This is a genomic window from Pluralibacter gergoviae ATCC 33028 = NBRC 105706, from assembly GCF_001598855.1.
Taxonomy (GTDB): Bacteria; Pseudomonadota; Gammaproteobacteria; order Enterobacterales; family Enterobacteriaceae; genus Pluralibacter; species Pluralibacter gergoviae.
The window spans coordinates 57,071-169,993 of record NZ_BCZS01000009.1 but is presented as its reverse complement, the minus strand read 5'-3'; the positions used below and the strand labels follow the sequence as shown (position 1 = coordinate 169,993).

Sequence of the window (112,923 nt, the reverse complement as noted above, 5' to 3'; positions counted from 1 at the left end):
GACGTCGTTCAGCTCATCGCTGTCGGCGTGCAGGCTAGCAATAGCGCCTTCACCGGTCACGGCCTCAATACGGCGAACGCCTGCGGCGGTGCCGGATTCGGAAGTGATGCGGAACAGGCCGATATCGCCGGTACGCGAGGCGTGAGTACCGCCGCACAGCTCGGTGGAGAAATCGCCCATGCTCAGCACGCGAACGCGGTCTTCGTACTTCTCGCCGAACAGCGCCATGGCGCCCTTCGCCTTCGCGGCCTCGAGATCCATGATATTGGTCTCAATAGGCAGGTTGCGGCGGATCTGAGCGTTAACCATATCTTCGACCGCGCGGATCTCAGCAGGTTTCATCGCTTCAAAATGGGAGAAGTCAAAGCGCAGCGCCTTGTCATTCACCAGCGAGCCTTTCTGCGCAACGTGGGTGCCCAGCACCTGGCGCAGGGCCTCGTGCATCAGGTGCGTTGCGGAGTGGTTCAGGCGAATGCGGGCGCGGCGTGCCTCATCCACATCGGCCTGCACGGCATCGCCCACTTTCAGCGCGCCGGTGGCAAGCTTGCCGAGATGACCAATCGCCTGGCCATATTTCTGGGTATCGCTGACGCTGAAGCTGAAGGCCGCGCCTTTCAGCTCGCCGCGATCGCCCACCTGGCCGCCGGATTCGGCGTAGAACGGGGTCTGATCGAGAACGACGACCGCGTCCTGACCGGCAGAAATAGCGTCAACCGCCTTGCCGTCAACGAACAGCGCGGTCACTTTAGCGTTCAGCTCAAGGTGGTCGTAACCTTTAAATTCGGAGGCGCCGTCAACGCGGATCATCGCATTATAGTCGGCGCCAAAGCCGCTGGCGTCGCGCGCGCGGCGGCGCTGCTCTTCCATGGCCGCTTCAAAACCGGCTTCATCAACTTTGATATTACGTTCGCGGCAGACGTCAGCGGTCAGATCCACCGGGAAGCCGTAGGTGTCGTACAGGCGGAAAGCGGTTTCGCCATCGAGCGTATCGCCCTTAAGCTTCGCCAGCTCTTCGTCCAGCAGCGCCAGGCCGCGCTCAAGCGTGCGGGCAAACTGCTCTTCTTCGGTTTTCAGCACCTGCTCGACCTGCGCCTGCTGGCGCTTGAGGTCTTCACCGGCGGCGCCCATCACCTCGATCAGCGGCGCAACCAGCTTCCAGAAGAAGGTGTCTTTCGCGCCCAGCATGTTGCCGTGGCGAACCGCGCGGCGGATGATGCGGCGCAGCACGTAGCCGCGGTTTTCGTTGGACGGCATAACGCCGTCGGCCACCAGGAACGCGCAGGAGCGGATGTGGTCGGCAATCACGCGCAGCGATTTGTTGCCGAGATCGGTAGCACCCGTCTCTTTCGCCACGGCTTTAATAAGCTTCTGGAACAGGTCAATCTCATAGTTGGAGTTGACGTGCTGCAGCACGGCGGCGATACGCTCCAGGCCCATGCCGGTATCCACGGACGGCTTCGGCAGCGGCTCCATGGTGCCGTCGGCCTGGCGGTTGAACTGCATGAAGACGATGTTCCAGATCTCAATGTAGCGATCGCCGTCCTCTTCCGGGCTTCCCGGAGGGCCGCCCCAGATATGGTCGCCGTGGTCGAAGAAGATCTCGGTACACGGACCGCAGGGGCCGGTATCGCCCATCTGCCAGAAGTTGTCTGAGGCATACGGCGCGCCTTTGTTGTCGCCGATGCGGATAATGCGCTCGCGCGGGACGCCCACTTCGTTCGCCCAGATGTCAAACGCCTCGTCATCGGTCTCGTAGACGGTGACCCACAGCTTCTCTTTCGGCAGGTTGAACCAGTTTTCCCCGGTCAGCAGCTCCCACGCGTAGTTAATGGCGTCATGTTTGAAGTAGTCGCCGAAGCTGAAGTTGCCCAGCATTTCGAAGAAGGTGTGGTGACGGGCGGTGTAGCCGACGTTTTCCAGATCGTTGTGCTTACCCCCGGCGCGCACGCAGCGCTGGGCGGTAGTGGCGCGGGAATAATTACGCTTATCAAGGCCAAGGAACACGTCCTTGAACTGGTTCATCCCGGCGTTGGTAAACAGCAGAGTCGGATCGTTGTTCGGCACCAGGGAGCTGCTGGCAACAACCTGATGTCCTTTACTGTGGAAAAAGTCGAGAAACGCCTGACGGATCTCAGCGGTGCTCTTGCTCATAATTATCCTGAAATCAAGCTAACGAATGGTCGCCGCCAGCCGCTGTACAGTTTCTGCACATTTTGACTGACTGACGGAAAAAGTGGGAATAAGATAAGTTTTCTTTAGAGGGAAGTAAAATCCAGTATGGGGTCATTCATCAATATTTCGCCAGATATTCTGAATATCCTCCATCAGATAGCCGCGATTAAGCAAAAATCGCTGAACTTTGACCTTTTCTGCAAACGTCACCGGCAGCGGCTCGCCGAACTTGCGCTGCGCCTGCTCCCGGGCGTTCTGCGCCCAGTCGGTTTCGCACGCATAAAGGGCGCTATCAATCTCCGACCGCCCGATGCCCTTCTGGTTCAGCTCCTGGCGAATGCGCGCCGGGCCGTAGCCCTTGCGCCCGCGGCTGGCGATAAACTGGCGGGTAAAGCGGGCGTCGTCGAGATAATGGCTCTCCTGACACCACGCCACCACCTTATCAACCTCCTCCGGCGGAGCATCGATCGGCTCCGGCCCGCTTTTGGTCATTACCGGCTGCGTCAGCTTGCGCCGCAGCTCGCTTTCGCTGTGATCGCGCATGGCCAGAATGCGGATGGCCCGGTCCAGCAGGCGTGAGTAAGCGGTGCGCGAGGGTAAATCAGTGCGCCGGGATTGATTTTCAGACATTTACGCATATCTCCGTCGAGTCGAAATGCAAAAGGGCCGCATCACAGGCGGCCCTTTGTCACAACGGTAATGATCAGAACTCTTCGTGCGTCTCTTCCGCATCGTTGCCGTCAACGGCGAACGCCGGCTTATCGTCCTGGTTGTTCAGCAGCAGTTCGCGCACCTTTTTCTCGATCTCTTTGGCCGCCGCCGGGTTCTCTTTCAGCCAGGAGATAGCGTTCGCCTTACCCTGACCAATTTTGTCGCCGTTGTAGCTGTACCAGGCGCCCGCTTTCTCAATCAGCTTCTCTTTCACGCCGAGATCGACCAGTTCGCCGAGGAAGTTGATGCCTTCGCCGTAGAGGATCTGGAACTCCGCCTGCTTGAACGGCGCGGCAATCTTGTTCTTCACGACCTTGACGCGGGTTTCGCTGCCGACGACGTTATCGCCCTCTTTCACCGCGCCGATGCGGCGAATGTCCAGACGCACGGAGGCGTAGAACTTCAGCGCATTACCGCCGGTGGTGGTTTCCGGGTTACCAAACATCACGCCAATTTTCATACGGATCTGGTTGATGAAGATAAGCAGGGTGTTGGACTGCTTGAGGTTACCGGCAAGCTTACGCATCGCCTGGCTCATCATACGCGCCGCGAGACCCATGTGAGAGTCGCCGATTTCGCCTTCGATTTCCGCTTTCGGCGTCAGGGCCGCGACGGAGTCAACCACCAGCACGTCCACCGCGCCTGAGCGCGCCAGGGCGTCACAGATTTCCAGCGCCTGCTCGCCGGTGTCCGGCTGGGAGCAGAGCAGGTTGTCGATATCGACGCCCAGCTTGCGGGCATAGACCGGATCCAGCGCGTGCTCGGCATCAATAAAGGCACAGGTTTTGCCTTCACGCTGCGCGGCGGCGATCACCTGCAGGGTCAGGGTGGTTTTACCGGAGGACTCAGGCCCGTAGATCTCTACGATACGTCCCATCGGCAGACCGCCCGCACCCAGCGCGATATCCAGAGAAAGCGAACCGGTGGAGATGGTTTCCACGTCCATGGTACGGTCTTCACCCAGGCGCATGATGGAGCCTTTACCGAACTGTTTTTCGATCTGGCCCAGTGCTGCCGCCAACGCTTTCTGTTTGTTTTCGTCGATAGCCATTCTTACTCCTGTCATGCCGGGTGTTCCCTTCATAGTTCGCGCCGCGGGTGCCTGATGCGAGGCGGATTATGTCGGGTATGTAATACAGAGAAATTCTGTTTCGTTGCCGCAATTATACTGTACAGTCATACAGTATCAAGTATTTTGTAGAAATTGTTGCCACAGCAGCTGCAGCGCGCACGCCGCCGCCTGACGGCGCACCGCTTCGCGGTCGCCGCTGAAGCACTCGCGGCGGGTAACCCCCTGCCCCGTGGCGCAGGCAAGGCCAAACCAGACGGTGCCGACGGGCTTATCGTCGCTGCCGCCGTCGGGGCCGGCGATGCCGCTTACCGACAGCGCATAGGTGGCGCGGGCCGCGCGCAGAGCGCCTATCGCCATCTCAACCACCACCGGTTCACTGACCGCGCCGTGGGCCTGCAGCGTCTCTTCGCGCACGCCGATCATCTGCGACTTGGCCTCGTTGCTATAGGTCACGAAGCCGCGCTCAAACCACGCCGAGCTGCCGGCAATGTCCGTGATCGCCTTGGCTATCCAGCCGCCAGTGCAGGACTCGGCGGTGGTCACCGTCGCGCCCTGCGCTTTTAGCGCCAGTCCGACCCGCTCGCTGAGCTGCATAAGTTCTGAATCTGTCATTGTCTTGCCGCCTGACCAATGAATGAGGCCATCAAAGATAGCACTTTCCGGGCAGATATGGGGATGCGGTGGCGAAATTGCGAGGGGCTTTCCGGAAAGGATCCGCTCAGGCATCGCCCGAGCGGAAAAGGTGCGGATTACTTCATGCTGTCGGCAAGAACGTTGACGTTGTGGCGCATCATTTTCACATAGCTGTCCGCCACGCCGCCGGGGGCAGAGAGCGCTTCCGGATAGAGCTCGCCGCCCGGCTGAGAACCGGTCGCCGCGGCAATCTGCTTCACCAGCCTCGGATCGAGCTGGTTTTCCATAAACCAGGTGTGAACGTGCTCGGCCTTGATCTGTTTGATCAGCGCCGCCACGTGGGCCGCGCTGGCCTCGCTTTCTGAGGAGAGGCCCTGCGGGGCGAGGAAGGTGACGCCGTAGGCGCGGCTGAAGTAGCCGAACGCGTCGTGGCTGGTCAGCACCTTGCGCTTAGCCTGCGGGATCGCGCTGAAGCGGGCCTTCGCCCAGCCGTCTATCTTGTTCAGCTCGGCGATGTAGGCCTCGCCGCTGGCGGTCAGGGCCGCTTTATCCTCAGGATCGGCCTTCACCAGTCCGTTGAGGATATTCTTCGCGTACAGCGCGCCATTGGCGGCGCTGTTCCAGGCGTGCGGGTCGGTGACCTCTTTGCCGTCCTCATCCAGCGTATGGGTCTTCACGCCCGCAGAGGCGACCACCAGCTCGCCTTTAAAGCCGGAAGCCTTGATCAGCCGATCCAGCCAGCCCTCCAGACCGAGGCCGTTGACCACCACCACGTCCGCTTTGCTGAGCAGCGCGCTGTCCTTCGGCGACGGCTCAAAGGTGTGCGGGTCGCCGTCCGGGGCCACCAGCGAATCGACGTGGACGTGCTCGCCGCCCACCTGCCTGGTGATATCCCCGAGCACGGAAAAGCTGCTCACCACATTCAGCGTTTTCGCCATCAGCCCCTGGGACACCAGGCCAAGCGCCAGCGCCAGCAGGACTCCGGTACGTTTCATCATATTCTCCTTACCCCATCAATTTTCGCCAGCCGACGGTAAGCCGGCTGTGCGTGCCAAAAAATACGGAAATGCAGAAGATGCCGCTGGCGGTCAGCACAATGGCGGGCCCGGCGGGCAGATTCACCGCCCACGACAGGCTCAGCCCCATCCAGGCGCAGAAGGTGCCGCTCAGCGCCGCCAGCAGCAGGATGGCCGGCAGAGTCCGCGCCCAGCAGCGCGCCGAGACGGCGGGCAGCATCATCACGCCCACCGCCATCAGGGTGCCCAGCACCTGAAAGCCCGCCACCAGGTTGAGCACCAGCAGCGCCAGGAACAGGCCGTGCAGCAGCGCGGGCAGCCGCCGGGCGTTGACCTGCAGCCAGGCGCTGTCGAAGGCCTCGGTCACCAGCCCGCGGTAGAACAGCGCGATGCAGGCCAGCGTCAGGCTGGCGACGCCCGCCACGAACAGCGCCGAGTCGCTATCCACCGCGAGGATCGAGCCAAACAGCAGGTGCAGCAGATCGACGTTAGAGCCGCGCAGGGAGACCAGGGTGACCCCCAGCGCCAGCGAGCCGAGATAGAAACCGGCAAAGCTGGCGTCCTCTTTGAGCGGCGTGCGGCGGCTGACCCAGCCCGCCACCAGCGCCACGACAATACCGGCGATAAAGCCGCCGACGGTCATCGCCAGCAGCGACATGCCGCTGAGCAGGTAGCCCACCGCCACGCCGGGCAGAATTGCGTGGGAGAGCGCGTCGCCCATCAGGCTCATCCGCCGCAGCAGCAGGAAGACGCCGAGGGCGGTGGTGCTGAGCGACAGCGCGATGCACACCACCAGCGCCCGGCGCATAAAGCCAAACTCAATAAACGGCTGAAAGAAGGTGTGCCAGATCATGCCTGCCCCGCGGTATCAAAGGCCGGCAGCACGTCGCGCGTCGCTCCCCAGCTAAGATTGTCTGGCCCCAGAAACAGGGTCTGCGGAAAGTAGCGCATCACCCGCTGGTTATCGTGCAGTACCGCCAGCACGGTCTGCCCGCGCTGGTGCATCTCCAGCATCAGCGCCATCAGCGCCAGGCTGGTGGCCTCATCAACGCCGGTAAAAGGTTCGTCAAGCATCACCAGCGGCGCCTGCTGGACCATCACCCGGGCAAACAGCATCCGCTGAAACTGCCCGCCGGAGAGCGCCTCTATCGGGCTATTCGCCAGTGCGGAAAGTCCGACCCGATCCAGCGTCGCGTCGATTCGCCTGCGTTCACCGCGCAGGCCGCGCAGCAGCGATACCCGGGGCCACGCCCCCTGGCTCACCACGTCGCGCACGGTGAGCGGAAACTGCGACTCCAGCATATGCCGCTGCGCCAGCCAGCCGATGGTAGGCCGTCCGCCGGGCCAGCGCAGCGCGCCGCTCACCGGCGGCAGAAAGCCGGCCAGCGTTTTCAGCAGCGTGGATTTACCGCAGCCGTTAAGGCCGACAATAGCCGTCATGCTGCCGGCCTCCAGAGTGCCGCAGAGCGCAGGCGTAATGGCCTGCCCGTCGTAGCCCGCCACCAGATTGTCCAGTTCGATCATGGCAGCGACACCGCCCAGCAGACCGCCAGCCACAGCAGGGCCAGCAGCACCAGCGCAGCGCCCAGGCGGGCCGACCCCGATGCCGGGAAAAGGGAGAAAGAACGCATTATACACCTCAATGTTATATCATAACGATATCGGGATAATGCGCAGAAGTAAATTAAACCTGCGTCCGGAGGGTGTATCGAAGTGTTACGGCGGCACCGCGGGGCGCCGCCGGAGGAAAGGAGACTACTGCGCGCGGGCCACGGCCACCGCCTGACCGAGCTGCCAGACCGCCATCGCGTAGTGGGTGCTGTGGTTATAGCGGGTGATGGTGTAGAAGTTGGGCAGACCGTACCAGTACTCATACCCGGTGCCGACGTCAAGGCGCAGCAGGCTGGCCTGAGTGTGGTTACCCAGCGACTGAGTCGGCGACAGCCCCGCCGCCGTCAGCGTCGAAATGCTGTATTTGGTCTTAAAGCCGTTCTCCAGCCCCGGCGCCTGGCCCATCGCCGGTACGGCCACCGTATCGCCCGCCTTCCAGCCGTGCTGCTTGAAGTAGTTGGCGACGCTGCCGATAGCGTCTTCCGGGTCCCACAGGTTGATGTGCCCGTCGCCGTTGAAGTCCACCGCAAACTCCTTGTAGGACGACGGCATAAACTGCCCGTAGCCCATGGCCCCCGCAAAGGAACCCTTCAGATCCAGCGGATCGTCCTGCTCGTCGCGGGCCATCAGCAGGAAGGTCTCCAGCTCGCCGGAGAAGTAGGCGGCGCGGCGCGGGTAGTTAAAGGAGAGCGTCGCCAGCGCGTCGAGGATGCGGGTTTTGCCCATTACCCTGCCCCAGCGGGTCTCCACGCCGATGATGCCGACGATAATCTCCGGCGGCACGCCGTAAACGCGCCGGGCGCGCTCAAGCGCCTCCTGATGCTGATTCCAGAACGCGACGCCGTTTTGCACGTTATCCGGCGTAATGAATTTCTTGCGGTAGCGCAGCCACGCGCCGTTGGGACCGCTCGGCATCTGAGCGGTCGGCGCCTGCCTGTCCATCAGGCGCAGCACGTAGTCCAGCCGCTTCGCCTGGGAGAGGATCTCGTGCAGCTGCTGGCGGTTGAAGCCGTGCTTGCTGACCATCATGTCGATGAACCGCTCGGCGTTGGGGTTGTTGGCGAAGTCGCCGCCCATCATGGTGACGTTGTGCTGCGGCTCCAGTAAAAAGCCGCCGGAAGGGGCATTAACGGTCGTGGGCGCTTCGGCATTTTTAGGCTTGCTGCTGCACGCGGCAACCAGCACGCAGAGCGGGAGTATGGTCAGATAGCGACGCTTCAACATGAGACATCCATTTAACAGTTCAGCCAGAGGCGGTTATGGTAATCATCCCGCCCGCGTTAAGGAAGAGCAGGCAATGCGGGTAACACACTTTTACTCTTAGCTTAGTCCTTAAGTCCGAGCCGTCGCGCCAAACGATGTAAATTTGCCACATCCATCGCCAGGGCGCGGGCCGCCGCCGCCCAGTTATTGCCGCTGCGCTGCAGCGCCCGGGAGATAGTCTGGCGCTGAAACGCCTCCGTGGCCTCGCGCAGACCAACGTTGTCCTCCGCCTCCGCCTGCGGCAGCTCCGCAGGTGCGCAGGCAGCTGCCGCCGGAAAGTGCTGCGCCTCAAGCACAACATCTTCGCCGCCGCCTGCCGCCGCCGCCATCACCACCGCCCGGTGAATCGCGTGCTCCAGCTCGCGCACGTTGCCCGGCCAGGCGTGGGCCAGCAGATAGCCGCGCGCGCCGGGGCCAATCGACACGCCGGCAAGCCCGGTCCGCTGGCGCACGCGCTCGCAGAAGTAGCCCGCCAGCAGCAGCACGTCGTCGCCGCGCTCGCGCAGCGCCGGGGCCCGCAGCGGGAAGACGCTCAGGCGGTGGAACAGGTCGGCGCGAAAGCGTCCGGCCAGCACCTCCTCGCGCAGATCGCGGTTGGTGGCCGCCAGCACCCGCACGTCCACCCGCAGGCTGCGATCGTCGCCTACCCGCTGAATATCGCCGTACTGCAGTACCCGCAGCAGCTTGGCCTGCAGCGCCAGCGACAGCTCGCCGATCTCATCGAGGAACAGGGTGCCGTTATCCGCCATTTCAAACTTGCCGCTGCGGTTGCTGATGGCGCCGGTAAAGGCGCCCTTCACGTGGCCAAACAGTTCGCTTTCAGCGACGCTCTCCGGCAGCGCGGCGCAGTTGAGGTAAACCAGCGGGCTGCTGGCGCGGAGCGACTGCCGGTGGATAGCCTGGGCAATAAGCTCTTTGCCGGTGCCGGTCTCGCCGCTAATCAGCACGTTCAGATCGGTCGGCGCCACGATGGCTATCTCTTTTTTCAGCTGCGCCACCGGCTCTGAAAGGCCAATCATCTCCTGGGCGGCGGAGGGCGCTTCGCTGACGCCCCTGCCCACCAGCACGTTCTGGCTCTCCAGGCGAGCAATCAGCAGAGCATTATTCAGCGCCCCGGAGACCAGGGCGGCAATCAGCCGCAGGGTCTCGTCGCTGAAGCCGTCGAACCGGTGGGCGTCCATACCGTCGAGGGTCAGGGCGCCTATCAGGCTCTGCCCGGCGAACAGCGGCAGCCCGAGGCAGGCGTGGACCTTCAGCGCTTCGTGACCCGGAATCAGCCCGTCATAGGGATCGGGAAGTTCGCTGTCCGCCGGAAAGCGCACCACGTCTCCGGCGCGGGCAATGGCCTCCAGCCGGGGGTGGCTCGCAAGATGAAACCGCCTGCCGAGCACGTCCTTCGACAGGCCGTCGATGGCCAGAGGAATAAATTGATGCGCCTCGTAGCGCAGCAGCGCGGAGGCATCGCAGCCCAGCAGCTGGCGCAGGGTGGCTATCAGGCGCGAGAAGCGGTCCGGCTGGCCGATATCGCTCTGCAGTTCAATGGCGATTTTCGCCAGCGCTTCAGTGGAAAACCCCATCAGAGACTCCAGGTCATTTTGACTACACACATAGTCATTTTAACAATCATCATCATAGTCATAATGACTGTCACCTGCCAGGCATTAAAAATAAAAGCATTAAATTTCAATAAAATAAAATTTGGCACGCCGCTTGATATCAGCAGATGTACTTACCGAAATACATGACCGAGGACATTATGGCTATCAACGTTAAAAACAACATCCACTGGGTTGGGCAGCGCGACTGGGAAGTGCGGGACTTTCACGGCACCGAGTATAAAACCCTGCGCGGCAGCAGCTACAACAGCTACCTGATCCGCGAAGAGAAAAACGTGCTAATCGATACCGTTGACCATAAGTTCAGCCGCGACTTCGTGCAGAACCTGCGGGCGGAGATCGATCTTGCCGATATCGATCTGATCGTTATCAACCACGCCGAAGAGGATCACGCCGGGGCGCTGACCGAGCTGATGTCGAGTATTCCGGAGGTGCCCATCTACTGCACCGCCAACGCCATCGACTCAATCAACGGCCACCACCACCATCCGGAATGGCACTTCAACGTGGTCAAAACCGGCGACAGCATTGATATCGGCAACGGCAAACAGCTGATTTTCGTCGAAACCCCGATGCTGCACTGGCCGGACAGCATGATGACCTACCTCACCGGCGACGCGGTGCTGTTCAGCAACGACGCCTTCGGCCAGCACTACTGCGACGAGCACCTGTTCAACGACGAAGTGGATCAGGCCGAGCTGTTCGAACAGTGCCAGCGCTACTACGCCAACATCCTGACGCCCTTCAGCCGACTGGTGACGCCGAAAGTGAACGAAATCCTCGGCTTCAACCTTCCGGTAGATATGATTGCCACCTCCCACGGCGTGGTGTGGCGCGACAATCCGACGCAAATCATTGAGCTGTATCTGAAGTGGGCCGCCGACTATCAGGAAGATCGCATCACGATTTTCTACGACACCATGTCCAATAACACCCGCATGATGGCCGACGCCATCGCTCAGGGTATCAACGAAGTTGATCCGCGCGCGGCGGTGAAGATTTTCAACGTCTCCCGCAGCGATAAAAACGAGGTGCTGACCAGCGTCTTCCGCTCGAAGGGCGTGCTGGCGGGCACCTCGACCATGAATAACGTGATGATGCCGAAAATTGCCGGGCTGGTGGAGGAGATGACCGGCCTGCGCTTTCGCAACAAGCGCGCCAGCGCCTTCGGCTCCCACGGCTGGAGCGGCGGCGCGGTAGACCGTCTCTCCACCCGCCTGCAGGACGCCGGGTTTGAGATGTCCCTGAGCCTGAAGGCCAAGTGGCGCCCGGACCTGGATGCGCTGGAACTGTGCCGCGAGCACGGTCGCGAAATCGCCCGCCAGTGGGCGCTGTCGCCGCTGCCGGATGCGACATCGGCCCCGAAAACCGCTGAGAGCGACTGCGCCTGCGCAGCCGCGCAAACCGCCGACCTCGGCGCGTCGATGCAGTGCAGCGTCTGCCAGTGGATCTACGACCCGGCTCAGGGTGAACCGAACCAGGATGTCGCCCCGGGTACGCCGTGGAGCGAGGTCCCGGACGGCTTCCTCTGCCCGGAATGCTCGCTGGGCAAAGAGGTGTTCGACGTGCTGGCGACGGAGGCAAAATGAACCACGGCATCGTGATTATCGGCTCGGGCTTCGCGGCCCGGCAGCTGGTAAAGCATATTCGTAAACTCGACGGACAGGTGCCGCTTACCCTGATTGCCGCCGACGGCATGGATGAGTATAACAAGCCGGATCTCAGCCACGTCATCAGCCGCGGCCTGAGCGCCGATGCGCTAACGCTGCAAACCGCCGGCGAGTTCGCTGAACAGTATCAGCTTCAGCTGTTCCCGCAGACCTGGATAACGGACATCGACAGCGCGGCCCGTGCCGTTCGCAGCGCGGACCGCAGCTGGCAGTACGACAGGCTGGTGCTGGCCACCGGGGCACGAACGGCGGTGCCGCCGGTGCCGGGCCACGAGCTGATGCTGACGCTCAACAGCCAGCAGGAGTACCGCGCCGCCCGGCAGCTGCTGTGCGACGCCCGGCGGGTGCTGATCGTCGGCGGCGGCCTGATTGGCTGCGAGCTGGCGATGGACTTCCGGCTGGCGGGCAAAACCGTCAGCGTCGTGGACAATAATGCCAGCCTGATGGCTTCCCTGATGCCGCCGGAGGTGAGCAGCCGCCTACAGCAGAAGCTGGTACAGAGCGGCGTGCAGCTGGCGCTGTGCAGCCAGCTGGCGCGGCTGGAGCCCTGCGGCGGCGGCGTGCGGGCAACGCTTGCCGACGGGCGCGAGATTATCGCCGATGCCGCCCTGGCGGCCACCGGCCTGCGTCCGGAAACGGCGCTGGCCCGCCGGGCGGGGCTGACGGTTAATCGCGGCATTCAGGTTAACAGCCGCCTGCAGACCAGCGACCCGCATATTTTTGCCCTCGGCGACTGCGCGGAAATCAATGGCGCGCTGCTGCCCTTCCTGCAGCCGATTTTGCTCAGCGCCATGTGCCTGGCGAAAAACCTGCTCAACCAGACCGCCGCGCTGGCCCTGCCGCCGATGCTGGTGAAGGTGAAAACGCCGGAGCTGCCCCTGCAGCTGGCGGGCGACGCCGGACGACCAGACCTCAGCTGGCATATCGTCAGTAACGCCGGGGGAATGGTGGCAAAAGGCGTGGACGATGCCGGTAAGCTGTGCGCCTTTGCGGTAAGTGAAGGAAGGATGAAAGAAGCCTTCGCGCTGTTGAAAAGTCTGAGCTAGCGCTTAACGGCGGTGGAAAGCGCCGGGTGGCGGCTGCGCCTTACCCGGCCTACGTAAGCTACAGCATGGAGGTCGGGTAAGCGTAGCGCCACCCGACACAGGGCAGCGCAGAGGTTGAATTCGGCCTGCAACGTTAAGCAAAAAACCTCACGCGCACGGCAGCGCGTCATATCCCCGCCAGCGGTAGACCGCCATCGAGATAATCCAGCAGGCGACGAACAGGCCGATCACCACGAAGCCGGCGTTGCCGAGGTTGTCGTTCAGCGCGCCTACCGCATCCCATATGCCGCCGCTGAGGGCGAACTTGTCCATCGCCAGCCCCAGCGCCTCGAGGCCGCCGATAAACAGCGCCACCACCACGGAGGTGCCGGTGATGGTCATGTTGTAGTAGAGCTTGCGCTGCGGCTTGCTGAAGGCCCAGCCGTAGGCGCCGACCATCAGCACATTGTCGAGAGTGTCCACCAGCGCCATGCCGCTGGCAAACAGCGCCGGGAAGATCATGATGCTCCAGATGGACATACCGCTGGAGGCGCTGGCGGCGGAAATGCCCAGCACGCCCACTTCGGTGGCGGTATCAAATCCCAGTCCGAACAGAAAGCCCACCAGATACATTTGCCAGCTGCGGTTCACGAGGCGGAACGTTTTACCAAACAGCCAGCTCATGATCCCGCCCGCCTGCGCAACGTCGGTGCTAAAGGGCCGCCCTTCGCGGAAGGCGCGGAAGCTGCGCCAGACGCTGCGCAAAATCACCAGGTTCACGAAGGCCATCGCCAGCAGGAACAGCGATGAGACCGCGGTCCCAATCAGGCCGCCGGCGTCGTGGAACCAGCCCATCTTCTGCTGAAACGCGGTGGCCGTAGCGGCGATAGCCGCCGAGGCCAGCACCACAATGGTCGAGTGCCCCAGTGAAAACCAGGCCCCGACGCCGAACGGGCGCTTGCCCTGCTGCATCATTTTGCGGGTGACGTTGTCGATGGCGGCAATATGGTCGGCGTCGACCGCGTGGCGCAGTCCGTAGCCCCACGCCAGCAGGCTGGCGGCCATCAGCGTACCGCTGTGGCCAAAGGTTTTCCACGCCGCGCACCAGGCCAGCAGATTTGCCAGCGCCAGTCCCGTCACCAGCACGGCCGCGCGCGGCTGCTGGCGTAATGCCTTCATCAACATGTTTCGTTCCTTTGTTGCAGATAGCGGGCGGCGGCGACCGCCGCCTGCCCGAAAGAGATCCCGCCGTCGCCCGCCGGCAGGCGGTGCGGAAATAACAGCTGAAAGTCGCCGAGATGCGCCGCCAGCCTTTTGCGCAGCAGGCGGTTGTGCAGCACCCCGCCGCCGAACGCCAGCGTGGTAATGGCCCGCACCCGTGCGTGCTGGCGCATCATGTCGGCCAGCCCGCAGGCCAGCGCATCGTGAAAGGCCCAGGCTTTCTCCGCCGCCGGGGCGTCCCAGCGCAGCCACGTCCGCCAGAAGGCGGCGAGGTCGAGCGTGTTGTCCAGCGGCGGCATCGTCAGCGGATGGGCTATTTCACCGCAGCCCCGGGCCAGGGCTTCTAGCCGACAGGCGGCCTCGCCTTCATAGCTCAGGCTCTGCGGGGCACAGCCCAGCGCGCAGGCCACCGCATCAAACAATCGCCCGCAGGAGGAGGCCAGCGGTGCGTTAATGCCCCGCCCGACCGCTCTTGCCAGCGCCTGAATATTCGGCTGTTCGCGCAGCGGCGCCAGCGCCTGCCAGTCGGGAATAAACGCCAGGCCCTGCGCCAGCAGGTTGCGCCACGGCTGGCGGGCGGCCAGGTCGCCGCCGGGCAGCGCCACCGCCGGCAGGCCGCCCAGATGCTCACACTCAGCATAGTTTACCCGCAGGCATTCGCCGCCCCACAGCGCCCCGTCGGCGCCCATGCCGATGCCGTCGAGGATCAGGGCAATGACGTCGCCGCCGTCCAGCGGCCAGCCGTGCTCGGCCATGCAGGCCGCGGCGTGGGCGTGGTGGTGCAGCACGCGCTCCTGCGGCAGCGCCATGTCGCTGGCCCAGGCGGTCGCGCGGTAGCCCGGATGGGCGTCCACGGCCAGCCGCGCGGGCTGAAAATCATAGATGTTCTGCATCAGCGTCAGGGCCTGCCGCCACTGCGCCTCAACCCCCGGCTGCTGTAAATCCCCGAGATGCTGGCTGAGCACCGCCTGGCGCCCGCGCGCCAGGCAGAACGTGTTCTTCATGTCGGCACCGAGGCACAGTATTGGCGGCACGTCGTCAAAGCCCGGCGGCAGCTCCAGCGCGTCCGGCACGAAGCCCCGCGCCCGGCGCAGCATCGCCCCGTCCTGCTGCAGCACCGAATCATCCATGCGCTGGACGATATCGCGGTTGTGCAGCAGAAAGCCGTCGGCAATGTCAGACAGCTCCGCCAGCGCCTGCGCATTGGTCATCGCGGGCGGGCAGCCGTTGAGATTGCCGGAAGTCATCACCAGCGGACGGCACAGGCTCTGCAGCAATAAGTGCTGGACGGGATTGGACGGCAGCAATACTCCCACTTCCCCCAGGCCCGGCGCTACTTCATCGCACGTCCCGTTGAGCCGCGGTTTATCTACCAGCACAATCGGCGCCGCCGGAGTGGCAAGCAATTTACGTGCCGCTTCCGGCAATCCGTCCGCGTCCGACAGCATCACCGCCAGCGGCTTCGCCGGACGGCGTTTACGGCGGCGCAGCCGCGCCACCGCCTGCGCATTGCCGGCGTCGCAGGCAAGGTGAAAGCCGCCCAGCCCCTTGACCGCCACGATTTCGCCCCGCGCCAGACTGGCGCAGGCGGCGGCGAGCGCTTCATCGCGGTGCAGCGTTTGCCCGCCCCGCAGCCAGCTGAGCTGCGGCCCGCAGTCGGCGCAGGCCACCGGCTGGGCGTGAAAGCGACGGTCGCGCGGGCTGCGGTACTCCTGCTCGCAGGCGGGGCACAGCGGAAAGGCCGCCATCACGGTAAAGGGACGGTCGTAGGGCATGGCATTGATGATGGTAAAGCGCGGCCCGCAGTGGGTGCAGTTGATAAACGGATAGCGGAAGCGGCGGTTGCCGGGATCGTTCATCTCCGCGAGGCAGGCCGGGCAGGTGGCGGCATCCGGCACGATTTGCGTGCTCATGCTGCCCGCCCCGCTCGGCAGAATGCTGAAGCCCTCCGGCAGGGTCTGCCACTGCCAGGGGTCAGCCACGACATCGTCGATGCGCGCCAGGGGGGGACAGCGTTCGCGCAGGCGGGCGATAAAGCCCGCCTCGTCGCCGACGAGGTGCACCAGCACCCCTTCGGCATCGTTGCTGACGTCACCGGTGCGGCCAAGTTCCCCGGCCAGCTGCCAGACGAAGGGGCGAAAGCCGACGCCCTGCACTCTGCCGCGAATACGGATGGCCGTACCGTTATGTTTCATCAGGCGCTGGCGGCCTCCTTCAGGCGGGTTTTCATCTGCTGGTAACTACTCTGCGCCCAGGCTTCGGCCCAGGGCTGGTCGTCAATAGCGCTGACCCGCACCGCGCAGTATTTGGTTTCCGGCGTTTTGGACACCGGATCGAGGTTGTCCTGCGTCAGCTCGTTGCAGGCGCCGATCCACCACTGGTAGGTCATATAGACCGAACCGGCGTTGGTGCGTCCGCTGACGCTGGCGCGGCTGATCACCTTCCCGCGCCGGGATTCAACCCACACCAGCTCACCGTCATTGACGCCGAGCCGCCGCGCGTCGTCCGGGTGCATCTGCACCCTTCCCGGCTCGTCGGCCAGGGCCTGCAGCGCGGCGCAGTTGCCGGTCATCGAGCGGCAGGAGTAGTGGCCCACTTCGCGCACGGTGCAGAGTACCAGCGGATAAGCGTCGTCCGGCGTCTCGGCGGGCGCCCGCCACGGGGCGGCAAACAGGTGCCCCTTGCCGTCGGCGGTATCGAACTTACTGTCCTCGTACAGATACGGCGTTCCCGGATGGTCGAGGGTCGGACACGGCCACTGGACGTGGCCCATCAGGCCCATTTTCTCGTAGGTGACACCGAAGAACAGCGGGCAGAGGGCGCGCATTTCGTCCCAGATCTGCTGATTGTTCTCATAATGCATCGGATAGCCCATTGCGCTGGCGATAAGGGAGATGATCTCCCAGTCGCGCTTGACGTTGCCCGCCGGTTCAATTGCTTTTTCAAAGCGCTGGAAGCCGCGGTCCGCGCAGGTAAAGACGCCGCCGTGCTCGCCCCAGGAAGTGGCGGGCAGCAGCACATCCGCCTGCTCGGCGGTTTTGGTCATAAAAATGTCCTGCACTACCACGAAATCGAGGGCACCGAAACCTTTGCGCACCAGCCCCAGGTCGGCCTCGGTCTGCAGCGGATCCTCTCCCATAATGTAGTAGGCCTTCACCTTGCCCTCCAGCGCCAGGTGCGGTACTTCGGTGATGCGCACCCCGACCTTGTCATCCATCAGGGCGCTGTCGATGCCCCAGGCGTCGGCAAACTTCTGGCGTACCTGCGGATCGGTGACGTTCTGATAACCGGGAAACTGGTTGGGCAGCACGCCCATATCGCAGGCGCCCTGGACGTTGTTCTGCCCACGCACCGGGCCGACACCGACGTTGTTACGCCCCAGATTGCCGGTGAGCAGCGCCAGGCTGGAGAGCCCCTTCACCACGTCCACCGCCTGGCCGAACTGAGTGACGCCCATGCCCCACATAATGGTGGCCGACGGCGCGGCGGCGAACATGCGCATTGCCTCGCGCACCTCGCGGGCGGGAATGCCGGTCAGGTGCTCGACCTTTTCCGGAGCATAGTCTTTGACCACCTCCCGGTAGGCTTCAAGCCCGGTGGCGTGCTGCGCCACCCAGGTTTTGTCGTACAGATCCTCTTCCAGCAGTACGTAGCCGAAGGCGTTGACCAGCGCCATGTTGCAACCGTTCTTCAGCTGCAGGTGGCGGTCGGCAATGCGGGCGGTTTCGATGCGCCTGGGATCGCAAACGATAATTTTCGCACCCTTCTCCTTCGCCTTCAGCACCCGGCGGGCGACGATAGGATGCGAATCGGCGCAGTTGTAGCCGAACACCAGCAGGCAGGCGGAGTTTTCAATTTCGCCGATGGAGTTGCTCATGGCGCCGTTGCCGAGCGTCTCCTGCAGTCCGGCCACCGACGGGCCGTGGCAGACTCGGGCGCAGCAGTCGACGTTGTTAGTATGCAGCACGCCGCGGGCAAACTTCTGCATCACGTAGTTGGTTTCATTCCCGGTGCCCCGCGAAGAGCCGGTGGTCATGATGGCCCGCGGGCCAAAGGTCGCTTTAATGTCACCGAGCTTTTGCGCCGTATAGCGGATAGCCTCTTCCCAGCTGACCGGCGTGAACCTGCCGCCCTTTTCATAGCGGATCATCGGCTGGGTCAGCCGCGGCGTCAGCAGCTGGGTATCGTTGAGGAAATCCCAGCCGTAGTAACCCTTCAGACAGAGTTCATTCTGGTTAGTGAACCCGTCTGCGGCTTCCGCGCGCAGAATTTTGTTGTGCTCAACCACCAGGTTCAGCTTGCAACCGGCGCCGCAGTACGGACATACGCTCGTAATTTTTTTCATCAGTAACAGACCTGTTAAAAGTGAAGTAAGTAAAGTGACTTAAAACGACAGGGATACCGCGCCATCAAGGGCGGCACGGCGGCGTTTTTCAACGCTCATGCGCTCCAGCGCTTCGCGATCGACGCAGACCAGCGCCCGGGTCGGACAGGCGCTCACGCAGGCAGGGCCAGCGTCGCGGTGGTAGCAGAGATCGCACTTATTGGCCTCCGCCTTTTCCATTTTGACCGGCATTGACGCGGTGCCGCGCACGACCGGACGCACTACCACCTCCATCGCGCCATACGGGCAGGCGACGACGCAGGTTTTGCAGCCGATGCAGCGCTCCTGCATCACCCGCATGAAGCCGTTTTCGCGGGCAATGGCGCCGTTCGGGCAGACGTTGGCGCAGGGCGCATCTTCGCACTGGCGGCAGGCGGTGGCGGTGGAGATATTCACGCCCTTAATCACGTGAATGCGGGGCAGGAAGGTTTGCGGCGTCAGCGCCGCGCAATCCTGATTTTCCTGATGCGAAACGACGCAGGCCACTTCGCAGGTGCGGCAGCCGATGCATTTGCTGGCATCGGAAATAATAAAACGGTTCATTTACGCCTCCGGCGATGATCATAATCGCCGGGGATTTGCATTATCCATGCCAACTAAAAAATAGTTATTTATCAAAACAATAAAATGTCAACCTGCATTTTCCCGGCTGTCATCGTCATTTTTGCCACTGTCGGCAGCGCCGCCGACAGGCCGCCGCTGAGGGTATTTGCCGCATGAAAAAGAACGCATTGGCCGATACCGGAGCTTTGCGTAATTGTTGCTCGTTAAAGCCGTGCGTTGAGGGTAGAGTTTCGGCGGGTGCCTGAAGCCGTCTGCTTCGGGTAACTGCGGCAGACAGCAAAAAGCCCCAAGCGATTTTTCAATCAACTTGAGGCTCTCTGTTATGCATGAACAACATGATAGTAGCCTCCTGACTTCAGAGGTGCAAGAAAATGTCACGAAAGCTGTTGTATAGCCTGGTAGTGGTCTGTCTGACGCTACTGGTGTTCACCTGGATGGTAAGAGACTCACTCTGTGAGGTGCGTATCAACCAGGGCAGTACGGAGTTTGCGGCGTTTCTGAACTACGAAGGCAGGCGCTAACCCAAGGCGGGGTTCGCCCCGCCTTTCGGCGGTTGTTTCTGCTGGCTACGGGCACCCTTTCAGCAAACCTCAATGGGCAGGCGCGACGCGTCTCGCCGGGTATTTACCGCGATCGCTATGCATTCCAGTACAGGCGCGGGGAAAACCGTCTCAAGGCAGATCTCGGACATTTGCGCAATTTTCAATCGTTAAAACAGCGCGTTGAGCGTAGAGTTTCGGCGGGTGCCTGAAGCCGTCTGCTTCGGGTGACTGCGGCAGACAGCAAAAAGCCCCAAGCGATTTTTCAATCAACTTGAGGCCTCCTGTTATGCATAAGCAACATAATAGTAGCCTCCTGACTTCGGAGGTGCAAGAGAATGTCACGAAAGCTGTTGTATAGCCTGGTAGTGGTCTGTCTGACGCTCCTGGTGTTTACCTGGATGGTAAGAGACTCACTCTGTGAGGTTCGTATCAACCAGGGCAATACGGAGTTTGCGGCGTTTCTGAACTACGAAGGCAGGCGCTAACCCAAGGCGGGGTTCGCCCCGCCTTTCGGCTGTTGTCTTTGCTGGCTACGGGCACCCTTTTGCTTCCCACACTCCGTGTCAAGCGGGGGATCCAGCTACGAAGATCCCGGCCTGCCTGAAGTTAATCCCTGGTATTTTTCGCGTTGATCGCCCCCGCCCGCCGCCGCTACTCTGCTTGTCACACCTGCGGGCTAAACTGCGAGACAAACGATGGGCACAACGCTAACGGAACAGCTGAAAAATCGCCATGCCGCGACCTGGGCATCGGTGATAGAGCACAGGTTCGTACGCGAACTGATGGCCGGCAGCATCGATGATAAAGTGATGGCGAGCTACCTGATTCAGGACTATCGCTTTTTTGAAGTTTTCCTGAGCCTTATCGGCGCGGCCATTGCACAGGCTGATAGCCTTGCTGCAAAACTCACCTTCGGCCGCTTTGCCGGGTCGATAAGCTCGGACGAAAACACTTACTTTACCCGCGCCCTGGCGGCGCTGGGCATCGACGAGCGGCAGTTCAATCAGCCGCCCGATACCCCGGCGACCGCGGGCTTTAAGGCGATCATGCAGGAAGCCGCGGGATCCGGAAGCTACGCCGCGATCCTGTCCGTGCTCAACGTGGCGGAAGGATCGTACCTCGAATGGGCATCCTCTATTCCTGCTCCGCTATCGGAGAGTTTTATTCACGCGGAGTGGATAACGCTGCATAACAACCCTGAATTTGCCGACTTCGTCCACTTCCTGCGCCGCGAGCTGGATCGCGTCGGGCCGACGCACGAGGCGCTTTGCGAAGACTTTTTCCGCCGTGCGATTGCGCTGGAGAAAGATTTTTTTGATTCGGTGTATTAAGGGGGCGCAGAAAGATAGCGTCGGAGCGCAACTGCAGGCATGAAGCGCCGTACACAGGGCGATGGACAGCACCTGCTAGACAGATTGACTCAAACTGACCGCTTCTACAGACATAAAACGCTCAACTCTGAAAGTCCGCTATGAGCGAACAGCGGAAGCTGGCATTTGATTTAAATGCCAACTTAAAGGATGCCTACCGAAACTGCGGCGATTCAACATAGTGATTGAGTTAAGCCTCAAAAACAGAGTTTTCGAAAAGCTTCTCTGCGCTTAAATGCTTGTATCTGAATTTCCGTGCCGCCCTATCCAGTAGCTCATACGGTTGTAGAGGGTCGCATCGTAGTATTTTGCTTCTATCTGAACTGTATACACCTCATCTCCCCCTTTGGCGGTATCTGAGTCGGCAAAGGATTTAGAGCAATTTACAATATGCAGATTATGATTGTTGCTGGTTACTATCTTGTCGTCACCTTTGCTGTGCTCAATATTGTTTATTTGCACAACATAAGATCTACTCCAGTCACCACCGTTCCGTTTTTTTGATAAATCGCTATCCTGAGCAATGATGACTGTAATATCTGATAAATAATAATCTTTGTTTTTCGCGATAATGGCTGGAATGTTATAGGATCCATTAGCAGAACGCGCATGAGAAACCCTATACTTCAAAATACCATATTCTCGGTCATTCCTACGAAATTCGAGAAGTATCATTGCTGTTGTAGGTTTTAGCTCATCTTTTGATACGAGTGACACTTTAATATTGCCTGATGTATTCTCAATTTTTTGCAACTCGTCATACTCAAGATTAGTTATTTCAGTCCCATAATCCTTTGGGGCGGTAATCAAAGAGATTGGATTTATAAACGCTACCCCCCCTCCATACGGACCGACCACACATCCAGTTAGTAGTATAAAAACAAGACAGAGCAGGGGTTTTAAATTCATTGGCATTCCTTTTAAGTAAATTCCATCGTACTTATGCTACCACATGTAGTGAAGTGGCTTGTTGAATTTGGTCATCTGACCTGCGGTATATCATGTCCGCTCCTGGCACAAAGCAGACCGTCAAACAAGTCTGCCTCTGTGCCATCGCCACGCCCGGTCAAATCCGGGCTAATACGCCCAATCAAAGCGCCTCAAACCCGCCGTTTCCCTCCCAGCCAGCCAGCCGCTGATACACCACCTCAACCGCCGCTTTAATCTTCTCCGTCATCGGAAAATAAAACCCAACAATATCCGGCTGGATCCCAAGAAAAATCACCTCGCCCACGTCGTCGCGCAGCTGATCCACCAGGTAGTTCAGCGGCATATTGTGGGTGGTCATCATAAACATCTCGGCGATGTCGTCGGGATCGACGATGCGGATCTCGCCGGGGTCCAGGCCCATGTCGGTGGCATCGACGATCAGCAGCCGGGAAGGCTTCATGGCGCGAATGGCGACCACTTCGTTTTCCGGGGCGCTGCCGCCGTCGAGCACCGTCCAGCTGCCGGGTGCCCCGGCGGCGCACATTTCCGCCAGCAGCGGGCCGGCGCCGTCGTCGCCCATCATGCTGTTGCCTACGCAAAGCAGTACGTCAGTCACGGAGTCTCCTTACCATCAGGTAGATGGCGTTTTCCTGATGGATATCGTGCAGCATGCCGAGCAGCTGATTGCTCCAGGCCTTCTGCGCGTCGGTCTGGGTGGCCCGCGCGGCGTCAAACGCCTGCGCCAGCATCACCACGTGGTTAATATCGATGACGATCTCGCCGTACTTCGGTACGCCCTCCATTTTGCGGCGGGCGTCGCTGCCCGCCTCCAGGGTGCCGATCCACGCCAGGTAGTCCTCCCACGGGCAGCTCAGGGCCGCCTCCAGGCAGTCGATGACGCCGAGGTGGTGGCCAATCGCCAGGCTGTAGTAGACCACCTGCTGCGCCGCGTCCGGCGTGGCGTCGTTTTCGTCAATAAACTTGCGGCTCAGCTGGCTGAACACCACCGTTTCACTCATCGGATGCGCGCCTCCTCAACCACCTGATTGAGATGGGTGACGATCTCGGTGAGGCGCGGATCGCTCTCAGCATCGAGCCAGCGCTGCACCTGCCCGTCGCCCTGCTCCAGCTGGCGCAGGTAGTCGTCGGCGATCTGGCGGCCATAGCGGTAGCCCGCCAGTTTGCGCGCGGCGCGGTCCACCTGCACCCGCAGGGGCTGCACCATTTGCGGATGCAGGATCTGCGCCGGCTGATTGTCCCGCTCGCCCGGTTCGCGGGCGTGGATTTTCTGCTCCAGCAGGCCCAGCGCCATGGCGAAGCCGTACAGGGTGGCGGCGGGCGTCGGCGGGCAGCCGGGGATGTAGACGTCAACCGGGACGATTTTGTCGGTGCCGCCCCAGACGCAGTACAGGTCGTGGAAGATGCCGCCGCTGTTGCCGCAGGCACCGTAGGAGATGCAGATTTTCGGATCCGGTGCCGATTCCCAGGCGCGCAGCGCCGGCGATCGCATGGCGCGGGTCACCGCCCCGGTGAACAGCAGAATATCGGCGTGGCGCGGCGAGGGCACTACCTTGATGCCGAAGCGCTCGGCGTCGAACAGCGGCGAAAGTGTGGCGAAGATCTCAATCTCGCAGCCGTTGCAGCCGCCGCAGTCGACGCGGTAAACGTAGGCGGAGCGCTTGATTTTTTTCAGCAGCGACGCCTTCATGCTGGCGATGGACTCGTCCACGCTCATCGGGACGGGCAGGCCGTTTTCGTCGCGCGGCCCCAGTAAGTTACTCATTAGCTGGCCTCTCTCATGTGGCGAGTCAGTTCAATGCGGTCAGACGGCACCAGGCACTTCTGGCGCTTGCAGGCCGGGCAGGTCTCAAAGCTTTCGCGGTGCGACTCGGCGCGGCTGTCGCCATTGTGCGCCAGCAGGGCGATGGCGTAATCGATCTCTTTCTGCACGGCGAAGGGGCGCTGGCAGACGCGGCAGGCGCAGATGTCGAAGCGCGACCGGGTGAGGAAGGCCTCTTTTTTCCACACCGCCAGCTCGTAGGCCTGGGAGAGCTTAATCGCCGCCGTCGGGCAGACCTCTTCGCAGCGGCCGCAGAAGATGCAGCGCCCGAGGTTAAACTGCCAGGCGAGTTGCCCCTCCGCCAGATCGGTTTCTACCGTCAGGGCGTTAGACGGGCAGGCGTTGACGCAGGCGGCGCAGCCGATGCACTGCTGCGGGTTGTGCTCCGGCTTGCCGCGAAAGTTTTTGTCTACCGGGATCGGCTCCAGCGGATAACTGCTGGTGGCGGTGCCGGTTTTGATCGCTTTTTTAATGAAATTAAACATGGCTGTGTCCTATTTCAGCGGCGAGTTCTTGCGCTCAATGCTGTAGCGCTCAAGCTCTTTGTACGGCACCGTTTTGCTCTTCTTCTTGCGCACGTCCACCACCGTCATGCGGTCAGTGCAGGAGTAGCACGGATCGAGGCTGCCGATGATCAGCGGCGCGTCGGACACCGTGTTGCCGCGCAGCATGTAGCGCAGGGTCGGCCAGTTGGCGTAGGTCGCCGCCCGGCAGCGCCAGCGGTACAGCTTCTGGTTGTCGCCGGTCATGCTCCAGTGGATATCGTCCCCGCGCGGCGCCTCCGAGAAGCCGAGCGCGAAGCGGTTCGGGATATAGGTGAAACCCTCCACCATCAGCGGGCCGCCCGGCAGGTTGTCGAGGCCGTAGTCAATCATGTTCAGCGCGGTGTAGACCTCGTTGATGCGCACCTTAAGGCGCGAAATCACGTCGCAGCCCTGCTCGCTGTGGACTTCCATCGGCAGCAGGCCGTAGCCGACGAACGGGTGATCGGCGCGGGTGTCGCGGGCGTGGCCGCTGGCGCGCACCATCGGGCCGACGTTGCTGAAGTCGCGGGCAATCTCCGGGTCAAGGCGGCCGACGCCGACGGTGCGCTGGTCGATATTCGGGGTGCTGAGCAGCATCTCTACCAGATCCTGTACCTCTCGGCGCATCTGCTGCGCCAGCTGGCGGGTCTGGATCATGTCATCCTTGAGCAGATCGCGGCGGATGCCGCCGATCAGGTTCAGGCCGTAGGTTTTACGCGCGCCGGTCAGAATTTCCGCCATCTTCATCGAGGTTTCGCGCCCCCGGAAGAACTGCATAAAGCCGGAGTCGAAGCCGGTGAAGTGGCAGGCCAGCCCGAGGTTGAGCAGGTGCGAGTGCAGACGCTCCACCTCCAGCAGAATGGCGCGGATCGTTTGCGCCCGCTCCGGCACCGCGATGCCCATCGCGTTCTCTACCGAGGTGGTGTAGGCGGTGCTGTGGGCGAAGCCGCAGATGCCGCACACGCGGTCCGACAGGAAGGTGACTTCGTTGTAGCCCATGCGGGTTTCCGCCAGCTTCTCCATGCCGCGGTGGACGTAGAACAGGCGGTAGTCGGCGTCGATGATGTTTTCGCCGTCGACGAACAGGCGGAAGTGGCCCGGCTCGTCGGAGGTGACGTGCAGCGGACCGATCGGCACGACGTTATTTTTCTTCGTGCCCAGTTCGTTGATGAACTCGTAGGTTTCGCTGTCGGTGGTCGGCGCCGGGCGCTGGCGGTAGTCCATGCTGTCCTTGCGCAACGGATAGAGTTCATCCGGCCAGTCGTCCGGCAGCACCAGGCGGCGCTCGTCCGGCAGGCCCACCGGTACCAGGCCGTACATGTCGCGCACTTCGCGCTCGCCCCATACGGCGGCGGGCACGCGCGGCGTGACGGACGGATATTCCGGCTTGTTGGCGTCCACCTCCACGCGCACGGTGATCCAGCACTTCGTGCCCTGCTCCATCGACAGCACGTAGTAGACGGCGTAGTGGCCGTTGAGCTTGCGCTCGTCGTTGCCGAACAGCACCGACAGCCAGCCGCCCTGCTTGTAGTAGAGAAACTCCACCACTTCCGGCAGGTAGTTCAGCTTGACGGTGAGGGTCAGCTGGTCTTTGGTTTGCCAGGCTTCATCCAGCACCACGCCGGGAAAAGCCTCGTGCAGCGCCGCCAGGTAGTGTTGACCGATTTTTTGTTCAGACATGCTAAAACTCTCTTAAATCACGCCACCAGCAAGGAGACGAAGGCTAAAAAGGCGAAACCAAACCCGGCCCAGGTGACCCGGGAGGTGGCGTTGAAGCGCAGGCGCGCCATGCCGTTTTCGAACAGGGCGATGATCAGTACGCCCGCCAGCAGCTTAACGACAGCGATAACCACCGCCAGCAGCAGGCCGCCGACGGAGAAGCTCTCCATCTGGCCCCAGGGCAGAAACACGCCGAGGAACATCTGCAGCACCACCAGCTGCTTGAGGCTGATGCCCCACTTGAGCACCGCGAAGCCGCTGCCGCTGTATTCGGTCAGCGGCCCTTCCTGCAGCTCCTGCTCGGCTTCCGCGAGGTCGAACGGCAGCTTGCCCATCTCAATAAAGGTGGCGAAGGCGCAGGCGCACAGCGCAAGCGCCAGCGGCAGGCTGCGTGCCGCGGGCCAGTGCAGCACGGTGGCGGCAATGTTGCCCACGTAGGTCGAGTTCGCCACCAGCGCCGCCACCCACAGGCCGAGCAGCAGGATCGGCTCCACCAGCACGCCGAGCACCGCCTCGCGGCTGGCGCCGATGGCGGTGAACGGGCTGCCGGTATCCAGCCCGGCGATGGAGAAGAAAAAGCGCGCCAGGGCGAACAGGTAGATCAGGGTGATCAGATCCCCCAGCGGCGGCAGCGGCGCGTCAACGGTCACCACCGGCAGCGCGGTGGCGATGGTCAGCATGATGCCGACCATCACGAACGGCGTCAGGCGGAACACCCAGCCGGACGCCGCCGGGGCGACGCTCTGGCGGCCCAGCAGCTTGACCAGGTCGCGATACTCCTGCAGCACCCCCGGCCCGCGCCGGTTGTGCAGCCGGGCGCGCAGCACGCGGGTGACGCCGCTCAGCAGCGGCGCGAAGGCAAACAGCACCAGCGCCTGAATAACGGCAAATAGCAGACTCATAATCCGGCTCCTCGGGAAACGACAATCACAACCAGCACCGCCAGCTCAATCAGCGCGATGCCGCGCAGCAGGCCGGGAGCGGCGGCGCTCTGCCAGCCCGGCACCCAGCGCACCGGGTTCAGGTGCCTGCGCAGGGCCATTACCGGGGCAAAGGCCTCTTTGACAGGCATGGCAAAGCCGTGGGCGGTGATCACCATCGACTGCTCGTGATCGTAGCCGCAGACCCACGCCTTGCCGCGCGTGCGGTTAGGCAGGCGGTCGCCCTTCATCAGGGCGGCAATCAGGAACGGCAGCAGCGTTGCGGCAATCAGCAGCAGGGTAATCATCGGCTGGGAAACCACGGTGCTGGCGGTGCGCAGCGGCAGCGGGACGGCGTTGCCGAGCAGCGGCAGCAGCCACGGCGCGGCCACGCCGCCGATAACGCAGCAAACGGCCAGCGCGACGGTACTAATAGCCATCAGCAGCGGCGCGCAGCAGGCACTCTCCGCCTCTTTGGTACGCGGGGCGCCGAGGAAGGTAACGCCGTAGACTTTCGCCATGCACATCACCGCCAGCGCGCCGGTAATCGCCAGCCCCACCGCCAGCAGCGGCCCGATAAGGTGGCCGACGAAGCCGCCGCTGCTGCTCAGGCGGAAGAAGGCCTGATAGATAACCCACTCCCCGGCAAAACCATTAAGCGGCGGCAGGGCCGCCATCGCCATCAGGCCCACCAGCATCGACAGCGCAATCACCGGCATCCGCTTACCGATGCCGCCCAGCTTCTCGATATCGCGGTGGCCGGTGCGGAACCAGATGCTACCCGCGCCGAGAAACAGCGTGGTTTTAAACAGCGTGTGGTTAATCAGATGATAGAGACCGCCGACCATGCCCAGCGCAATCAGCGCCGGCTGGTGCAGCGCCACGCCGGTAACGCCCGCGCCGAGGCCGAGCAGGATAATGCCGATGTTCTCCAGGGTGTGGTAGGCCAGCAGACGCTGGATGTTGTGCTCCATCAGGGCGTACAGGCCGCCGACGAAGGCGGTGATGGCACCCAGCACCAGCAGGGCGATGCCCCACCACAGCGGCGGGCGGCCGCCGAGCAGGGAGAAGGTGAGCACACCGAGCAGGCCAACCTTCATCACCACGCCGGAAAAAATTGCCGCCGCCGGGGCGCTGGCGCTGGCGTGGGCCTGCGGCACCCAGCCGTGCAGCGGGATGATCCCCGCCAGCAGGCCGAAGCCGATGACGCCCGGTAGCCAGATGTCGGACCCGAGCGGCAGGATGCGCATCTGCAGATTCAGCTCGGCCAGTTCGAGGGTGCCGTAGCGCTGCCAGGTCAGCCAGCAGGCGATGACCAGCAGCAGCGTGCCGAGACGCCCCAGCGCAAACCACAGCTTGCCGGACTGCGCGCAGCCGGTGAGGAACGCCGCGCAGAGGGCCATGATCTCGGCCATCACCACCAGCCCGCCGAGACTACCGGCAACCACCGCGCAGGTGGCGGCGGCCAGCAGCAGATTGAGCAGGCCGCCGTTGCACTTCACCTGCGGGTGACGATGCCAGTCGATGTTATACAGACTGACGAACAGGCCGCACAGGCCGAGGGTTAGCAGCCATACTGCGTTGAGCGGGGTCAGTTGGATAAGGTGGTGGACGATCGGCATTTCGCCGGTCACCGCCGCCGCGTTCAGCAGCGCGGTCAGCCCGGCAGACGCCGCGCACAGGCTGGCGGCCATGCCGCCCAGGCCCGCGGCCAGGCCGCTGAGGGTTTTGCTAAAGCTCAGCAGCCAGGCCAGCAGCGCCGCAGCGGTAAAAATGCCCGCGGCGCTATTAATCAGAGTCAGAACGGTCATTATGCCTCCCCGCCCGGCGACTGCAGCAGCGACAGATCGCCGTAGTCGGTCATGATGTTCATTTCACGCTTGCGCCTGCTCGCCTGGTCGATATCGCGGATATCCACCAGCAGCAGGGCCTTAGTCGGACAGGTGCGCACACAGGCGGGCCCCTGGTCGTCGAACTGGCACAGGTCGCACTTCACCGCTACGGCGCGCACGCCGGGCACCCAGTCGAGAAAGCCGCTGACGCGGGCGGGCGCCGGCGGCGCGGGCAGCGCCTTCGGCGTATTGGCGTTGGCGGGAATATCCAGCGGGCGGCTGCCGCTGAACTCGATAGCCCCGAACGGGCAGGCGATGCCGCACAGCTTGCAGCTGACGCACAGGCTCTCGTTGAGCTGCACCGCGCCGTCGACGCGGGTAATGGCGTTAACCGGGCAAACCCCGGCACAGGGCGCGTCTTCGCAGTGGTGGCACAACTGCGGCGCGGATTCTCGATCGTTTCTCACCACCCGCAGGCGCGGCATCGACTGCAGGCCGTGCTGGCGATGGTTCTCTGAGCAGGCGGCTTCGCAGGTGCGGCAGCCGATGCAGACGGAGGAGTCAGCAATTACAAAACGGTTCACCGGGCAATCCTCTGGTGACGGTCATTTTTGACGAAACAGGCGGCGAAATCGTCATTTTTGACGCTTATCGCCACCTCGCGGCGGTATTCAGGCATGTTCCACCCGCTCTGACATCAGCTGCGCCAGGCGTACCGGACGATCGTTCTCAAGCGCGTCATACAGGCGCTGATAAACCGGTTCAATTTTGTCGAGATAGTGGGCCAGCACCTGCTCGCGGTCGTGGCAGTTGACGCCGTCGTCAACGGTGCCGTCGCTGCCGAGATGCGCCTGGCCAATCGGCTGACGCTCGTCACCGTCGCGGGTTGCAAGGCTGTAGTGGATGGTGTGGCTGTTGAAGCCGGCATCGAGCGTCACGTGAATAATGAAGTGCTCGAACAGCACGAAGCTCACCCCTTCTGACGGGGCGCCGCTCACGGCGTGATGCAGGCGGGCTTTAGAGAGGGTTATGCCCTGAACCAGCGAATTGCAGTAGCTGTGCCACAGCTTCTGCTGGCGGCGATGGCGGTCGGCGATGTAGTCCGCCTTTTCACTCATTTCCCAAATGGTCATTTCAGCGTATCCGGTTTTAAACGTTATGCCGGATAAGCACTTTCTATGCCAATTTTTAATTTATTGATTTAAAACAAAAATAAACCTCACACCGGCTGTTTACGACATGTCATTTTCGTCATTGTGACGTCGACATCGACAGTTTTGAATATCCGGCCTCTTTATACCTGGCATTATTATTGCATTTACGCCGGTACATCCCTCCGGAGGCAACATGCACGAAATCACCCTCTGCCAGCGCGCGCTGGAAATTATTGAGCAGCAGGCGGCGCAGAACGGCGCCCGCCGGGTTACCGGCGTCTGGCTGAAGGTCGGCGCCTTCTCCTGCGTGGAACCCGCCGCCCTCACCTTCTGCTTCGAGCTGGTCTGCCGGGGCACGGTGGCCGAAGGCGCCGCGCTGCATATTGAAGAGGAGCGGGCCGAGTGCTGGTGCCCCGCCTGCCGGGAGTACGTCCATCTGCTGTCGCAGCACGTCCGGCGCTGCCCGCAGTGCGGCAGCGGCGAATTACGGATCGTGGCCGACGACGGTATGCAGATCCGGCGAATTGAGATTTCTGAGGAGTAAATTATGTGTACTACCTGCGGCTGCGCCGACGGCAACCGTTATATTGAAGGCGACGAGCACAACCCGCACTCCGCCTTTCGCAGCGCGCCGTTTGCGCCAGCCTCGCGTCCGGCGATCCGCATTATCGGCATTAAACATCCCGACTTCAGCCCCGAGCGCTCCGCCGAGGGCGATCTGCACTACGGCCGCGGCGACGCGGGCACCCACGCGCCGGGCATCAGCCAGCGCAAGATGCTGGAAGTGGAAATTGACGTTCTCGATAAGAACAACCGGATCGCGGAGCGCAACCGCGCCCGCTTCCTCGCCTCGCGCCAGCTGGTGCTCAATCTGGTCTCCAGCCCCGGCTCCGGCAAAACCACCCTGCTGAGCGAAACCCTGCTGCGCCTGAAGGGCAACACCGCCTGCGCGGTGATTGAGGGCGACCAGCAGACGGTCAACGACGCTGCGCGCATCCGCGCCACCGGCACCCCGGCGATTCAGGTCAACACCGGCAAGGGCTGCCATCTCGACGCGCAGATGATCGCCGACGCCGCGCCGCGCCTGCCGCTGGACGACGGCGGCATTCTGTTTATTGAAAACGTCGGCAACCTGGTGTGCCCGGCGAGCTTTGACCTCGGCGAGCGCCACAAGGTGGCGGTACTCTCGGTCACCGAGGGCGAAGATAAGCCGCTCAAGTACCCGCACATGTTCGCCGCCGCGTCGCTGATGCTGCTCAACAAGGTCGATCTGCTGCCCTATCTCGATTTCGACGTCGAGGCCTGCATCGCCAACGCCCGGGCGGTCAACCCGGAGATTGAGATCCTGCCGGTCAGCGCCACCAAAGGCGACGGCATGGAGCAGTGGCTGAACTGGCTGGAGGCGCAGCAATGTGCATAGGCATTCCGGGGCAGATCGCCCGTATCGACGGCAATCTGGCGAAGGTGGACGTCTGCGGCATCCAGCGCGACGTTGACCTGACGCTGGTCGGCGCCTGCGATGAGCAAGGCGAGCCGCGCCTCGGCCAGTGGGTGCTGGTCCACGTCGGCTTCGCCATGAGCGTGATTAATGAAGCCGAGGCGCGGGATACGCTGGCGGCGCTGCAAAACATGTTTGAGGTCGAACCGGACGTCGGCGCTCTGCTCTACGGCGAGGAGTAGCCATGCGCTTCGTTGACGAGTACCGCGCCCCGGAGCAGGTAATGAAACTTATCGCCCGTCTGAAGCAGCGCGCGGCCCTGCTGGACTATACCGCCGCGCGACCGCTGCGCATTATGGAGGTGTGCGGCGGCCATACCCACGCCATCTTTAAGTTTGGCCTCGACCAGCTGCTGCCGGAGAACATCGAATTTATCCACGGCCCCGGCTGCCCGGTGTGCGTCCTGCCGATGGGCCGGATCGATACCTGTAACGAGATTGCCGCCCGCCCCGAGGTGATTTTCTGCACCTTCGGCGACGCGATGCGGGTGCCGGGGCGCAGCGGCTCGCTGATGCAGGCGAAAGCGCGCGGCGCCGATGTGCGCATCGTCTATTCGCCGATGGACGCCCTCAAGCTGGCGCAGCAGAACCCGGACCGCAAAGTGGTGTTTTTCGGCCTGGGGTTTGAGACCACCATGCCCGCCACCGCCATCACCCTGCAGCAGGCGAAGCGGCTGGCGGTGGAGAACTTCTTCTTTTTCTGCCAGCACATCACGCTTATCCCGACGCTGAAAAGCCTGCTGGAGCAGCCGGACAACGCCATCGACGCGTTCCTCGCCCCCGGACACGTCAGCATGGTGATCGGCACCGAAGCCTATACTTTCATCAGCGACGACTATCAGCGGCCTTTAGTGGTGGCTGGATTTGAACCCCTTGATCTACTGCAAGGCGTCAGCATGCTGGTTGAGCAGAAAATAGCGCACCGCAGCCGGGTCGAAAACCAGTACCGCCGCGTGGTGCCGGACGACGGCAACCGGCTGGCGCAGGCCGCCATCGCCGAGGTGTTTACCGTCACCGGCGACAGCGAGTGGCGCGGGCTGGGGCTGATTGAAGACTCCGGGGTGCGGCTGACCGCGCCCTATCAGCAGTTTGACGCCGAAGCGCACTTTCGCCCGGCGCCGCAGGCGGCCTGCGACGATCCGCGCGCCCGCTGCGGCGAGGTGCTGACCGGGCGCTGCAAGCCGCACCAGTGCCCGCTGTTTGGCAGCACCTGCAATCCGCAGAGCGCCTTCGGCGCGCTGATGGTCTCCTCCGAGGGCGCGTGCGCCGCCTGGTATCAGTATCGCAGTCAGGAAAATCACAGCCAGGAAAACAGCCAATGAAGAGTATCCAGATAGCCCACGGCAGCGGCGGCCAGGCCATGCAGCAGCTGATTAACGACCTGTTTATGCAGGCGTTTGACAATCCGTGGCTGGCAGAGCAGGAAGATCAGGCCCGCCTGAGCCTCGCGGCGCTGACCGCCCGCGGCGACCGGCTGGCGTTCTCCACCGACAGCTACGTCATCGATCCGCTGTTCTTTCCCGGCGGCAACATCGGCAAGCTGGCGGTGTGCGGCACCGCCAACGACGTGGCGGTGAGCGGCGCGCTGCCGGAGTACCTCTCCTGCGGCTTTATCATCGAAGAGGGTCTGGAGATGGCCCTGCTGGAGCAGGTGGTGACGAGCATGGCGCAGACCGCGCGCGAGGCCGGGATCGCCATCGTTACCGGCGACACCAAGGTGGTGCCGCGCGGCGGCGTCGATAAGCTGTTTATCAATACCGCCGGCATCGGCGCCATTCCGGCGGAGATCCACTGGGGCGCGCAGCGGCTGGCGGCGGGCGACGTGCTGCTGGTGTCCGGCACCCTCGGCGATCACGGCGCGGCGATCCTTAATCTGCGCGAAGGGCTGGGCCTGGAGGGGGAGCTGGCCAGCGACTGCGCGGTGCTGACGCCGCTGATCCAGACCCTGCGCGATATTCCCGGCGTGAAGGCGCTGCGCGACGCCACCCGCGGCGGCGTCAACGCCGTGGCCCACGAGTTTGCCGCCGCCAGCGGCTGCGGGATTGAAATTAACGAAGCGGCGCTGCCGCTGAAACCGGCGGTGCGCGGCGTCTGCGAGCTGTTGGGGCTGGACGCCCTCAACTTTGCCAACGAGGGCAAGCTGGTGATTGGCGTCGACAGCGCCTGCGCCGGTGAAGCGCTGGCCCGGCTGCGCGCCCATCCGCTGGGGCGCGACGCGGCGCTGATTGGCGACGTGGTAGCAAAACCCGGCGTACGCCTTAACGGACTCTACGGTATTAAACGCACGCTTGATTTACCTCACGCAGAGCCGCTGCCGCGCATCTGCTGAGCACGATTTACTATTATTAAATCTCTTTTTTTGCGCCGCACCGCCGGCGCTTGTGGACAATTGCAATGTCATATACCCCGATGGGCGAGCTCGGACAGCAGGGGCTGTTCGATATTACCCGAACGCTGTTACAGCAGCCGGATCTGACCGGCCTCAGCCACGCGCTCACCGGCCTGGTGAAGCGCGCCGCGCTGGCCGACAGGGCGGCGATTATCCTCTGGACGCCGGGCTACCATCGCGCCCGCTACTACGCCCACGATGAGAGCGCGGAGCCGGTGGAGTATGAGGATGAAACTGTCCTTGCCCACGGACCGGTGCGCCGCCTGCTGTCGCGCCCGGAGACCCTGCTCTGCCGCGCCGGAGAGTTTGTTGAAGCCTGGCCGCAGCTGGCGGACGGCGGCCTCTATCCCGCCTTCGCCCATTACGCCCTGCTGCCGCTGGCCGCCGAGGGCCGCATCTTCGGCGGCTGCGAGTTTATCCGCCGCGACGATCGGCCGTGGAGCGAAAAAGAGCTCCAGCGCCTGCATATGCTGGCGCAAATCGTGGCGGTGGTCAGCGAGCAGATCCAGAGCCGGATGAGTAACAACGTCGACTACGATCTGCTGTGCCACGAGCGCGATAACTTCCGCATTCTGGTGGCTATCACTAACGCCGTGCTGTCGCGCCTCGACATCGAGGAGCTGGTGGGCGAAGTGGCGAAAGAGATCCACCACTACTTTCGCATCGACGCCATCAGCGTGGCGCTGCGCAGCAGCCGCAAGGGCAAACTCAGCGTTTACTCCTCCCACTATCTGGAGGCGGACAGCCCGGTGCACGACCGCACCGAGTGCGACGAGAGCGGCACGCTGTCCGAGCGGGTATTCAAGAGCAAGGAGATGCTGCTCATCAACCTGCAGGCGCATGACGCCATGGCCCCCTACGAGCGGATGCTGTTCCGCATCTGGGGCAATAAGATCCAGACCCTGTGCCTGCTGCCGCTGATGTCCGGCGACACCATGATCGGCGTGCTGAAGCTGGCCCAGTGCGATGAAAAGGTCTTCACCACCGCCAACCTGCGGCTGCTGCGCCAGATAGCCGAGCGCGTGTCGATTGCCGTCGATAACGCGCTGGCCTATCAGGAGATCCACCGCCTGAAGGAGCGGCTGGTGGACGAGAACCTTGCCCTGACCGAACAGCTGAACAACGTCGACGGCGAGTTCGGGGAGATCATCGGGCGCAGCGACGCTATCACTAACGTGCTGCGCCAGGTGGAGATGGTGGCCCAGAGCGACAGCACCGTGCTGATCCTCGGCGAAACCGGCACCGGCAAGGAGCTTTTTGCCCGAGCGATCCACAACCTCAGCGGCCGTAACCGGCGGCGGATGGTCAAAATGAACTGCGCCGCCATGCCCGCCGGGCTGCTGGAGAGCGATCTGTTCGGCCACGAGCGCGGGGCCTTCACCGGCGCCAGCGCCCAGCGCATCGGCCGCTTTGAGCTGGCGGATAAAAGTTCGCTGTTTCTCGACGAAGTGGGCGATATGCCGCTGGAGCTGCAGCCCAAGCTGCTGCGCGTGCTGCAGGAACAGGAGTTCGAGCGCCTCGGCAGCAATAAGCTGATCCGCACCGACGTGCGGCTGATCGCCGCCACCAACCGGGATCTGAAAAAGATGGTGATGGACCGCGAGTTCCGCAGCGATCTCTACTACCGCCTCAACGTCTTCCCGATCTGCCTGCCGCCGCTGCGCGAGCGCCCGCAGGACATTCCCCTGCTGGTCAAGGCCTTCACCGCCAAAATCGCCAGGCGCCTCGGACGACAGATAGACAGCATTCCGGCGGATACCCTCCACCAGCTGGCGAGCATGGAGTGGCCAGGCAACGTGCGCGAGCTGGAAAACGTCATCGAGCGCGCCGTGCTGCTGACGCGCGGCAGCGTGCTGCAGCTGTCGCTGCCGGAGATGAGCATCAGCCGCCGCCCCGCCCCGGCCCCTGCCGCCGAGCCGCCGCGCGACGGCGAAGACGAATACCAGCAGATCGTCCGGGTGCTGAAGGAGAGCAACGGCGTGGTCTCCGGCCCGAAAGGCGCGGCGCAGAGGCTGGGGCTTAAGCGCACTACCCTGCTGTCGCGCATGAAGCGGCTGGGAATTGATAAGGATGCGCTGGTGTAGTCGGCCCGCACGGTCTATAACAACGTATCACCCACAGAATGGAGGCAGTATGTCTGTATCAGCACGCAATCAGCTGGCCGGTAAGGTCAGCGCCGTAGAAACCGGCGCGGTAAACGATGAAATTGAACTGACCCTCGACGGCGGCGCGAAGCTTGTCGCCATCGTCACCCACAGCAGCCGCGAGGCGCTGGGCCTGGCGGCGGGAAAAGAGGCCATCGCGCTGATTAAGGCGCCGTGGGTGACGCTCGCCTCAGAGGACTGCGGGCTGAAATTCTCCGCCCGCAACCAGTTTGCCGGCAGCGTCTCGCAGGTGACCGAAGGGGCGGTAAACGCCACGGTGCATATTAAAACCGACGCCGGATTTGAACTGGTGGCGGTGATCACCAACGAAAGCCAGCATGAGATGAAGCTGGCAGCGGGCAGCCGGGTCATTGCCCTGGTAAAGGCGTCGGCTATTCTGATCGCCACCCGCGCCTGATAGCGTAAATTACGGCGCTGGCGCCGCCCTTTCGCCGGGCGTCTTTCTACTCCACGTCCAGCAGCCACTTCTGCGCCGGGGTTAAGCGCCCGGCGGTTTCCGGCCTCAGCCAGCGGCGCTGGTCCTGCTGGGCGACATCATTCCGGTCAATATAGAGCCCGTGCAGCACCCGGCGGCGGCTGCCCTCCGCGTTGCGCGTGCCGCCGTGCCAGGCGTGGGCGTTATAGATCATCACGCTGCCCGCCGGGGCCTCAAAAATCACTTCGTCAGGGTGCGGCGCATCGACATCCGCCAGCGCCTCTTCCGGCAGCTCGCGGCGCAGGTGGGTGGCGGGAACAATCCTCGGCGCGCCGTTGGCGGCGCTGAGATCGTCAATAGCCCAGATGGTATTGACCAGATGCACCTTCGGAAAATCCGCGCGCGGCCGCTTCCAGTCGGCGTGCAGGGGCTGATGGCCGCCGTCGCGCAGCGCCTCGCGGGCGTTGAGGCTGGAGAGCTTAAATTCGCCGTTGAAGACGTAGCGGCAGGCCGAGAGGATCAGCGGATGGCACCACACTTTCTCCCACACGACGCCCTTGTTAACCAGGTTGGCGATGCGGGTCGCGGTCGCCTCCTGGTGATGCTCTATCGCCAGGTTATCGCCCTCTTCCACCACCAGGGCATCGAGGCGCTCGCGCATTGCCGCCAGCCAGGCCGCGTCGGCAACGCCCTCCACAACGGTATAGCCCAGGGTATCCAGCTCATCGCGCATCTTTGCCGTCAGTTCGGCCCCTGCGCCGAGCGCTTCCAGCCATACTTCTGCCTGCTTCTCCATCTCGCACCTCTTTACGTTAACCATTTCACAACATACGAGTAAAAATACTGCAAAGAGACGGCGGATTCTGTATGAGAGAGATACGCAAAACTGGACGATTGTGCTCTTAATGCGAAAGCGTGAGGCGGCGCATAGTCCAGATAATTAAGGAGCAGAGCATGTCAGAACCGCTGGTTGACCTGCTGCGCGGGATAGCCGCGCAGCCGGGACGCTGGAGCGTACGTTTTCCCGTTCAGCGCCCGCCCGCCCCGGCGCTGTCGATGTGCGTCCCCTTTCCCCGGCTGGAAATCGTGCTGGAGGGCGAGGTGCGCGACGGCTGCCTGCCCGCCGGAGACGACCGCCTGCGGGCGCAGCAGGCGCTCTACATTCCGGCCGGGCGCTGGAATCTGCCGCAGTGGGACGCGCCCGCCCTGACGCTCAGCATCCTGTTCAGCAAGCAGAAGCTCGGCTTCAGCCTGCAGCGCTGGAGCGGCAAAGGCATGGAGAGCATCAGCAAACAGCACGTGGCGCGCCTGGGGCCGCGCGTCGGCTCCTATCTGCTGATGGCGATGAACGAACTGGCCCTGCTGCCCGCCGAACCGACGCTGCGGCTGACCTTCGCCGGGCTTATCAGCCACTGCGTCGATCAGCTGACCCACCTCCCGGCGAGCATCAGCAAAAGCCAGGCGCTGCTGCGGGCGATTCAGGAGTACGTGGACGATAATGCAGGCCAGTCGCTCAGCCGCGACAGCGTGGCGAAGCGCTTTCACATCACGCCCAACTACCTGTCGCATCTGTTCCAGAAGGCGGGCCAGACCGGCTTTAACGATTACCTGACGGCGGTACGCCTTGAGCAGGCCAAAAAGCTGCTGCGCGGCTACGACATGAAAATTAAAGAGATTGCCCACCGCTGCGGGTTTGAGGATAGCAACTACTTCTGCCGGCTGTTCCGCCGGCACACCGCGCGCTCGCCGACGGAGTACCGGCGCCACTGCCGCACGCTGTAGGCTACTTTTTCGGCCGGTACTTCTCCGGCAGCTCGGGCACCGGGCGGCGGTCGTCAATCAGATGGCGCACGGTCAGGATCGGATGCCGCCACAGCATCCGCGGCCCGGCCCAGCGCATGATCTGCTTCATCTCTTCGCGCTTCGCGGGCTGATAGCAGTGCACCGGGCACTGCTTGCAGGCGGGCTTCTGTTCGCCAAAGACGCACTTATCGAGGCGCTTATCGGCGTAGGCGTTCAGCGCCGCGTAGTGGGCGGCATCGGGGAGCGCCTGCGGGCAAGTATTGGCGTAGAGAGCGATCATCCGGCGGATGGTGAGCTTTTCGCGCGGGATGCGGTTGGCGGACATGGCAGGGCTCCTGGAGAGTAAAGACGCATTTATAATACGCCTTTATCGCCGCCCTCGCCATGCGCGGCTTCCATCGCCTGCTGCGCTCCGGCGGACGCCCGGATCCCCGCCTCAATTTTCCCCGCCGTCGCCTGCAGCGCGCCGAGGTAGCGCCCGGCGGCTTGCTCAATACTCATCGCCTGCGCGATATAGACCAGGTTGAGCACGGCGATAGCCCCCCCTTCGCCGCACACCGGCACGGCAATGGAGGCAATTTTCTGCTCCTGCTGCCAGGTCATGTAGTTTTCGCCGTAGCCGTTTTGCCGGATGCGCCGCAGGAGGCTTCCGAGGCGCAGCGGCTCGCGCGCCAGCCGGTATTCCGGTTCCTCGCGGGCGGCCAGCAGGGAGATCAGCTCTTCGCGCTCGTGATCGGGGCAGAAGGCCAGCCAGGTCAGGCCGGAAGCCGTCTGCAGCAGAGGCAGGCGCCGGCCCACCATCGAGCGGTGAAACGACAGGCGGCTGAAGCGGTGGGTGGTTTCCCGCACCACCATCGCGTCGACGTCGAGGGTGGTGAGATCCGTCGGCCAGACCACCTCCTGCAGCAGCTTGCCGAGCAGCGGCGCGGCGATGGCGGAGATCCACTGCTCGTCGCGGAAGCCCTCGCTCAGTTCACGCACCTTCAGCGTCAGCCGGTAGCTGTCGTCTGACCGGCTGCGCCGCACGTAGCCCTCCTCCTGCAGCGTCTCCAGCAGCCGGCGAACGGTAGTGCGGTGCAAATTTGTGAGCTCGCTCAACTCGGCAATGCCCGCTCCGCCGTCTAACCGATTCAGCGCGTTGAGTAGCGCCAGTCCGCGGGTCAGGCCGCGAACGGTTTTATAGTCGGCCCCGCCGTCATTCGCCATTAAAACCCTCCTGAAAAACCTTTTAAAACAGTTAAGTGCACCTGGTGCACAGCAGACCCACTTTTCATTGTAGGGCAAAAATGCGGCTCATATACTCCACAAACAATAAAAATATTAACAAGTGAGTAACATATGCCCTACAGCAACGTGAAAGAAAACAACAGCGCGACCGGCAAGGTTCAGGTTGCCATCGTCGGCGCAGGTCCGGTCGGCCTGATGATGGCGAACTACCTGGGCCAGGCGGGCGTCGAGGTGCTGGTGATCGAGAAGCTCGATACGCTGATCGACTACCCCCGAGCCATCGGCATTGACGATGAATCCCTGCGGGCGATGCAGTCCGTCGGGCTGATTGAGAACGTGCTGCCCCACACCACGCCGTGGCACGCCATGCGCTTCCTGACTCCGAAGGGGCGCTGCTTCGCCGATATTCAGCCGATGACCGACGAGTTCGGCTGGTCGCGGCGCAACGCCTTCATCCAGCCCCAGGTCGATGCGGTGATGTACGAGGGGCTGAGCCGCTTCCCCAACGTGCGCTGCCTCTTCTCCCGGGAGGTGGAAAGCTTCAGCCAGTCCGCGGACGAAGTGACCCTGCACCTGAAAGGCCCCGGCGGCGAGCGCGAAACGGTGCAGGCCGACTGGCTGGTGGCCTGCGACGGCGGCGGCAGCTTTATTCGCCGCACCCTGAATATTCCTTTCGAAGGCAAAACCGCCCCTAACCAGTGGATCGTTATTGATATCGCCAACGATCCGCTGGCGACCCCGCACGTCTACCTGTGCTGCGATCCGGTGCGCCCCTACGTTTCCGCCGCCCTGCCCCACGGCGTGCGCCGCTTTGAATTTATGGTAATGCCGGGAGAGACCGAGGCCCGGCTCAGCGAGCCGGAGAATATGCGCAAGCTGCTGAGCAAGGTGCTGCCCAATCCGGATCGCGTGGAGCTGATCCGCCAGCGGGTCTACACCCACAACGCCCGCATCGCCGAGCGCTTTCGCGTTGACCGCGTGCTGCTGGCGGGCGACGCCGCGCACATCATGCCGGTCTGGCAGGGCCAGGGCTACAACAGCGGAATGCGCGACGCTTTTAACCTCGCCTGGAAGCTGGCGATGGTGGTGAACGGCACGGCGGACAGCCGGCTGCTCGACACCTACCAGCAGGAGCGTCGGGATCACGCGAAGGCGATGATCGATCTGTCGGTGACCGCGGGCAACGTGCTGGCGCCGGCGAAGCGCTGGCACGGCGCGCTGCGCGACGGTATCTCCTGGGCGCTGAACTACCTGCCGCCGGTGAAGCGCTACTTCCTTGAGATGCGCTTTAAGCCGATGCCTCAGTACCGGGAAGGGGCGCTGCTGATGCGCGGCGAAGGTAAAACCTCGCCGGTGGGCAAAATGTTTATCCAGCCGAAGGTGACCCTGGAGGACGGCTCCATCGCGCTGCTGGACGATGTTATCGGCGCTAACTTTGCCGTTGTCGCCTGGGGCTGCAACCCGCAGTGGGGGCTGAGCGAAGCGCAGATCGCCCGCTGGCAGGCCGCCGGGGTGCGCTTTATTCAGGTGGTGCCCGAGGTACAGATCCGCCGGGATCAGGACAATTTCCCCGGCGCTATCCGCGTCGGCGACACCCAGAACCGGCTGCGCGGCTGGTTCGCCCGGCACAACTGTTCTATTGCGGTGCTGCGCCCCGACCGCTTCGTCGCCACCGTCGCCATCCCGCAAACCGTGGGCGAGCGGCTGGAGGCGCTGGCCGCCGCCGTCTCCCTGGCGCCCGCCGCCGCTCCCGTTTCTGTTGCTAAGGTGGCCTGATATGCACGCTTATCTCCATTGTCTCTCCCACACGCCGCTGGTGGGCTACGTCGACCCCGAGCAGGCGGTGCTTGATGAAGTCAACGGCGTCATCGCCGACGCCCGGGCGCGCATTGCCGCCTTCGATCCCGAGCTGGTGGTGCTCTACGCCCCGGACCACTACAACGGCTTTTTCTACGACGTGATGCCGCCCTTCTGCTTAGGCGCCGGCGCCACGTCGATTGGCGACTTCACCAGCGCCGCCGGCGAGCTGCCGGTGCCGAAGGCGCTGGCGGAAGCCTGCGCCCACGCGGTGATCGACGACGGCATCGATCTGGCGCTCTCCTACTGTATGCAGGTGGATCACGGCTTCGCCCAGCCGCTGGAGTTCCTGCTCGGCGGGCTGGATACGCTGCCGGTGCTGCCGGTGTTTATCAACGGCGTCGCCGCGCCGCTGCCGGGCTTTCGCCGCACCCGGATGCTCGGGGAGGCCGTCGGCCGCTTCCTGACTACCCTCGACAAGCGGGTGCTGATCCTCGCCTCCGGGGGTCTCTCCCACCAGCCGCCGGTGCCGGAACTGGCGAAGGCCGATGCGCATATGCGCGACCGCCTGCTCGGCAGCGGCAAGCACCTTCCGCCGGACGAGCGCGAACTGCGCCAGCAGCGGGTGATCGGCGCGGCGAAGCAGTTCGTCCACGATCAGAACTCCCTGCACCCGCTGAACCCCATCTGGGACACCCGCTTTATGTCCCTGCTTGAGCAGGGCCGCCTTGACGAGCTGGACGCCGTCAGCAACGAGGCGCTGTCGGCAATGGCCGGGAAATCCGCCCACGAAATTAAAACCTGGATGGCCGCCTTCGCGACGCTGTCCGCCTTCGGCAGCTGGCGCTGCGAGGGGCGCTACTACCGGCCGATCCCCGAGTGGATCGCCGGTTTTGGCTCCCTCAGCGCCGCTGTACAGAACTGAATACAAGGAAATTATGATGAGCTATCAGCCGCAAATTGAATCCGACACCAGCCGCTTTCTTAACATTGAGGAGGGCGGCCAGACCCTGCGTATCCACGTCAACGACTGCGGCCACGGCGATGAAACCGTAGTGATGCTGCACGGCTCCGGCCCCGGCGCCACCGGCTGGGCCAACTTCAGCCGCAATATCGATCCGCTGGTGGCGGCGGGCTACCGGGTGATCCTGGTGGACTGCCCCGGCTGGGGCAAGAGCGACACTTTCGTCAACACCGGCTCCCGCTCGGATCTCAACGCCCGCATTCTTAAAGGCGTCATCGACGAGCTGGATATTGCCAGAGTGCACCTGCTGGGCAACTCGATGGGCGGCCACAGCGCGGTCGCCTTTACCCTCACCTGGCCCGAGCGCGTCGGCAAGCTGGTGCTGATGGGCGGCGGAACCGGCGGCATGAGCCTGTTTACGCCGATGCCCACCGAAGGGATCAAGTTGCTCAATGCGCTCTACCGTGAGCCGACGATTGAGAACCTCAAGAAGATGATGAACATCTTCGTCTTCGACACCCGCGATCTGACGGACGCGCTGTTTGAAGCCCGTCTCAACAACATGCTGGCGCGCAAAGATCACCTGGAGAGCTTCGTGAAAAGCCTCGAAGCCAATCCGAAGCAGTTCCCGGACTTCTCCCCGCGGCTGGGCGAAATTAAGGCCCAAACGCTGATTGTCTGGGGCCGCAACGACCGCTTCGTGCCGATGGATGCCGGGCTGCGCCTGCTGGCGGGCATTAACGGGTCCGAACTGCATATCTATCGCGACTGCGGCCACTGGGCGCAGTGGGAGCACGCGGACAGCTTCAACCAGCTGGTGCTCGATTTCCTCGCCCGTCCATAAGGAGACGCCGTGACAACAAATTCCCCGGAACACCTGGCCCGGCAGCTGCGCGAAGCGGAAGCCTCCGGCCAGGCCATCGCCCCCCTGCGCGACATTATCGGCAGCGACAATGCGCAGATGGCCTACGACATTCAGCGCATTAACGTAGCACACCACGTTGCCCGCGGGCGGCGGGTGGTTGGCCGCAAGGTCGGCCTGACGCATCCGAAGGTGCAGCAGCAGCTCGGCGTTGACCAGCCCGACTTCGGCACGCTGTTTGCCGACATGTGCTATGGCGATAACGCCGACGTGCCCTTTGCCCGGGTACTGCAGCCGAAAGTCGAAGCAGAAATCGCCCTGGTCCTGAAGCGCGATCTTCCCCACGGCGATACCACCTTTGACGAGCTGTACGCCGCCATCGACCTGGTGCTGCCCGCTCTCGAAGTGGTGGGCAGCCGCATCCGCGACTGGGCCATCGGCTTTGTCGATACCGTGGCCGACAACGCCTCCTGCGGGGTGTACGTCCTCGGCGGTCCGGCGCAGCGCCCGGACGGGCTGGATCTGAAAAACTGCGCCATGCGGATGACCCGCAATCAGGAGGAGGTTTCCAGCGGGCGGGGCAGCGAGTGTCTCGGCCATCCGCTCAACGCCGCCGTCTGGCTGGCGCGCAAAATGGCGAGCCTCGGCGAGCCGCTGCGCGCGGGCGATATCGTCCTGACCGGCGCGCTCGGCCCGATGGTGGCCGTTAACGAGGGCGATCGTTTCGAAGCCCATATTGAAGGTATTGGTTCGGTGGCGGCCCGCTTCGTCGCCGGACAAGAAGGACGTCAGCCATGAGAAAACGTAACGTCGCCATTATCGGCTCCGGCAACATCGGCACCGATTTGATGATCAAAATTTTGCGCCAGAGCGAGCATCTGAAGATGGCGGTGATGGTCGGCATCGATCCTGAATCGGACGGCCTGGCCCGCGCCCGACGGATGGGCGTGGCCACCACCCACGAAGGCGTCGGCGGCCTGATGCAGATGGCGGAATTTGCCGACATTGATTTTGTGTTCGACGCCACCAGCGCCGGAGCGCACGTCAAAAACGACGCCGCCCTGCGGGAAGCGAAACCCGGCATCCGGGTTATCGACCTGACGCCCGCGGCCATCGGCCCCTACTGCGTGCCGGTGGTCAACCTGGACAGCAACCTTCAGCAGGGGAACGTCAATATGGTCACCTGCGGCGGCCAGGCCACTATCCCGATGGTGGCGGCAGTATCAAGAGTGGCGAAGGTCCACTACGCGGAGATCATCGCCTCGATTGCCAGCAAGTCTGCCGGACCGGGCACCCGCGCCAATATCGACGAATTTACCGAAACCACCTCGCTGGCTATCGAGCAGGTGGGCGGCGCGGCAAAGGGCAAGGCCATTATTATTCTCAACCCCGCCGAGCCGCCGCTGATGATGCGCGATACGGTCTACGTCCTGAGCGAAGCGGCCTCTAAGGCCGACATCGAAGCCTCGGTGAACGAGATGGCGGCGGCGGTGCAGGCGTATGTGCCGGGCTATCGCCTGAAGCAGCAGGTGCAGTTTGAGGTTATCCCCGACGATAAGCCGGTCAATCTGCCGGGCGTGGGCCGCTTCTCGGGCCTGAAAACCGCGATTTATATTGAAGTGGAGGGTGCGGCGCACTACCTGCCCGCCTACGCGGGCAACCTCGATATTATGACCTCGGCGGCGCTGAAGACGGCGGAGAAGATGGCTCAGGCAATGAACGCGGCGGCGGGAGACAAAGCATGAACGGTAAAAAACTCTATATCTCAGACGTGACGCTGCGCGACGGCATGCACGCCATCCGCCACCAGTATTCGCTGGAGAGCGTGCGCCGGATCGCCGCCGCGCTGGACAGCGCGGGCGTGGATTCCATTGAAGTGGCCCACGGCGACGGCCTGCAGGGCTCCAGCTTCAACTACGGCTTCGGGGCGCACAGCGACGTTGAGTGGATCGAAGCGGCGGCCTCGGCGGTCAGCAACGCGAAAATCGCCACCCTGCTGATCCCGGGGATCGGCACCCTGCACGATCTGAAAAACGCGTATCAGGCCGGGGCGCGGGTGGTGCGCGTCGCCACCCACTGCACCGAGGCGGACGTCTCCGCCCAGCATATCGCCTTCGCCCGCGAGCTGGGGATGGACACCGTCGGCTTTCTGATGATGAGCCACATGACCTCGCCGCAGGCGCTGGCGGAGCAGGCGAAGAAGATGGAGTCCTATGGGGCGACCTGCATCTACGTGGTGGACTCCGGCGGAGCGATGAACATGAACGACATCCGCGACCGCTTCCGCGCCCTGAAAGATGTTCTTCAGCCCGACACCGCGACCGGGATGCACGCCCACCACAACCTGAGCCTCGGCGTCGCCAACTCCATCGCCGCCGTCGAAGAGGGCTGCGACCGCGTTGACGCCAGCCTCGCCGGCATGGGCGCGGGCGCGGGCAACGCGCCGCTGGAGGCGTTTATCGCCGCCGCAGACAAGATGGGCTGGGATCACGGCACCGATCTGCTGGCGCTGATGGACGCCGCCGACGATCTGGTGCGCCCCCTGCAGGACAGGCCGGTGCGGGTGGATCGCGAGACGCTGGCGCTGGGCTACGCGGGGGTCTACTCCAGCTTCCTGCGCCACAGCGAAGCGGCGGCCAGACGCTACGGCCTGAGCACGGTGGATATTCTGGTGGAGCTGGGCAAACGCCGGATGGTCGGCGGCCAGGAGGATATGATCGTCGACGTGGCGCTGGATCTGCTCGGGCGCAGTCAATAAAACGCGCGCGGCCGGCAACGTACCGGCCGCCGTTCCTCTGTTCCGACCGTCCGGATTTCGCAAAGGTACCCTATGACTTCAACCACCTCTGGAAACAACCCGCGCCTGATAGTCACTATCGGGCTTTGCTTTATGGTCGCCCTGATGGAGGGCCTCGATTTGCAGGCCGCCGGGATCGCCGCCGTCGGCATGGCGCAGGCTTTCTCTCTCGACAAAATGCAGATGGGCTGGATCTTCAGCGCCGGGATCCTCGGCCTGCTGCCGGGAGCGATGGCGGGCGGCGTGCTGGCGGACCGCATCGGCCGCAAGCGCGTGCTGACCGCCTCGGTGCTGCTGTTTGGCCTCTTCTCCGTAGTGACCGCCCTGGCGTGGAACTACCCTACCCTGCTGCTGGCCCGGCTGATGACCGGCGTCGGGCTGGGGGCGGCGCTGCCCAACCTGATCGCCCTCACCGCCGAAGCCGCCGGGCCGCGCCTGCGCGGAACGGCGGTGAGCCTGATGTACTGCGGGGTGCCCATCGGCGCGGCGCTGGCGGCGGCGCTGGGCTTTTTCGGCCTCGCCCGGGCGTGGCAGACCGTCTTCTGGGTCGGCGGCATCGTGCCGCTGCTGCTGGTGCCCGCCCTGCTGCGCTGGCTGCCGGAGTCGCAGGCCTTCAGCGCCAGCAGAAAGGCCGCGCCGCTGCGGGCGCTGCTGGCGCCGGAGAGCGCGGCGGCGACCCTGCTGCTGTGGCTGAGCTACTTCTTTACCCTGCTGGTGGTCTATATGCTAATTAACTGGCTGCCGATGCTGCTGGTAGACCAGGGCTTCAGCGCCAGCGAGGCGGCAGGGGTGATGTTCGTCCTGCAGTTCGGCGCCGCCAGCGGCACGCTGCTGCTCGGCGCGCTGATGGACAGGCTCAGCCCGCTGGCCATGTCGGTGCTGATCTACACCGGGATGCTGGCCTCGCTGCTGGCGCTGGGCAGCGCCAGCTCGCTGAGCGGGATGCTGGTTTCCGGCTTCGTCGCCGGGTTGTTCGCCACCGGCGGGCAGAGCGTCCTCTACGCGCTGGCGCCGCAGTTCTATCGCACGGAAATTCGCGCCACCGGCGTCGGTACGGCGGTGGCCGTTGGCAGGCTGGGGGCGATGACCGGCCCGCTGCTGGCGGGAAAAATGCTGGCGCTGGGCACCGGCACCGTTGGCGTGATGGCCGCCTCGGCGCCGGGCATTCTGCTGGCGGGAGCCGCGGTCTTCTGGCTGATGGGTCGGCAGAAAAATACCGCTATTGCCTGAGGCTTGCGGCAGAGGGAGGGCCGGACGCCCTCCCACTCGTCGATCAGGAGTAATACTCCGGCGCCTTTTTAAATCCGGCCCAGGCGTCGGGATCGTGTCCCGTCACCACAATTGCATCGCTGCGCTCCGCCACGGCGCGCAGCTTCTGCACCGAGCGCACCGAATCCACCGCCGAAGCGAGAAAGCCCGGCAGCGCCCTCTCCTCCCAGTGATCGACCGTGTAGGCGGCATCCACTGTTAACAGCAGGGGCCTGCTGTTGGGCAGACGGACCAGGAAAGACTGGTGCCCCGGCGAATGGCCCGGCGAAAAAATGGTGGTCAGAGTACCGTCGCCGTAGACGTCGTAAAAATCGTCCTCAACGCCGTTGAGAAACTGCCATTTCAGCCCGGGGCGGTCAAAGTCCTTACGGATATAACCTCCGGCGGCGAACCAGTCCGGCGTGAAGGCATACTCGTACTCCACACGCTGCACCAGGTGCCGGGCATTGGGGAAGCGGCCGATGGCCCCGGTATGATCGAGATGCAGGTGCGACTGGACGACGTATTTTACATCACCCGGATCGATCCCCAGCGCTTTGATCTGATCAACACAGCCCTGATCCTCCGCCAGCACCGGCCAGTAAACGTCGCAGATGCCGCCCCAGTAGCCGCGCGGATCGGTCGCCACTTCAATTGCGTTGCCGCCGTCGATAATGGTGTGGCCCTCTGGATGGGTGATGAGGAAGAAAGGCACAGGGATCTCGTAGTCGGCGCCGCCGCCCTGGTTCATTTTGATATTGTGCACCTTGCACTTGAGGGTGCCTGACTGGAGCATGTAGAGGCGAATATCATTCATACGGAACATCCTTCTGCAGTTGATGGGATAGGCGCGGTCAGAACGCGGCCTGATAAAGCCTGAGCGCGGCCTGTTCATCGACATCGATCGGATTGTTCATCAGCAGCCGGGTCTGAAGCATGGCATCGGCGGCAAGCCGAGGCAGGCTATCCTCCGTCACCTGCACATCGCGAAGCCGGCGCGGTGCCCCGCTCTGCTCCATCAAATCGACCATAAACTGTACAAAAGCGTTAGCGCGCTCGCGGACATCGCCGCCGCCGGCAATGCCTACGACGTCGGCAAGCTCAGCGTACAGCGGCGCCGCCGCGCTGGCGTTGTAGCGCAGCACCGGTTCAAGCATCAGCGCGTTGGAGAGGCCGTGGGGGATGTGGTAGTGCCCGCCGAGCGGATAGGCCAGGGCGTGAACGGCCGCCACGGGCGAGTTGGCAAAGGCCTGACCGGCCAGCGTCGCGCCGAGCAGCATCGCCTCGCGCGCGCTGCGATCGGCGCCGCTGCGGCAGGCGGCGACCAGGTTGACCGACAGCAGCCGGAGCGCCTCGCGGGCCAGAGCGTCTGACAGCGGATTCTTCTTGTGTTTACTGGTGTAGGCTTCAATCGCGTGGACCATCGCGTCAATGCCGGTGGCGGCAGTATGCAGCGGCGGCAGCCCGACGGTAAGTTCGGCATCCAGCAGGACAAAATCGGCGTACAGCTGCGGGGCCACAACGCCCATTTTGGTGGTCTCGCCGGTGGTAATGATGGAGATATTGGTGACCTCGGAGCCGGTCCCGGCGGTAGTCGGGATCAGCACCAGCGGCAGGCGCGAACCGCTGACCTTGCCGATGCCGTACATCTCCGACAGCGGCTGGCTGCCCGCCGCCAGCACGGCCGCCAGCTTGGCGATGTCCAGCGACGAACCGCCGCCGAGGCCGATGATAATATCGGCATCCGCGTCGGCGGCTACCCCGGCGCAGGCGTGGACAATCTGCTCCGGCGGATCGGCCACCACGCTGTCGAACACCGTGACGCGAAAGCCCGAGCCCTCCAGCGAGGCGAGGACCGGCGCAATCAGCCCGGCGCTGACCAGCCCCTTATCCGTAATCAACAGCGCGCTGCGGGCGGAGAACCTCGCGGCAAGGCTCTCGCCCAGCGCGCGTGCGCCGCCCCACTGAACGGCTATGGAGGCTACCGTACGAAACTCAAAGGGATTCATGCTCATCGTCGCTCCTGCTGGCTATGTTAATAAAATGTGATTAACAAGCGTAGCAAGCGGCGCGGGAAGAAAAGGCGATCGGGACCGCAAAGCGCGTGCGGAGATGCGGAAAAGGAAAGGTAAAACGGCCTCATTGCGAGGCCGGAGTCCGTTAACCGAACAGCTTCGCCAGCAGACGCTGCAGGAAGCCGGTCGGCGCTTCTTTGCTGTCGGCGTCGCGCGCTGCCTGTGCCGGATCGTTGGCGGCTTCTGCGGCAACGGCCCTAGCGGCCCGGGTACCCGCCAGCGCGGCGATAGCCGCCTTCGCTTTTTCAACCGACTGCGCGGCATGGTCGCTCATCGCCAGGCCTTCGGCCAGTACGACTTCCACATCCTTCACGCCGATAAAGCCGAGGAACAGCTTCAGGTAAGGAGTCACGAAGTCGTTGGCGCTGCCGTCGTAAATACCGCCGCGGCTGCTGACGATAATCGCCTTTTTACCGGTCACCAGGCCTTCAGCGCCCGCTTCGGTATAGCGGAACGTTTCGCCGGCGCGGGCGATCAGGTCGATATAGGTTTTCAGCTGGGTAGAGATATTGAAGTTATACATCGGCGCGGCGATCACCAGAATATCGTGGCTCTTCAGCTCGGCAATCAGGGTATCGGACAGTGCGCGGATGCCCTTCTGACGCTCGTTGGCGTCATCGCCTGCGCCAAACCCGCCAACGATCTCGCCGTCCAGTACCGGCAGCGGCTCGGCGGCCAGGTCGCGCACGGTGATCTTGTCGGAGGGATGGGTTTTCCGCCACTCGGCGGTAAGGTAGTCGGCCAGTTTGCTGGACTGGGAAAAGTCCCCGAGGATGCTGGATTTCAGAACGAGAATGCGTGACATAAGAGCCCCTGTAAGCGTAAGCAGTTAGTGAATCAGATTGTTCAGTTTCGGCTATGTTGGGGCGAAATTTATGATAAAGACAGCGAAATAGTTAGTTATTGGAATTCAATAAATTTGAATATACTGATAGTGACCGATCTTCTGATACGTGTTGAAGGGCGAAAATCGTAGTCGGTATATAAGAAAAGGGGATGTTAATGACCACGCGGTATCCAAAGTAATCTACACCCCTCTTTCAATGTGGGTACTGCGACACCACCGATGACGGAGGGTATGGCATGCTTTCTTATTGTTCTCGAAGTAGCATAATTGACATAAATGATCACCCACATTACATTAGGATGATTCTCAAACAATATTAACCCATAATATTCTATGCTACTAACCATATTAATCTAAGTATTGTAAGGAAAAGCCATTTCTTACAAGAATCATTATAAATATTGAGTTCATCATGGATAACTACTTAGCTAAACATCGCCATCAACATTACTACAACGCGATTGCGCAGGCAGAAGCTAACACTCTAACCAGAAAGGCTAATTTTATTGCCCATAGTCATCTTAATCATCCTTTAGTTCGTCTGGACTTCAACAATGAAATTCAGGCATTCATCAAGGCACAATTCGATGTTATTAGTCGTACAAGTGATGACAATATTTGCCAGCAATGCATTCAGAATATAAAGGCAGAGATTGACTATTTAGATACTCAAGACCGTTTGTTACGAAGCGGTAATGCAGCTATTCATGCTTCAATTTCAGTCATTAAGGATAAAGACAACTGGGTATATATTATAAATGGCATCGGTGTAGTTCTGGGCGGATTACAAGTTGTTGCGGGGCTTGCAGTTATTAGCGCATCACTTGCTTCGGGTGTAGTTATCGGAACGGCCTTCGGAGGAATGCTGGTACTCCATGGGCTCAATGGTGTTCAGGAGTCTGCTGAGAATTTAATATTTAATAAATCAGATAGCATTGGTTTTCTTAAGAAAGGGTATATAGTCACCGCTGAATTTCTTGGTTTTGACAGCAAAGTAGGACAGATTGCATACAGCTCAATGGATTTAGCGCTTTCGCTTTATGGCTTTGTTCGCTTAATAAAAAAACCCGAAGCTTGGCGGCTTTTTTATTATCTTAATACGGACTATGTGAGGAAAATTAAGGAAATGAGCAGAAACGAATTGCTCATAGAAATATATAATGATGGCATGGCAATAAAATCCATTCGGGACAGCTATAATAAGTGACTATTTCTACTCAATAATTTGCATGCCTTATACCCAGTATTTAATGGAGTGAATACATATATAATAATAAAACCTATAATTAGCATCACTGAATAGGAGACTTTATTTTCATAACTACCATAGATAAATGTCAGTATACCTCCTACCAAAAGGATTAACATTAAAACGACTGATACAATAAATCTTTTCTTAAGTTGCTGTAATAACCAAAGATAGGGGTGTCCATGTTTTTCTGCATGTAGCTTCATGACAGATATTTCTTTAGGATTGAAACCATTTTGAATAAGTAAAGTTTCAATTTCATAAGCTTTCATTTGTGACCACCATCAAATAGTTAACCAATCACATCTATAATATGACCTCTTACAATTACCAGTATTTTTAACATAAGGCTATAGATTAAACAATCAGAATTATAGAATTATGACTACGCTGGTGCTCGTCGCCCCTTGGTGCTTCAACATCCGAAGCGTGAGTTGCAATGACGAGAATAATTATCTGTGGATACAGCTTTGCAAGTATACCATCGCCATTAATAATGACTGGATTAATCCAACCCAATTCATGTGGTTTATTGAGGTACATCTATATAAGCGGTTGGCATCCGTTTATCCCCGGACTGCAGGTGCTTTCGATAGAATGACATCTATCTAAGCAGATCCCGTGATTGTGATCATAGCTGCCGGACGGCCTCAAAGTCACCGTTCAGCCCGTAGAACCTCTACTCTTTTCATGCGACAATATTATCAATTCTTCGTACCAGAAATGCCTAAATAACATTGCGTTTCAATGAGATGGATATCTTAACTCCATGACGACACTTGATAATTTCGACGCCCACACTCCCATGATGCAGCAGTACCTCAAGCTCAAAGCGCAGCATCCGGAAATCCTGCTGTTTTACCGCATGGGCGACTTCTACGAGCTGTTTTATGACGACGCCAAACGCGCGTCGCAGCTGCTCGATATCTCCCTGACCAAACGCGGCGCCTCCGCCGGGGAGCCGATTCCGATGGCGGGCGTGCCGCACCACGCGGTGGAGAACTATCTGGCGAAGCTGGTTAACCTCGGCGAGTCGGTGGCTATCTGCGAACAGATTGGCGATCCGGCTACCAGCAAGGGGCCGGTAGAGCGCAAGGTGGTGCGCATCGTCACGCCGGGCACCATCAGCGACGAGGCGCTGCTGCAGGAGCGCCAGGACAATCTGCTGGCGGCCATCTGGCAGGACAGTAAAGGTTTCGGTTTCGCGACGCTCGATATCAGCTCCGGGCGCTTTCGCCTGAGCGAGCCGGCGGACCGCGAGACGATGGCCGCCGAGCTGCAGCGCACCAATCCGGCGGAGCTGCTGTACGCGGAAGACTTCGCCGAAATGGCGCTGATCGAGGGCCGTCGCGGCCTGCGCCGCCGCCCGCTGTGGGAGTTTGAAATCGACACCGCCCGCCAGCAGCTCAATTTGCAGTTCGGCACCCGCGATCTGGTGGGCTTCGGCGTGGAAAACGCGCCGCGCGGCCTGTGTGCGGCGGGCTGCCTGCTGCAGTACGTGAAGGATACCCAGCGCACCTCGCTGCCGCACATCCGCTCGATTACCATGGAACGGCAGCAGGACAGTATCATCATGGACGCCGCCACCCGCCGCAATCTGGAGATCACCCAGAACCTGGCCGGCGGCGTCGAGAACACGCTGGCGTCGGTGCTCGACAGCACCGTCACGCCGATGGGCAGCCGGATGCTCAAGCGCTGGCTGCATATGCCGGTGCGCGATACCTCTGTGCTGACCGGGCGCCAGCAGACCATCGGTGCCCTGCAGGATCGCTATAGCGAGCTGCAGCCGGTGCTGCGCCAGGTGGGCGATCTGGAGCGTATTCTGGCCCGCCTGGCGCTGCGCACCGCCCGCCCGCGCGATTTGGCCCGTATGCGCCACGCCTTCCAGCAGCTGCCGGAGCTGCGGGCGCAGCTGGCGGACGTTGACTGCGCCCCGGTGCAGGCGTTGCGCGAGACGATGGGCGAGTTTAGCGAGCTGCGCGAGCTGCTGGAGCGGGCGGTGATTGAAACCCCGCCGGTGCTGGTGCGCGACGGCGGGGTTATCGCCCCCGGCTACAACGAGGAGCTGGACGAATGGCGCGCGCTGGCGGACGGCGCCACCGACTATCTGGATAAGCTGGAGATTCGCGAACGCGAGCGCCTGGGACTGGACACGCTGAAAGTCGGCTATAACGCGGTGCACGGCTACTACATCCAGATCAGCCGCGGCCAGAGCCACCTGGCGCCGATTAATTATGTCCGCCGCCAGACGCTGAAAAACGCCGAGCGCTACATTATTCCGGAGCTGAAAGAGTACGAAGACAAAGTGCTCACTTCGAAAGGCAAGGCGCTGGCGCTGGAGAAACAGCTCTACGATCAGCTGTTCGACCTGCTGCTGCCGCACCTGGCCGAGCTGCAGCAGAGCGCCGCCGCGCTGGCGGAGCTGGACGTGCTGGTCAACCTCGCCGAGCGGGCCTACACCCTCAACTACGTCTGCCCGACCTTCAGCGATAAGCCGGGCATCCGCATTACCGAGGGCCGCCATCCGGTGGTGGAGCAGGTGCTGCACGAACCGTTTATCGCCAACCCGCTGAACCTGTCGCCGCAGCGGCGGATGCTGATCATCACCGGCCCGAACATGGGCGGTAAGAGTACCTATATGCGCCAGACGGCGCTGATCGCCCTGCTGGCCTACATCGGCAGCTACGTGCCGGCGCAGAAGGCGGAGCTGGGGCCGATTGACCGCATCTTTACCCGCGTCGGCGCGGCGGACGATCTGGCCTCCGGCCGTTCGACCTTTATGGTGGAGATGACCGAGACCGCCAACATTCTGCACAACGCCACCGAGAACAGCCTGGTGCTGATGGACGAAATCGGCCGCGGCACCTCGACCTACGACGGCCTGTCGCTGGCCTGGGCCTGCGCGGAGAACCTCGCTAACCGCATCAAGGCGCTGACCCTGTTTGCCACCCACTACTTCGAGCTGACCCAGCTGCCGGAGAAGATGGAGGGCGTGGCCAACGTCCACCTCGACGCGCTGGAGCACGGGGACACCATCGCCTTTATGCACAGCGTGCAGGACGGCGCGGCGAGCAAGAGCTACGGCCTGGCCGTGGCGGCGCTGGCCGGGGTGCCGAAAGAGGTGATCAAGCGGGCGCGGCAGAAGCTGCGCGAGCTGGAGAGCCTGTCGCCCAACGCGGCGGCAACGGCCATTGACGGCACGCAGATGTCGCTGCTGGCAGCGCCGGAAGAGACGTCGCCGGCGGTAGAAGCGCTGGAAAATCTCGATCCGGATTCGCTGACCCCGCGCCAGGCGCTGGAGTGGATCTACCGGCTGAAGAGCCTGGTGTAAGGCTGCGGATTCTGCCCGGCGGCGCTGCGCTTGCCGGGCCTACGCTATAGGTTGTACGCAATTCTTACGTACTCTGAGGGTTTAACGTCCGGCTTAAAATCGCCTCAGATTCTGCCGTCTGGCCGGGGCAGCCCGCAGGGATGCGGGCTGAGGCGAAACGAGGCATGGACAAAATCGTCCGGAACGATTTTGAACAATGCGCAGCATTGGCCCCGGAGGGGCGAGGCTCAGGGATGAGCCGAGTAATCACGAGTCGAGCCGAACCCGAAAGCCAGACGTCAGAATCTGAGGTTCCGCGCAGCGGCGATTTTTGTTGCCGGGAGCCGAGATTGTTAAGAGGGCGGCGGCGAGCCCTCTTAACACGTTCACCGCAGAAAACCTGACAGAGAAGCAGAGTGCTGCGAGTGAACGGAACCTTTCCACAATCCTGTATAGAATGGGATTATCTATCGCTTATCCGCCGCCAGCAGCGGCGGCACAGTCGGCACCTGCGGGGCGTTATCAATATCCGCCTGGGTCATGCGAAACGCCTCCGGATAGTGCTCGCGGCTGGTGCGGCGCAGCGGTTCGGTATTGCGCCAGGTGTAGAGGCAGTGCTGGCACTGGTAGACAATCCAGACATCTTTTACCGGCGACGTCGCCATTACCTCAATGTGCGCATCGGCACAGCGTGGACAAATCATCATCTCCTCCTTATTTACGCGCGGCCAGCATGGCGGTGAGTTTTTCCGCCCAGGCTTTGGTTTCGGGCAGATCCTGTACCGGCTGGCTGTAGTGGCCGCGGGTATCCGGCGCCACCGGCGTGGTGGCGTCAATAATCAGCTTATCGGTAATGCCCGCCGGGCTGGAGCCGGGGTCCAGCTCCAGCACCGACATATTCGGCAGCTGCACCAGGTCGCCCGCCGGATTGACCTTCGACGACAGGGCCCACATCACCTGCGGCAGGTTAAACGGATCGACGTCCTCATCGACCATAATCACCATCTTGACGTAGCCGAGTCCGTGGGGCGTGGTCATCGCACGCAGGCCTACCGCGCGGGCGAAGCCGCCGTAGCGCTTTTTGGTGGAGATGATCGCCAGCAGGCCGTGGGTGTACATGGCGTTAACCGCCTGCACTTCCGGAAACTCGGCCTTCAGCTGCTGGTAGAGCGGTACGCAGGTGGCCGGGCCCATCAGATAGTCGATTTCGGTCCACGGCATACCGAGGTACAGTGATTCAAAGATAGGTTTCGTGCGGTACGACACTTTGTCGATGCGCACCACGGTCATGTTGCGCCCGCCGGAGTAGTGGCCGGTGAACTCGCCGAACGGGCCTTCGATTTCGCGCTTGCGCCCTTCTATTACGCCTTCGAGGATAACTTCTGAGCCCCAGGGCACGTCGAAGCCGGTCAGCGGCGCGGTGGCGATCGGGTACGGGCTTTCCCGCAGCGCGCCCGCCATCTCATATTCGGACTGATCGTACTTCAGCGGCGTGGCGCCCATCAGGGTGATAATCGGATCGTTGCCGAGGGTAATGGCGATCGGCAGATCTTCACCGCGCTCTTCGGCTTTATGCAGGTGCAGGGCAATGTCGTGCATCGGCACCGGCTGCAGGCCGAGCTTGCGCTTACCTTTGACCTCCATGCGGTAGATGCCGACGTTCTGCTTGCCGAAGTGGTCCGGGTCGAGCGGATCGCGGGAGACGACGCAGGCCTTGTCGAGGTAGAAGCCGCCGTCGCCGTCGTTGAGGCGAAACAGCGGCAGGATGTCGAACAGGTTGATATCGTCCGCATCCACGCTATTCTGCGCCCAGGGCGGATTATCGCGGCGCTCCGGCGCCACCGGGAAGTTGTCCCAGCGGCGGATAAACTCATCGATCTGCTTTTTCACCGGCGTATTGGGCGGCAGGCCCAGCGAAATGGCGTGGTTCTGCCAGGAGCCGATGGTGTTCATCGCCACCCGGGCGTCGGTAAAGCCGCGAATATTATCAAACCACAATGCGGGCGCGCCGTCGCCGATGCGCCCGGTGGCGTTAGCGGCGGCGGCCAGATCCGGCTCGGCGTTCACCGCTTCCGAAATCCTCAGCAGCTGGCCCTGCTCCTCCAGCCCCTGCAGAAAACTGCGTAAATCATCAAAAGCCATGTTACTCCTCCTGTGAATGGCGCGATGCGGCCTGCAGCCCCTGCCAGCGTCGGGCGAGCGGATTCTGCAAACCAAACTGATCCATAACGCGGGTCACAATGTGCTGCGTTACGTCGTCAATGGTTTCCGGATGGTTGTAGTAGGCGGGCATGGGCGGCACCATCGCCACGCCCATGCGCGAAAGCGCCAGCATATTTTCAAGATGAATAGTGCTGAGCGGCATTTCGCGTGGGATCAGCACCAGCCTGCGCCCCTCTTTCAGCACCACGTCAGCCGCCCGGCCGACCAGGCCGTCGGCGTAGCCGGCGCGGATGCCCGCCAGCGTTTTCATGCTGCAGGGGATAACTATCATGCCGTCGGTGTGAAAAGAGCCGGAGGAGATGGTCGCGCCCTGGTCGCCCGCGCTGTGGCAGACGTCGGCCAGCGCCGCGACGTCGCGAACGCTGTAAGCCGTTTCCAGTTCAAGGGTGGCTTTCGCCCACTTCGACATCACCAGATGGGTCTCCACTTTTCCGGTTTCGCGCAGCGCCTTCAGCAGCGCCACGCCGAGCGGCGCGCCGGTGGCGCCGGTCATTCCGACAATTAATCTCATGCCTCACCTCAAAATTGTTCGTGTACGAACTTTGTATTTAAACTACGCCCAATTGCGGGTCCTGGCAATATTGTTCGTACACGATCACACTAACTGTTAAAACAGTTCGCATTAACCAATGGGCAAGAAGCGGCTATCATGGTCCGCTACATCTTTTCCCGGAGCGGGGCATGGAACTCAGACAGGAAACTTTTCACCGGCTGCGCCAGCTTTTTCAGCAGCACACCGCGCGCTGGCAGCAGGCGCTGCCGGATTTAACCAAGCCGCAGTACGCGGTGATGCGTTCGGTGGCAGAAGCGCCGGGCATCGAGCAGGTCGCCCTCACCGAAGCGGCGGTAAGCACCAAGGCGACGCTGGCCGAGATGCTGAGCCGCATGGAGGCCCGCGGGCTTTTGTACAGGGAGCAGGATCCGGCGGACAGGCGCCGCCGCTTCGTGTTTCTGACCGCGGAGGGCGAAACCCTGCTCGCGCTGTGTCAGCCGGTGGGCGACCGCGTTGATGAGGCGTTTCTGGGCCGCCTGACGGCGGAGGAGCAGGCGCAGTTCTCGCGGCTGATCGACAAGATGCTGGACGCAGAATAAAAAAAGGCCGATCGCGAAGGATCGGCCTTTTTGCTGAAGAGTGTTATCGCTTATTCACGGAACAGCGCTTCAATGCTGAGTCCTTGCCCCTGCAGAATTTCACGCAGGCGGCGCAGGCCCTCAACCTGGATCTGGCGCACGCGCTCGCGGGTCAGGCCAATTTCACGACCGACGTCCTCAAGCGTTGCCGCTTCGTAGCCCAGCAGGCCAAAGCGGCGGGCCAGCACTTCACGCTGCTTAGCGTTAAGTTCGAACAGCCACTTGACGATGCTCTGCTTCATGTCATCGTCCTGAGTGGTGTCTTCCGGGCCGTTGTCTTTCTCATCGGCCAGGATGTCCAGCAGCGCTTTTTCTGAATCACCGCCCAGCGGGGTATCCACTGAGGTGATGCGTTCATTGAGGCGCAGCATGCGGCTGACGTCATCGACCGGTTTATCCAGCTGCTCTGCGATCTCCTCCGCACTCGGCTCATGATCGAGCTTGTGGGAGAGTTCGCGAGCGGTACGCAGATAGACGTTCAGCTCTTTAACAATGTGGATCGGCAGACGAATGGTACGGGTTTGGTTCATGATTGCCCGTTCAATGGTCTGACGAATCCACCATGTTGCATACGTAGAGAAGCGGAAACCCCGTTCCGGGTCGAACTTCTCAACCGCGCGAATCAGTCCCAGATTGCCCTCTTCAATCAGATCCAGCAGTGCCAGACCACGATTGCTGTAGCGACGGGCAATTTTTACCACCAGGCGCAGGTTACTTTCGATCATCCTGCGACGGGAGGCCACGTCGCCACGCAGTGCGCGACGTGCAAAGTAGACTTCTTCTTCTGCGGTAAGCAGTGGAGAGTATCCAATCTCACCAAGGTAAAGCTGAGTCGCATCAAGGACACGCTGAGTGACACCTTGTGATAGCAGCTCTTCTTCGGCTAAATCGTTATCACTGGGTTCCTCTTCGACCAGGGCTTTCTCATCGAAAACCTCTACTCCATTCTCATCAAACTCCGCGTCTTCGTTTAGATCCTGAACTTTCAGCGTATTCTGACTCATATAAGGTGGCTCCTACCCGTGATCCCTGGACGAAACCCACCTGAGGTGCGTTTCGTCATATTATCGCTGCGGTAAATATTGCAGCGGGTTGACGGATTTCCCCTTGTAACGAATTTCAAAATGCAAGCGTGTAGAACTGGTGCCGGTACTACCCATGGTAGCTATTTTCTGCCCCGCCGTGACCTCTTGTTGCTCCCGGACCAGCATCGTGTCGTTATGGGCGTAGGCACTCAGGTAATCATCATTATGTTTGATGATAATAAGGTTACCGTAACCGCGCAGCGCGTTACCGGCATAGACGACGCGTCCTGATGCGGTCGCGACGATAGCCTGTCCTTTACTGCCTGCGATATCGATGCCTTTATTACCGCCATCGGCGCCGCTAAAGCTGTCGATAATTTTGCCGCTCGTCGGCCAGCGCCATGAGGAGATCGGCGAACTGGTAGACGTGCTGCTTGCAGTTGGTTGGGTTGTGCTGGCGGATGGGGCCGTAACGGGCGCTGTGACCGGGGGCGCAGGCTTATTGTTGGGCAACATCTTGTTAGCACTTTGTTCACCTGAATCTTCAGAATACGTAATTGTTGGTTGAGAAGCAACCACCGGATAGGATTTTTCTACCTGACTGGACGAAGATGTTGGTGCCGCGCTGGCCCTGGCGCTGGCCTGGGCAACGGCGTTATCACCGGTGATCGGCTGGCCGGAAGCGTTGCCTACCTGCAGCGTCTGGCCGACCGTCAGGCCGTACGGTTCAGGGATATTGTTACGCTGGGCCAGATCGCGGAAATCGTTGCCGGTCACCCACGCAATGTAGAACAGCGTATCGCCGCGCTTAACGGTATAGGTACTCCCGGTATAGCTGCCCTTCGGAATGTCGCCATATTTACGGTTATAGACAATGCGGCCGTTGACCGTTTCGACGGGCTGAGACGGCGGCTGCGTCTGGACTTGCGGCGCTGTCCGCTGCGGCTGAATTTGCGGCTGCGGCTGAACCGGAACCGGCTGACTCTGCGGGGCAGAAGCGCCCATCTTCGGCGGCGGCGTGATCATCATACCGGAGTTGGTGCCGGACGATGCGCTGCCGCCCACGGAGCTAACCGGGGCAGGCGCGTTGTTGGATGAGGAGCATCCTGCCAGCCAGAGTGAAACCAGTGATAAGGCCGCCAGGCGGCTAACGGTGAATGTCGGGCTTCCCGCGCTCATTTATCCCCCAGGAATAGGTTAGTGACTTACAGACCGCGCAACGCGACAGCGAGAGTACACAAGATGGCGATTACCCTACGCCAATCATCGCGTTGAAATAAACAGGAAAAATCCTGTATTACGCCAGTTCGCCTTTTACCAGCGGCACAAAGCGAACTGCTTCTACGGTATCAATAGTGAATTCTGTTCCCCGCCGGCGCACGCGCTTAAGGAACTGGTGCTCGTCGCCGACGGGTAAGACCATCACGCCGCCGTCGTCCAGCTGCGCAACCAGCGCCGCCGGGATCTCCTGCGGCGCGGCGGTAACAATAATGGCATCAAACGGCGCTCTTGCCTTCCATCCCTGCCAGCCATCGCCGTGTCGAGTTGAAACATTATGTAAATCAAGCTGCTTAAGCCTGCGGCGGGCGTGCCACTGCAGACTCTTGATGCGCTCAACGGAGCAGACGTGGTGCACGAGATGGGCGAGGATCGCCGTCTGGTAGCCGGAGCCGGTGCCTATCTCCAGCACGCGCGATCCCGGGGTCAGGGCCAGCAGTTCGGTCATCCGCGCCACCATATAGGGCTGAGAGATAGTCTGGCCCTGGCCTATCGGCAGGGCCACGTTCTCCCAGGCCTTATGCTCAAACGCTTCGTCGATAAACTTTTCGCGCGGCACCGCGGCAATCGCCGCCAGCACCCGCTCATCGCTGATGCCCTGACTGCGAAGAAGGTTGAGCAGCGTCTGGACGCGTTGGCTTACCATTTCGCGCCGACCTCCGCGCGTTCAAGCCAGTCGGATACCACCTCCCGCGCGCTGTGGGCGGTAAGATCGACGTGCAGCGGGGTGACGGAGACGTAGCCTTCGTCAACGGCGGCAAAGTCGGTATCCGGGCCGGCGTCGCACTTTTCGCCCGGCGGCCCAATCCAGTAGAGGGTATTGCCGCGCGGATCCTGCTGCGGGATAACCTTGTCCGCCGGATGGCGGCTGCCGCAGCGGGTGACGCGGATGCCTTTGATCTCAGAGAGCGGCAGGTCCGGCACGTTGATATTGAGGATGCGCCCGGTGCGCAGCGGCTCTCTGGCGAGGGCGCGCAGGATGGTGCAGGTGACGGCGGCGGCCGTGTCGTAGTGCTGATGGCCGTTGAGGGAGACGGCAACCGCCGGGAAGCCGAGGTGGCGCCCCTCCATGGCTGCCGCCACGGTGCCGGAATAGATAACGTCGTCCCCGAGGTTCGGCCCGGCATTGATGCCGGAAACGACCACGTCAGGGCGCGGGCGCATCAGCGTGTTAACGCCGAGAAAGACGCAGTCGGTAGGCGTTCCCATCTGCACGGCGATATCGCCATTGTCAAAGGCCACGGTGCGCAGCGACGACTCAAGGGTCAGCGAGTTGGATGCGCCGCTGCGGTTACGATCGGGTGCAACAACCTGAACCTCGGCGAACTCCCGCAAGGCCCTTGCCAGGGTCTGGATCCCCGGCGCGTGGATCCCGTCATCGTTACTCAGCAATATTCGCATAGTCACCCGTTGTAGTGATTAGTTCCCTGACGACGCTGGTGGCAAAGCTGCCCGCCGGCAGCCAGAACTTCACTTCGGCGGTGGCGTCGTCCCACCACTGCCAGCTGAGCTGCTGCGGATAGAGCAGCATCGCCCGGCGCGCGGCCTCCACTTTTTCGCGCACCAGCAGCGACTGCAGCAAAGTTTCGTCAGCCAGCGCCTGCTGCTCGAAGGCCTGCGCCGCGCGCTGGCTTCCCCAGTCGCCGCTGCCCGGCAGCGGGGCGGTGACCATCAGATCGCGGTCATCGACGCGGACCTGCAGGCCAGGCATCTCTTCTTCGGTGGCCACAAACCAGCTGCCGCGCCCCGCTAATTGTAGCGCATCGCCGTCAACAACTTGATTAAAGTCCGTTTTTTTTAGCCGCTCGCTGACTACCTGATTAAACAACGCGCTGCGGGCCGCCGACAACCAGAAACTGCGTTTATTGCGATCGCGTACCGGCCCGCCGCTTTCCGCCCAGCGCAGAGCGCCGCTGAGGTTGCTGCCGCCGATGCCGAAGCGCTGGGCGCCGAAGTAATTAGGCACGCCGTTTTCCGCCACGGCCTGCAGGCGGGCCTCGACGTCGGCGCGGCGGGAGATATCGCGCAGGATAAGCGTAAAGGCGTTCCCCTTCAGCGCCCCCAGGCGCAGCTTGCGCTTATGGCGGGCGAATTCCAGCACCTCGCAGCCCTCAAGCTGGAATTTGCCCATCTCCGGCATCTCTTTGCCGGGCAGGCGCGCGCACAGCCACTGTTCGGTGACCGCGTGCTTGTCTTTTTGCCCGGCGAAGCTGACTTCGCGGGCAGGCACTTTCAGGAACTTCGCCAGCGCATCGGCCACGAAGCGGGTGTTGCAGCCGCGCTTGCGGATGCGCACCAGCAGATGCTCGCCCTCGCCGTCCGGCGCAAAGCCTAAATCCTCCACCACCAGAAAGTCTTCCGGGCTCGCCTTGAGCTGCCCCTCGCTTTCCGGCCTGCCGTGCAGGTAAGTTAGCTGGTCAAAGGCGATCATGACTGCGCCTTGTGCAGCAGCGCCACCGCCTCGCAGGCAATGCCTTCTCCGCGCCCGGTAAAGCCGAGCTTCTCGGTGGTGGTGGCTTTGACGTTAACGTCATCCATATGGCAGCCGAGATCTTCGGCGATAAATACCCGCATCTGCGGAATGTGCGGCAGCATCTTCGGCGCCTGGGCGATGAGAGTGACGTCGACGTTGCCGAGGGTATAGCCCTTCTCCTGGATACGCCGCCAGGCCTCGCGCAGCAGGGCGCGGCTGTCGGCGCCCTTGAAGGCCGGATCGGTATCCGGGAACAGCTTGCCGATATCGCCCAGCGCCGCCGCGCCCAGCAGGGCATCGGTCAGGGCGTGTAGCGCTACGTCGCCGTCGGAGTGGGCCAGCAGCCCCTTGTCAAAAGGAATGCGCACGCCGCCAATAATGATCGGGCCCTCGCCGCCGAAGGCGTGTACGTCAAAACCGTGTCCAATTCGCATTATGCCTGCTCCTGATGTCCGATACGGGTAAGGTAAAATTCCGCGAGCCGCAGGTCTTCCGGGCGGGTGACTTTAATATTATCGGCCCGGCCCGGCACCAGCTGCGGATGATAACCGCAGTACTCCAGCGCCGAGGCTTCGTCGGTGATGACGGCACCTTCTTTGAGCGCCCTGTTCAGGCAGTCAAAGAGCAGCTCGCGGGGAAAAAATTGCGGGGTCAGCGCGTGCCAGAGGTCAACGCGCTCGACGGTATGGGCGATCGCCTCTTTGCCGGGTTCCGCGCGCTTCATGGTATCGCGCACCGGCGCGGCGAGAATGCCGCCAACCCGGCTGATTTCACTCAGAGTCAGCAGCCTGTCGAGGTCATCGCGGTGCAGGCAGGGGCGCGCGGCGTCGTGTACCAGCACCCAGTCGGCGTCGCCCGCGGCGCGCAGGCCCGCCATCACCGAGTCGGCGCGTTCGCTGCCGCCGTCAACGACGGTGATCTGCGGATGCTGCGCCAGCGGCAGCGCGGCAAAGCGCGCGTCTCCCGGCGAGATGGCGATAATCACCCGCGCAACGCGCGGATGCGCCAGCAGCGCGCCGACGGCATGTTCGAGAATCGTTTTGTTACCGATTGAGAGGTACTGCTTGGGGCATTCCGTCTGCATGCGGCGGCCGGCTCCAGCGGCCGGCACCACGGCGCAAACGCCCGGAAAAGTGGCTGCCATGTAATAATCCTGGGCCCGTCTGTTTATCGAGTATTTTGTCCCGCGCCTGGGCCCTGATTGCGTTTCGAAGCGTCGGGAACCAGGCGGTAGAAGGTTTCGCCCGGGCGGGTCATGCTGAGTTCGTTGCGCGCGCGCTCTTCGATAGCCTCCTGGCCACCGTTAAGGTCGTCAATTTCCGCAAACAGCTGATCGTTGCGCGCCTTGAGTTTGGCGTTGGTCGCCTGCTGGGCCGTCACGTCATCATTGACGCGGCGGTAGTCGTGCAGACCGTTCTTACCAAACCAGAGCGAATACTGCAGCCAGACCAGTAAAGCCAGCAGCAGCAGCGTAAGTTTACCCATCCTGCCCCCTGAAAAACGGCATCATCATCCCGTAACCTGCCGGCGAACGCAGTCCGGCGTGCGGACGACGCCGCATATCGCCGGGAATGTACCACATTTTGTAGCTTGAGTTGTACGTCTCATTGCAATCCGTTGGCGTCTTTCGCGGCGCTTATCCCAGCAGCCACAAAAAAAGCACTCCGAACATCACCATCACGGCAAGCAGCGTCGCCACGATGCTGTAGGGGAGCCGGCCGTTAAGCAGCGAGTGCAGCGCAACGCCAATGACCACCGAAACCGGCAGCAGCGCGAGGAAGAAAGGCCAGGTATAGAGGAAAAACAGCAGGGTGTTTCTACCGTACAGCAAGAACGGAAGCCCCAGGGCCATCAGCCACGCCGCAAACCCCACGGCGGCACCGGAAAGGGACCAGATGGTCTCTTCCGAGTCCGATGCCATAGGGTTTGAGCGGGCAATCGTCATATTCTGGGTATTACGCATATCCAATCCTGTTTACTGACGGGCCAGCAAAACCGGCCCGGTCTCAGGATCTGATAATATCGTTCTGCCTCAGGAGGTCTAATAATTGGTTAACCAAATTTGTTACCAATTGTTCACCCTCCAGGTGGATCTCAGCCGCTTCCGGCGCCTCGTAGACCGAGTCTATGCCGGTGAAGTTGCGCAGTTCGCCGGCCCTCGCTTTCTTGTACAGCCCTTTCGGATCGCGGGCTTCACACACCTCTAAAGGCGTATCCACAAACACTTCAAAGAAGCGCCCTGCCCCGAGCCTGTCGCGCACCATCTGCCGCTCGGCCCGGTGGGGTGAGATAAAGGCGGTCAGCACCACCAGCCCGGCTTCCACCATCAGGCTGGCGACTTCGCCAACGCGGCGAATATTTTCCTTACGATCGGCATCGCTGAAGCCCAGGTCGCTGCACAGGCCGTGGCGCACGTTGTCGCCGTCCAGCAGATAGGTGCTGACGCCGAGCTTGTGCAGCGCCTCCTCCAGCGCCCCCGCGACCGTCGATTTACCCGACCCCGAGAGGCCGGTAAACCACAGCACCACGCCGCGATGGCCGTGGAGCTGCTCCCGCTGTTCGCGGGTGACCGGATGCGGATGCCAGACCACATTCTCGTCGTGGGCGGCCATTACTTGCCTCCCAGCAGATCGCGCGCGCCCCAGTGCGGGAAGTGCTTGCGTACCAGCGCGTTAAGCTCCAGCTCAAAGGCGCTGAAGTTGCCGCTACCGGCAACCGCTCCGGCCTTCGGCTCGCGGACCATGCCCGCGCCGACGGTAACGTTGCTCAGGCGGTCGATAAAGATCATCCCGCCGGTGACCGGGTTATTCTGATAGCTGTCGAGCGCCAGCGGCTCATCAAAGGTCAGCTCCACCAGCCCGATGCCGTTCAGCGGCAGGCTATCGACCTCGCGGTGGGTCAGATTGTTGATATCCACCTGGTACGCGATGCTGTCCACCCGCGCGCGGGTCTTTTTACCGGCAATCTTGATCTCGTAGCTCTGGCCCGGCTGCAGCGGCAGCTCGGCCATCCACACCACATCAACGCTGGCGCGCTGTACGGCGGGCAGATTCTGATCGGCGTCGAGCAGCAGATCGCCGCGGCTGATGTCGATTTCATCCTTCAGCACCAGGGTAACGGCCTCGCCGGCAGCGGCCTCCTGCAAATCGCCGTCAAAGGTGACGATCCGCGCCACGCTGGACTCAACGCCGGACGGCAGCACCTTCAGGCGCTGGCCGACCTTCACCGTGCCGGAGGCCACGGTGCCGGAAAAACCGCGAAAGTCGAGGTTCGGGCGGTTAACGTACTGTACCGGGAAGCGCAGCGGCTGCTCGTCAACCACGCGATGGATCTCCACGGTCTCCAGCACTTCCAGCAGCGTCGGGCCGCTGTACCACGGCATGTTCGTGCTCTGGGTCGCGACATTATCGCCCTCCAGCGCCGACAGCGGGACAAAGCGGATATCCAGGTCGCCAGGCAGCTGTTCGGCGAAGGTCAGATAGGCTTCGCGGATCTCGTTAAAGCGTTCTTCGCTGTACTCCACCAGGTCCATTTTATTGACCGCCACGACCAGGTGCCTAATGCCCAGCAGGGTGGAGATAAAGCTGTGGCGGCGGGTCTGATCGAGCACTCCCTTGCGGGCATCCATCAGCAGGATCGCCAGGTCGCAGGTGGAGGCGCCGGTGGCCATGTTGCGGGTGTACTGCTCGTGGCCGGGGGTGTCGGCAATAATGAACTTACGCTTTTCGGTAGAGAAGTAGCGGTAGGCCACGTCGATGGTGATGCCCTGCTCGCGCTCCGCCTGCAGGCCGTCCACCAGCAGGGCCAGATCCAGTTTTTCGCCCTGGGTGCCGTGACGCTTGCTGTCATTGTGCAGCGAGGAAAGCTGATCTTCATAAATCTGGCGGGTATCGTGCAGCAGGCGGCCGATCAGGGTGCTTTTGCCGTCATCGACGCTGCCGCAGGTCAGAAAGCGCAGCAGGCTTTTATGCTGCTGGGCGTGCAGGTAGGCTTCGACGCCGCCTTCGTTGGCAATCTGTTGTGCAATAGTGGTGTTCATGGCGGCTCCTTAGAAATAACCCTGACGTTTCTTCAGCTCCATCGAGCCTGCCTGGTCGCGGTCAATCACGCGGCCCTGACGTTCGCTGGTGGTCGAGACCAGCATCTCTTCGATGATCTCCGGCAGAGTCTGCGCTTCGGACTCCACCGCGCCGGTCAGCGGCCAGCAGCCGAGAGTGCGGAAGCGTACCATGCGGTTTTCGATCTTCTCGCCCGGCTGCAGATCGATGCGGTCATCGTCGATCATCATCAGCATACCGTCACGCTCCAGTACCGGGCGCTCCGCCGCCAGGTACAGCGGAACGATCTCGATATTTTCGAGGAAGATGTACTGCCAGATATCCAGCTCGGTCCAGTTGGAGAGCGGGAAGACGCGGATGCTTTCGCCTTTGTTAATCTGGCCGTTGTAGTTGTGCCACAGCTCCGGGCGCTGGTTTTTCGGGTCCCAGCGGTGGAAGCGGTCGCGGAAGGAGTAGATGCGCTCTTTAGCGCGGGACTTCTCCTCGTCGCGGCGCGCGCCGCCGAACGCGGCGTCAAAGCCGTACTTGTTCAGCGCCTGCTTCAGCCCTTCGGTTTTCATGATATCGGTGTGCTTGGCGCTGCCGTGAACGAACGGGTTGATGCCCATCGCCACGCCTTCCGGGTTTTGATGCACCAGCAGCTCGATACCGTACTCTTTAGCGGTGCGGTCGCGGAACTCGTACATCTCGCGGAACTTCCAGCCGGTATCGACGTGCAGCAGCGGGAACGGCAGCGTGCCCGGATAGAACGCCTTACGCGCCAGGTGCAGCATGACGCTGGAGTCCTTACCGATGGAGTACATCATCACCGGATTGGAAAATTCAGCGGCCACTTCGCGGATGATGTGGATGCTCTCCGCCTCCAGCTGCCGCAGGTGAGTCAGTCGTTTTTGGTCCATAACCGTTCCTTAAGCCATATTTACCAGTTCGGAGCGTACGCTCTCTGGATGTTGTGTTTTGTTAAACCAGGCGAGGCTCTGGTGCAGTTGCACCACTTCACCGATGACCAGCAGCGCCGGCATCGGGGCGTCTTTCGCCAGGTCTTCTAACTGTTGTAAGGTGCCCGCGATCACCTGCTGATCGGCGCGGGTGCCGCGGCTTATCACCGCCACCGGGGTGCGGGCATCGCGGCCGTGGGCCATCAGCTGGCGGCTGATGTCACCCGCCTTAAGAGTGCCCATGTAGATAGCCAGGGTCTGGCGGCTCTGCGCCAGCTGCGCCCAGTCGAATGGCGCGCTGTCGGCCTTATAGTGGCCGGTCACGAAAGTTACGCTCTGGGCGTGGTCGCGGTGGGTCAGCGGAATGCCGGCGTAGGCGGTAGCGCCCGCCGCCGCGGTAATGCCCGGCACCACCTGAAACGGAATGCCCGCCTCGGCGGCCGCCTGCAGCTCTTCGCCGCCGCGGCCAAAAATAAACGGATCGCCGCCTTTGAGGCGGACCACGGTTTTGCCTTCGCGGGCGGCGTCGACCAGCAGGCGGTTGGTCTCCTGCTGCGCCACGCTGTCGGACCCCGCGCGCTTGCCGACGCAGATCATCTCCGCGTCGCGGCGCACCAGGTCGCGCACCGCGTCGCTCACCAGATGGTCGTAAAACACCACATCGGCCTGCTGAATCATCTGCAGCCCGCGCAGGGTCAGGAGGCCGGCATCGCCGGGACCGGCGCCGACCAGCACAATTTCGCCGACCGGACGTTCGGGCCGGGCCAGTTCCTGCGCCAGCGCGTCTTCAGCGGCGGCTTCATTTCCGGCAGCCATCAGCCCGGCAAAAGGACCGGTCAGCGCCCGCTCCCAGAAGCGGCGGCGCTGGGCGACGGTGGTCAGGCGGCCTTTGATGCGCTCGCGCCACTCCCCGGCGGTCTGCGCCATCCGTCCGAGGCTCGCGGGCAGCAGCGCCTCCAGCTTTTCGCGCAGCAGACGCGCCAGCACGGGCGCGGTGCCGCCGGAGGAGATAGCCACCAGTATCGGCGAGCGGTCAACGATCGAGGGGAAGATAAAGGTGCACAGCGGCCTGTCGTCGACGACATTCACCAGCCGCTGCCGCGCTTCGGCGGCGGCGTGAACCCGGCGATTGAGGACCGGATCGTCGGTAGCCGCAATCACTAAAAAGATGCGGTCGAGCTGCGCCTCATCAAACGCCTGCGCCAGCCATTCTGCCTGCTGGTTCTCAACCAGCTCCCGCAGGTCGGGCGACAGCGCCTGCGCGACAATTTGCACTCTGGCGCCGGCCCGGCGCAGCAGCGATATTTTGCGGGCGGCAACGTCGCCGCCGCCGATCACCAGCACCGGACGGCCCTTCAGGGCGGCAAACAGAGGCAAATAATCCACAGCGTTACAACTCTTTCACATTAAGCATAGGGGGGACTATAGGGGGAGGCCGAAGGCAAATGAAATTACGAAATGGAATGAGTAGTTCCGCAAAGGAATAACACACCGGCAAAGCAAAGATCAAAATGTGCTTAAGCCGCAGAATTCCCGCATTTTCAGAGCGATTGAAATTGTGCGAGCGGGCGCACAGTCTCATACTAGCGCGGCGTATTTTTTTGCCCAGATTTAAGGATATCCCTATGTTCGCCCCCCTGTGCCGCCGCCTCTTCTGCCTGGCGCTCGGCGCATGCATCTCTGCACCCTCGTTCGCCGCGCCCACCGGCAGCTTCGCCAGCGAGCAGGCTCGCCATATCGCCACCTATTTTCCCGGCCGCATGACCGGTACGCCGGCCGAGATGCTGACGGCGGACTATCTGCGCCAGCAGTTTGCCGCGATGGGCTACGAGAGCGATATCCGCACCTTTAACAGCCGCTATATCTACACCGACCGCAACCATCGCCAGAGCTGGCGTAAAGTCACGGGCAGCACGGTGATTGCCGCCCGGGAAGGCTCAGATCCTCAGCAGATCGTGGTCATGGCGCATCTTGACACCTATGCTCCGCTCAGCGATGAGGACAGCGCCCATAACCTCGGCGGCCTGACGCTGCAGGGCATCGACGACAACGCCCTCGGCGTCGGCGTGATGCTGGAGCTGGCGGAGAAGCTCCGGGACGTCCCGATCCGCTACGGCATCCGCTTTATCGCCACCAGCGGCGAGGAGCAGGGCCGCCTGGGCGCCAAAAACCTGCTGGAGCGCATGACGCCGGAACAGCGTAAAAATACCCTGCTGGTGATCAACCTCGACAACCTGGCCGTGGGCGACAGGCTCTATTTCAACAGCGGCAAAAACACCCCCGAGGCCGTGCGCAAGCTGACCCGCGACCGGGCGCTGACTCTCGCCCACCGCTGGGGCGTACCGGCCGCCTCCAACCCCGGCCTTAACGCCGCCTATCCCAAAGGCACCGCCTGCTGCAGCGACGCCGACGTTTTCGACAGCGCCGGCATCCCGGTGCTGTCCGTCGAGGCCACCAACTGGTCGCTGGGCAAGAAAGACGGCTACCAGCAGCGGACCAAGTCCCGCACCTTCCCCGAGGGCACCAGCTGGCACGACCCGCGCCTTGATAATCAGCAGTACCTCGACAAAGCGCTGCCGGGGCGCATCGACCTGCGCGGACGCGAAGTGGTCAACGTGATGCTGCCGCTGGTGCGGGAGCTGGCAGGAACGGCGAAAGGCGCCAATGGGAATAAGAAGGTGGGGAAATAAGGGAACAGGGAATTGTTTATTGCTGATGCTGCGGAGGAGAGAGCATTGTCAGCTATTGCGGCATGGTTAGGTTGGTTTTGTTTCCGTAAGTACGGGGGAACACGTAATCTTCTTGCTCTTCCCACGTCCATTTGTCGATTTATCCCCGCTGGCGCGGGGAACACTCTAAATACAACCAACTGTTTTAAATCAGCTTTTTCAATGCACAAAATTCTACCAACATAAAACAAACAATTCCCCATTATTAAAGAGCTAATAACCTACTGATTATTATCAGGAAGAAACGAAACCAGCCTCAGTCCATCTAAATCTACCGGCACTCTTCTGTTTTCGCCCCAGGTCTGAAACTCAAAACCCGACTCCGAGTTGGTGGCCCACGCCATAACGACATTGCCCTCTTCAGCGAAGGCGGTGATTTGCTGCCAGATCATCTCGCGTATTCGCGCGGAGGTATCGCCGACGTAGACGCCCGCCCGTACCTCAAGCAGCCAGATAGCCAGTCTGCCGCGCAGGCGGGGCGGCACGTTTTCGGTAACAACCATCAGCATCGCCATGCTTACGAACTCCTGTGACCAGCATCGCCGAACGAGACCGGAGGGGGGATCGCAATCGGCTGCGCGTCGGCGGGCGGCTCGGGTGGAGAGATCTCTCCGGCCGCCAGCACCTCTTCAATCAGCGGAATGAGTTTCGCCAGTGTCTTGCCGCTGCGGAAAATATCCCGGCAGGCAATTCTGACTTCGCGGTCGGGCTCAGCGGGCCGGCGCCGCGCAATTTCAAAGGCTTTGGGCACGACGGTGTCGAACTTGATGATATCGGCAATATCGTAAACAAAAGAGAGCGGCTTGCCGGTATGCACGAAGCCAATAGCGGGCGCATAGCCCGCCGCGAGGACAGCCGCTTCAGTCACGCCGTACAGGCAGGCGGTTGCGGCGCTGATGCACTGATTGACGGTATCGCCCTTCTCCCAGTCTTTGGGATCGTAGCGGCGGCCGTGCCACTTAACGCCGTACTCTTTCGCCAGCAGGGCGTAGGTGGCCCTGACGCGGCTTCCTTCGATACCGCGAAGCTGATCGACCGATCGCCGCGCCGGGGCGGGTTCGCCGAAGCGCAGTTCGAACATTTTGCGCACCACCTTCAGGCGCAGATCGTCATCCAGCGCCAGCTTCGCCTGATAGAGCAGCTTGTCCGAGCGGGCGCCGCCGGGCTGGCCGGAGGCGTACAGGCGCACGCCCGCTTCGCCAACCCACACCAGCAGCGTCCCGACCGTTGCCGCCAGCCGGATCGCAGCGTGAGAGACGCGGGTGCCCGGCTCCAGCATAATGCAGGCTACGGATCCCACCGGGATATGCGTCCGCACGCCGGTTTTATCGATCAGGACAAAGGCGCCGTCGATCACGTCGATCTGCCCGTACTGGAGAAAGATCATCGAAACGCGATCCTTCAGCGGGATTGGGTTCAGCGGCAGCCAGGCCATCAGCGCCTCCTTTTCACCATCAATAGCCCGCAGCCCAGAGCCTTGCTTTTGCCCAGCCCGCAATAGAGCGCGGAGGTAAACGCCTGCGGATCGGTGACGCGCAGGGTGCCGGCAAAATCAACGCTGCTGAAAACAATCGGTTTGTCCTCTGCTGTGCGAGTAAGGCGGTGCTGGGTATAGGCAACAATGGTCGCTGTCGCCAATAGATCCTGCTGTTCGTCTTCCTCACCGGCCCACTCAAACAGCAGATCGGGCGCCTGTGCGACAAGTTCAAAGCCGTGCTTCTCTCCCTGCGCCTCAAGCCAGCGCCGGGCAGCAGCCTCCTGTAAGGCACTCCAGCGCTCCCGCGGGATCTCCTGTCTTTTAGCCTGATACCGCGCGTCCATCATGACATCGCTGCGTTTACCGCCCCGCGTCACCACCGGGTTGGCCCGCAGCTGAAAATCAAGCATCGCGCCGCTGGCGAGCTGCGGCGTGTAGGGGCGGGTTTCAATACAGAACAGATTATGCTGCGCCAGAGGCGGCACGGAGGAGAGGACAAAAAAGCCTCCGCCTTGCTCCTGGCGAAACAGAAACTGACGCTTATCCTGCTCCGGGAAAAGCTGCCACAGCCACTGGTGGCTGGCATAGGCCGCGTTCTCCTGCCATTTTTCCAGCATGGCAGGGCGAAGCGCGTCAAACTGAAGTTGGATCCGTGACAGGTACATTATTCCCTCCCCCGCAGCGGCCCGCCAAAGCGGGTGTAGCTGCCGAACTGCCAGCGGCGTCTGCTGAGCGGCTGATTGTTGCTGTGCAGGGTTTGTTCCGGCACAAGGCTTGTTTCCTCAGCGTCATCCCAGTAGCAGTATCCGCTTTCTTCGAGAAATCGATTCAGCTCCACCGGACGCAGCGTTTCTGCGGCGCGAAGTAATACCTGCTTCAAATCGCCCTCCAGCAGCTGCGGCATAAGCGGCAGCGCCAGCGGACAGGATTTCCTGCCAAGATAGAGCGAGAAATGCGGCCTGGTCAGCGCATCGCGCAGTTCGGCGAGCGTATGCGGGGCCCCGGACTTCGCCGATATGGCGACGTGCCAGTAACCATCGCAGCGGTATTCGCGCTGGGAAATCAGCGTGCCGACCTCATCAGGGGCCAGAGTAAGTTCATCCCGGCGGGTGTAGTAATTGAGCTTTTTATTCTCGCGCGGCGCGCTCACGGTGTGATAATCCCGCAGCCAGCGCGCTTTTTCAGAGAGGACGTGAACCGCAGTGTGGTAAGCCTCGTTAAACGCCGCTAGCCGTGACTCTTCCTCGCGGCGAATGCCTACCGCTGCGGCGAGCAGCCCGAGCAGCGCCGAGCGGGTCGGCATCGGCGCGGAGTGACGAATTTCGCCCACCGCCTCCTCTCCCCACGACGCCAGCGGCGAATAGAGCTGAAATACCAGATATTCCTTCATCGCATGTCCTTACTGGCTGACGAAAGTCAGCAGCGCGTCCAGAGATCCTCTGCTCTCCGGCACGCTGAATGCGCACTGGTCATCGGCACATTTACCGTAAACTTTTTCAAAGCTGTCGCGCTGCGCTTCCAGGCGCAGAATGGCCGTCTGAATCTGGTCTTCGCCGCGTACCGGCGTGAAGAAGGCCGCCGCCAGCGAGCGGGGCTGCTGCTGGCCGATTTCCGCCAGCGCGTAGGAGGCGTAGGCGCGGGAGGCGAAGCTGTTCTGCTTGCCGGTTGGCGCAACGGTGAGGGAGGCTTTGGTCAGGGCAACAATGGCGCGCTTCGCCAGCGCTTCATCGCCGCCGAGGTTTTCCACCAGCAGGTCGCGGTTAATGCACAGATAGGTGTAGAACAGCGCCGAGGCAAAGCCCTGCTCGCCCATGTGCGCAGAGCCTGCATCCTGCTCTTTATTGTTGAGGTCATCGACGGCGGTGAAGAAGTCGGACTCCACGGTCACGGCGCTGACGCCCAGCGCGTGGGAAACCTGGCAGGCCGCCTCGACGTTGAACTCCGGCGATGACGCCAGCATGCGGCCGAACATGGCGATATCCACGGACTGCTGATCTTTGCGCAGCAGCTTCAGCTCTTCATCATCGGGCTCGCGATCTTCAGCGATAAGCGTGGCAACCAGCGATTCGATCAGCGCTATCTCGTGATTGCTAATGTGAACCAGCTGTTCTGTTTCCAGATTCTTTTTGGGATCCGTGGGCTTTTTGTCGCTTTTTAATTTGCCGAACTGGCTGGCAATTTTCTCGGCCGCACTTTTTGCTTTTTTATCACTGATACCGGCTGCCACCATCGGATCAAAAACGTAATCACGCCCGATGCGCTGGGTGCGCTTACCGGTATTTTCACCGAGCTGCTCGTAAAAGGCTTCCGAGACGCGCCAGGCACGCTTGAGGCTTTGGGAGGAGACGCGCAGGCGATCCACGCCGCCCATAATGGCGGTTTTAGGTCTTCCGGAGTCGTCGCGGTTGAGGTTTGCCGGTGCGTAAGCGGTCAGAAAGTGAAGCTGAATAAAAGTGGTCATGGTGAATTCCTTTTAAATAACGGATTAGCGCAGAGTTGAGAGATATTCATTGGTCCAGCGAACGCGATGGCGGGCGAAGGGATCGGCCGGTTCGGGCCGGTGCGCTTCGCGCGCCTCCCACTCCCGCATCCAGATAAACAAGCTGTCTGCCAGGGACAGCACGTTGCATCCCTCCTTGCTGCGGATCCTGACGGCCTGAATCAGCAGGCGGCAAAAGTCATCCGGCGTGCGGGCATTCAGCAAACGCTCAAAGCGCAGTTTAGAAACGCACGGTGTCGCATCGTTCAGCTTCTCCCCCAGCTGGGCGGCAAAGCTATTCCTGGTATTATTGGTTTTGATATGCGCGGCCACGCAGGCAAAAAGCGAAAGTGCCATTTTATCAATGGGTTTGAGTTCAATCACTGCCGCCAGTCGGCGACACAGATCGTTGTAGGCCTCGCACAGCATCGCCCCGTAAGGCGGCTCCGCGCGCCTGAGCTCCGCCCGCCAGGCGCGTCCGTTGATTTTGGTATTGTTGTTCGTCACGTTGCGCTCAGACAGCATCTCACACCAGTCAGATAGCACCTTCTCGCATTCAGGTTTATTCAGATAGATTAAGGCGTCCGTTTTACTGCTTATCATGCTGCGTTTCCTTTTCTTCCTCGGCGCGCAGCAGCCACTCCTTGCGCGTCTTGAGTTTACGGTAGTCGCCGTCCAGCTGCTGACGGGCAGCAAGCTGGCGCATCAACACTTTTTCATCGCCTTCAGTGCTGTTCAGGATGCTGCGATCGAAGACGTTAACAATATAATGATGAAGGGCCCTGCTCCACTGGCGGCAAGCGGCCCGCGCCTCGGGCGCCTGCAACAAAGGATCGTCAGCCAGACGGTGAATTAAGCGGAGAAAAAGATGCTCAGTCTCCTGCCAGAAGGCGACCTCCGTCATGCTGAAATCGGCCTTTGCTTCCGAGGGAGCGTCAAACATGGCGCTTTTCAGCGCTTTCTTCAGGCAGAAGAGGGCATCAGAGGCCAGACCAATAGCCCTGGAAGCAAGTGCGGTAAAGCGATCAGGCTCTTCAGTGGTAATCAGCGGCACCCGGTGCTGATACCAGCAGCGCGCTTTGGCGTTATCCATATCGTAGGCAAAACACCACAGGCGGTTGCCGCGCAGACTTCTGGCTTCGCGCACTACTTTCGCAGGCTGCATGCTGTAGAAGTTATCCTCATTCTCCAGCAGCAGGCTTAGCCAGTCCTTATAGCCCAGCCCGCCCGGCTGTCCCTTGAGCGCCAGCCAGGGCGCGGAGGGATCTTTTTTGACTTTTCGGTACGGTGAGAGCGGATGCAGCCAGCTGTCGTACTGCACGCCGTAGTTTTTGCCGCGCATTTGCGTCAGCAGCGCGTCACTGTGCTCGCCGCAGAGATCGCAGCGCCCTGCTCGCGTGGCGGCGAAATCCAGCTCGATGCGGCGCGGCATCCCCCAGTACGCCTGCAGAGGATGGGCATTCTCCGGCGTCACCACCTTCCCTGCTTTATCGCTGGTCACGGTAGGCGCAAGCCAGGGGAAAATCAGCGGATATTTCGAGGGTTCCGGCAGGCTGTCACACGTTACGTTGAGCCAGAGCTTTTTCCACAGCGGCACGCTGCCTTCGTTCTCCGGGACAATCAGCGTCGTCATCGGCCCGCCGCCGCGCATCCCGACCCGATAGCCCGCGCCGCCCGCCGGAGAGTTGGTCTGTACGGTATACAGCGCCATTACGGCGCAGTGCGGGCAGATGCCCTCCACGCTGCCGCGCTTTACAAAGTGGTCTTTATTAAGCTTGAGGGTATTGCCGCCCGGGGCGTCAATCAGTAGCCCGCTGATGGAGCTACTGTCGCTGTCGAGTGCGTCAAAACTTTGCAGGAACGACGGCTTCTGCGGACCAAACCGCAGCGCGGTTGAGATGGCGCTCAGCCCCTTCTCCCACTGCCCGTCGGCAAAACCTTTCTTCCAGACGCGCTTCCAGTCGCTCTCATCCTCCGGCGGCACCGCACACTGCATAACGCCGATCAGCATCTGCCAGGCGGCGCCCTGAAAATCCGACCGCGGCCAGGCGAGGTCGATGACGGTGTCGTCTATCAGCTCCGAGAGAGAGATCTTCGTTTTCTTACCGGAGGAGAGCGTGACCGGAAGCCACTTCTCCGAAATCAAATCCATTCTGCTGACTCCTTTATGGCTGTCTTAATAGCTGGCCCCGGAGGGCCAGCTCTGCATTACGAACGTTTAAGTAAAGAAAACAGAAATGCGAATGCTATAATCATTTCCGCCTGGTTGAAGATAAAAGAGATGGTCAATCGAGCTCCCTTTCCGTTGATTACACACCAGACATCCAGTTAGAATTCAGTTCTCACACAGACTCGGCTTGGATGGCCTCCCTGGAGGCTGCAATTAAACCTCCATTAAGGCGATATTAATCCTTTGCTGAGTCACACTCAACGTAAATTTAAGTAGTAGCGTTCTTTTTTAACAAGAGAGATCCACGTCAATACTCCACCACTACTATTGGTTATCGATAAAATTTGCTGATAAAGTCCTGTCTTTCCCCGCATCAGCGGGGATGAACCGTAGTAGCGTTCTTGATTTACAGTGTTCCCCGCGCCAGCGGGGATAAACCGCAGCAAAACCGCGCTGAGATTCTGGAGTTGCTGAGTTCCCGCGCCAGCGGGGATAACCTACTTCCCCACCAACCCATACCGTCTGCTGTAATACTCCGCCTCACCGTCATGGGATACCAGCACCACCTGCGCAACCGGCCTGTGCTGCTGCTTGCGAAACTGCGCCAGCTGCTCGTCGTCCGGCTGTAAAAATGTGGCTTTGCGCTTATCCCACCAGCCTTTGCGCAGCGAAATCCGGCTTCTCTCCCAGCGGAAATCGCCCCCGCTGACGATGGGGTGAAGCTCGCCCTGCTCATCGCGCCAGGCCAGATACACGTCGATGCTCTCCTCGCCGAGGCGGGTAGAGAACTCCCGCTCCTCGTCCCACATAAAGTCGCTGGCGGTCCGGCTGTAGCCCTTATTGCGGTCGAGCAGGTTTTGTGAAGCCACAGAGCGCACCGCCAGAGTTTTGGCGTAGGCGTCATCGGAAACGGTTTGTAATCCTTCAGGTGCTTCTATGGTCTGTTCATAAACGCCGTCCACCAGCGCTCTGGCCCCTTCCGGCATGCGGATTTCTCCGATCTCGCGCAGCAGCGCCTGGGTACGCCACAGCGCGCCGTGGTCCGGATAGACATACTGCGTTCCCCCCAGTGCGGCGGCAAAGTGGTCTGCCGCCATATCGTCACGCCACTCGGGGGCGAGGACGTAGAGCACCGGCGCAGGCCGCTCGTCATCGCCGCGTCCTTTGAAGTTGCCTTCCGCATCGCGGATATGGCGCTGCAAGCGCCCGGCACGCTGGATAAGCAGGTCTATCGGCGCAAGGTCGGAAATCATGTAATCGAAATCGAGATCTAAAGATTGTTCGACGACCTGGGTGGCAACCAGTACTTTTCCCCGCCGCGCTTCTGACGGTGCCTCTTTCCCGAACCAGCTGAGGGTGTTGTCCTCAATGGATATCCGATCGGCAAACGCAAACCGGCTGTGGAACAGCAGCATATCGTCTTCAGGAATATCACCGGAATTGAGCAGCTGCCGGTAGCTTTCCAGCGCCTCATCGACGGTATTGCGGATCCAGCAGATGCACTGCCCGCCGGCAGCGGCCTGCTTAATCAGGGCTATCGCCTCGGCAGGCTGCGTCAGCCAGCGCACCTGCGAGGTGCGCTGCACTTCCGGTCGGGTGGCGAGCCTCTGCTCAGAGAGCCCGGCCGCGCTCAGGTGGCTGAGCAGAGGGTAATCCGACTGCTGGAGTGCGCTTGCGGCGTAACCGGCGCCGGCATTGAATGCCGCCAGCAGCTTCTCGCGCAGCGAAACGGGAAGCGTGGCGCTGAGCACCACGGCGCTGCCGCCCTGCGCGGCGTGAAAGCGCAGCAGCCCCTCCAGCAGGCGAACCATATAGCCGTCGTAGGCGTGGACTTCGTCGAGCAGCAGCACTTTGTCGCGCATTCCGAGCAGGCGCAGAGACTGGTGGCGAAACGGCATCACCGCCATCAGCAGCTGGTCGAGCGTGCCGACGCCGATCTCCGCCAGCAGCGCTTTCTTACGCGAGTCGGCGTACCAGGCGTTGCACTGGCTGGTTGCTGTGGCCTCATCTCTGGCATAACCCTCGTTCGATCCGGCCATCGGCTGCCAGATAGAGTGGCGGAAGGCATCGGACATCTCGCGGGTGCTGTGGGCGAGCATCAGCGAGGGCGCTGAATCGGGGCTAAAGAGTTGCCGGTAGGCTTTCTGCAGGCGCTGATACATGGCGTTGGCCGTCGCCATGCCCGGCAGACCAACATACAGCCCCTTGCCTTTTCCCGCCGACAGCAGGCGGTGCGCCAGTATCAGCGCCGCCTCTGTTTTCCCGGCGCCGGTAACGTCCTCCATGATGACGAGCTGCGGTCCCGGCGCGGTGATATCCAGCTCGCACGCCTTCTGCTGCAGCGGCGTCAGCGTATCAATAAACGGAAACAGGGCCTGATGGCCGGAGTAAGGATTCAGTAATGAAGGCCGAGGGATGTTCGCCAGCGCCCGCTCTGCCTTTTCGCAGGCCAGCGGCCAGTAGTCAGCAAGCGGCATCGGAGTGTCTGAGAGGGGAAACAGAGCCTGGTCAGAACCAATCCAGTCGCAGAGCGTCATCACCCCGGCGAAGAGCCAGCTCTGCTCGCGGATATGCCTGAGCCCTTCTTTATTGTCGTCCAACCACGCATCGGGCAGTGAAAACGGGAACAGGATGCTGAGATCTTCGATAAAGCGCTGAGCGGCGGCCTTATCGCCCTGATAAAAAGCCTCGGAGGCTTTCCTGTTTCCTTCCTCTGGTGGAAGACCGTGATGCCCGGTACTCAGTGAAGCCCAGGCATTAAGCGCCTGGTCGTATTCATCGCGCATTTCGACATCAACATCAGGAATAAGCTGGCTATCTCCCTGCGTCCAGTCGGCAAAGAGCTCATGCCATAGATGCATACCCAGAGAATCGTGCCGCAAAGATGCGTGAATGCCCGTTACGGGAGGAACCAGCGGAGAGTCGGGAAAGCTGGCAAAGCGCTGAAAGCCGCGGGCGAATTTACCGATATCGTGAATGGAGAACAGCCAGGCAACCCAGTTCAGAGCATCCTGCCCCTCTATACCGCAAGCTGCCAGCCTGTCACGCAGACCAAACCGGTTTGTTTCGGCCATCTTATATCCGCAGGCGGCGACATCGAGACAATGATAGGCCAGCAGGTGCCAGGCAGGCTCGTTTTCTACCGGCGGACGCCGCGTTTTACCCCAGTAGCGAAGATAGTCTGGATACCCGGCATACTCCATGTCGTTTTATACTCCTGATGAATGATGTTCAATCAAACGATATCTTCAATTGATACAGCGTTTTCTGACCGTTCGCCGTGATTTCGGACGCGATTTGTTCTTTTACCAGGATCCGCAGATTGGCCCTGGCCGTATTGTCGGCAATGCCGAGCGTATCCCTGACCTCTGCGACCGACCAGAGTTTTCCGGGATCGGTGAGCATAATATTGCCCAGCGTCACCTGCCGCGGCGTCAGGCGTTTTAACGCTCCTGACTGGTAAAGCAGTCAGTCTACTTTCGCCGAGCGGGCAAGAGTCTCCTCGACATGTTTTTACATCAACAAGGAGGTTCAACGATGCCCGCTGTTGAGTTGATAATTCGACGCATCCTGATTGCCGATAACGCCTTCGCGGCCATCCGCATTTTAGAGTGGATCCGGCAATTTTAGATAGTCAGCACGCGTACAAATACAGCCTGTCCTGTATCGTTGATGGCGTTTGCGTGATGTGCTATGACAATGAACGCGGTAAAGGAAACCATAAGCATTTCTGCAACCGCGAATTTCCGCTTAAGTCACCACGATTGACAACCTGATTGCCAATTTTTATGCCGATATTCCACAGCCCATCAAAGTACATGCGGGAACGCAAATCGGTGAAACCCTGGGCAAGCAGCAGGGTAATTTCCGGCTCCAGCAGGTACCTAGGATTGTTGGCCGACGGGTGACGGGGTGGCGAACGGCCAGAGTGGTTTCAAAATCGATCCGGGGCGTTGCCAGGACGCACGGCAGCAGCCCGGCGCTGGACGGTTCTGTCATGCGCCCCGCTCCGATAATGTGAAAAGACACTGCCTTTTAAATAAGAGGAACGCTGAAATTTAAGTGACTTATTTTCCGAGTTCATACGACTACTCTTCGTTGGTTAAATACCTAAAATCATCATGTCGATTGCAGAAACCAGCTGATCGCGTAAATGTGACGCATCCATTACAGCCTCCTCTGCGTTAAGATTTTTTACATCTGTTGTCGTTATCATTGTCGCCAGCACGACATACTCAATCTGGTCGATTTTAATCACCGGTGTTAATGCTTTTACCTGCGAATTAGAATTATCTTTCTTAGTTAGCGGCATAACCAGGCGAGTATTGAGATGCGCTAGCATATCTGTCTGCACATCAATGAAATACGGGTATGCCTGTTTATTTCGGAATTTATTTTTATAAACTGCAAACTGTTTCACTAAATTACCCCGAAATTTTCATCATCGGAAAAAATACCCGTTTCTTCTACAAAGCCGTTTAACGCCTCAATACCCGCGCGGTTTTCCTCGATCCAGCGTTCGCGCCTACGTGCTATGACGGCCATTTCCAGCGCATGGTTAGTTATCGCGGAAATGTTCAGATCGAGTTGTTTGGCCTCTTCAAGCAGTCCAGCATTTAAGTACAGGTTTGTACTCCGTTTTTTTTCGGCAACATTCGTTCTCATCATAACCTCCTGCGCATAGTTTATGTGCATAATCATAGCGCACAAACATGGAACAGCCAATGCTATCGGTTTATCCTCGCTAGCGCGGGGAACACCCAGGGCGGCCGTTGCGATAGTGGGCTACGCGCGGTTTATCCCCGCTGGCGCGGGGAACACTCATGTGGCGAGGAAGAGCCGCTGCCAACTGGCGGTTTATCCCCGCTGGCGCGGGGAACACCAGGACCGCAGGATGAAGCCGCGAGGTGACTGCGGTTTATCCCCGCTGGCGCGGGGAACACCGATGATACGCGGCATCCCCGCCTAAATGAGACGGTTTATCCCCGCTGGCGCGGGGAACACTCAGCGATCGCGACCAGTTGGTTGCCAAGGTTCGGTTTATCCCCGCTGGCGCGGGGAACACGAAGCTGAATGACATGACGTTCCAGTCGTCGCCGGTTTATCCCCGCTGGCGCGGGGAACACTCTAAAAGCAACCGCATGAATAATAATAGTTTTTTTTGAAAGAAAATATCTACCAACTTTTCCAGATTAGTAAAGAGCAGTAACTAATTGATTTTATTAGAGCGTTATAGGAAGTCTTTTACCTGGATCGCATTCTACGGAAAGTAGCCCATAAATATCCCGGGATAACGCTGAGGGAGCGCTCAGGAAGGTAAGACCCCGGCGTAAGGTATTAGCACAACTTTGTTCTGAAGATTTGACGTTCGGTAATAGCACCGCCAGGATCGGATGCCGTAACAAACTATCTCAATGATTAAAAATATTGAGATAGTTTGCGCCAGGTTGAGCCAGCCTCTGCCCTTACCCTTCGTGCAACCCGCACTCGCGCTTGAGTCCGAAGAAGCGCGTCTCCTCTTCCGCCATGCCCGGCTCCCACTTGCGGGTAGTGTGGGTATCGCCGACGGAGAGGTAGCCTTCGTCCCACAGCGGGTGGTACTTAAGGCCGTGCTTTTGCAGGTACTGGTAGACGGTGCGGTTGTCCCAGTCGATGATCGGCAGGATTTTAAATACCCCGCGCTGAACGGCCAGCACCGGCAGGCTGGCGCGGCTGCCGGACTGCTCGCGGCGCAGGCCGGCGAACCAGGTCTGAGCCTTGAGTTCTTCCAGCGCGCGGTTCATCGGCTCGACTTTGTTGATCTCGTTGTACTTCTCTATGCCTTCAACGCCCTGCTCCCACAGCTTGCCGTAGCGCGCCTCCTGCCAGGCCGGGCTCTGCTCGGCGCGGTAGATTTTGAGGTTGAGCTTCAGCTTGTCGGTCAGTTCATCGATAAAGCGGTAGGTCTCCGGAAACAGGTAGCCGGTGTCGGTGAGGATCACCGGGATGTCCGGGCGCAGCTGATTGACCAGGTGCAGGCTTACCGCCGCCTGAATGCCGAAGCTCGACGAGAGCACGTATTCGCCCGGCAGGTTCTCCAGCGCCCAGGCTACGCGCTCCTCGGCGCTGAGCTTTTCCAGCCGGGCGTTGGTTTCGGCCAGCGCCAGAATGCGGTCAACTTTGGGTAGCGCGTTGAGAGCGTGCAGATCGAGTTGTGACATGATGACCTCGCAGGTTTATCCCCGCTTACGCGGGGAACGACAGTTATTCCCAGAAATCCCGCGCCGGGTCGAGCACCGGGCGGACGATGCCGGCGCGAACGGTGAAGTCGCCGAAGCCTTCACCGGCCTCGCGCTCTTTGGCCCAGCGGCCTACCAGTTCGTCCACATTGTCGAGAATTTCGGATTCAGTGATGTTCTCGCGGTACATACGCGGGATGCGCGTGCCCATGCGGTTGCCGCCGAGGTGCAGGTTGTAGCGGCCCGGCGCTTTGCCGACCAGGCCCAGCTCCGCCAGCAGCGCGCGGCCGCAGCCGTTCGGACAGCCGGTGACGCGCAGGACGATGTGCTCCTCGCCGACGCCGTGCTTGTCCATCACCGCCTCGACCTTATCGACAAACGATGGCAGGAAGCGCTCGGCCTCGGCCATCGCCAGCGGGCAGGTCGGGAAGGCGACGCAGGCCATCGAGTTTTCGCGCTGGGGTTTAACGGCGTTCATCAGGCCGTGATCGCGGGCAAGCTTCTCAATTGTTGCCTTCTGGCTCTCGGGCACGCCCGCGACGATCAGGTTCTGGTTGGCGGTCAGGCGGAAGTCGCCCTGATGGATCTTCGCGATCTCGAGCAGGCCGGTTTTCAGCGGACGCCCCGGATAGTCGAGAATACGGCCGTTTTCAATAAACAGCGTCAGGTGCCACTTATCGTCGATACCCTTCACCCAGCCGATGCGATCGCCGCGGCCGGTAAATTCGTACGGGCGAACGGGTTCAAATTTGATGCCCGCGCGGCGCTCGACTTCGGCTTTGAAGGTCTCGACGCCGACGCGCTCGAGGGTGTATTTGGTTTTCGCGTTCTTACGATCGGTACGGTTGCCCCAGTCGCGCTGGGTGGTCACTACCGCCTCGGCCACGGCGAGCGTGTGCTCCAGCGGCAGGAAGCCGAACTCGCTGGCGGTGCGGGCGTAGGTTTTCTTGTTACCGTGATCGATAGAGAGCCCGCCGCCCACCAGCAGGTTGAAGCCCACCAGCCTGCCGTTTTCAGCAATCGCCACGAAGTTCATGTCGTTAGCGTGCAGATCGACATCGTTCTGCGGCGGAATAACTACCGTGGTTTTGAATTTACGCGGTAAGTACGTTTCACCGAGGATCGGCTCCTCATCGGTGGTGGCAACCTTCTCGCGATCCAGCCAGATCTCTGCATAGGCGCGGGTGCGCGGCAACAGGTGTTCGGAGAGCTTTTTCGCCCACGCGTAGGCTTCGGCGTGCAGCTCGGACTCCACCGGATTCGAGGTGCAGAGCACGTTGCGGTTGACGTCGTTGGCGGTGGCCAGCGCGTCAAGGCCGACTTCGTGCAGCATCTGGTGCGCCGGCTTAACGTTTTTCTTCAGAATGCCGTGAAACTGGAAGGTCTGGCGGTTGGTCAGGCGAATGCTGCCGTAAATCGTTTTATCGGCGGCAAACTTGTCGATCGCCAGCCACTGCTCGGGCCTGATAATCCCGCCCGGCAGGCGGCAGCGCAGCATCATCGCGTGGCGCGGCTCCAGCTTCTGAGCGGCGCGCTCGGCGCGAATGTCGCGGTCGTCCTGCTGGTACATGCCGTGAAAGCGGATCAGCAGAAAGTTATCGCCGTTAAAGCCGCCGGTCAGGCCGTCGTTTAAGTCTTCGGCGATGGTGCCGCGCAGAAAGTTGCTCTCTTTCTTCAGCCGCTCGGCATCGGACAGCTTGCCTTCGACCACTAAAGGGCCGGGATGTTTTTCGCTCATTAGTAGACATCTCGCTGATATCGGCGCTCAACGCGCAGCTCACTTAAATAATCATCCGCCGCTTCGGCGTCCATCGCGCCGAATTCAGCTATCACTTCCAGCAGCGCCTGCTCGACATCTTTCGCCATGCGATTGGCGTCGCCGCAGACATAAATATGGGCACCGTCATTGATCCAGCGCCACAGCTCTGCGCCCTGTTCGCGCAGCTTGTCCTGTACGTAGACTTTTTCTTTTTGATCCCGGGACCAGGCCAGGGAGATATTGCTCAGGACGCCCTCTTTGACATAGCGCTGCCACTCCACCTGGTAGAGAAAATCCTCAGTGAAGTGCGGGTTGCCAAAGAACAGCCAGTTTTTGCCTTCCGCGCCGTCGGCGGCGCGCTGCTGCATGAAAGCGCGGAACGGCGCGATACCGGTACCGGGGCCAATCATGATCACCGGCGTCTGCGGGTTGGCGGGCAGGCGGAAGTTGTCGTTGTGCTCGATAAAGACGCGCACTTCGCCGTCCTCTTCCAGACGATCGGCGAGGAAGCTGGAGGCACCGCCGGCGCGCGCGCGGCCTTCAATGTCGTAACGCACGACGCCAACGGTGACGTGTACTTCGCTCTCCACTTCTGCCTGGGAAGAGGCGATGGAGTAAAGACGCGGGGTCAGCGGACGCAGCAGGCCGATCAGCGCCTCAGCGTCCAGCTGCGCCGGCGAGAAGCGGACCATATCAACAATCGGCGTGGTGGCCGCGTAGTGCTGCAGCTTCGCTTTATCGCCCACCAGCGGCAGCAGGGACTCGCTGCGGGTCAGGGTGGCGTAATTTTCGACGATGTTGGCGGTGTTGACCGTCAGCTCATAGTGCCACGCCAGCGCTTCAGACAGCGGCCTGGTCTCGCCGCCAACGCTGACCGGCTCGTCGCCCTTCAGCCACAGCAGTTCGACCAGCTCCTGCACCAGGGCCGGATCGTTCTGATACCAGACGCCCAGCGCGTCGCCGGGCTGGTAGCGCAGGCCGGAGTCGCCGAGGTCGATTTCGAGATGGCGAACGTCTTTCTCCGAGTTGCGGCCGGTAATTTTCTGATTCACCGCCAGCGTTGCGGTCAGCGGCGCCTCTTTGCTGTAGGGGCTGGTGTGCACTTCATTCGCGACGCCGGCGGCGGTGACGCAGGCCTCGGCGGGCGTCTCCTTCGGCGCGCGGGCCTTCAGCACCTCGACGATGCGCGCGCGCCATTCGGCGGCGGCGGGCTGGAATTCGACGTCGGTATCAACGCGGTCCAGCAGGCGGTCGGCGCCCAGCTCTGCCAGCTTGCTGTCGAAGTCTTTCCCCGCCTGGCAGAAGAACTCGTAGGAGCTGTCGCCGAGGCCGAATACCGCGAAGGCGGTGTCGGTAAGCTTCGGCGCTTTTTTCGAGAACAGATATTTGTGCAGCGCCATGGCCTCTTCCGGCGGCTCGCCTTCGCCCTGGGTGGAGCTGACGATCACCAGCAGCTTTTCCTGGGCTATCTGCTTAAATTTATAGTCGCCCGCGTTCACCAGCGTGACGTTCAGCTGAGCCGCCAGCAGGTCATCGCGCAGCTGCTCGGCCACCCGCCGGGCATTGCCGGTCTGTGAGGCGGAGATAAGCGTGATCCCAGGCGCAGGCGCGGCGGCCGGGGCAACGGGCGCAGCGGCAGCACCGGGCTGCTGGTTGAGCATGCCCCAGAAATAGCCGGAAACCCAGGCAAGCTGGGTCGGTGAAAAATCGTTAGTGGCCGCCTGCAGGCGGGCCAGCTGCTCCGGGTTGAGCGGAAGCAACGCGGATGGAGGAGCCTGTGTCGTCATGCGTCGTTATGTTCCAGTAGCAAAGCTGTTTTAATTGTAAAAACAGAACGGAGAGTAAGGTTAACGGCAGGAATAATAACAATTAAAGAAGGGTTGGAAATAATAAATAACCAAAAGGACTAACCGCTTTTAACGCTTGGCCTTATCGCTAAAACAGGTTAATTAACGCTATGATTTAAAAGTATTAATAGCCGGGACTCCGCTGCCCGGCCGGGGCTTACCTGAAAAGTCGGTTTTAGTTAATGCGAAAAGAGATACATTGCTGTAAGATTCGCCGGTTTTTCCGCATTATTCGAGAGTTCACGATGTCCACCACCCTGTTTAAAGATTTCACCTTCGAAGCCGCCCACCGCCTGCCGCACGTTCCGGAAGGCCACAAGTGCGGCCGTCTGCACGGTCACTCCTTTATGGTTCGGCTGGAGATCACCGGCGAGGTAGATCCGCACACCGGCTGGATCATGGATTTTGCCGAGCTGAAGGCGGCCTTTAAGCCGACCTACGATCGCCTCGATCACTACTATCTGAACGATATCCCTGGCCTGGAAAATCCCACCAGCGAAGTGCTGGCGAAGTGGATCTGGGACCAGATGAAGCCGCGGGTACCGCTGCTGAGCGCGGTGATGATCAAAGAGACCTGCACGGCGGGCTGCGTGTATCGCGGCGAGTAAAAGCGAAACCCGGCTCCGGCGCCGGGTTTTTTATCAGGCAATATTCAGATACTTGTGGGTCTGCATCGACAGGCGCCAGTTGCGGGCGATGCAGGTTTCAATGCACAGCCGCGTCGCGTCCTCTTTCTGGCTTATCGGCTGCAGGGCGATGATGCGCGGCTTATCGTCGGCAATCGTCTCCAGCAGTTCGTCCAGCGCTTCAATATCGCGGGTGCGGCCAACCGGGTGTTTGATTTCATCGGCGCGGTAGAGCGCCTGGGAGAGGACGTCGTAGCCGCCGCGCATGTTGACCTTCGGCGATACCGTCACCCAGGTATCGCGGGAGCAGCGCACTTCGTGGGTGCCGCTGGTCTCTATCTGGCAGCTGTAGCCGTTCTGCTCCAGCAGCTCGGTCAGCGGCGTCAGATCGTGAATGCAGGGTTCGCCGCCGGTGATCACTACGTGACGGGCGGTCCAGCCCTGGCGGACGATGGCGGTCAGCAGCTCTTCCGCGCCTGCCGCACCCCACTTGTCATTCTCTTTCGTTTTCGCCAGCACGCTGAACAGCGAGACTTCCCGATCGCTAAGCTTATCCCAGGTATGTTTGGTATCGCACCACGCGCAGCCAACAGGGCATCCCTGTAGACGGATAAAGATGGCTGGAACGCCGGTGAAGTAACCCTCGCCTTGCAGGGTCTGGAACATCTCGTTAATCGGGTACTGCATAGTCGTCTCAGTTTTTGGCTAAACCGTTAGTATCGCAGATTTAGCTGAAACGATCATTTCTGATTAATGCGCAAAAAAAATGCCAGTCCGCAGACTGGCATTTTTCATTCAGCGCAGGGGATTATGCCTGGCCTTTGATCTCTTTACGACCGTTGTACGGTGCTTTTTCGCCCAGCGCTTCTTCGATACGAATCAGCTGGTTGTATTTAGCAACGCGGTCAGAACGGCTCATGGAACCAGTTTTGATCTGGCCAGCCGCAGTACCTACCGCCAGATCGGCGATGGTTGCGTCTTCGGTTTCGCCAGAACGGTGAGAGATAACGGCGGTGTAGCCAGCGTCTTTCGCCATCTTGATTGCAGCCAGGGTTTCGGTCAGGGAACCGATCTGGTTGAATTTGATCAGGATGGAGTTAACGATGCCTTTCTCGATACCTTCTTTCAGGATCTTGGTGTTGGTAACGAACAGGTCGTCGCCCACCAGCTGGATTTTGTCGCCCAGCACTTTGGTCTGGTAAGCAAAGCCGTCCCAGTCAGATTCGTCGAGACCATCTTCGATGGAAACGATCGGGTACTGCTTGGTCAGGTCTTCCAGGAAGTGGGTGAACTCTTCAGCGGTGAACGCTTTGTTGCCTTCGCCGGCCAGAACGTATTTACCGTCTTTGTAGAATTCAGATGCCGCGCAGTCCATCGCCAGAGTGATGTCTTTGCCCAGCTCATAGCCTGCAGCTTTAACCGCTTCAGCGATAACGGCCAGCGCTTCGGCGTTGGAACCCAGGTTCGGCGCGTAGCCGCCTTCGTCACCGACAGCAGTGTTCATGCCTTTGGCTTTCAGCACTTTCGCCAGGTGATGGAAAACTTCAGAACCCATGCGGATAGCTTCTTTTACGCTTGAAGCGCCAACCGGCTGGATCATGAATTCCTGAATATCAACGTTGTTGTCAGCGTGCTCGCCGCCGTTGATGATGTTCATCATCGGAACCGGCATGGAGTATTTGCCCGCAGTGCCGTTCAGTTCAGCAATGTGCGCGTACAGCGGCATACCTTTGGAAGCAGCAGCAGCTTTAGCAGCAGCCAGGGAAACGGCCAGGATAGCGTTCGCACCGAATTTGGATTTGTTTTCAGTACCGTCCAGATCGATCATGATCTTGTCGATGTTAGCCTGGTCTTTAGCGTCTTTACCCAGTACAGCTTCAGCAATCGGGCCGTTAACCGCGGCAACCGCTTTGGTTACGCCTTTGCCCAGGAAACGGGATTTGTCGCCATCGCGCAGTTCCAGCGCTTCGCGGGAACCAGTAGAAGCACCTGACGGAGCAGCTGCCATACCGACGAAACCACCTTCCAGGTGTACTTCGGCTTCAACAGTCGGGTTACCACGGGAGTCGATGATTTCACGACCGATGACTTTAACGATTTTGGACATTAGGTTTTCCTCAGTACAAGTTAAACTAAAACTCCAGACAAACAGTGCACCCGTTTGGGTGCACTGCCGTTCTAACTTTTTTACTTCGCCTGGCGTTTCTGGTACTCGCTGGCGGCTTTCACAAAGCCGGCAAACAGCGGGTGCCCATCACGCGGCGTAGAAGTAAACTCCGGATGGAACTGACAGGCGACAAACCACGGATGGTTCGGCACTTCGACGATCTCGACCAACTGATCGTCCCCGGAACGGCCCGCAACGCGCAGACCGGCAGCTTCAATCTGTTTCAGCAGCATGTTATTAACTTCATAGCGGTGACGGTGACGTTCAGTGATCGTCTCTGCGCCGTACATCTGGCGAACCAGGCTGCCATCGCTAAGCTGGCAAGCCTGTGCGCCGAGGCGCATGGTGCCGCCGAGATCGCTCTTCTCAGTGCGGACTTCAACGTTGCCGTTTTCATCGCGCCATTCGGTGATGAGTGCGACGACCGGGTACTTACAGTCTGGCACAAATTCCGTAGAGTTGGCGTTCTCCATACCCGCTACGTTGCGCGCAAACTCAATCAGCGCAACCTGCATACCCAGGCAAATGCCGAGGTAAGGAATATTGTTTTCACGCGCATAGCGCGCGGTGGCGATCTTGCCCTCTACGCCGCGATAGCCGAAGCCACCCGGGATGAGGATAGCGTCGAGATCTTTGAGGATCTCCACGCCGCGCGTTTCAACATCCTGCGAATCAATCAGCTTGATGTTAACGGTCACGCGATTTTTCAGACCGCCGTGCTTCAGCGCTTCAATCACTGATTTATAGGCATCCGGCAGCTCGATGTACTTGCCGACCATACCGATAGTGACTTCGCCTGCCGGGTTGGCTTCTTCGTAAATAACCTGTTCCCATTCGGCCAGGTTTGCTTCCGGGCAGTTCAAGCTGAATCGTTTACAAATATAATCGTCAAGCCCCTGAGATTTCAACAGGCCCGGGATTTTATAAATGGAATCGACGTCTTTCAGAGAGATAACGGCCTTTTCAGGAACGTTGCAGAACAATGCAATTTTGGCGCGTTCGTTGGCCGGTACGGCGCGGTCGGAACGGCAGATCAGGATATCCGGCTGGATACCGATAGAGAGCAGCTCTTTTACCGAGTGCTGCGTCGGCTTGGTTTTCACTTCACCGGCAGCGGCCATGTACGGCACCAGGGTCAGGTGCATGAACAGAGTGTGCTCACGGCCCACCTCCACCGCCATCTGGCGAATAGCTTCGAGGAACGGCAGGGATTCGATATCGCCGACGGTGCCGCCGATTTCGACCAGCACCACGTCGTGGCCTTCGCCGCCCGCGATAACGCGCTCTTTGATGGCGTTAGTGATGTGCGGGATAACCTGAATAGTCGCGCCGAGATAGTCGCCGCGGCGCTCTTTGCGCAGGACTTCGGAGTAGATACGGCCGGTAGTAAAGTTGTTGCGGCGGGTCATCTTGGTGCGGATGAAACGCTCGTAGTGACCCAGGTCCAGGTCTGTTTCAGCGCCGTCTTCCGTCACGAACACTTCCCCGTGCTGCGTCGGGCTCATGGTGCCCGGATCGACGTTGATGTACGGATCCAGCTTCATGATAGTTACGTTGAGGCCACGGGCTTCAAGAATGGCTGCCAGGGAGGCTGCGGCAATGCCTTTACCCAGAGAGGATACGACCCCGCCGGTCACAAAAATATAGTTCGTTGTCATGCTGAACCTGAGAAGTTAGGGTGAAACGATGGAATAACCAGGACGGGAAAGTAGTATACCCGAACAGAGCAGTCGCCACAAACTTTCATTCTTCCTCTCCGGGGCCAGGTTCTGACAAAAGAAACTGTGAGAAAATAGCCCTTTTTGGGTAAATGTTTTTGACGCAAATCAACCGCTTGTTATTTAGAAAATCGCACAAATCGCGCTTAGCAGCGAAAAAACGTTAGAGATCAGTTTCCTGGCGCTTAACCTCCTGCCACACCTCTTCCATGGTATTCAGATCGATCCCGGTCATCTCCAGCCCGCGTTCGGCAACTATGCGTTCCACTTCGCGGAAACGGCGCTCAAATTTGAGGTTGGCTTTTTGCAGGGCGGTCTCCGCCTTAACGCCAAGGTGGCGCGAGAGATTGACGGTAGCAAACAGCAGGTCGCCCATCTCCTCTTCGAGTTTTTTCTCGTCGATAACCGCCTGCTGCGCTTCGTGCATGACTTCATCCATCTCTTCGTGCACTTTATCGAGCACCGGGCCGATCGAGTTCCAGTCAAACCCCACGGCCGAGCAGCGTTTCTGAATTTTATGGGCGCGCATCAGGGCCGGGAAGGCGTGGGGGATGTCGTCCAGCGCCGAGTGCTGCGCCTTTTCCGCGCGCTCGGCGGTCTTGATGGCCTCCCAGCGGGCAAGCACCTCGCCGCTGCTGCCGGCTGTCGCGTCACCGAAAATGTGCGGGTGGCGGCGCTCCAGCTTATCGCTGATGGCGGCGCAGATGTCGTCGAAGTTAAAGCGCCCCGCTTCCTGCGCCATTTGCGCATAGAACACCACCTGAAACAGCAGGTCGCCCAGCTCGCCGCGCAGATCGTCAAAATCTTCCCGGGCAATGGCGTCCAGCACCTCGTAGGTCTCTTCCAGGGTATACGGCGCGATGGTGGCGAAGGTCTGCTCTTTGTCCCACGGGCAGCCGTTTTCCGGGTCGCGCAGGCGCTGCATAATGCTGAGCAGTCGGGTGATTTGAGTCATGGAGGCTCTCCTTAACGGTAAAAATAATCGGCCCCTCTCCCGCCGGGAAAGGGGCCGTCGCGACGGGAATTTAACCGCCGTGCAGGCGGCGGGCGTCAATCACGTCGGGCACCTGGTTCAGCTTGCCGAGCACGCGGCCCAGCACCTGCAGGTTGTAGATTTCGATGGTCATGTCGATGGTCGCCACCTGCTGCTTAGTGTCGCTGCGGCTGGCGACGCCCAGCACGTTGACCTTCTCGTTGGCGAGAATGGTGGTGATGTCGCGCAGCAGGCCGCTGCGATCGTTGGCGGTAACGCGCACCACCAGCGAATAGCCTGCCGAGTAGCTTTCGCCCCACACGGCGTCAACGATGCGCTCCGGCGCGTGGGCGCGCAGCTCAGCGAGCTGGTCGCAGTCCGCACGGTGCACGGAAATACCGCGTCCCTGGGTGATAAAGCCGACGATTTCATCCCCCGGGATCGGCTGGCAGCAGCGGGCGATATGGTGCATCAGATTGCCCACGCCTTCGACCACCACCCGGCCATCGTCTTTCTTGCGGGTCTGCGGATTGTAGGTTTTCTGCTGCAGCTGCTTCAGGGCGGCGGCATCCTGCTCGGCGGCGCTCGGCTTGTTGAACTGCGCCTGCAGGTAGTTGACCATCTGGTTGAGGCGAATGTCGCCGCCGCCGATGGCCGCCAGCAGCTCTTCCATTTCGTTAAAGTTGTAGCGCGACAGCAGGAACTTCTCGGCCTCTTTCAGGCTGATGCCCAGCTGCCCCAGCTCGTCGTCGAGGATCTGCCGCCCGGCAAGAATGTTCTTGTCCCGGTCCTGCTTGCGGAACCAGGCGTGAATTTTCGAGCGCCCGCGGCTGGTGGTCACGTAGCCGAGGTTGGGATTGAGCCAGTCGCGGCTGGGGTTTGGCTGCTTCTGGGTGATGATTTCAATCTGATCGCCCATCTGCAGCTGGTAGGTAAACGGCACGATGCGGCCGCCAATTTTCGCCCCGATGCAGCGGTGCCCCACGTCGCTGTGGATGTGGTAGGCGAAGTCCAGCGGCGTGGAGCCCGCCGGCAGGTCCACCACGTCGCCCTTCGGCGTAAAGACGTAGACCCGGTCGTCGAACACCTGGCTGCGCACTTCGTCGAGCATCTCGCCGGAGTCGGCCATCTCCTCCTGCCAGGCAATCAACTTGCGCAGCCACGCGATGCGGTCTTCGTGCCCGCGCCCGCCGCCCGCCGAGGCGCCCTCTTTATACTTCCAGTGGGCGGCGACGCCCAGCTCGGCGTCTTCATGCATCTGCTTCGTGCGGATCTGAATTTCGACGGTTTTACCGCCGGGACCGAGCACCACGGTGTGGATCGACTGGTAGCCGTTGGGCTTCGGATTGGCGACGTAGTCGTCAAACTCATCCGGCAGATGGCGGAAATGGGTGTGAACAATGCCCAGCGCGGCGTAGCAGTCCTGCAGGCGCTCGGCGACAATGCGCACGGCGCGCACGTCGAACAGCTCGTCGAAGGCCAGGTGCTTTTTCTGCATTTTGCGCCAGATGCTGTAGATATGCTTCGGACGGCCGTAAACCTCGGCCTTCACGCCCTCCTCTTTGATCGAGGCGCGCAGGGTGCTGACGAACTCATCGATATAGTGCTCGCGGTCAATGCGCCGCTCGTGCAGCAGTTTAGCGATGCGCTTGTACTCGTCCGGATGCAGGTAGCGGAAGCAGTAATCCTCCAGCTCCCACTTGAGCTGGCCGATGCCGAGCCGGTTGGCCAGCGGCGCGTAGATGTTGGTACACTCCTTGGCCGCCAGCACGCGCTCATCTTCCGGCGCGTCCTTCACTTCGCGCAGGTGGGCGATGCGCTCGGCAAGTTTGATGACCACGCAGCGGAAGTCGTCGACCATCGCCAGCAGCATCCGGCGCACGTTATCCACCTGCTCGGCCGATACCGAGTCAATGTGGGTCGCCTTCAGCTGGCGGATGGCGGCCATGTCGCGCACGCCGTGGATCAGCTGCACCACCGATTTACCGACGCTCTCTTCCAGCGCTTCTTCGCTGACGACGTCGCCCACTACCAGCGGATAGAGCAGCGCGGCCCGCAGCGAGTCGCTGTCCATGTTGAGCATGGAAAGGATCTCAACCATCTCAACGCCGCGCCACAGCAGCAGCTCGGCGTCGGGATGGCCCAGCGTGCGTTCATGACAATAGGTCCACGTCTCGGCAAGGCGCTCGCACGACTGCTGGCTGGAAATGCCCAGGCTTGCGATCCATTTTACTGAATCGAACTCTCCAGCTCGGTTAAGATGTGCACTGCGTACCGCAACCATCGTCCTCTCCTTTGGGAACCGGGCCTGCCGGATTCAGCAAGCCATTCTTCATTATGGATGTTCAAACAGCACCATCGACTCCAGGTGCCCAGTGTGCGGGAACATATCCAGCATTGCCAGACGCGTTATCTGGTAGCCTGCCGCCAGCAGCACTTCGCTGTCCCGGGCGAGCGTCGCCGGGTTACAGGAGACATAGACCACCCTGGCGGGGGCTAATTTAACGATATGCTGTAACACGCCCGGCGCGCCCGCGCGCGCCGGGTCGAGTAAAATTTTGTCAAAGCCGTTTCTCGCCCAGGCCTGGCGCGTCACGTCCTCTTCCAGATTCTCGTGGTAAAAAGTGACGTTATGCAGACCGTTATCGGCCGCATTCTGCTGCGCCTTAGCCACCAGCGCCGGCACGCCCTCTACGCCGACCACGCTTGCCGCCCGCGTCGCCAGCGGCAGGGTAAAATTGCCCATGCCGCAGAACAGATCCAGCACCCGGTCCTGCGGTCCCACCTCCAGCCATTCCAGCGCGGTAGTCACCATCTGCTGATTCACGCCGTCGTTGACCTGAATGAAGTCCCGGGGGCTGAACGTTAAGCGTAGCCCGTCTGAGCTATACCAGGGCGCCTCGCCGGAAAGCTGCACCATCTTATCGCTGTCCGGCGCCAGCCACAGGGCAAGCCGATGTGAATGCGAAAAGCGTTCCAGTTTTTCCCGGTCGCCCGCCGGCAGCGGCGCGGTATGGCGCAGCACCATCAGCGGGCCGTTATCGGCCTGCACCAGCTCAACGTGGCCGAGGTGGCGCGCCGACTGCAAATCGCCGAGGCACTCGCGCAGCGCCGGCAGCAGCGCCTCAAGAGTGGGCACCAGAACGGGGCAGCGGTGGATATCCACGATATCGCTGCTGCCCGCTTTACGAAAGCCCATCTGCAGCTGGCCGTTTTTCGGCTGATAGCTGAGGCTAAAGCGCGCCCGGCGGCGGTAGCCCCAGGGCGAGGCGGCGATGACCGCCTCAACGTCGTGCTTCATCTGCCGCGCCAGCGCGGCCCGCTTGCTGCGCTGCTGGAGCGCGACGCTGGCGTGCTGCTGCTGGCAGCCGCCGCAGACGGTAAAGTGCGGGCAGCGCGGCTGTTCGCGCTCAGGGCTATCGCTGAGGCGGCGCTTAACCTGTCCGCGCGCGAACTGTTTCTTCTCCTCCGTGAGGGTCACTTCCGCCTGCTCATCGGGCAGTAATCCGCTGATAAACAGCAGCTTACCGTTATATTTCGCCACGCCCTGCCCGAAAGTATCGAGTTCGCTTGCCGTTACGGTTATGATCTGGCGCGTCGTCACGCGCCGTTTTGCAGAGTAGAATTGCGCCATCGTAGAGAGTGTTCTCAAACCAACAAATTAACCCTGATTCTCCCATAACGGACCGCCATGACCAACTACAGCCTGCGCGCGCGTATGATGATCCTGATTCTGGCCCCGACCGTGCTTATCGGTCTGCTGCTCAGCGTCTTCTTTGTTGTACATCGCTATCATGACCTGCAGCGCCAGCTGGAGGACGCCGGGGCCAGCATTATTGAGCCGCTGGCGGTGTCCAGTGAATATGGCATGAACCTGCAAAATCGCGAGTCCATCGGTCAGCTTATCAGCGTTCTGCACCGCCGCCATTCGGATATTGTGCGCGCCATCTCCGTTTACGATGAGCACAACCGGCTGTTTGTGACCTCCAACTACCATCTTGATCCGACTGAACTGCAGTTGCCCCACGGCTCGCCGCTGCCGCGCCAACTGAGCGTCATTCGCAGCGGCGATCTGATGATCCTGCGCACGCCCATTATCTCGGAGAGCTACTCTCCCGACGAGTCGCCCAACTCGGATGCGAAAATGCCGGAGAACATGCTCGGCTACGTGGCGCTGGAGCTGGATCTGAAGTCCGTTCGCCTGCAGCAGTATAAGGAGATGTTTATCTCCAGCGTCATGATGCTGTTCTGCATCGGTATCGCGCTGATTTTCGGCTGGCGGCTGATGCGCGATGTGACCGGGCCGATTCGCAACATGGTCAATACCGTTGACCGCATTCGCCGCGGACAGCTCGACAGCCGGGTCGAGGGCTTTATGCTCGGCGAGCTGGATATGCTGAAAAACGGCATCAACTCGATGGCGATGTCGCTGGCCGCCTATCACGAAGAGATGCAGCACAACGTCGATCAGGCGACCTCCGATCTGCGCGAAACGCTGGAGCAGATGGAGATCCAGAACGTCGAACTGGATCTGGCGAAAAAGCGCGCCCAGGAAGCGGCTCGCATCAAGTCCGAGTTCCTTGCCAACATGTCCCACGAGCTGCGCACGCCGCTCAACGGCGTCATCGGCTTTACCCGCCTGACGCTGAAAACCGATCTCAACCCGACCCAGCGCGATCATCTGAACACCATCGAGCGCTCGGCCAACAACCTGCTGACCATCATCAATGACGTGCTCGACTTCTCAAGGCTCGAGGCCGGCAAGCTGATGCTGGAGAGTATTCCGTTCCCGCTGCGCAGCTCGCTGGACGAAATCATCACTCTGCTGGCCCACGCCGCCCACGACAAGGGGCTGGAGCTGACGCTCAATATCCGCAGCGACGTGCCGGACAACGTGATCGGCGACCCGCTGCGCCTGCAGCAGGTGATCACCAACCTGGTGGGCAACGCCATCAAGTTTACCGAAAACGGCAACATCGACGTGCTGGTCGAGAAGCGCGCCCTGAGCAACAACAAAGTGCAGATAGAGGTGCAAATCAAAGATACCGGCATCGGTATCCCGGAGCGCGGCCAGTCGCGGCTGTTCCAGGCTTTCCGCCAGGCGGACGCCAGCATCTCCCGTCGGCACGGCGGCACCGGGCTGGGGCTGGCCATCACCCAGAAGCTGGTGAAAGAGATGGGCGGCGATATCTCTTTCCACAGCCAGCCCAATCGCGGCTCCACCTTCTGGTTCCATATCAGCCTCGATCTTAACAGCAACGCCGTGTGCGAAGTGCCGATGCTCAACAGCCTGGCGGGCAAACGCCTCGCCTATGTCGAAACCAACGCCGCCGCCGCCCAGTGCACGCTGGACCTGCTGGCCACCACGCCGCTGGAGGTGATCTTCAGCCCCTCCTTCACCGCCCTGCCCGACGATCGTTACGACATTCTGCTGATCGGCGTCCCGGTGTCGATGCGCGACCTGACCAATGAAACCGAGCGGCTGGCCCGCCCCCACAGGATGACCGACTTCCTGATTATGGGTCTGCCCTGCCACGCGCAGGTCGATGCCGAAGCCCTCAAGCAGGGCGGCGTTGCCGCCTGCCTGCTCAAACCGCTGACCTCGACGCGCCTGCTGCCGACGCTTGCCGAGTACTGCCGCAGCAACCAGCTTCCGCTGGTGGCCGAGGCCAGCAGCGAGCGGCTCGATATGACGGTGATGGCCGTCGACGACAACCCGGCCAACCTGAAGCTGATTGGCGCGCTGCTCGACGATCAGGTTAAGCACGTCGTACTGTGCGAAAGCGGCCAGCGGGCTTATGAGACGGCCCGCCAGCAGCCGCTGGACCTGATTCTGATGGATATCCAGATGCCGGACATGGACGGCATCCGCGCCTGTGAGCTGATCCGCCAGCTCTCCCACCAGCAGCAGACGCCGGTGATTGCGGTCACCGCCCACGCCATGGCGGGGCAAAAGGAGAAGCTGCTCAGCGCCGGTATGAACGACTACCTGGCCAAACCCATTGAGGAGAGCAAGCTGCGCAACCTGCTGCTGCGCTATAAGCCCGGCATGACCACGCCGAAGGTTGAGATGCCGGAAACGCCGCCGACCGGGAATATCAACTGCACCCTCGACTGGAATCTTGCCATGCGCCAGGCGGCCAATAAGCCGGACCTTGCCCGCCAGATGCTGCAGATGCTGGTGGAATTTCTGCCGGAGGTGCGCAACAAAGTCGAAGAGCAGCTGGTGGGTGAAGCGCCGGAAGATCTGCTTGATGTGATCCACAAGCTGCACGGCAGCTGCAGCTACAGCGGCGTGCCGCGCATGAAGAACCTCTGCCACCTGATTGAGGGGCAGCTGCGCAACGGCGTCAGCGCCGGGCAGATGGAGCCCGAGCTGCTCGAGCTGCTGGACGAAATGGATAACGTCACGCGGGAAGCGGGGAAAATGCTGGCCTGAGCCTGACGGCTTTTACCGGGCAGCGACGGCACCTTACCCGGCCTGCATCGTGGCGCACGGCCCTACTGTAGGCCCGTGCAAGCGAAGCGCCGCCGGGCATGGCCTCAGACGGCGCAGCGGCTCAGCCCAGCAGCGTCGCCCACTGCTCCACCCACGGGTTCGACACGCTCTCCGGCTCGGGATCTTCGGCGGCATCAATCATCAGCATCTCGCCGATGCGCTGCGCGCCCTGCTCCTGCAGCAGGGCATCGAACTTCTTGCCGCCGCCGCAGAAATGCTCGTAGCTGCTGTCGCCCAGCGCAATCACGCCGTAGCGCAGGTGCGGCTGATACCTATCGCGAATGCCTTCGTACAGCGGCGCGATGCTCTCAGGCAGCTCGCCCTGCCCGGTGGTGGAGGTCACCACCAGCACGTACTTGCCCTGGCAGGCCTCCCAGTCGCGGATCTCCGGATCTTCAAAAACCTGCGCCTTGTGCCCGCGGGCGCTGAGAATAGCCTGCGCCTCTTCGGCCACCAGCAGCGCGTTTCCGTACATGGTGCCGACAAAAATGCCTACTTCCGCCATTGCGTATCTCCCTGAGATATTAGTGAATGTCGCCATCCTGAACGCTGTCAGGCGTAAACTCAACCCTTTCCATCTGAGGGAGCAGGCCGCGCCAGCCGAAGTGTGACAGCGCCTGCATCCAGATGTCGTCAAAACCGGCGCGGATCGTCAGCGGCTCGCCGGTGAAGGGATGGGTCAGCGACAGCTCGCTGGCGTGCAGCATCAGGCGGCCGCAGCCGAAGTGCGCCGCCGCGCTGCGGTTCTGGCGCAGGTCGCCGTGCTTGCTGTCGCCGATGATCGGGTGGCGCAGGTGGCTCAGGTGGCGGCGCAGTTGGTGCTTGCGGCCGGTTTTTGGCTCCAGCTCAACCAGCCCGTAGCGCGTCGTCGGATAGCGTCCGGTGGCCACCGGCATCTCGACGGTGGCCAGTCCGCGATAGTGGGTGACCGCCGGCTGCGGGTCTTTGTCCTCGCGGGCGAACTTGTCGGCGATTTTATCCAGCTCCTCGACCAGAGGATAGTCGAGCGTGGCCTCCTCCGTCAGCCAGCCGCGCACGACGGCGTGGTAGCGCTTCTGGATCTGATGCTGCTCAAACTGCTGCGACAGCAGGCGGCCCGCCTCGCTGGAAAGCCCCATCAGCAGCACGCCGGAGGTGGGCCGGTCGAGGCGGTGGGCGGTAAAGACGTGCTGGCCAATCTGGTCGCGCACGGTCTGCATCACCACCACTTTTTCATCGCGGTCCAGCCAGCTGCGGTGCACCAGCCAGCCGGAGGGTTTGTTGACGGCGACCAGCCATTCGTCCCGGTAGAGGATCTCCAGCATCAGGCGCTCTCGCCCGCGAACAGCGCGTCGAGCTGCTCCAGCTCCGGCAGAATGATGGCCCGCAGCGGATGGCCCGCGTCCAGGGCCATCTCGTAGTAGGGCGCGACGGCGAAGCTTTGCGGCAGCGCCTGCCGGGCATCGAGCAGCTGGTGCAGGCGTGGAATAAGTACCCACTGCAGCCACGCAAGCGGCTCCAGCGTGTCCATGCAGAACGGCTGGGTGCTGGCGAACGCGGCGCTGTCGGGGGCTTCAGCCTCCCAGTACTGGTGTTCGCGCATCAGCGCCTCAAGCGCGTGCAGGCGCTGGCGGACGGGATGGTGTTGGGTCATGGAAACCTCGCAAATCTCGCTCTATCAATTTGCGCAGGAGAATACCCTACTCAGCGTCCGCAGACCAAAGACTTCTCCCTGGCCAGCAGAAATGGCCGCAGGTAAGCGACGGCGTTGGAGAGCGGGATAACCTCCTCCGGCAGGTCAATGTTCAGCACCTCGCGAATGTACGCCCGCCGCGCCGCAATGCGCGGCCACGGCACGCCTCGGATTGGCAATAACGCGCACGAAAGTATCAGAGTCGCCTATAAATACTGGATGCTGAATAATCGCTGACGGCAGGCTGGAAGTGATAGGGGTTGTGTAGGAATCGCTCGATGTTACTCATAACCCCTGCTGAGTTATAGCATTGCCCGATACCTATCCAGCGCTTTGGCTGTCATTGGCAGCCCCTGGCGAAGCAGCGATTCAAGGTACTCCTCGACGCTCTTCGCCGGTCTTCTCATACTGGCCCGCTGTTCAGCGGCAGCCTGCAGTGCCAGCGCATGGTTTAAGTCAAAAAGATCTGAAATAAAGTCCAGCGTCCTGGCTGAGATCGGTCAGCGCTTGCTGACGCTGGCGATCGCGCTGCTGCTTGTAGTTCATTAGATCGGCAAAAAGCACGCGGCGGTGGCGTCCTGTCTTATGAAAGGGCAGTTCGCCATTTTCGAGAAGTTTCACCATATGCGGACGCGAAACATTCAGAATATTGGCGGCTTCCTGAGTCGTCAGCTCAGCGTGTACAGGCACGACCTGCACCGCGTTTCCCGCAGCCAGCTCCCCCAGGATAGTCATTAACAATATCAATGCAGAAGTAGGCAACTCAATCTGATGCGAAATACTATCCGCATCCTGAATAGCTATTTTTTGCGTTTCGAGCCGGGTTGATAACCAGGTTGCAAGCTCACGCTGTCCGCGAACGGCAGCCTCGATCTCTTTTGGAGCCGGTAAGCATACGCTATCAAGAATTGCGTTTTTCATGGGTTATTCCGCCTGCATTAAACACTGAATTACAGGATAAACGAAATAAACGAAATAAACAACATTCGAAATAAACGAAACACCATAAACCGGACATAAAAAAAGGGAGCACTGTTTTCACAGTGCTCCCGGTTCGTTTCGCAGCAATCCGGCTACATAATTTGGTGCTCCCTGCTCATCCATGACAACTTTTCCTGCGGTCTCCTGACCAGTTCATCCATAAACCGTTGCATCCTGCACGTACCACCCCGATACGATATGCCTGTCCATAAGCAGGTCCCGATCTTCCCGATCCGCCAATCGTCCCGACTGGCTCTCATTCTCCATCCTGGAGGTGTCCCTTAACGCGTCCTGCGCCATCCTCTTTGCTTCATCCTGAAGCCTTTCCTTGCAGCACCATCCTGGCGTTCCTCTGAAACGTCATCATCCTGATGTTCGTCTCAATGTCTGACGTCTTGTCGACGTGCATAGAATCCCTTATTACGCCTCATCTTACAAGCCTCTTTACTTATGAGTAACATGAGGATTTTCATATGAAAGCCGTGGTTTTAATAGTTAAATAACTGTTTTATAGATAAATTAAAAGACAGAATGAGGGTTATATCGCGCGTTTAACCAGGCGATCTCTCACAAGCCATGTAAGAGATCTCTCACAAAAAACGCTGGTGAATAGCTTACAGCGCGGGCTCAAGATGGGAAAGGAAGCTGGCAAGCGATGCGGAAAGCACGCTGCGCCTGCGGGTACCGACCGTTTCGAGTAATACCTCGCCTGAGAGATTACACACCGAAATGACGTCCAGCTCACTCTCAAGGGTAGCAATAAACAGCGTCGGCGACAGCTTCAGGCGGCGCTGCATGACCAGATGGCCGATGAGATTCTCCTGCACGCGCAGAAAGTCGTCCGCGCTCCAGGCCTGCAGCAGCATCAGCTGACGCCCGCCGAAGTCAGCCTGCATATCGCCGGCAAGCTGAGTGGTATAATAGGTCTGCAGCGGCTGTTGTACCACAATCTCAATGGCTTTTTCAACGCCGCTGAGATTTGCGGCCAACGGAAACGGCTGCGGTTGCCAGAATACGGCTTCGCCGGCAGTCCGGGTGATGCACGGCGAGGGCACGCCGTACAGCGCTTCGCTGCGCGGATCGGTGCCGTATTGCTGCTGCCAGGCGGCGCAATAACGCTGGGTAAAGGCCCTCAGGGCATCTGACGTCTCTGAATCCACGGCTTTCTCTCTCTGGTGCTGTCAGGATAAACTTAGCGCCATAGTCTACCTGCTTTGCAAGAGTGAAACATGTCCTCCTATGAAAACGATCGGGCGCTGTCCGGCCTGACGCTCGGTAAATCAACCGAGTACCGCGATATTTATGACGCCTCGCTGCTGCAGCCGGTGCCCCGCAGCCTGAACCGCGATCCGCTGGGCATTTGCGCCGACCACCTGCCGTTTCACGGCGGCGATATCTGGACCCTGTACGAACTGTCGTGGCTCAATGCCAAAGGGCTGCCGCAGGTCGCCGTCGGCCACGTTGAGTTGAGCGACACCAGCGTCAATCTGGTGGAGTCGAAAAGCTTTAAGCTCTACCTCAACAGCTTCAATCAGACGCGCTTTGCCTCCTGGGACGACGTGCGCAGCACGCTGGAGCGCGATCTGCGCGCCTGCGCGCAGGGCGACGTCAGCGTGGCGCTCTACCGTCTGGATGAAATCGAAGGCCAGCCGGTGGCCCGCTTTCGCGGCACCTGTATCGACGATCAGGATATCGCGATTGACAGCTACGCGTTCAGCGCCGATCACCTGGCGGGCGCGGCGGGCGGCGACGTCGTGGAAGAGACGCTGGTCAGCCACCTGCTGAAGTCCAACTGCCTGATCACCCACCAGCCGGACTGGGGCTCAGTGCAGATCCAGTACCGCGGCCCGCGCATCGATCGCGAAAAGCTGCTGCGCTATCTGGTCTCTTTCCGCCACCACAATGAATTTCACGAGCAGTGCGTCGAGCGCATCTTCTGCGATATCCAGCGCTTCTGCCGACCGGACACGCTAAGCGTTTACGCCCGCTACACCCGCCGCGGCGGTCTGGATATTAATCCGTGGCGCAGCAACGCAGAGTTCACCCCGGCAACCGGCCGCCTGGTTCGCCAGTAAACAGTTCATTGCAATTTAAGCGCGGTGAAGGCCGCGCTTTCCCTTGTCGAAATCCGCAGGGCGAGGCTATTGTAATCAGCAGGGAAGTCAACAATTCGTCCCATAAGGAGTGCACTTGATTACACACGTTAGCCCACTTGGCTCAATGGATCTGCTGTCGCAGCTGGAAGTAGACATGCTGAAAAGCAATGCCAGCAGCGACCTCTATCAACTGTTTCGCAACTGTTCCTTAGCCGTACTGAACTCAGGCAGCCAGACCGACAGCAGCAAAGAGCTGCTTTCCCGCTTTCAGAATTTTGATATCAACGTGCTGCGCCGCGAGCGCGGCGTGAAGCTTGAGCTTATCAACCCGCCGGAAGAGGCGTTCGTTGACGGCCGCATTATCCGCTCCCTGCAGGCCAACCTGTTTGCCGTGCTGCGCGATATCCTGTTCGTTTACGGCCAGCTGCATAACCCCTCGCGTCTGCCGGAACTCGACCAGGAAAGCTCGGTGCATATCACCAACCTGGTGTTCTCTATCCTGCGCAACGCCCGCGCGCTGCACGTCGGCGAAGAGCCGAGCATGGTAGTGTGCTGGGGCGGCCACTCGATTAACGAGAACGAATACCTGTATGCCCGCCGGGTCGGTAACCAGCTCGGCCTGCGCGAGCTGAATATCTGCACCGGCTGCGGCCCGGGCGCGATGGAGGCGCCGATGAAGGGCGCCGCCGTCGGCCACGCCCAGCAGCGCTACAAAGACGGGCGCTTTATCGGCATGACGGAACCCTCGATCATCGCCGCCGAGCCGCCGAACCCGCTGGTGAACGAACTGATCATCATGCCGGATATCGAGAAGCGCCTGGAGGGCTTCGTACGCATCGCCCACGGCATTATCATCTTCCCCGGCGGCGTCGGTACGGCGGAGGAGCTGCTCTATCTGCTGGGGATCCTGATGAACCCGGCCAACAAAAACCAAATTCTGCCGCTGGTGCTGACCGGACCGAAAGAGAGCGCCGACTACTTCCGGGTGCTGGATGATTTTATCGTCCATACGCTCGGGGAAGAGGCCCGCCGCCACTACCGCATCATCATTGGCGATGAGGCCGAAGTAGCCCGCCATATGAAAAAAGCGATGCCGCTGGTGAAAGAGTGCCGCCGCGAAACCGGCGATGCCTACAGCTTCAACTGGTCAATGCGCATTGCGCCGGACCTGCAGCGGCCGTTTGAGCCGACGCATGAAAACATGGCCAACCTCAAGCTCTATCCGGATCAGCCGGTCGAGGTGCTGGCCGCCGATCTGCGCCGCGCCTTCTCGGGCATCGTTGCCGGTAACGTGAAAGAGGTGGGCATTCGCGCCATTGAAGCCCACGGCCCGTATAAAATCCACGGCGACCCGGAAATGATGCGCCGGATGGACAACCTGCTGCAAAGCTTCGTTGCCCAGCACCGCATGAAGCTGCCGGGCTCAGCCTATACGCCCTGCTACGAAATCTGTTCCTGACTCAAGGGCGGCGCATAAGCCGCCCTTCTCTTCTTCTGCCCGCCATGCTTGTTCATGCACAATAAACAACCACGATTAACGCTTTATTTCATGAAGAGATGCCATTTTTACCCCTTTAATTAGCCATTTATCTGCCCGCGCATCCATTAACCTTTAAAAAACATCCTGACAACAAGCCATTATCTGCGCATTAATTCAGCATAAAATAAAAAAAATAGACCAATGAGCCATGAATTAGCATTTAACTGGTGTTTTATTGCATTTGAGATCGCGATCACTGATGCATTGATGACATAAATGTATCTTTCCGGGCCAATGAGAACCGGGGAATAATTGTATGAAAATCCCGTTTTGCATGAATTTATATTACTGCCAGTGATTTAGACCGCGTTTTTGACTAAAAAACTGGCTAATTGCTTCCTCAGGAGAGAAAGAGATGGAAACCACCCAAACCAGTACTCTGGCTACGGCAGACAGCCGCAGCGGATGGCGCAAGACGGATACGATGTGGATGCTGGGCCTTTACGGCACCGCTATCGGCGCAGGCGTCCTGTTCCTGCCAATCAACGCCGGCGTGGGCGGCATGATCCCGCTGATCATCATGGCAATCCTTGCCTTCCCGATGACCTTCTTCGCGCACCGCGGCCTGACCCGCTTCGTGCTGTCCGGTAAAAATCCGGGTGAAGACATCACTGAAGTCGTTGAAGAACACTTCGGCGTTGGCGCGGGTAAAATCATCACCCTGCTCTACTTCTTCGCTATTTACCCGATCCTGCTGGTTTACAGCGTCGGTATCACCAATACCGTTGAGAGCTTCATGACCCACCAGCTGGCCATCACGCCGCCGCCGCGCGCCGTGCTGTCGCTGATTCTGATCGTCGGCATGATGACTATCGTGCGCTTCGGCGAGCAGATGATCGTGAAGGCAATGAGCGTACTGGTATTCCCGTTCGTTGCAGCCCTGATGGTGCTGGCCTGCTACCTGATCCCGCAGTGGAGCGGTGCCGCGCTGGATACTCTCTCTCTGAGCAGCGCAGCCTCTACCGGCAACGGTCTGTGGATGACCCTGTGGCTGGCGATCCCGGTAATGGTCTTCTCCTTCAACCACTCGCCGATCATCTCCTCCTTCGCCGTGGCGAAGCGTGAAGAGTACGGCCAGGGCGCCGAGAAGAAATGCTCCAAAATTCTGGCCTGTGCCCACGTGATGATGGTGCTGACCGTAATGTTCTTCGTCTTCAGCTGCGTCTTCAGCCTCTCTCCGGCAGACCTGGCAGAAGCGAAAGCGCAGAACATCTCCATCCTGTCTTACCTGGCGAACCACTTCAACGCGCCGGTTATCGAGTGGATGGCACCGATCATCGCTATCGTGGCAATCACCAAATCGTTCCTCGGCCACTACCTGGGCGCTCGCGAAGGTTTCAACGGCATGGTGGTTAAATCCCTGCGCGGCAAAGGTAAATCCATCGAAATCAGCAAGCTGAACAAATTCACTGCGCTGTTTATGCTGGTCACCTGCTGGCTGATCGCTACCCTGAACCCGAGCATCCTCGGCATGATCGAAACCCTGGGCGGCCCGGTTATCGCGGTTATCCTGTTCCTGATGCCGATGTATGCGATTAACAAAGTGCCGGCGATGCGCAAATACAGCGGCCACATCAGCAACGCCTTCGTTGTGGTGATGGGTCTGGTTGCCATCTCCGCCATCTTCTACTCCCTGTACTCTCTGTTCGCCTAATATCCCCGCGCCGCCGACCGGCGGCGCATCTCTACAGAATGGACGCAAGCATGATTAGCGTATTCGATATTTTCAAAATCGGCATTGGCCCCTCCAGCTCCCACACCGTCGGACCAATGAAAGCGGGTAAGCAATTCACGGACGACCTGATTGCGCGCGAAATGCTTCACGACGTCACCCGCGTGGTGGTCGATGTCTACGGCTCCCTCTCCCTGACCGGCAAGGGCCACCACACCGACATCGCGATTATCATGGGTCTGGCGGGAAATCTGCCGGATACCGTTGATATCGACGCCATTCCGGGCTTTATCCAGGACGTCAATACCCACGGTCGCCTGCTGCTGGCCAACGGCGAGCACGAAGTGGAATTCCCGGTAGACCAGTGCATGAACTTCCATGCCGACAACCTCTCCCTGCACGAGAACGGCATGCGCATTACTGCGCTCAGCGGCGACAAGGCCGTCTATAGCCAGACCTATTACTCCATCGGCGGCGGTTTTATCGTCGACGAAGCCCACTTCGGCCAGAGCGAAAGCGCCCCGGTCGCCGTACCCTATCCCTACAAAACCGCCGCCGACCTGCAGCGCCACTGCCAGCAGACGGGCCTCTCCCTTTCCGGGCTGATGATGCAGAACGAGCTTGCCCTGCACAGTAAGGAAGAACTTGAGCGGCACTTCGCCGCGGTGTGGGACGTCATGCGCAGCGGCATTGAGCGCGGTATCACCACCGAAGGCGTCCTGCCCGGCAAGCTGCGGGTGCCGCGCCGCGCCGCCGCGCTGCGCCGGATGCTGGTCAGCCAGGACAAAATCTCCAGCGATCCGATGGCGGTGGTGGACTGGATCAACATGTTCGCGCTGGCGGTCAACGAAGAGAACGCCGCCGGCGGCCGTGTGGTCACCGCCCCGACCAACGGCGCCTGCGGCATCGTGCCGGCGGTGCTGGCCTACTACGACAAGTTCATCCGCGAAGTGAACGCTAACTCCCTGGCCCGCTATCTGCTGGTGGCCAGCGCCGTGGGCTCGCTGTACAAAATGAACGCCTCTATCTCCGGCGCGGAAGTGGGTTGCCAGGGCGAAGTGGGCGTGGCCTGCTCGATGGCGGCGGCCGGCCTGGCGGAGCTGCTCGGCGGTAGCCCGGCGCAGGTGTGCATCGCCGCCGAAATCGGCATGGAGCACAACCTTGGCCTGACCTGCGATCCGGTGGCCGGACAGGTGCAGGTGCCGTGTATCGAGCGCAACGCTATTGCCTCAGTGAAGGCGGTCAACGCCGCGCGGATGGCGCTCCGCCGCACCAGCGAACCGCGCGTCTGCCTCGATAAAGTGATTGAAACAATGTACGAAACCGGCAAGGACATGAACGCCAAGTATCGCGAAACCTCCCGCGGCGGCCTGGCGATGAAAATCGTTGCCTGCGACTAACGCCTCAGGCCCGGCGTCGCCCTGCGCGTCGGGCCACCCTTCTATTGCCGGACAGCGGCAATAGAAACCCGCTTTTGTTATTTATCGGCCCTCTCCTTCATTTGCTACCTTACGGCACATTATCCCAAGGAGAGTTACCATGCCCAGACTGCCGCGCCTTACGATCCTACTGCTACTCGCCCTCTCCGCTTCCGCCGCGGCGAAAGCGCCGGAAACCGTCAATATCGGCTACCAGAAAGCCAATATCTTCGCCCTGCTCAAATACCGGGGCACCCTCGATGAGACCTTTAAAAAACAGGGCATCGCCGTGCGCTGGGTGGAGTTTCCCGCCGGGCCGCAGATGCTTGAAGTCCTGAACGTGGGAAGCATCGATCTGGCCGCCACCGGCGATGCGCCGCCGGCCTTCGCCCAGGCGGCAAAGGCCGATCTGGTCTATCTCGGCCACTCGCCCGCCAACCCCAAAACCGAGGCCATCGTGGTGCCGGAGAACTCGGCCATTAAGACGGTCGCCGATCTGAAGGGCAAGCGCGTGGGGCTCAATAAAGGCTCCGACGTCAACTACCTGCTGGTGAAGGCGCTGGAGGAAGCCGGGCTGACCTACAAGGATATTACGCCGGTCTACCTGCCGCCCGCCGATGCCCGGGCCGCCTTCCAGCGCGGGGCCATCGACGCGTGGGTCATCTGGGATCCTTATCTCGCCGAGGTAGAAACCAACGCCCGCGCCAGGCTGATCCGCAACGCCGAAGGGCTGGTGCCGCACTACACCTTCTACCTCGCCAGCCGCAAATTTGCCGAAACCGCGCCGGACGCGGCGAAGCAGGTGCTGGATGAACTGGGCAAATTAAGCGACTGGGCCAACGCCCATCAGCAGGATGCCGCCGGCATTCTTTCTTCATCAACCGGGCTGGATAAAGGCATCTGGCAGAAGGCCATCGCCCGCTCGCCCTACGGCGCAGAACGCATGACGCCGGAGGTGTACGACCAGCAGCAGGCGCTGGCGGACACCTTTACCGGCATCGGTCTGCTGCCGGTGAAGGTGGACGTGCGCAGCGCCACCTGGTCGCTGGATAAACAATAAGACCCGGCTGACATCAGCCAGACGCCCGGCGGCGCTGCGCTTGCCGGGCCGACAGAGGACCGTCGAACCGTAGCCCGGTGCAAAAGCAGCGCCTGCCGGGGATCGTAGGCCGGTGCAAGCGCAGCGCCGTCCGGCAAAAGGGCAGCGCCATCCTGGCGCTTTCCCTCTGCCCCATCGATTACTTCCCGCTCTGTTCACCTTCCCCGATCCGCCACTTAAAGGTCGGCGGCGTGCCGTTCACCAGCCAGCCGCCGACGTTGCGCGCCTTGTAGATAACCGGATTATGGGACGCCACGGTACGGGCGTTGCGCCAGTGGCGGTCAAGCGCCTTACCGGTGCGGGTATCGGAGGCCCCCAGCGCGCTGAACAGCGCCGTCGCCGCGCGCGGGATAAGTTCGCTTGCCACCACCTGCGCCCGGGCAGACTCAATTTCCGCCACCTCATTCAGCTGCGCCAGCCGCGCGTCATCCGCCCCGGCGTGCGCCTCGTAGGCCAGCTGCAGCGCCCGGGCGGCCTGCAGGGCGGTGGCTTTTACCGCCTGCGCCCAGCTGCTTATTTCGCCCACCACCTGCAGCACCTGGGGATCGTCGCGGGAGACGGCGGCGTTGCCGTGGCTGTACATTCGGGTACGCTTTTTGACGCCTTCGGCGGCATCGCGCTCTACTGCCAGACCTATTCCCACCAGCGTTGCCAGCAGGACGTGCTGATAAAATGCGGTCTGGTAACGAAAGCGGGTGGCGAAATCGTAAACGTGCGCCCGCTCGACCCGCGCCTGCGTGAAGCGGGTGGTGCCGCTGCCGGTGAGCCGCTGGCCGAAGCCGTCCCAGTCGTCCAGCCGCTCAACGGCATCCTGCCGGGTGCTGACCAGGGCAATGACGTCCTGCTGGGTATCATTGCGGCGGGCGAAGACGTCAATCCAGTCGGCGTACAGCGCGCCGGTGCTGTAGAACTTCTCACCGTCCAGCCGCCAGCCTTCCGCCTGCGGCGTGAGCCGGGTCAGCACCTCTCCCAGCTTCACGCTCCCGGTTTCGGTCCAGCCGTTGCCCACCAGCTCGCCGTCGAGGAAGCGGCGGAACCAGCGGTCCCGATCCGGCGAGTCGGGCTGGTTAAGCCGGTCCTCGACAAAGGCGAAGTGGCCCCGCAGGGCCTGGGGAATGTTGGAGTCCGCCGCCGCCAGCTCGGCCAGCAGGGTCACCAGCTGCGGCAGCGACGCGCCCCAGCCGCCCTTCTCCTTAGGGATGCGCAGGGTGCCGAACCCGGCCTCCTTCAGCCAGCGGATCGGCTCTACGGGCAGGGTACGACTCAATTCCCGGCTCACCGCCCCGTCGGCGATGCGGGCGAAAATGGGCCGGAAGGCGGCGGCCAGCTGCGCATCGTCAGCGCCGGTAGAGAGTAGCGTCATGGTCAGCTCCTTAATGTTGGATGTCGTCAACGTCGTGCTGTGTCGGTTCGTGGCGGACCGCCAGCAGGAAGAAAATCGGAATGATGGCGGCAAGCGACACCACCCAGAACATCTGCGTGCCGAGGGCCGCACGCAGTTGCGGCAGCACGAACAGCGCCAGCGCGCTGCCGATGCCGGAGAGCGCCCGGCTGAAGCCCACTCCGGTGGCGCGGATGGCGGTCGGATAGGAGAGCGCGGGATAGATCATCAGCTGCGCGCCCGGCCCGAAGCCTTCTGCAAACAGCCACAGACCGAGCATCGCGATTGCCAGCGCGACCCCGGCCGCCGCCTGCGGCTGGCCCACCAGCGCGAGGGCAATCAGGGCGATAAACTGCAGCGCAAACCCCGCGATCGCCACGTGGCGCGAGGGGTACTTCCACGCCAGGTGCATTCCCAGCAGGCCGCCGGTGAAGGCAAACAGCGCGTTGAGGCCCAGCGACGCGGAGATGGTTTCAAACACCCCGGCGCCGAGGAACTGCGCCAGGATCGACGGCAGGAAAAAGGCGATGGCGGTGTACTCAAAGGAGATACAGATATTCATCACCCCGGCGACCATCGTCCGCTCGCGGTAAGGCTTCTCGAACAGCACCCGGAAACTCACCTTCGGCGGCTTCGCCGGGCGCGCGGCGGGCGCCGCGTGGGCCGCAATGCCGTAAGAGTCGCGCAGAATGCGCACCGCCGAATGAAGATCGCCATGGCTTGCCGCCCACAGCGGCGACTCGTTCATAAAGCGGCTGCGCACCGCGATAATCAGCAGCGCGGGTACCGCGCCGAACAGCAGCGAGGCGCGCCACAGCCAGTCGAGATGCTCTTCTGGCAGCAGAAAGTAGAGGCCGAAGATAATCAGAAAGCAAACGGTGGAGGCGGCGTACCACATCGGGCACCAGGCCGCGAGGCGGGCCGCCTTGTTGGCTTTGCCGCTGAAGCGGGAAAACTCCGCGAGGTAGGACATCGCCACCGGCAGATCGATACCGACGCCGATGCCCATCAGAAAGCGCGCGCCGATCAGCACCCAGACGTTGGGCGCCAGCCCGGCGGCAATCGCCGATACCACGAAAAAGAGCATATCGGCCATAAACACCGAGTAGCGGCCATATTTATCGGTCAGCCAGCCGCCGATGAGATTGCCGATAATGGTCCCCACCATAATTGACGACGTCACCAGCCCGGTGAGCAGCGGCGACAGGCGGAACTCGCGCACCACGTCGTCAATGCCGTAAGAGAGCGTGGTCAGATCGTAGGCGTCGAGAAACACGCCACCGAGCGCAAGCAACACAATCATGCGGGCATATTTCGCCTGCTCCCTGCCGGAATTGATCAGGCGGGCCACGTCGCCCGCGCCGCTGACCGGCGAAGAGGCGCGGCTGAGATCGTCTACGGAAAGCGTACTCATTATTGTTATCCTCAAATTATTGCGCGGAAACCGGGACCAGAACGCCCTTCACCAGCGGGTCGTCGGTGGTTTTCAGCCACGCCGGCGCCGCTGGGACCGACGACGGCGGTAACAGAGCGGGCGGGCACCTGCAGGGAGAGGCCCCTGAGCACCTCGCTATGGCCGCCGTCTGCCGTGCGGTAGCCCTTGTGCAGCCGATCGATGTCTATCATGCGACCTTCTCCCCGCGACCGGCCCCGACCGCCGCCCCGCGCCGGTAGCCCGCCCCCGGATGCGGCGCCTCCAGCCGCGGACCTGCGCCAAACAGCTTCTCGCGCAGGGTGCCCGGCTGATACTCCTTCTTGTAAACGCCGCGCTTCTGCAGCTCCGGCACCAGCAGCTCCACCACGTCGGTGAAGGTCTCGTGGGTCAGGGCGTAGGCGAGGTTAAAGCCGTCAACGTCGGTCTCCTCCACCCACGCCTGTATCTCGTCGGCTACCGTCTGCGGGCTGCCGACCAGCAGCGGCCCAAAGCCGCCGATGCCCACCCAGTCGGCCAGGCCCTGTACCGTCCACTGGCGGTTCGGATCGGCGGTGGAGAAGGCCTCAACCGCCGACTGGATCGCGTTGGTGTGCAGATACTTGAGCACCTGATCCGGCTGGTACTGCGCGAAGTCGATGCCGGTCCAGCCGGAGATCAGCGCCAGCGCCCCCTCGTAGCTGACGTACTGCTTATACTCCTGCCATTTCGCCTGCGCCTCGCGGTCAGTCTCGCCGAGGATGGTGGTTAGCTTGCTGAAAATCAGGATGCTGCGCGGATCGCGCCCCGCCTCTTCCGCCCGGCGGCGGATGTCGGCCACGGTTTTCTTCAGCAGCGCCTTCGACGGCGGCGCAACGAAGACGCACTCGGCGTGCGCAGCGGCAAACTGCTTGCCCCGGCTGGAGGCCCCGGCCTGGTAGAGCACCGGCGTGCGCTGGGGCGATGGCTCGCAGAGGTGTATGCCCGGCACCGAGAAGAAGGTGCCGCGATGGTCGATCGGGTGGATCTTGCTGGGGTCGCTGAAGATCCGCCGCTCGCGGTCGCGCAGCACCGCGCCCTCCTCCCAGCTGCCCTCCAGCAGCTTATAGACCACCTCCAGATACTCGTCGGCGTAGTCGTAGCGGGCATCGTGATCTTTTTGCGCCTGCTGGCCGATGTTGCGCGCCCCGCTCTCCAGATAAGAGGTGACGATATTCCAGCCGACGCGCCCCCTGGTCAGATGGTCGAGGGTCGACAGGCGGCGGGCGAAGGGATACGGATGCTCAAACGACAGCGAGGCGGTCAGACCGAAGCCGAGATGTTCGGTCATCAGCGCCATCGGCGTCACCAGCGCCAGCGGATCGTTGACCGGCACCTGGGCGGCCTGGCGCAGGGCGGCATCGCCGCTGCCGTTATACACGTCGTAGATGC

106 protein-coding genes, 2 pseudogenes and 1 CRISPR repeat array (2 of these 109 only partly in view) are annotated in these 112,923 nt (G+C 61.1%); of the genes and pseudogenes, 32 read left to right on the top strand and 76 right to left on the bottom strand.

What is annotated here, in order from left to right; translation table 11 throughout:
- The 9 genes from alaS to norR form a co-directional block, all read right to left on the bottom strand.
- On the bottom strand, window positions 1-2,151 hold the 5' portion of the coding sequence (gene alaS / locus ENGE1_RS11760) for an alanine--tRNA ligase (RefSeq protein WP_043082329.1). 477 nt of this gene lie to the left of the window's left edge; the window shows 2,151 of its 2,628 coding nt (coding positions 1-2,151); its start codon is at window positions 2,149-2,151; its stop codon lies beyond the left edge, outside the window.
- A 132-nt stretch (window positions 2,152-2,283) separates the two neighbouring features.
- Window positions 2,284-2,802, bottom strand: a complete 519-nt coding sequence (gene recX / locus ENGE1_RS11755) for a recombination regulator RecX (protein ID WP_043082327.1) — start codon at window positions 2,800-2,802, stop codon at window positions 2,284-2,286.
- A 73-nt stretch (window positions 2,803-2,875) separates the two neighbouring features.
- A complete protein-coding gene (gene recA, locus ENGE1_RS11750; RefSeq protein WP_043082325.1) occupies window positions 2,876-3,934 on the bottom strand; it encodes a recombinase RecA in 1,059 nt (352 codons plus the stop codon).
- A gap of 135 nt (window positions 3,935-4,069) precedes the next feature.
- A complete protein-coding gene (gene pncC / locus ENGE1_RS11745; protein WP_048253324.1) occupies window positions 4,070-4,567 on the bottom strand; it encodes a nicotinamide-nucleotide amidase in 498 nt (165 codons plus the stop codon).
- A gap of 137 nt (window positions 4,568-4,704) precedes the next feature.
- Complete coding sequence (locus ENGE1_RS11740; protein ID WP_048253325.1) at window positions 4,705-5,583, bottom strand: metal ABC transporter substrate-binding protein; 879 nt, start codon at window positions 5,581-5,583, stop codon at window positions 4,705-4,707.
- Between the two features lie 10 nt (window positions 5,584-5,593).
- Entirely contained in the window at window positions 5,594-6,457 is an 864-nt protein-coding gene (locus ENGE1_RS11735; RefSeq protein WP_043082322.1) for a metal ABC transporter permease, read from the bottom strand.
- Window positions 6,454-7,128 (bottom strand): metal ABC transporter ATP-binding protein, encoded by a 675-nt coding sequence (locus ENGE1_RS11730; protein WP_048253326.1) that lies wholly within the window; start codon window positions 7,126-7,128, stop codon window positions 6,454-6,456. Before ENGE1_RS11730 ends, ENGE1_RS11735 begins: the two co-directional genes overlap by 4 nt.
- 231 nt (window positions 7,129-7,359) lie before the next feature.
- Window positions 7,360-8,439 carry a lytic murein transglycosylase B gene (gene mltB / locus ENGE1_RS11725; protein WP_043082320.1) on the bottom strand — a complete coding sequence of 360 codons (1,080 nt, stop codon included), beginning with the start codon at window positions 8,437-8,439 and terminating at the stop codon, window positions 7,360-7,362.
- Window positions 8,440-8,540: 101 nt separating this feature from the next.
- A complete protein-coding gene (gene norR / locus ENGE1_RS11720; protein WP_048253327.1) occupies window positions 8,541-10,055 on the bottom strand; it encodes a nitric oxide reductase transcriptional regulator NorR in 1,515 nt (504 codons plus the stop codon).
- A gap of 179 nt (window positions 10,056-10,234) precedes the next feature.
- Between norR and norV the strand changes: the two genes are divergently transcribed.
- Both norV and norW read left to right on the top strand, forming a co-directional pair.
- Window positions 10,235-11,683, top strand: a complete 1,449-nt coding sequence (norV, locus tag ENGE1_RS11715) for an anaerobic nitric oxide reductase flavorubredoxin (RefSeq protein ID WP_048253422.1) — start codon at window positions 10,235-10,237, stop codon at window positions 11,681-11,683.
- The gene (gene norW / locus ENGE1_RS11710) at window positions 11,680-12,810 is read left to right on the top strand and encodes an NADH:flavorubredoxin reductase NorW (RefSeq protein ID WP_048273227.1); all 1,131 of its coding nucleotides are present in this window, start codon (window positions 11,680-11,682) and stop codon (window positions 12,808-12,810) included. Before norV ends, norW begins: the two co-directional genes overlap by 4 nt.
- A gap of 147 nt (window positions 12,811-12,957) precedes the next feature.
- Here norW and ENGE1_RS11705 read toward each other — a convergent pair whose 3' ends face one another.
- Genes ENGE1_RS11705 through hydN form a run of 4 tightly spaced genes read right to left on the bottom strand, consistent with a single transcriptional unit; the run spans window position 12,958 to window position 18,937 of the window.
- Window positions 12,958-13,974, bottom strand: coding sequence for a HoxN/HupN/NixA family nickel/cobalt transporter (locus ENGE1_RS11705; RefSeq protein WP_043082316.1), 1,017 nt, complete (start codon window positions 13,972-13,974; stop codon window positions 12,958-12,960).
- On the bottom strand, window positions 13,968-16,205 hold the full coding sequence (gene hypF, locus ENGE1_RS11700) for a carbamoyltransferase HypF (protein ID WP_048253329.1): 2,238 nt from the start codon (window positions 16,203-16,205) through the stop codon (window positions 13,968-13,970). Before hypF ends, ENGE1_RS11705 begins: the two co-directional genes overlap by 7 nt.
- Window positions 16,205-18,355 carry a formate dehydrogenase subunit alpha gene (fdhF, locus tag ENGE1_RS11695; RefSeq protein ID WP_048253330.1) on the bottom strand — a complete coding sequence of 717 codons (2,151 nt, stop codon included), beginning with the start codon at window positions 18,353-18,355 and terminating at the stop codon, window positions 16,205-16,207. Before fdhF ends, hypF begins: the two co-directional genes overlap by 1 nt.
- 39 nt (window positions 18,356-18,394) lie before the next feature.
- On the bottom strand, window positions 18,395-18,937 hold the full coding sequence (gene hydN / locus ENGE1_RS11690) for an electron transport protein HydN (protein ID WP_048253331.1): 543 nt from the start codon (window positions 18,935-18,937) through the stop codon (window positions 18,395-18,397).
- A 392-nt stretch (window positions 18,938-19,329) separates the two neighbouring features.
- On the opposite strand from hydN, the gene ENGE1_RS11685 reads away from it, so the two are divergent.
- The 3 genes from ENGE1_RS11685 (at window position 19,330) to ENGE1_RS11675 (ending at window position 20,831) form a co-directional block, all read left to right on the top strand.
- Window positions 19,330-19,479, top strand: coding sequence for a Hok/Gef family protein (locus tag ENGE1_RS11685; RefSeq protein ID WP_064360619.1), 150 nt, complete (start codon window positions 19,330-19,332; stop codon window positions 19,477-19,479).
- 356 nt (window positions 19,480-19,835) lie between these two features.
- Window positions 19,836-19,985 (top strand): Hok/Gef family protein, encoded by a 150-nt coding sequence (locus tag ENGE1_RS11680; protein WP_045290577.1) that lies wholly within the window; start codon window positions 19,836-19,838, stop codon window positions 19,983-19,985.
- Window positions 19,986-20,195: 210 nt separating this feature from the next.
- A complete protein-coding gene (locus tag ENGE1_RS11675; RefSeq protein WP_048253332.1) occupies window positions 20,196-20,831 on the top strand; it encodes a TenA family protein in 636 nt (211 codons plus the stop codon).
- A gap of 270 nt (window positions 20,832-21,101) precedes the next feature.
- On the opposite strand, the gene ENGE1_RS11670 is transcribed toward ENGE1_RS11675, so the two are convergent.
- From ENGE1_RS11670 to hycA, 10 genes are all read right to left on the bottom strand, one after another.
- Window positions 21,102-21,779: a hypothetical protein gene (locus tag ENGE1_RS11670; protein ID WP_048253333.1), complete on the bottom strand. Its 678-nt coding sequence runs from the start codon at window positions 21,777-21,779 to the stop codon at window positions 21,102-21,104.
- Between the two features lie 181 nt (window positions 21,780-21,960).
- Window positions 21,961-22,416 (bottom strand): hydrogenase maturation peptidase HycI, encoded by a 456-nt coding sequence (hycI, locus tag ENGE1_RS11665; protein WP_048253334.1) that lies wholly within the window; start codon window positions 22,414-22,416, stop codon window positions 21,961-21,963.
- On the bottom strand, window positions 22,409-22,819 hold the full coding sequence (locus ENGE1_RS11660; RefSeq protein ID WP_043082308.1) for a formate hydrogenlyase maturation HycH family protein: 411 nt from the start codon (window positions 22,817-22,819) through the stop codon (window positions 22,409-22,411). Before ENGE1_RS11660 ends, hycI begins: the two co-directional genes overlap by 8 nt.
- Entirely contained in the window at window positions 22,816-23,583 is a 768-nt protein-coding gene (locus tag ENGE1_RS11655) for an NADH-quinone oxidoreductase subunit B family protein (protein ID WP_043082307.1), read from the bottom strand. Before ENGE1_RS11655 ends, ENGE1_RS11660 begins: the two co-directional genes overlap by 4 nt.
- Complete coding sequence (locus ENGE1_RS11650; RefSeq protein WP_048253335.1) at window positions 23,583-24,125, bottom strand: formate hydrogenlyase complex iron-sulfur subunit; 543 nt, start codon at window positions 24,123-24,125, stop codon at window positions 23,583-23,585. The genes ENGE1_RS11655 and ENGE1_RS11650 overlap by 1 nt, the downstream gene beginning before the upstream one ends.
- Before the next feature lie 9 nt (window positions 24,126-24,134).
- Window positions 24,135-25,844, bottom strand: a complete 1,710-nt coding sequence (gene hycE / locus ENGE1_RS11645; RefSeq protein ID WP_064360618.1) for a formate hydrogenlyase subunit HycE — start codon at window positions 25,842-25,844, stop codon at window positions 24,135-24,137.
- A gap of 17 nt (window positions 25,845-25,861) precedes the next feature.
- Entirely contained in the window at window positions 25,862-26,785 is a 924-nt protein-coding gene (locus ENGE1_RS11640; RefSeq protein ID WP_043082303.1) for a respiratory chain complex I subunit 1 family protein, read from the bottom strand.
- Window positions 26,782-28,614 (bottom strand): formate hydrogenlyase subunit 3, encoded by a 1,833-nt coding sequence (gene hycC, locus ENGE1_RS11635; RefSeq protein ID WP_048273226.1) that lies wholly within the window; start codon window positions 28,612-28,614, stop codon window positions 26,782-26,784. The genes ENGE1_RS11640 and hycC overlap by 4 nt, the downstream gene beginning before the upstream one ends.
- Window positions 28,614-29,219, bottom strand: a complete 606-nt coding sequence (locus ENGE1_RS11630) for a 4Fe-4S dicluster domain-containing protein (protein WP_043082300.1) — start codon at window positions 29,217-29,219, stop codon at window positions 28,614-28,616. Before ENGE1_RS11630 ends, hycC begins: the two co-directional genes overlap by 1 nt.
- Window positions 29,220-29,306: 87 nt before the next feature.
- Entirely contained in the window at window positions 29,307-29,768 is a 462-nt protein-coding gene (hycA, locus tag ENGE1_RS11625) for a formate hydrogenlyase regulator HycA (protein WP_048253338.1), read from the bottom strand.
- A gap of 214 nt (window positions 29,769-29,982) precedes the next feature.
- Between hycA and hypA the strand changes: the two genes are divergently transcribed.
- From hypA to ENGE1_RS11590, 7 genes are all read left to right on the top strand, one after another.
- Window positions 29,983-30,333, top strand: coding sequence for a hydrogenase maturation nickel metallochaperone HypA (gene hypA / locus ENGE1_RS11620; protein WP_043082296.1), 351 nt, complete (start codon window positions 29,983-29,985; stop codon window positions 30,331-30,333).
- 3 nt (window positions 30,334-30,336) lie between these two features.
- A complete protein-coding gene (gene hypB, locus ENGE1_RS11615) occupies window positions 30,337-31,209 on the top strand; it encodes a hydrogenase nickel incorporation protein HypB (protein ID WP_048273225.1) in 873 nt (290 codons plus the stop codon).
- Entirely contained in the window at window positions 31,200-31,469 is a 270-nt protein-coding gene (locus tag ENGE1_RS11610) for a HypC/HybG/HupF family hydrogenase formation chaperone (protein ID WP_048253340.1), read from the top strand. Before hypB ends, ENGE1_RS11610 begins: the two co-directional genes overlap by 10 nt.
- Window positions 31,470-31,471: 2 nt before the next feature.
- Window positions 31,472-32,608: a hydrogenase formation protein HypD gene (gene hypD / locus ENGE1_RS11605; protein WP_043082290.1), complete on the top strand. Its 1,137-nt coding sequence runs from the start codon at window positions 31,472-31,474 to the stop codon at window positions 32,606-32,608.
- Entirely contained in the window at window positions 32,605-33,615 is a 1,011-nt protein-coding gene (hypE, locus tag ENGE1_RS11600; RefSeq protein ID WP_048253341.1) for a hydrogenase expression/formation protein HypE, read from the top strand. The genes hypD and hypE overlap by 4 nt, the downstream gene beginning before the upstream one ends.
- Before the next feature lie 65 nt (window positions 33,616-33,680).
- The gene (gene flhA / locus ENGE1_RS11595) at window positions 33,681-35,759 is read left to right on the top strand and encodes a formate hydrogenlyase transcriptional activator FlhA (RefSeq protein ID WP_048273224.1); all 2,079 of its coding nucleotides are present in this window, start codon (window positions 33,681-33,683) and stop codon (window positions 35,757-35,759) included.
- A gap of 49 nt (window positions 35,760-35,808) precedes the next feature.
- A complete protein-coding gene (locus ENGE1_RS11590) occupies window positions 35,809-36,237 on the top strand; it encodes a TOBE domain-containing protein (RefSeq protein WP_043082286.1) in 429 nt (142 codons plus the stop codon).
- Window positions 36,238-36,283: 46 nt separating this feature from the next.
- Here the strand turns inward: ENGE1_RS11590 and ENGE1_RS11585 are convergent, their stop codons facing one another.
- Window positions 36,284-37,051: a phytanoyl-CoA dioxygenase family protein gene (locus ENGE1_RS11585; RefSeq protein ID WP_048253343.1), complete on the bottom strand. Its 768-nt coding sequence runs from the start codon at window positions 37,049-37,051 to the stop codon at window positions 36,284-36,286.
- A gap of 158 nt (window positions 37,052-37,209) precedes the next feature.
- Between ENGE1_RS11585 and ENGE1_RS11580 the strand changes: the two genes are divergently transcribed.
- Window positions 37,210-38,037 carry a helix-turn-helix transcriptional regulator gene (locus ENGE1_RS11580; RefSeq protein ID WP_048253344.1) on the top strand — a complete coding sequence of 276 codons (828 nt, stop codon included), beginning with the start codon at window positions 37,210-37,212 and terminating at the stop codon, window positions 38,035-38,037.
- A 1-nt stretch (window position 38,038) separates the two neighbouring features.
- Here the strand turns inward: ENGE1_RS11580 and ENGE1_RS11575 are convergent, their stop codons facing one another.
- Window positions 38,039-38,383, bottom strand: coding sequence for a nitrous oxide-stimulated promoter family protein (locus ENGE1_RS11575; protein ID WP_043082282.1), 345 nt, complete (start codon window positions 38,381-38,383; stop codon window positions 38,039-38,041).
- 29 nt (window positions 38,384-38,412) lie between these two features.
- The gene (locus ENGE1_RS11570) at window positions 38,413-39,264 is read right to left on the bottom strand and encodes a DNA-binding transcriptional regulator (RefSeq protein ID WP_048253345.1); all 852 of its coding nucleotides are present in this window, start codon (window positions 39,262-39,264) and stop codon (window positions 38,413-38,415) included.
- Between the two features lie 132 nt (window positions 39,265-39,396).
- Here ENGE1_RS11570 and ENGE1_RS11565 point away from each other — a divergent pair, with 132 nt between their 5' ends.
- The 7 genes from ENGE1_RS11565 to mhpT all read left to right on the top strand — a co-directional run bounded on the left by ENGE1_RS11565 (window position 39,397) and on the right by mhpT (window position 46,935).
- Window positions 39,397-41,061 (top strand): bifunctional 3-(3-hydroxy-phenyl)propionate/3-hydroxycinnamic acid hydroxylase, encoded by a 1,665-nt coding sequence (locus tag ENGE1_RS11565; RefSeq protein WP_048253346.1) that lies wholly within the window; start codon window positions 39,397-39,399, stop codon window positions 41,059-41,061.
- A gap of 1 nt (window position 41,062) precedes the next feature.
- The gene (gene mhpB / locus ENGE1_RS11560) at window positions 41,063-42,007 is read left to right on the top strand and encodes a 2,3-dihydroxyphenylpropionate/2,3-dihydroxicinnamic acid 1,2-dioxygenase (protein ID WP_048253347.1); all 945 of its coding nucleotides are present in this window, start codon (window positions 41,063-41,065) and stop codon (window positions 42,005-42,007) included.
- 16 nt (window positions 42,008-42,023) lie between these two features.
- Window positions 42,024-42,890, top strand: a complete 867-nt coding sequence (gene mhpC / locus ENGE1_RS11555) for a 2-hydroxy-6-oxonona-2,4-dienedioate hydrolase (RefSeq protein WP_045290545.1) — start codon at window positions 42,024-42,026, stop codon at window positions 42,888-42,890.
- Between the two features lie 9 nt (window positions 42,891-42,899).
- Window positions 42,900-43,706, top strand: coding sequence for a 2-keto-4-pentenoate hydratase (gene mhpD / locus ENGE1_RS11550; RefSeq protein WP_048253348.1), 807 nt, complete (start codon window positions 42,900-42,902; stop codon window positions 43,704-43,706).
- Complete coding sequence (gene mhpF, locus ENGE1_RS11545) at window positions 43,703-44,653, top strand: acetaldehyde dehydrogenase (RefSeq protein WP_048253349.1); 951 nt, start codon at window positions 43,703-43,705, stop codon at window positions 44,651-44,653. The genes mhpD and mhpF overlap by 4 nt, the downstream gene beginning before the upstream one ends.
- A complete protein-coding gene (mhpE, locus tag ENGE1_RS11540) occupies window positions 44,650-45,666 on the top strand; it encodes a 4-hydroxy-2-oxovalerate aldolase (RefSeq protein WP_048253350.1) in 1,017 nt (338 codons plus the stop codon). Before mhpF ends, mhpE begins: the two co-directional genes overlap by 4 nt.
- Before the next feature lie 72 nt (window positions 45,667-45,738).
- Window positions 45,739-46,935 carry a 3-(3-hydroxy-phenyl)propionate transporter MhpT gene (mhpT, locus tag ENGE1_RS11535; RefSeq protein WP_048253351.1) on the top strand — a complete coding sequence of 399 codons (1,197 nt, stop codon included), beginning with the start codon at window positions 45,739-45,741 and terminating at the stop codon, window positions 46,933-46,935.
- A 43-nt stretch (window positions 46,936-46,978) separates the two neighbouring features.
- On the opposite strand, the gene attM is transcribed toward mhpT, so the two are convergent.
- The 3 genes and pseudogenes from attM to ENGE1_RS11520 all read right to left on the bottom strand — a co-directional run.
- Complete coding sequence (gene attM, locus ENGE1_RS11530; protein WP_048253352.1) at window positions 46,979-47,770, bottom strand: AttM family quorum-quenching N-acyl homoserine lactonase; 792 nt, start codon at window positions 47,768-47,770, stop codon at window positions 46,979-46,981.
- A 37-nt stretch (window positions 47,771-47,807) separates the two neighbouring features.
- Window positions 47,808-48,968, bottom strand: a complete 1,161-nt coding sequence (locus tag ENGE1_RS11525; RefSeq protein WP_048253353.1) for an iron-containing alcohol dehydrogenase — start codon at window positions 48,966-48,968, stop codon at window positions 47,808-47,810.
- Between the two features lie 277 nt (window positions 48,969-49,245).
- A pseudogene (locus ENGE1_RS11520) lies at window positions 49,246-49,833 on the bottom strand (FMN-dependent NADH-azoreductase); the annotation flags it as partial.
- Between the two features lie 454 nt (window positions 49,834-50,287).
- Between ENGE1_RS11520 and ENGE1_RS11515 the strand changes: the two are divergent.
- A complete protein-coding gene (locus ENGE1_RS11515) occupies window positions 50,288-51,082 on the top strand; it encodes a DUF4225 domain-containing protein (protein ID WP_048253354.1) in 795 nt (264 codons plus the stop codon).
- On the opposite strand, the gene ENGE1_RS28430 is transcribed toward ENGE1_RS11515, so the two are convergent.
- Window positions 51,070-51,396 carry a hypothetical protein gene (locus ENGE1_RS28430; RefSeq protein ID WP_127626247.1) on the bottom strand — a complete coding sequence of 109 codons (327 nt, stop codon included), beginning with the start codon at window positions 51,394-51,396 and terminating at the stop codon, window positions 51,070-51,072. The two genes, ENGE1_RS11515 and ENGE1_RS28430, sit on opposite strands and share 13 nt — an antisense overlap.
- Before the next feature lie 497 nt (window positions 51,397-51,893).
- Here ENGE1_RS28430 and mutS point away from each other — a divergent pair, with 497 nt between their 5' ends.
- Window positions 51,894-54,455, top strand: a complete 2,562-nt coding sequence (mutS, locus tag ENGE1_RS11510) for a DNA mismatch repair protein MutS (RefSeq protein ID WP_048253355.1) — start codon at window positions 51,894-51,896, stop codon at window positions 54,453-54,455.
- Between the two features lie 446 nt (window positions 54,456-54,901).
- Here the strand turns inward: mutS and ENGE1_RS11505 are convergent, their stop codons facing one another.
- From ENGE1_RS11505 to ENGE1_RS11495, 3 genes are read right to left on the bottom strand one after another with little or no spacing between them, the layout of a single operon-like run.
- Entirely contained in the window at window positions 54,902-55,138 is a 237-nt protein-coding gene (locus ENGE1_RS11505) for a non-oxidative hydroxyarylic acid decarboxylases subunit D (protein WP_048253356.1), read from the bottom strand.
- A gap of 10 nt (window positions 55,139-55,148) precedes the next feature.
- The gene (locus ENGE1_RS11500) at window positions 55,149-56,576 is read right to left on the bottom strand and encodes a non-oxidative hydroxyarylic acid decarboxylases subunit C (protein WP_048253357.1); all 1,428 of its coding nucleotides are present in this window, start codon (window positions 56,574-56,576) and stop codon (window positions 55,149-55,151) included.
- Window position 56,577: 1 nt separating this feature from the next.
- Window positions 56,578-57,168 carry a non-oxidative hydroxyarylic acid decarboxylases subunit B gene (locus ENGE1_RS11495; protein WP_048253358.1) on the bottom strand — a complete coding sequence of 197 codons (591 nt, stop codon included), beginning with the start codon at window positions 57,166-57,168 and terminating at the stop codon, window positions 56,578-56,580.
- 170 nt (window positions 57,169-57,338) lie between these two features.
- Between ENGE1_RS11495 and ENGE1_RS11490 the strand changes: the two genes are divergently transcribed.
- Window positions 57,339-57,749 carry a MarR family winged helix-turn-helix transcriptional regulator gene (locus tag ENGE1_RS11490; RefSeq protein WP_043082265.1) on the top strand — a complete coding sequence of 137 codons (411 nt, stop codon included), beginning with the start codon at window positions 57,339-57,341 and terminating at the stop codon, window positions 57,747-57,749.
- A 50-nt stretch (window positions 57,750-57,799) separates the two neighbouring features.
- Here ENGE1_RS11490 and rpoS read toward each other — a convergent pair whose 3' ends face one another.
- The 13 genes from rpoS to cysG all read right to left on the bottom strand — a co-directional run bounded on the left by rpoS (window position 57,800) and on the right by cysG (window position 68,946).
- Complete coding sequence (gene rpoS / locus ENGE1_RS11485) at window positions 57,800-58,792, bottom strand: RNA polymerase sigma factor RpoS (RefSeq protein ID WP_043082264.1); 993 nt, start codon at window positions 58,790-58,792, stop codon at window positions 57,800-57,802.
- Between the two features lie 60 nt (window positions 58,793-58,852).
- Complete coding sequence (nlpD, locus tag ENGE1_RS11480; protein WP_048253360.1) at window positions 58,853-59,992, bottom strand: murein hydrolase activator NlpD; 1,140 nt, start codon at window positions 59,990-59,992, stop codon at window positions 58,853-58,855.
- Between the two features lie 118 nt (window positions 59,993-60,110).
- Entirely contained in the window at window positions 60,111-60,737 is a 627-nt protein-coding gene (locus ENGE1_RS11475; protein ID WP_043082262.1) for a protein-L-isoaspartate(D-aspartate) O-methyltransferase, read from the bottom strand.
- A complete protein-coding gene (gene surE, locus ENGE1_RS11470) occupies window positions 60,731-61,492 on the bottom strand; it encodes a 5'/3'-nucleotidase SurE (RefSeq protein ID WP_043082261.1) in 762 nt (253 codons plus the stop codon). Before surE ends, ENGE1_RS11475 begins: the two co-directional genes overlap by 7 nt.
- On the bottom strand, window positions 61,473-62,522 hold the full coding sequence (gene truD, locus ENGE1_RS11465; protein ID WP_048253361.1) for a tRNA pseudouridine(13) synthase TruD: 1,050 nt from the start codon (window positions 62,520-62,522) through the stop codon (window positions 61,473-61,475). Before truD ends, surE begins: the two co-directional genes overlap by 20 nt.
- Entirely contained in the window at window positions 62,519-62,998 is a 480-nt protein-coding gene (ispF, locus tag ENGE1_RS11460; protein ID WP_048253362.1) for a 2-C-methyl-D-erythritol 2,4-cyclodiphosphate synthase, read from the bottom strand. The genes truD and ispF overlap by 4 nt, the downstream gene beginning before the upstream one ends.
- Window positions 62,998-63,708 carry a 2-C-methyl-D-erythritol 4-phosphate cytidylyltransferase gene (ispD, locus tag ENGE1_RS11455; protein WP_048253363.1) on the bottom strand — a complete coding sequence of 237 codons (711 nt, stop codon included), beginning with the start codon at window positions 63,706-63,708 and terminating at the stop codon, window positions 62,998-63,000. The genes ispF and ispD overlap by 1 nt, the downstream gene beginning before the upstream one ends.
- Window positions 63,709-63,731: 23 nt before the next feature.
- Window positions 63,732-64,049, bottom strand: coding sequence for a cell division protein FtsB (gene ftsB / locus ENGE1_RS11450; RefSeq protein ID WP_043082257.1), 318 nt, complete (start codon window positions 64,047-64,049; stop codon window positions 63,732-63,734).
- Window positions 64,050-64,200: 151 nt separating this feature from the next.
- The gene (locus tag ENGE1_RS11445) at window positions 64,201-64,527 is read right to left on the bottom strand and encodes a DUF3561 family protein (protein ID WP_043082256.1); all 327 of its coding nucleotides are present in this window, start codon (window positions 64,525-64,527) and stop codon (window positions 64,201-64,203) included.
- 43 nt (window positions 64,528-64,570) lie between these two features.
- The gene (gene cysC, locus ENGE1_RS11440) at window positions 64,571-65,176 is read right to left on the bottom strand and encodes an adenylyl-sulfate kinase (RefSeq protein WP_043082255.1); all 606 of its coding nucleotides are present in this window, start codon (window positions 65,174-65,176) and stop codon (window positions 64,571-64,573) included.
- Complete coding sequence (gene cysN / locus ENGE1_RS11435) at window positions 65,176-66,603, bottom strand: sulfate adenylyltransferase subunit CysN (RefSeq protein ID WP_048253364.1); 1,428 nt, start codon at window positions 66,601-66,603, stop codon at window positions 65,176-65,178. Before cysN ends, cysC begins: the two co-directional genes overlap by 1 nt.
- Window positions 66,604-66,612: 9 nt before the next feature.
- Window positions 66,613-67,521 (bottom strand): sulfate adenylyltransferase subunit CysD, encoded by a 909-nt coding sequence (cysD, locus tag ENGE1_RS11430; protein WP_043082253.1) that lies wholly within the window; start codon window positions 67,519-67,521, stop codon window positions 66,613-66,615.
- A 9-nt stretch (window positions 67,522-67,530) separates the two neighbouring features.
- Window positions 67,531-68,946, bottom strand: a complete 1,416-nt coding sequence (gene cysG, locus ENGE1_RS11425) for a siroheme synthase CysG (protein WP_048253365.1) — start codon at window positions 68,944-68,946, stop codon at window positions 67,531-67,533.
- Window positions 68,947-69,185: 239 nt separating this feature from the next.
- Between cysG and ENGE1_RS11420 the strand changes: the two genes are divergently transcribed.
- Window positions 69,186-70,250 carry an aminopeptidase gene (locus tag ENGE1_RS11420; RefSeq protein ID WP_048253366.1) on the top strand — a complete coding sequence of 355 codons (1,065 nt, stop codon included), beginning with the start codon at window positions 69,186-69,188 and terminating at the stop codon, window positions 70,248-70,250.
- 260 nt (window positions 70,251-70,510) lie between these two features.
- Here the strand turns inward: ENGE1_RS11420 and cas2e are convergent, their stop codons facing one another.
- The 9 genes from cas2e to ENGE1_RS28970 all read right to left on the bottom strand — a co-directional run bounded on the left by cas2e (window position 70,511) and on the right by ENGE1_RS28970 (window position 79,820).
- The gene (gene cas2e / locus ENGE1_RS11415; protein WP_045289337.1) at window positions 70,511-70,804 is read right to left on the bottom strand and encodes a type I-E CRISPR-associated endoribonuclease Cas2e; all 294 of its coding nucleotides are present in this window, start codon (window positions 70,802-70,804) and stop codon (window positions 70,511-70,513) included.
- Window positions 70,805-70,806: 2 nt separating this feature from the next.
- Window positions 70,807-71,724, bottom strand: a complete 918-nt coding sequence (cas1e, locus tag ENGE1_RS11410; protein WP_048253367.1) for a type I-E CRISPR-associated endonuclease Cas1e — start codon at window positions 71,722-71,724, stop codon at window positions 70,807-70,809.
- Complete coding sequence (cas6e, locus tag ENGE1_RS11405; RefSeq protein WP_048253368.1) at window positions 71,724-72,431, bottom strand: type I-E CRISPR-associated protein Cas6/Cse3/CasE; 708 nt, start codon at window positions 72,429-72,431, stop codon at window positions 71,724-71,726. The genes cas1e and cas6e overlap by 1 nt, the downstream gene beginning before the upstream one ends.
- Complete coding sequence (cas5e, locus tag ENGE1_RS11400) at window positions 72,431-73,156, bottom strand: type I-E CRISPR-associated protein Cas5/CasD (protein WP_045289334.1); 726 nt, start codon at window positions 73,154-73,156, stop codon at window positions 72,431-72,433. The genes cas6e and cas5e overlap by 1 nt, the downstream gene beginning before the upstream one ends.
- A 9-nt stretch (window positions 73,157-73,165) precedes the next feature.
- Window positions 73,166-74,227 carry a type I-E CRISPR-associated protein Cas7/Cse4/CasC gene (gene cas7e, locus ENGE1_RS11395; RefSeq protein WP_048253369.1) on the bottom strand — a complete coding sequence of 354 codons (1,062 nt, stop codon included), beginning with the start codon at window positions 74,225-74,227 and terminating at the stop codon, window positions 73,166-73,168.
- A 24-nt stretch (window positions 74,228-74,251) separates the two neighbouring features.
- Window positions 74,252-74,848, bottom strand: coding sequence for a type I-E CRISPR-associated protein Cse2/CasB (gene casB, locus ENGE1_RS11390; protein WP_048253370.1), 597 nt, complete (start codon window positions 74,846-74,848; stop codon window positions 74,252-74,254).
- Window positions 74,835-76,397, bottom strand: a complete 1,563-nt coding sequence (gene casA, locus ENGE1_RS11385; RefSeq protein WP_048253371.1) for a type I-E CRISPR-associated protein Cse1/CasA — start codon at window positions 76,395-76,397, stop codon at window positions 74,835-74,837. The genes casB and casA overlap by 14 nt, the downstream gene beginning before the upstream one ends.
- Before the next feature lie 515 nt (window positions 76,398-76,912).
- A complete protein-coding gene (locus ENGE1_RS11380; protein WP_048253372.1) occupies window positions 76,913-79,618 on the bottom strand; it encodes a CRISPR-associated helicase/endonuclease Cas3 in 2,706 nt (901 codons plus the stop codon).
- 28 nt (window positions 79,619-79,646) lie between these two features.
- A complete protein-coding gene (locus ENGE1_RS28970) occupies window positions 79,647-79,820 on the bottom strand; it encodes a hypothetical protein (RefSeq protein ID WP_169804722.1) in 174 nt (57 codons plus the stop codon).
- A 206-nt stretch (window positions 79,821-80,026) separates the two neighbouring features.
- On the opposite strand from ENGE1_RS28970, the gene ENGE1_RS29485 reads away from it, so the two are divergent.
- On the top strand, window positions 80,027-80,191 hold the full coding sequence (locus ENGE1_RS29485) for a toxin-antitoxin system TumE family protein (RefSeq protein WP_329958747.1): 165 nt from the start codon (window positions 80,027-80,029) through the stop codon (window positions 80,189-80,191).
- Window positions 80,192-80,517: 326 nt separating this feature from the next.
- Here the strand turns inward: ENGE1_RS29485 and ENGE1_RS11370 are convergent, their stop codons facing one another.
- The 5 genes from ENGE1_RS11370 to cysJ form a co-directional block, all read right to left on the bottom strand.
- Complete coding sequence (locus ENGE1_RS11370; RefSeq protein WP_048253374.1) at window positions 80,518-80,835, bottom strand: CcdB family protein; 318 nt, start codon at window positions 80,833-80,835, stop codon at window positions 80,518-80,520.
- The gene (locus tag ENGE1_RS11365) at window positions 80,835-81,083 is read right to left on the bottom strand and encodes a type II toxin-antitoxin system CcdA family antitoxin (protein ID WP_225823432.1); all 249 of its coding nucleotides are present in this window, start codon (window positions 81,081-81,083) and stop codon (window positions 80,835-80,837) included. Before ENGE1_RS11365 ends, ENGE1_RS11370 begins: the two co-directional genes overlap by 1 nt.
- A 63-nt stretch (window positions 81,084-81,146) precedes the next feature.
- Window positions 81,147-81,541: direct repeats of the CRISPR family, unit length 29 nt; unit sequence CGGTTTATCCCCGCTGGCGCGGGGAACAC.
- A 339-nt stretch (window positions 81,542-81,880) separates the two neighbouring features.
- Window positions 81,881-82,615, bottom strand: coding sequence for a phosphoadenosine phosphosulfate reductase (cysH, locus tag ENGE1_RS11360; RefSeq protein WP_043082250.1), 735 nt, complete (start codon window positions 82,613-82,615; stop codon window positions 81,881-81,883).
- Between the two features lie 43 nt (window positions 82,616-82,658).
- Window positions 82,659-84,371 (bottom strand): assimilatory sulfite reductase (NADPH) hemoprotein subunit, encoded by a 1,713-nt coding sequence (cysI, locus tag ENGE1_RS11355; RefSeq protein ID WP_045289326.1) that lies wholly within the window; start codon window positions 84,369-84,371, stop codon window positions 82,659-82,661.
- Window positions 84,371-86,179, bottom strand: a complete 1,809-nt coding sequence (gene cysJ / locus ENGE1_RS11350) for an NADPH-dependent assimilatory sulfite reductase flavoprotein subunit (protein WP_043082248.1) — start codon at window positions 86,177-86,179, stop codon at window positions 84,371-84,373. Before cysJ ends, cysI begins: the two co-directional genes overlap by 1 nt.
- A gap of 305 nt (window positions 86,180-86,484) precedes the next feature.
- Here cysJ and queD point away from each other — a divergent pair, with 305 nt between their 5' ends.
- Window positions 86,485-86,847: a 6-carboxytetrahydropterin synthase QueD gene (gene queD / locus ENGE1_RS11345; RefSeq protein WP_043082247.1), complete on the top strand. Its 363-nt coding sequence runs from the start codon at window positions 86,485-86,487 to the stop codon at window positions 86,845-86,847.
- Between the two features lie 33 nt (window positions 86,848-86,880).
- Here queD and queE read toward each other — a convergent pair whose 3' ends face one another.
- The 6 genes from queE to rlmD all read right to left on the bottom strand — a co-directional run bounded on the left by queE (window position 86,881) and on the right by rlmD (window position 95,357).
- On the bottom strand, window positions 86,881-87,552 hold the full coding sequence (gene queE / locus ENGE1_RS11340) for a 7-carboxy-7-deazaguanine synthase QueE (protein WP_043082246.1): 672 nt from the start codon (window positions 87,550-87,552) through the stop codon (window positions 86,881-86,883).
- Window positions 87,553-87,673: 121 nt separating this feature from the next.
- The gene (gene eno, locus ENGE1_RS11335) at window positions 87,674-88,972 is read right to left on the bottom strand and encodes a phosphopyruvate hydratase (RefSeq protein ID WP_048253375.1); all 1,299 of its coding nucleotides are present in this window, start codon (window positions 88,970-88,972) and stop codon (window positions 87,674-87,676) included.
- Window positions 88,973-89,052: 80 nt separating this feature from the next.
- A complete protein-coding gene (gene pyrG, locus ENGE1_RS11330) occupies window positions 89,053-90,690 on the bottom strand; it encodes a glutamine hydrolyzing CTP synthase (protein ID WP_043082244.1) in 1,638 nt (545 codons plus the stop codon).
- Window positions 90,691-90,913: 223 nt separating this feature from the next.
- Window positions 90,914-91,705: a nucleoside triphosphate pyrophosphohydrolase gene (gene mazG / locus ENGE1_RS11325; protein WP_043082243.1), complete on the bottom strand. Its 792-nt coding sequence runs from the start codon at window positions 91,703-91,705 to the stop codon at window positions 90,914-90,916.
- Window positions 91,706-91,775: 70 nt separating this feature from the next.
- Window positions 91,776-94,007 carry a GTP diphosphokinase gene (relA, locus tag ENGE1_RS11320; RefSeq protein ID WP_043082242.1) on the bottom strand — a complete coding sequence of 744 codons (2,232 nt, stop codon included), beginning with the start codon at window positions 94,005-94,007 and terminating at the stop codon, window positions 91,776-91,778.
- Window positions 94,008-94,058: 51 nt separating this feature from the next.
- Window positions 94,059-95,357, bottom strand: a complete 1,299-nt coding sequence (gene rlmD / locus ENGE1_RS11315) for a 23S rRNA (uracil(1939)-C(5))-methyltransferase RlmD (protein ID WP_048253376.1) — start codon at window positions 95,355-95,357, stop codon at window positions 94,059-94,061.
- A gap of 57 nt (window positions 95,358-95,414) precedes the next feature.
- Between rlmD and barA the strand changes: the two genes are divergently transcribed.
- Window positions 95,415-98,162 carry a two-component sensor histidine kinase BarA gene (gene barA / locus ENGE1_RS11310; RefSeq protein ID WP_064360617.1) on the top strand — a complete coding sequence of 916 codons (2,748 nt, stop codon included), beginning with the start codon at window positions 95,415-95,417 and terminating at the stop codon, window positions 98,160-98,162.
- 121 nt (window positions 98,163-98,283) lie between these two features.
- Here barA and ENGE1_RS11305 read toward each other — a convergent pair whose 3' ends face one another.
- The 6 genes from ENGE1_RS11305 to syd form a co-directional block, all read right to left on the bottom strand.
- Entirely contained in the window at window positions 98,284-98,727 is a 444-nt protein-coding gene (locus tag ENGE1_RS11305) for a flavodoxin (RefSeq protein WP_043082239.1), read from the bottom strand.
- Between the two features lie 19 nt (window positions 98,728-98,746).
- The gene (truC, locus tag ENGE1_RS11300) at window positions 98,747-99,526 is read right to left on the bottom strand and encodes a tRNA pseudouridine(65) synthase TruC (protein ID WP_043082238.1); all 780 of its coding nucleotides are present in this window, start codon (window positions 99,524-99,526) and stop codon (window positions 98,747-98,749) included.
- Complete coding sequence (locus ENGE1_RS11295) at window positions 99,526-99,855, bottom strand: YqcC family protein (RefSeq protein ID WP_043082237.1); 330 nt, start codon at window positions 99,853-99,855, stop codon at window positions 99,526-99,528. Before ENGE1_RS11295 ends, truC begins: the two co-directional genes overlap by 1 nt.
- A 50-nt stretch (window positions 99,856-99,905) precedes the next feature.
- Window positions 99,906-100,073: a hypothetical protein gene (locus ENGE1_RS28425; protein WP_155407618.1), complete on the bottom strand. Its 168-nt coding sequence runs from the start codon at window positions 100,071-100,073 to the stop codon at window positions 99,906-99,908.
- A 277-nt stretch (window positions 100,074-100,350) separates the two neighbouring features.
- On the bottom strand, window positions 100,351-100,815 hold the full coding sequence (locus ENGE1_RS11290; RefSeq protein WP_048253377.1) for a helix-turn-helix domain-containing protein: 465 nt from the start codon (window positions 100,813-100,815) through the stop codon (window positions 100,351-100,353).
- Between the two features lie 674 nt (window positions 100,816-101,489).
- Window positions 101,490-102,035 carry a SecY-interacting protein gene (gene syd / locus ENGE1_RS11285; RefSeq protein WP_043082234.1) on the bottom strand — a complete coding sequence of 182 codons (546 nt, stop codon included), beginning with the start codon at window positions 102,033-102,035 and terminating at the stop codon, window positions 101,490-101,492.
- A gap of 69 nt (window positions 102,036-102,104) precedes the next feature.
- Between syd and queF the strand changes: the two genes are divergently transcribed.
- The 5 genes from queF to ENGE1_RS11260 all read left to right on the top strand — a co-directional run bounded on the left by queF (window position 102,105) and on the right by ENGE1_RS11260 (window position 108,661).
- The gene (queF, locus tag ENGE1_RS11280) at window positions 102,105-102,950 is read left to right on the top strand and encodes an NADPH-dependent 7-cyano-7-deazaguanine reductase QueF (RefSeq protein ID WP_048253378.1); all 846 of its coding nucleotides are present in this window, start codon (window positions 102,105-102,107) and stop codon (window positions 102,948-102,950) included.
- Between the two features lie 115 nt (window positions 102,951-103,065).
- Complete coding sequence (gene ppnN, locus ENGE1_RS11275; RefSeq protein ID WP_048253379.1) at window positions 103,066-104,430, top strand: nucleotide 5'-monophosphate nucleosidase PpnN; 1,365 nt, start codon at window positions 103,066-103,068, stop codon at window positions 104,428-104,430.
- 436 nt (window positions 104,431-104,866) lie between these two features.
- On the top strand, window positions 104,867-106,165 hold the full coding sequence (locus tag ENGE1_RS11270) for an HAAAP family serine/threonine permease (RefSeq protein WP_043082231.1): 1,299 nt from the start codon (window positions 104,867-104,869) through the stop codon (window positions 106,163-106,165).
- 50 nt (window positions 106,166-106,215) lie between these two features.
- Window positions 106,216-107,583: an L-serine ammonia-lyase gene (locus ENGE1_RS11265; protein WP_043082230.1), complete on the top strand. Its 1,368-nt coding sequence runs from the start codon at window positions 106,216-106,218 to the stop codon at window positions 107,581-107,583.
- A gap of 139 nt (window positions 107,584-107,722) precedes the next feature.
- Window positions 107,723-108,661: a sulfonate ABC transporter substrate-binding protein gene (locus ENGE1_RS11260; RefSeq protein WP_048253380.1), complete on the top strand. Its 939-nt coding sequence runs from the start codon at window positions 107,723-107,725 to the stop codon at window positions 108,659-108,661.
- Between the two features lie 178 nt (window positions 108,662-108,839).
- Here ENGE1_RS11260 and ENGE1_RS11255 read toward each other — a convergent pair whose 3' ends face one another.
- The 4 genes and pseudogenes from ENGE1_RS11255 to ENGE1_RS11245 form a co-directional block, all read right to left on the bottom strand.
- Entirely contained in the window at window positions 108,840-110,063 is a 1,224-nt protein-coding gene (locus ENGE1_RS11255) for an acyl-CoA dehydrogenase family protein (RefSeq protein ID WP_048253381.1), read from the bottom strand.
- Between the two features lie 10 nt (window positions 110,064-110,073).
- The gene (locus ENGE1_RS11250; RefSeq protein WP_048253382.1) at window positions 110,074-111,495 is read right to left on the bottom strand and encodes an MFS transporter; all 1,422 of its coding nucleotides are present in this window, start codon (window positions 111,493-111,495) and stop codon (window positions 110,074-110,076) included.
- Window positions 111,496-111,575: 80 nt separating this feature from the next.
- Window positions 111,576-111,707 (bottom strand): annotated as a pseudogene (locus ENGE1_RS26940) (methionine ABC transporter ATP-binding protein); the annotation flags it as partial.
- On the bottom strand, window positions 111,704-112,923 hold the 3' portion of the coding sequence (locus tag ENGE1_RS11245) for an LLM class flavin-dependent oxidoreductase (RefSeq protein WP_048253423.1). Its footprint extends 187 nt past the window's final position; the window shows 1,220 of its 1,407 coding nt (coding positions 188-1,407); its start codon lies beyond the right edge, outside the window — the gene reads right to left on this strand; its stop codon occupies window positions 111,704-111,706. The pseudogene ENGE1_RS26940 and the gene ENGE1_RS11245, both read right to left, overlap by 4 nt.

Bases quoted from the DNA above. Each gene is read 5' to 3' on its own strand.
- recX (WP_043082327.1), bottom strand. From the start codon at position 2,802: ATGTCTGAAAATCAATCCCGGCGCACTGATTTACCCTCGCGCACCGCT.
- recA (WP_043082325.1), bottom strand. From the start codon at position 3,934: ATGGCTATCGACGAAAACAAACAGAAAGCGTTGGCGGCAGCACTGGGC.
- pncC (WP_048253324.1), bottom strand. From the start codon at position 4,567: ATGACAGATTCAGAACTTATGCAGCTCAGCGAGCGGGTCGGACTGGCG.
- ENGE1_RS11740 (WP_048253325.1), bottom strand. From the start codon at position 5,583: ATGAAACGTACCGGAGTCCTGCTGGCGCTGGCGCTTGGCCTGGTGTCC.
- ENGE1_RS11735 (WP_043082322.1), bottom strand. From the start codon at position 6,457: ATGATCTGGCACACCTTCTTTCAGCCGTTTATTGAGTTTGGCTTTATG.
- ENGE1_RS11730 (WP_048253326.1), bottom strand. From the start codon at position 7,128: ATGATCGAACTGGACAATCTGGTGGCGGGCTACGACGGGCAGGCCATT.
- mltB (WP_043082320.1), bottom strand. From the start codon at position 8,439: ATGTTGAAGCGTCGCTATCTGACCATACTCCCGCTCTGCGTGCTGGTT.
- norR (WP_048253327.1), bottom strand. From the start codon at position 10,055: ATGGGGTTTTCCACTGAAGCGCTGGCGAAAATCGCCATTGAACTGCAG.
- norV (WP_048253422.1), top strand. From the start codon at position 10,235: ATGGCTATCAACGTTAAAAACAACATCCACTGGGTTGGGCAGCGCGAC.
- norW (WP_048273227.1), top strand. From the start codon at position 11,680: ATGAACCACGGCATCGTGATTATCGGCTCGGGCTTCGCGGCCCGGCAG.
- ENGE1_RS11705 (WP_043082316.1), bottom strand. From the start codon at position 13,974: ATGTTGATGAAGGCATTACGCCAGCAGCCGCGCGCGGCCGTGCTGGTG.
- hypF (WP_048253329.1), bottom strand. From the start codon at position 16,205: ATGAAACATAACGGTACGGCCATCCGTATTCGCGGCAGAGTGCAGGGC.
- fdhF (WP_048253330.1), bottom strand. From the start codon at position 18,355: ATGAAAAAAATTACGAGCGTATGTCCGTACTGCGGCGCCGGTTGCAAG.
- hydN (WP_048253331.1), bottom strand. From the start codon at position 18,937: ATGAACCGTTTTATTATTTCCGATGCCAGCAAATGCATCGGCTGCCGC.
- ENGE1_RS11685 (WP_064360619.1), top strand. From the start codon at position 19,330: ATGTCACGAAAGCTGTTGTATAGCCTGGTAGTGGTCTGTCTGACGCTA.
- ENGE1_RS11680 (WP_045290577.1), top strand. From the start codon at position 19,836: ATGTCACGAAAGCTGTTGTATAGCCTGGTAGTGGTCTGTCTGACGCTC.
- ENGE1_RS11675 (WP_048253332.1), top strand. From the start codon at position 20,196: ATGGGCACAACGCTAACGGAACAGCTGAAAAATCGCCATGCCGCGACC.
- ENGE1_RS11670 (WP_048253333.1), bottom strand. From the start codon at position 21,779: ATGAATTTAAAACCCCTGCTCTGTCTTGTTTTTATACTACTAACTGGA.
- ENGE1_RS11660 (WP_043082308.1), bottom strand. From the start codon at position 22,819: ATGAGTGAAACGGTGGTGTTCAGCCAGCTGAGCCGCAAGTTTATTGAC.
- ENGE1_RS11655 (WP_043082307.1), bottom strand. From the start codon at position 23,583: ATGAGTAACTTACTGGGGCCGCGCGACGAAAACGGCCTGCCCGTCCCG.
- ENGE1_RS11650 (WP_048253335.1), bottom strand. From the start codon at position 24,125: ATGTTTAATTTCATTAAAAAAGCGATCAAAACCGGCACCGCCACCAGC.
- hycE (WP_064360618.1), bottom strand. From the start codon at position 25,844: ATGTCTGAACAAAAAATCGGTCAACACTACCTGGCGGCGCTGCACGAG.
- ENGE1_RS11640 (WP_043082303.1), bottom strand. From the start codon at position 26,785: ATGAGTCTGCTATTTGCCGTTATTCAGGCGCTGGTGCTGTTTGCCTTC.
- hycC (WP_048273226.1), bottom strand. From the start codon at position 28,614: ATGACCGTTCTGACTCTGATTAATAGCGCCGCGGGCATTTTTACCGCT.
- hycA (WP_048253338.1), bottom strand. From the start codon at position 29,768: ATGACCATTTGGGAAATGAGTGAAAAGGCGGACTACATCGCCGACCGC.
- hypA (WP_043082296.1), top strand. From the start codon at position 29,983: ATGCACGAAATCACCCTCTGCCAGCGCGCGCTGGAAATTATTGAGCAG.
- hypB (WP_048273225.1), top strand. From the start codon at position 30,337: ATGTGTACTACCTGCGGCTGCGCCGACGGCAACCGTTATATTGAAGGC.
- ENGE1_RS11610 (WP_048253340.1), top strand. From the start codon at position 31,200: ATGTGCATAGGCATTCCGGGGCAGATCGCCCGTATCGACGGCAATCTG.
- hypD (WP_043082290.1), top strand. From the start codon at position 31,472: ATGCGCTTCGTTGACGAGTACCGCGCCCCGGAGCAGGTAATGAAACTT.
- hypE (WP_048253341.1), top strand. From the start codon at position 32,605: ATGAAGAGTATCCAGATAGCCCACGGCAGCGGCGGCCAGGCCATGCAG.
- flhA (WP_048273224.1), top strand. From the start codon at position 33,681: ATGTCATATACCCCGATGGGCGAGCTCGGACAGCAGGGGCTGTTCGAT.
- ENGE1_RS11590 (WP_043082286.1), top strand. From the start codon at position 35,809: ATGTCTGTATCAGCACGCAATCAGCTGGCCGGTAAGGTCAGCGCCGTA.
- ENGE1_RS11585 (WP_048253343.1), bottom strand. From the start codon at position 37,051: ATGGAGAAGCAGGCAGAAGTATGGCTGGAAGCGCTCGGCGCAGGGGCC.
- ENGE1_RS11580 (WP_048253344.1), top strand. From the start codon at position 37,210: ATGTCAGAACCGCTGGTTGACCTGCTGCGCGGGATAGCCGCGCAGCCG.
- ENGE1_RS11575 (WP_043082282.1), bottom strand. From the start codon at position 38,383: ATGTCCGCCAACCGCATCCCGCGCGAAAAGCTCACCATCCGCCGGATG.
- ENGE1_RS11570 (WP_048253345.1), bottom strand. From the start codon at position 39,264: ATGGCGAATGACGGCGGGGCCGACTATAAAACCGTTCGCGGCCTGACC.
- ENGE1_RS11565 (WP_048253346.1), top strand. From the start codon at position 39,397: ATGCCCTACAGCAACGTGAAAGAAAACAACAGCGCGACCGGCAAGGTT.
- mhpB (WP_048253347.1), top strand. From the start codon at position 41,063: ATGCACGCTTATCTCCATTGTCTCTCCCACACGCCGCTGGTGGGCTAC.
- mhpC (WP_045290545.1), top strand. From the start codon at position 42,024: ATGAGCTATCAGCCGCAAATTGAATCCGACACCAGCCGCTTTCTTAAC.
- mhpF (WP_048253349.1), top strand. From the start codon at position 43,703: ATGAGAAAACGTAACGTCGCCATTATCGGCTCCGGCAACATCGGCACC.
- mhpE (WP_048253350.1), top strand. From the start codon at position 44,650: ATGAACGGTAAAAAACTCTATATCTCAGACGTGACGCTGCGCGACGGC.
- mhpT (WP_048253351.1), top strand. From the start codon at position 45,739: ATGACTTCAACCACCTCTGGAAACAACCCGCGCCTGATAGTCACTATC.
- attM (WP_048253352.1), bottom strand. From the start codon at position 47,770: ATGAATGATATTCGCCTCTACATGCTCCAGTCAGGCACCCTCAAGTGC.
- ENGE1_RS11525 (WP_048253353.1), bottom strand. From the start codon at position 48,968: ATGAGCATGAATCCCTTTGAGTTTCGTACGGTAGCCTCCATAGCCGTT.
- ENGE1_RS11515 (WP_048253354.1), top strand. From the start codon at position 50,288: ATGGATAACTACTTAGCTAAACATCGCCATCAACATTACTACAACGCG.
- ENGE1_RS28430 (WP_127626247.1), bottom strand. From the start codon at position 51,396: ATGAAAGCTTATGAAATTGAAACTTTACTTATTCAAAATGGTTTCAAT.
- mutS (WP_048253355.1), top strand. From the start codon at position 51,894: ATGACGACACTTGATAATTTCGACGCCCACACTCCCATGATGCAGCAG.
- ENGE1_RS11505 (WP_048253356.1), bottom strand. From the start codon at position 55,138: ATGATTTGTCCACGCTGTGCCGATGCGCACATTGAGGTAATGGCGACG.
- ENGE1_RS11500 (WP_048253357.1), bottom strand. From the start codon at position 56,576: ATGGCTTTTGATGATTTACGCAGTTTTCTGCAGGGGCTGGAGGAGCAG.
- ENGE1_RS11495 (WP_048253358.1), bottom strand. From the start codon at position 57,168: ATGAGATTAATTGTCGGAATGACCGGCGCCACCGGCGCGCCGCTCGGC.
- ENGE1_RS11490 (WP_043082265.1), top strand. From the start codon at position 57,339: ATGGAACTCAGACAGGAAACTTTTCACCGGCTGCGCCAGCTTTTTCAG.
- rpoS (WP_043082264.1), bottom strand. From the start codon at position 58,792: ATGAGTCAGAATACGCTGAAAGTTCAGGATCTAAACGAAGACGCGGAG.
- nlpD (WP_048253360.1), bottom strand. From the start codon at position 59,992: ATGAGCGCGGGAAGCCCGACATTCACCGTTAGCCGCCTGGCGGCCTTA.
- ENGE1_RS11475 (WP_043082262.1), bottom strand. From the start codon at position 60,737: ATGGTAAGCCAACGCGTCCAGACGCTGCTCAACCTTCTTCGCAGTCAG.
- surE (WP_043082261.1), bottom strand. From the start codon at position 61,492: ATGCGAATATTGCTGAGTAACGATGACGGGATCCACGCGCCGGGGATC.
- truD (WP_048253361.1), bottom strand. From the start codon at position 62,522: ATGATCGCCTTTGACCAGCTAACTTACCTGCACGGCAGGCCGGAAAGC.
- ispF (WP_048253362.1), bottom strand. From the start codon at position 62,998: ATGCGAATTGGACACGGTTTTGACGTACACGCCTTCGGCGGCGAGGGC.
- ispD (WP_048253363.1), bottom strand. From the start codon at position 63,708: ATGGCAGCCACTTTTCCGGGCGTTTGCGCCGTGGTGCCGGCCGCTGGA.
- ftsB (WP_043082257.1), bottom strand. From the start codon at position 64,049: ATGGGTAAACTTACGCTGCTGCTGCTGGCTTTACTGGTCTGGCTGCAG.
- ENGE1_RS11445 (WP_043082256.1), bottom strand. From the start codon at position 64,527: ATGCGTAATACCCAGAATATGACGATTGCCCGCTCAAACCCTATGGCA.
- cysC (WP_043082255.1), bottom strand. From the start codon at position 65,176: ATGGCCGCCCACGACGAGAATGTGGTCTGGCATCCGCATCCGGTCACC.
- cysN (WP_048253364.1), bottom strand. From the start codon at position 66,603: ATGAACACCACTATTGCACAACAGATTGCCAACGAAGGCGGCGTCGAA.
- cysD (WP_043082253.1), bottom strand. From the start codon at position 67,521: ATGGACCAAAAACGACTGACTCACCTGCGGCAGCTGGAGGCGGAGAGC.
- ENGE1_RS11420 (WP_048253366.1), top strand. From the start codon at position 69,186: ATGTTCGCCCCCCTGTGCCGCCGCCTCTTCTGCCTGGCGCTCGGCGCA.
- cas2e (WP_045289337.1), bottom strand. From the start codon at position 70,804: ATGGCGATGCTGATGGTTGTTACCGAAAACGTGCCGCCCCGCCTGCGC.
- cas1e (WP_048253367.1), bottom strand. From the start codon at position 71,724: ATGGCCTGGCTGCCGCTGAACCCAATCCCGCTGAAGGATCGCGTTTCG.
- cas6e (WP_048253368.1), bottom strand. From the start codon at position 72,431: ATGTACCTGTCACGGATCCAACTTCAGTTTGACGCGCTTCGCCCTGCC.
- cas5e (WP_045289334.1), bottom strand. From the start codon at position 73,156: ATGAAGGAATATCTGGTATTTCAGCTCTATTCGCCGCTGGCGTCGTGG.
- cas7e (WP_048253369.1), bottom strand. From the start codon at position 74,227: ATGACCACTTTTATTCAGCTTCACTTTCTGACCGCTTACGCACCGGCA.
- casB (WP_048253370.1), bottom strand. From the start codon at position 74,848: ATGATAAGCAGTAAAACGGACGCCTTAATCTATCTGAATAAACCTGAA.
- casA (WP_048253371.1), bottom strand. From the start codon at position 76,397: ATGGATTTGATTTCGGAGAAGTGGCTTCCGGTCACGCTCTCCTCCGGT.
- ENGE1_RS11380 (WP_048253372.1), bottom strand. From the start codon at position 79,618: ATGGAGTATGCCGGGTATCCAGACTATCTTCGCTACTGGGGTAAAACG.
- ENGE1_RS28970 (WP_169804722.1), bottom strand. From the start codon at position 79,820: ATGCTCACCGATCCCGGAAAACTCTGGTCGGTCGCAGAGGTCAGGGAT.
- ENGE1_RS11365 (WP_225823432.1), bottom strand. From the start codon at position 81,083: ATGATGAGAACGAATGTTGCCGAAAAAAAACGGAGTACAAACCTGTAC.
- cysH (WP_043082250.1), bottom strand. From the start codon at position 82,615: ATGTCACAACTCGATCTGCACGCTCTCAACGCGCTACCCAAAGTTGAC.
- cysI (WP_045289326.1), bottom strand. From the start codon at position 84,371: ATGAGCGAAAAACATCCCGGCCCTTTAGTGGTCGAAGGCAAGCTGTCC.
- cysJ (WP_043082248.1), bottom strand. From the start codon at position 86,179: ATGACGACACAGGCTCCTCCATCCGCGTTGCTTCCGCTCAACCCGGAG.
- queD (WP_043082247.1), top strand. From the start codon at position 86,485: ATGTCCACCACCCTGTTTAAAGATTTCACCTTCGAAGCCGCCCACCGC.
- queE (WP_043082246.1), bottom strand. From the start codon at position 87,552: ATGCAGTACCCGATTAACGAGATGTTCCAGACCCTGCAAGGCGAGGGT.
- eno (WP_048253375.1), bottom strand. From the start codon at position 88,972: ATGTCCAAAATCGTTAAAGTCATCGGTCGTGAAATCATCGACTCCCGT.
- pyrG (WP_043082244.1), bottom strand. From the start codon at position 90,690: ATGACAACGAACTATATTTTTGTGACCGGCGGGGTCGTATCCTCTCTG.
- mazG (WP_043082243.1), bottom strand. From the start codon at position 91,705: ATGACTCAAATCACCCGACTGCTCAGCATTATGCAGCGCCTGCGCGAC.
- relA (WP_043082242.1), bottom strand. From the start codon at position 94,007: ATGGTTGCGGTACGCAGTGCACATCTTAACCGAGCTGGAGAGTTCGAT.
- rlmD (WP_048253376.1), bottom strand. From the start codon at position 95,357: ATGGCGCAATTCTACTCTGCAAAACGGCGCGTGACGACGCGCCAGATC.
- barA (WP_064360617.1), top strand. From the start codon at position 95,415: ATGACCAACTACAGCCTGCGCGCGCGTATGATGATCCTGATTCTGGCC.
- ENGE1_RS11305 (WP_043082239.1), bottom strand. From the start codon at position 98,727: ATGGCGGAAGTAGGCATTTTTGTCGGCACCATGTACGGAAACGCGCTG.
- truC (WP_043082238.1), bottom strand. From the start codon at position 99,526: ATGCTGGAGATCCTCTACCGGGACGAATGGCTGGTCGCCGTCAACAAA.
- ENGE1_RS11295 (WP_043082237.1), bottom strand. From the start codon at position 99,855: ATGACCCAACACCATCCCGTCCGCCAGCGCCTGCACGCGCTTGAGGCG.
- ENGE1_RS11290 (WP_048253377.1), bottom strand. From the start codon at position 100,815: ATGAAAAACGCAATTCTTGATAGCGTATGCTTACCGGCTCCAAAAGAG.
- queF (WP_048253378.1), top strand. From the start codon at position 102,105: ATGTCCTCCTATGAAAACGATCGGGCGCTGTCCGGCCTGACGCTCGGT.
- ENGE1_RS11270 (WP_043082231.1), top strand. From the start codon at position 104,867: ATGGAAACCACCCAAACCAGTACTCTGGCTACGGCAGACAGCCGCAGC.
- ENGE1_RS11265 (WP_043082230.1), top strand. From the start codon at position 106,216: ATGATTAGCGTATTCGATATTTTCAAAATCGGCATTGGCCCCTCCAGC.
- ENGE1_RS11260 (WP_048253380.1), top strand. From the start codon at position 107,723: ATGCCCAGACTGCCGCGCCTTACGATCCTACTGCTACTCGCCCTCTCC.
- ENGE1_RS11255 (WP_048253381.1), bottom strand. From the start codon at position 110,063: ATGACGCTACTCTCTACCGGCGCTGACGATGCGCAGCTGGCCGCCGCC.
- ENGE1_RS11250 (WP_048253382.1), bottom strand. From the start codon at position 111,495: ATGAGTACGCTTTCCGTAGACGATCTCAGCCGCGCCTCTTCGCCGGTC.